The sequence below is a fragment of the Microbulbifer maximicatervae (SeqCode) genome, assembly GCF_052467305.1.
In genome coordinates this window covers 233,185-348,527 of sequence record NZ_CP174306.1, presented here as the reverse complement: position 1 = coordinate 348,527, position 115,343 = coordinate 233,185, and the positions used below count along the sequence as shown (strand labels likewise).

Below are 115,343 nucleotides of genomic sequence, written 5' to 3'. Positions count from 1 at the left end.
AAGCGGAAAAAACAGAAGCGGGAAAAACTGAAAAGAAAAACCGGCAATCCAAATGATTGCCGGTTTTTTTATTTATAAATTGGCTAGGCCAGTTCTGTGCGCACAGTGCGCGCAGCCTCTACCATATTCAGCAAGGATGACCCGACCTCAGCCCAGTTACGGGTTTTAAGGCCACAGTCCGGATTTACCCAAAGTCTCTCAACCGGCACCACTTGTGCAATTTTCTTAAGTCGCTCTACCAACTCCCCCCTTTCCGGCACATTGGGTGAGTGAATATCGTAAACGCCAGGTCCAATTTCATTGGGGTAACCACCGGCCTTGTCGGCAAACGCGCTGAGTAGGCGCAAGTCGGAGCGAGCAGATTCAATAGTAATTACATCCGCATCAAGGGAAACAATTGCATCCATAATTGCATTGAAATTGCTGTAGCACATATGGGTGTGGATCTGGGTTTCCGCTTTTACTTCGCTACAGGTGTAGCGGAAACACCCTACCGCCCAGGCAAAATAATCCTGGTGCTCAGACTCTCGAAGGGGAACTCCCTCACGCAAAGCCGGTTCATCAATCTGGATAATCCCGATACCGGCCGCCTCAAGATCCAACACCTCTTCCCGCAATGCTTTGGCAATTTGCAGACAGCTCTCACTGCGGTGGATGTCCTCCCTCGGGAAGGACCAGTTGAGAATTGTGACCGGGCCGGTGAGCATACCTTTTACCGGCTTATTAGTAAGGCTCTGGGCATAGCTGCTCCACTTTACAGTCATGGCTTTAGGCCGGGAGATATCGGCAAAAATAATCGGGGGTTTCACACAGCGAGAGCCATAACTTTGCACCCAGCCATTACCGGTGTGTACAAAACCATCCAGTTGCTCCCCGAAATATTCCACCATATCGTTGCGCTCAGCCTCACCATGCACCAGTACATCCAGACCGAGTATTTCCTGACGACGGATAGCTTCGGCAATTTCAGCGCCTAGATGTTCTAAATAATCCGCCTCAGAAATCTCGCTATTGCGGTACTTGCGACGCACACCGCGCAAAAGATCCGTCTGTGGGAATGAGCCTATTGTGGTGGTGGGCAGCAGTGGTAATTTCCAACGCTTGGCCTGTACTAAAGAGCGATCCTGAAAGCACTGTTGACGCCAAGTATCCCGTAATTGATCAACAATGGAGCCCTCGGCTACACCACTCTCTCCGCCTGAGACAGGGATCTCTGTGTCCTCATTGAGCAGCTGCTGTAATTGAGCCAACTCCTGAAGTTTCTGGCGGCTGTAAGCGAGCTTCTGTTTTTGCTCACTGGGCAGCTTGACCTCCGTTTCCAGATCCACAGGGCTGTGGAGCAGGGAGCAACTCGCTGATAGCCACAGGCGATCTCCCAACTGCTTCGCCAAAGGCTGCAAAGTGCCCTGCCAGCGGCTGAGGTCTGCTCGCCACACATTGCGCCCATTAATCACACCCGCAGACAGAACCTTGTTCTTTCCTGTCAGCTGGGCCGCAGCTTCAAGTTCTTCAGGTGCGCGTACACAGTCAATATGTACCCCAGGCACCGGGAGGGAAAATACCAGCTCCAAATTCTCGCGCAAAGGTGAGAAATAGGTAGCCAGCAGTGTATTCACCCCCAGGGCTACTGCCGCAATCTGCTGGTAGGTGCTATCAAAAGCCCCACGCCATTCATCCGGCAGATCCAGGCCTAGTATGGGTTCATCCAACTGCACCCATTCAACTCCGAGGTCAGCGAGCTGAGACAGCAACTCGGCATAGCAAGGCAGGAGTTTTGGCACTAAATCCAGAGGGCTATCCACACCTCGCCCCAGCCATAAGTAAGTGAGTGGTCCAATAACCACCGGCTTGGCTTTGTAGCCCAGGGATTGGGCTTCCCGCACCTCTTCAAGTAACCACTCACTATCCAGGGAGAACGCCTGATCATTGGAGAACTCAGGCACCAGATAGTGGTAATTGGTGTCGAACCACTTGGTCATGGCACTGGCCGCTACCGGCTGCCCCGATGGAGCGCGACCACGGGCCAAGCGGAAATACTGGTCCAGCTTGTTGTCTGCCGCACCTTCTTTAAAGCGCTGACCGACCACACCAAACATCAGGGAGTGATTCAGAACCTGGTCGTACCATGCGAAATCCCCCACAGCTACACGGCTCAAACCGGCCTCACTTTGGGCCTGCCAGTTACCACGACGTACCCCTGTGCCCACTTGCAGCAACTGCTGCTGGGGCATATCACCGCGCCAATAGGCTTCTTGCGCTTTCTTTAGTTCGCGATTGGCTCCGATACGCGGATAGCCGAGGATATGTGTTTGCACCATGGCCGCCTTCCCAAGCTGTTTCCTGTGAGGGGAACAAAGTTGCCCCATTGAAAAATACCCCGCAGCTGCGATCTCGGTAACGGTCGCATTAGCGAGAGTCCTGACTTGATTGTGTGCGCACAGTACTGTTCAATCAATTTCATATTTTTTGCAAATAACATGAATAATTTTAATGATGATTGAATTGCGCCATTTGCGTGCGCTGAGTGTTTTGCGTGAGACAGGCAGCTTGGTACGCGCAGCAGAGCGCCTTCACTTGACCCAGTCGGCTCTTTCGCACTTATTTCGCGAAATGGAGGACCGGCTCGGCCAAGAACTGTTTATACGTAAATCCCGGCCTCTGCGATTTACCAGTGCCGGTCTGAGACTGCTGCAGTTGGGCGACGACATACTGCCCCAGGTAGCTATAGCACAACGGGACCTGTCTCGACTGGCATCTGGGCAAGCGGGCAGGCTCAATATCGCTATCGAGTGCCACAGCTGCTACCAGTGGCTGATGCCCGCACTGAATACCTTCCGGGACAGCTGGCCAGAAGTGGAACTGGACCTGTGCAGCAGCTTCCACTTCGCTCCCCTGCCCGCACTGGTGCGCGGCGATCTGGACCTGGTTGTCACTTCTAATCCAGACCCCGATCTCAAAGGACTGCACTACGAGCCGCTATTCTGCTTTGAAATGTGCCTTGCCATAAGTCGCAAACACCCTCTAGCGCAGGAGAGCAAACGGCGTTGGGTAGAACCGCAGGAATTGGCTGGTGAAGTCCAGATTACCTATCCGGTTGAGCGCGAGCGGCTGGATATCTTCCAGCACTTCCTCGACCCCGCTGGAATTGAACCCGCAGAAGTTCGAACCGCAGAACTCACCGTGATGATGGTTCAGTTAGTAGCCAGCGGCCGAGGGGTTTGCGCCCTGCCCAATTGGGCGCTACACGAGTACCTGCAAAAGGGGTTTGTTTCCCAATTCCAGCTGGGTAAAGAGGGCCTTTGGAGCACTCTCTACGCGGCAGTGCGGGAAGATATGCTCGAGCAACCTTATCTCACAGACTTCCTCAAAACCGCACGGGATACCAGCTTTGCCAATCTGCAAGGTGTTAGAGCGGCCAAAACCAGCCCCAGTGTGGCAGAACCTGCCTAACCACTTACAAAAGTTAACTGGGCGACTTAAGCCTTTGCGGAAATAATGACTTACTCAACCTCAGCACAATTATCAAACAAACTGAATATTTTCAGATCAAACAAATCAATGGTTTGGTCTGGCCGGAGAGGCCGGTAAAATCACACAAATAACTATACGGCAGTGGCCTGTACCCGGCCAAATGCCTGGACTTTGTAGGAGACCCTCTATGTCAAACCCGGTTGAACGTTGGAACTCAGTGAGTAAAGGACTGCACTGGCTTTTTGTAATCCTGCTGCTCTCTGTGTGGGGAGCGGTTGAACTGCATGAGTTTTACGAGCGCGGCGACCCCATGCGCGGCTGGTTTATGCAGCTGCACTTCTCGCTGGGAGTCGGTGTCCTGATGCTTCTGGCCCTTCGCCTCTACTGGCGTGCACGTCACAAGCGCCCACAGATTGAAGGCAAGAAGTGGCAGAAGGCACTGTCCAGCCTGACCCATGGTGGACTCTACCTGTTGATTCTGGCTATGCCGGTATCAGGCATCGTGATGCGCCAACTGTTTGGGCGCGATACCGAGTTTTTTGGCCTGTTTGCCGTTCCCAACCTGTTCGCCAAAAACCCGGATCTGGGCAAGCAAATCGCTTTCCTGCACAAAGATGTCATGTGGCCCGCCCTGCTCGTACTGGTTGGACTGCATATCGCTGCCGCCCTGTGGCACCACTTTATTGCCCGCGATAACACACTCACCCGTATGCTGCCACAGCGCTAATTCAAGTCAGGGAAGAAATAGAAGAAGGGAAACTGAATGGGAGAGCGCAGGCCTGCGCTCTCCCGGAATAAACCAGCTAAACAGGTACGACTTACTCGTCGTTATTGCCGCGCTTGGCTTTGGGCTTACCTTTGGGCTTGAACTTAGACTTACCCTTGGGCTTCCCTTTCGATTTCACCGCTGCTTCATCGAAGCGGGTGATTTTCATCGGCTTACCGGAAACACGCACCTTCTTCAGGTGTTGGAACACTTCTTTCGGCATTCCCTGGGGCAGATCTACCGTGGTGAAATCGTTGTAGATTTCGATACGGCCGATATAGGAGCTGTCCAGATCCACCTCATTGGCAATAGCGCCAACAATGCTGCCGGGGCGCACGCCCTGCTCGCGGCCGATCTCGATACGGAAGCGCTCCAGCCCCTCATCGGGCGGCGGCAGCTTGCGATCTTTCTCAAAGCTTTCCTTCTTGCGACGGCGACCACCGTCAAAGTCATCATCGCGCTCGCGACGCTCTTTGCGCGGCCTCTGCTCTTTCTCTTGAATCAGCAGGGGCTGGTCACCCTGGGCCATTGCAGCCAGCGCGGCAGCAACATCCAGAGGGTCAACTTCATTCTGCGCCAGGAATTCCTCAACCAGCTGGCGATAGGGCGCCAGATCAGTTTGGCCTTCCAAGGTCGCGGTAATGCGCTCGCGGAAGCGCTGCATACGGGCGCTGTTAACTGCATCTGCGCTGGGCAAATCCAGTTTTTCGATCGGCTTCTTGGTCGCTTTCTCGATGACACGCAACATACGGCGCTCGCGGGGCGCCACAAACAGGATCGCATCGCCTTCGCGACCAGCGCGGCCGGTACGACCGATACGGTGAATATAAGCTTCGGTATCGTAGGGGATATCGTAGTTAATCACGTGGCTGATACGCTTTACGTCCAGTCCACGAGCCGCAACATCGGTGGCTACAACAATATCGAGCTTGCCGTTTTTCAGCTTGTCGATCACGGCTTCACGCAGGTTCTGCGCCATATCACCGTTCAGGGCGGCACTGGCGAACCCTCTGGCGGCCAGCTTATCTGCCAGTTCCACGGTGCTGTTTTTGGTGCGCACGAAGATAATCGTAGCGTCCACCGGCTCCGCTTCAAGAATACGGGTCAGTGCATCCAGTTTGTGCAGACCACCAACCGGCCAATAGCGCTGGCGAATGGTTTCCGCAGTCTCTGTCTTAACACGGATTTTTACTTCAACCGGCTCATCCAGATGCTCGCGGGCGATGCGGGCAATCTCTTTTGGCATAGTGGCGGAGAACAGCGCAATCTGGCGCTCTTCAGGAATCTGCTCCAATACCCACTGCACATCATCGATAAAGCCCATGCGCAGCATTTCATCCGCCTCATCCAGCACCAGGGTGCGCAGATTGGACAGATCTAAAGAGCCGCGACGCATATGGTCCATCACCCGCCCGGGGGTACCTACCACCAGCTGGACACCACGCTTCAACTGCTGTATCTGGCCGCGGTAGTCAGCGCCACCGTAGATAGGCGCAACGTGGAAACCTTTCAACTTGGATGCGTAAGACTGGCAGGCTTCAGCCACTTGAATAGCCAGTTCGCGGGTCGGTGCCAGCACCAGTGCCTGAGGGCGACGATCCTTCAGGTCCAGCTGGGAGAGTAGCGGCAGCGCAAAAGCTGCGGTCTTGCCAGTGCCCGTCTGGGCCTGGCCTAGCACATCCCGCCCCTCCAGCAGGGACGGAATAGTTTGTGCCTGGATCGGGGAGGGAGTCTCATAGCCGAGCTTTTCGATGGCGCTGAGAATTTCAGACGGCAGACCCAACTGGTCGAAGCCGGCCGCTTTAGGGGTATCGGTCATTTCGGAATTCACTTGAAGCCAAAGTCCCTATCGCGGGACCGGAGCGGTGGGTAAAAGGCCGCGCAGTCTAACAGGTTAGACGATCCAGATCAGCCTGTTTTTTAAACAAGCTGTGATGAAGCGTGCAAGCGGAATGAAATACCTTAGATGGAAAGGAAAAGAACGCAAAATCCCTAATCCCTAATCCCTAATCCCTAATCCCTAATCTCTAGTCCAAGTCCGTGCGAGAGAATTAACCCGCACTATTTCCGCTTTTGATAGAGAGCTTCGCCTGGGGGCTACCCTCAGCAGCAGATTCTATGCGCTTTACCACCCCTTCAATGGTGGCGCCAACCGCCTTGGAGAAGCTACCGTCTAGCTGAGTTTGCTCATATAAATAGGTATGAAAGCGTCTGAAAAAAGCAATATCCACGCTCTCAGGCTCAGCCCAGAAGCTGGATAGTTTACCTTGATGAGTCAGGCCTGGGATGTCATATAGCGCGCGCCCAAGCACTTTTGTGGGCACTTTGTGAAGAAGGGCAGAGATACCGACAGTACTATTAATTGTAACTACGCCACGAGCATGATCGAGAAGGGTGGGCAAGTGCAGATCATGACAATATATAACTCGTCCCTGGATACTATAGCGAGCTTCTAAGCTATCAATCAGCTTCTGGTAATGACAAAACCCACGATCCATCGGGTGATGCTTTAAAACGATCACCGCGTCATTTGGCGCGTTCTTGGCAAATGACTTCAATACTCGATCAATGGCGTTTTCAATTGAGAGAAGGTCCGAGTGCTGTCTTAATTGAAAATCATCTCGAGTCTGTAAGGGAAATAAGAAAAAACGCTGGCTTAGCTTTCCCGTAAGCTTAGGCGTCAAACTGCGCTCTGTTACTTTATAAAGCCCTTTTCGTGCAAAGCTCTTCAACCAACAAACGCCTTCGGCTTTCCAATCTCGATTTCTATGATGGTGATATGCCTGAAATTCGGAACGCGCGAGGCGCATCGCTGCGTAGTAACCCATAGCGAAGCAAGCACGATGCCAGAATGTTTGCCCTACTGGTAACCCACAAGATCTGCTCTGGACCGGTTCATACTTTTCGATCTCCTCCCGCGTCCAGTCCATTTGAGAGAAAGCATTAACCCCCCCCCATTCCAACGTAACAAAATCTGGACGTAAATACCCCTCTTCAAACACCCCAAAAGCAACACCCAAAGATTCACAAACACTTCGAGCTTGAGAGTGATAGCGACGACAGTCTCCATAAACAAATACAGCTTCTGCATTATGTTTTAGCAAATAGGACTTAAAGAAGGGTGACCAATCACTTTCGGTTCCCGTGAAATCACTCTGAAAATCAGCCCAAGCAAAATAGCGATCGCCGCCATTGAAATTAATTTTATGCGTAGTTATGCCTTGATGTGAGAGTCTCTTTGCCAACTTCGCAAAGAACGGGCCATGAGGTCCCTGTAAAAAGACTGCCACAGACATTATTCAACCTACCCCTAAAACTTGCTATTTAGCGCTTAGAAATTGAGCACATATATATAACGGGTCAAACAAAAACCATTTCCATGCCGCACATTAGCTACTTCAGTCATTGACATATCGCTATATGTCACTCCGTGGCTCAATAGGCCTAACAGGAAATTGATCAACTAAACGAACAAGAACAGGTATTAGAGTACTAACTGGCGCAAAATTCTACCAAATAGAACAATAATCTTCTACAGTTGTTAACTTCTTCCAAACCTCAGAAATTGGTAGTGACAAAATTCTCCCGCACCGGAGAAGCATAGAGTATAAACAGGGAGTACTTTTCTCTGTTTAGAATACTAAGTTCATTTTTTTGAAGCTTCAGAAGCCATTTTATCAAAACAAAATTTTTTACTTTACATCCTTACCCATCATAAACGAAGCTGGCGAACTTGCCATCAAAAAAGTTTTCGGCCAAGTCGGGATTTTAGTTGGATGGCCAGCCATTTCAACTGACCAGATCACAATTCACCCACCAAACAAGCGGTCATACTAAGGCCTAACTAATATCATACCAGTCAACCCCAAAACATTATTTATCAAGTAAAGGCGCTTCCTACTGGCAATAACTACCAAAGACCTACACGATATACTTAGAAGCAAGCACAAACAAAATAGCAAGCTTAATCCACAGTTTCCGTGCACCGAGAACGAGCTAAGCGTCCATAATAATTTCGCTGCTCTCCACTGTTAATCTTGCCTTTATCCAGCCGTTTTAAGGCCACTTTCCATACTGTTTCGAATGCTTTAGCAGCACTATTAGGGAAAGGGGTAAATAATGGATTAAAGGGGTTGTCTCTAGCCTGCATCCACACCGTCATACGCTTCGACTTTTGGAGCGCCTCACCGCGACAGTGAAAACCATACACATTACCAATCACTAAAGTATTTGCAGGGACAGATAGCTTTTTCACTTCATATCCCATTTTTTTCAGATCTTTGTCATTGACCCGAAAAGATCCATCCCAATAACGTCCAGATGGCCTTTCGTTGCCCTTCTTACAAGCCTCTAGACTCTCTCTATACTCCCACTTCAACCTTTTCCAGGAAAGCTTGTGAGAACCTGGTGCATAGACGTAAGCTCCATTATTATCACTCGTCTCATCTATATATAACCACCCTTTAACACACGGGTGAAAGGTATCCGCATGTAAGTCTCGTTGAGGGTCTGGCCGGGGATTCACATTCTCATGGTTGCAGAGGTTTTCTATATAGAATAAAGGCGGCCGATTCTTCGATGAGCAGTACCGCATCAAGCGATTTAATAGCTGATTTTCAACTAGCCGCTTAAATTCTGGAGCTCTTTTTCGCTCCTCGTAATCCATAAATATCCTCTGGGTTACAGTCGTACCTTCAATTATTTCCCTAACAGGCCCCTCGAACTGATCAAGCTCCTTTACCAACTGTAAAAACTGCTTATTATCGAGAAAATTTTTCTTTAAAATATAACCATTCTCAATAAATTCTCTTCGGTATTCCGAAGGAACTATAGGAGAAAGGAGAAATAATCGGAACCGAAATAGAGCATGAGCAACTACAACCCTAAGGACATGTAACCCGAAAAAATTAAGCACGTAATTTCCAATAATAGGATTATTCTTAAAGCTCTTCCCCCAGCTAACCAATTCGAAAGACCACTTAGGTGCTTTCCAGGTCAAAGCAAGTATTCGACTTAGCATTATCACCTCCCAAAGATACATATCTGAAACTATATTATTTATATGGAAATACAGTTTCGCTTTGCTGCCTACTAAACAGGGCACCCATTATCATATTAATCAATAACGAAGAAAAATTTTTCTATACCAGCAAAAAACTTTAAAGAAAAAGCTCTCGCCATTATATAAAGATCGTTTTTTTTCTACCAACTTAACTGTGGTCTCTGCATCAATGTAATCCCCTGTCGCAGCATCAACATATACTGGGTAAAGTAGCAAGGTTCCCGCGATTAACTCATCTAAAGTCAATTTACGTCGCCGCCTTTGCTTAAAAATGTCAAAATCCTTCCTATCACTCCCTACCTTGGAGAGCAGAGTGTCCTCAGTTAAACCCCAACCGGAATAAAAAGGTAAACCATAAGTGACAACCTTAACTTTTCTAAGCAAGGCTTCAAACCCCGCCAAAGAACACAAGGTATGCACCTCATCAACCTGATCCAATATTTGAGAGATATCCCCTTCAGTAACAATCGAGTCATATAATCTTTTAGATCCTTGAGGTAATTCTCCCAAGCGAGCACCAGCAACCACATCGGGATGAGGTTTATAGATAATATATGCTTCTGGATTTTCCTTCCTTACTCTCTCCAAAAGAGAGTGGTTACTTTTTATAACAGGAGAACCATAAGCAATTGAGGCATCGCTTTCCACCTGCCCAGGAACTAAAATAATTTTCTTATTATCAGGAAGAGAGAGATTTACTGAGCCCTGAATGTTATATTTTGTAACTCTTTTTCTTAAAAGTAGCAGATGAAGGCTTTTCGCCCTATTAAGTATTTCATCACTAAAATTAGTATTACTTAAAATAATTTCAAGATCACTGGGTGACCGGGCATCAAAGTAAATACCCCGGGAATCAAACACTAAAGAAGTGGGTGCAACCAAGTCCGCACCTAGCCCTGCTGAACGTATGAACCCATCTTCAACTCTCCAAAGACGAGCTTGAATCTCCACAATCTTTTTCTGCAATGAGTTCGTTGGCCGACTAGCCCAAACAAAAATATTAGCGCCCGCTGCACACTGACTGACAGAGCTTGTGCCTCTAACAAAGTCCACCTTTCTCTTTTTACTAAGAAAATTAGGAATAAACTTTCTCTTCCATGATGAAAAGCCCACACCTAACCAAGCACCTTGAAACCTAAGCCACTGCCTCTTTTGCTCCGCAATCAAAGCAACCGTCTCTTCAAACTCACATTTATCACCGGTATATGGGTTTATATATCGACAATACCTCAAATAGGCAGCACAAAAGAGCTGCGAAAGAGATCTGTTGATATTGCGACGTGATAAAAATTGTCTATCTTTAGTTAATCCCCACCCAGAATAAAAAGGAACACCAAAGCAGTGTACTTCTTTCCCTGCAATTAAAGCATCAAACCCCAGCTGACTAGTGACAACATAAACTTTTTCCACATAGTCAAAAATAGCCCAAGGTGAGATATCTTCAGATATAATTCTACAGCCTTTTTCAAAAGCTAAACTTAATAAATAACCCTTCTTCTTCCCTGTTATAACATCCGGGTGTATTTTTACACATATCTCGGCTTCAGGGTTATCTTCAATAGCACTATCCAGCATGGCCAGAAAATGAGATTCAGAAGCCTGGCCAGCCGAAACAGAGACATCACCAAAAGTCTGATCCACAACTAAAACCCTTTTCAAATTAGTTGACCAATCTAAGGGCTTATCTATGGATTGATTATATTTACAAAGCCTATTAGCTCGTAATAGCTCTATCCCTTTCTCCGCTCGATCCAGTTCTTCAGAAGTGAAGTCAGCTAAAGCTATCAATGTTTCTAAATCACTAGGTCGAGATGCATCATAATAGATCCCGGTTTTATCGACCACCAGACTATGCGGAACCGCTCCATTAACTCCCAACCCGAGCGAACGTAAAAACCCATCTTCTATACATGCAAATGGGAGCCCTGCTCGTAGAGCAATCCTTTTTGCTTTCATCGCTGTTGGTTTAAGCCCCCAACCAATCATATAACTCACATAACTAGCGGGCTTGAAGGTAATATACTGGCAGCGTATATCGAGTAGGCTTTCTAGAATCCGGTGTTTCCGCAAACCTAAAGAACAGTGTCCGGCTACAGGCATTTTCGTGCCTCGGCCAGCATATTCCTTCGTAATTCTTCATCCTCAGCCAAAGCAAGAATTCCATCGATCCATTGCGAAGAGTTCATAGGTAAAAGCAAACCGTTTTCACGATGACGAACCACTTTGCCATAAATATCACCAGCAGCGTAAATACCCACAGCACCAGCCTGTGTGATATCAAAGAACTTGGTGTGAGACCTAGCTCTATTAAAAGGTACATTCAATAAGGGCGCTAAACCTATATTTCGCCCCGGCACCTGTAACATCGAGAAATAAGTAGGCCATTTCATCGGGTGCAACACTTTAACCCTTGGTATATTGGAAAAAAGCCGATTCACGTAGGTATTTCCAATTATTTCAAAGCTCAAATTTTGATTATACTTAAGAACCTCACTTACCACAGGGTACAACCATTGGATATCTTCTTGATGTGATGCAGAGCCATGATAAAAAAGATTTACAAAATTTCTATCAGTTATCTTGATGGGCTCCGCTTGCAACAATCTTGGCCTCCAGTCACTATATTTACTCTGTAAATAAGGCGTCGAAACCAACAATTGAGCTCCCACAGACTTCAACCATTTTTGCTTTGACCACCCATATCGAAGTAATTTGAATTTGTACTTAATAGACAAGCCAAGAAGTGCCTTCTGATCAAATAAATCATCATCTATAAAGAAAAATATACCAGAAATATCCTCAACATTTTTCTTCAGGAATGATTGCCATTTGCTAGGGACATAACGCACAAATAAAATATTTGCATCACGTATATTTTCCTCTGCAGGGACTTCATTAAAACCGAAACGTTTATAGCTAACTCCCATATTTTTAAGGAATGGCAAAATAAAATAATCTGTCGAGGGGTTACGACCTTCTTCTACAATTAGCCAGCGGCTAGCAAATTCCAAATCAATCTCCAGACCTGTCAAATCTCAAGGGGGAATACAATTGGCAGCAACAGTAAAACAACCAGAGAATAAGCAATAGTCAGGGGCAACCCGGCACGGAGAAAATCACGCAAATGATATCCACCAAGGTTCTGTACTATTAGGTTTGTTTGATAACCAAAAGGTGTCAAAAAGCTTGCACTTGCTCCATAAGCTACAGCCATTACAAAAGGCATCCAACTGACATCAAAACTATCAGCTAGACTCCAAGCAAGGGGGAATGCCAAGGCCGCAGCTGCATTGTTAGTCATCAACTCAGTTAGCAACAGCGTGAGTATAAAGATACCCACCAAACCCGCTATTGGCCCCCAGTCAGCTAGAAGCCCCTTTAGCCCGATAGCCAATAAATCCGCCAAGCCACTACTAGCGAATGCTTCTGCAAGTACCAAGGCACTCGCAATGATCAACCATATCTGAAAAGGAAAGCGCCTCTGCAATTCAGTAGTTGATAGGATACCGAGTGCGATCATACCGCTAAGAAGTACCACTAACCCTTTTAACAGAGAAAAATAGCCTAGCGCGGTTCCCACCACAACTGCCGAAAAGCCTAAGCCTAACAACCAATTATCCCGTCGTGACAAGTCACGTCGCACTTCAGTGCCACTAATCACATAGAAATTTTTGTCAATATTCAGGTGATGACGAAAATCCTGGCCTACTGCTAGTAAAAGGGCGTCTCCCGCACGAAGTTCAATTTCACCTAACTTACCCGATAGCCGATCACCACCACGACGCATTGCCACCACTGCAGCATCAAAACGAGTACGAAAGTTACAGCTTTTTAACGATTGCCCGAGGATACTAGAATTAGGGGTAATTACCACTTCAGTAAGATTCAGGCCCAACTCTTCATCCTCTAACGCAAACAGGCGTAGCCCCTGAATGCCCTGTAAACGTCCAAGGTCACGAACGTCACCGCAAAAAATTAATTTATCACCATCTCGGATAATCTCTGAGGGGCCTACAGGGCTGATTACCTGATCACCCCGAACTATCTCAATTAGGTAAAAAGTTTCCAAGTGACGCAGATGATTCTGCTCGACACTCTTTCCGTCGAGAGGGGAATTCTCAATGACTTCCGCTTCTAAAAGATATTCGGTCACAGGCTCATCGACTACGCTCCCTTCTGGCAACAAACGGTTACATAGCAACAAAACAACCAACCCTACTAAAGTGGCAGCTATTCCAATGGGCATAAAAGTAAAGAAGTCTAAGCCAGGCAAGCCTCGATCCAGTACAAAACTATTTACTATCAGATTGGTAGAAGTGCCAATTAGGGTAAGTGTTCCCCCAAGAATCGCTGCATAAGACAGAGGCATCAAAAGTTTGGCTGATGGGAAGCGCCGCTGCCCCTTGACACTAGACGCAAGAGCAGCTACCACTGCCGTATTGTTAAGAAATGCAGAACTCAACGCTGTAGCAGCAGAAAGTCTCAGTAAACTAGCCTTAAGAGATCCCTTAATCAATCCTTCTGAGATCACCCGAAGCCAACGAGCCCTCTCTAACCCGACCGATACCAACAATAGAGCGACCAAAGTAACAAGACCGACGTTCACCCCCTTTTGTAGAGCAGACTCTAACGGTACAAGCCCCGTTAGAAAGCACGATCCAGCAGCCGTGGCAAAGATCAGGGATGGCTTTAAGCGGGTAAAAATAAGTGAACCGATAACCAGAATGAAGATCCCGGCTACAAGCAATTGAGAAAAGGTCATAAGATTAGGGCGTCATTAAGGCTATATGAGATAGAGTTCTATTACTAATACACTTGTAACTCACGAAGATTATGCCAAATTTAATGTGACTGCGCTTTCTAGCCTCCAACCTTTAAAGCGGCAAGTTAAGCAGGCCCCTTCTTTGGCAAGATTTTGAGGAAAATAAAAGCTCATCTACTAGAGCATCCCGCATACTATTATGCGTGGCAATTAAAATGCCACGCTTTGCTAAAATCAAGCCAAGGTAAAGTCCTCGTGAGCTAAGGTCAGGTTAGGGTTGTATGCGGGATCAGCATCCAGCACCCCCCCCCACCGATCACGCATATAGTCAGCCTCCCTTTGTGCCCGGCGGCGTTTAGCTTTTGTATCATCCGCTCCACGGGAAACAGACTCGTGGTGATATAGCTCAGCATATGGCGTCCACAAATTACGATATCCTGCTTCACGAACTTTCAAACATAAGTCCACATCATTAAAGGAGATTGCCAAGTCTTTCTCATTTAAGCCTCCAACCTCCTCAAACACGGACTTACGTAATACTAAACAAGCGGCCGTCACAGCAGAGAGATTCTGTATTAGATGGAGGCGTGAAAAATAACCATACTCATTGCGACTGAAATATTTATGGGAGTGGCCCGCAACACCACCTATGCCTAATATTACACCACCATGCTGGATAGTATCGTTGGGATAATAAAGTTTGGCTCCAACACAGCCAATATCAGACCTTAAAGCCTGTCCTACCATCTCACTTAACCAACCATCATTGATGGGTTCAATATCATTATTGATCAAACCAATAATCTCACCCCTCGCAAGAGCAACGCCGAAATTATTAATTGAAGAATAATTAAATGGATGATTCCAGCGGTGAACTGAAACACGAGGATCAGAGGCAATTATCTCCTCTAAAAAGCCTAGTGTAGCCTTGCAAGTGCTTTGATTATCTAGAATTAACAACTCAAAATTTGGATAATCAGTTCTAGATAGAATTGCATCGATACAGGGCTTTAAAATATCATAGCCGTCCCTCGTAGGAACCAATAGAGTCACAAGTGGAGCGCATTCGGGCACATTCCATCGTACTCTGTAACTATTTGGAGCCGAACCTAGTGTCACACTGGCATTTAGAGATTGAGCATCCAAATAGTCACTCACGGCTTTTAAACCAGCAGTTGAGGCATAATTTTTAGCAGTACCTTCCTTAGCTGTGGAGCCGATAATTGCTCTCCAGTGGTACAATATCTCTGGAATATGTACCACATTGCTACTATTCAGGTACGGCATACATCGCAAAAGCAAATCATGATCCTGGCTACCCTCTACCCCCAGGCGGAAGCCCCCAACCAAGTCTACGAGAGTTGCCTTTAAAACGGTCAAATGACAAATATAATTTTGTGACAGTAGCAGATCAGGATTCCACCCAGGTTTAAAGTGGGGATCAAAGCGTTCACCTAGCTCATCAATTTTATCCTCATCACTATAGAGCAACTGCGCCTCTGGGTTATCAATAATTGCCTGCATCACTGTCATCAATGCATGTGGCACCAATGTATCATCATGATCGAGTAGTGCAATATACTCGCCCCTTACCAATTCTAAAGCGGTATTACTAGCAGCAGATATATGCCCATTATCCTTTCGAAAAACTACTTGGATACGAGAATCCTTCTCCTGATAACTCTGAAGGCATTCTCGAACTTTCTGATTTGAAGAAGCATCATCTGCAATACAGAGCTGCCAGTTGCCGTAACTCTGCACAATTACAGACTCTATACAGCTACTTAGCAGCTCCAAATCACTGTTAAAAGTTGGGAGAATAATTGAAATCAATGGTTGCGTATCAAGTTTTCTACTGTATGCAACATCTAAATTGGAAGCTATCTTTAAAGTCTCAATCTCAGAGATCCATTCCGCATAATCACATGCCTGTCGCCGTTTGGAGAAAGTTCTTGCGTAATATTGTAATGCCAACTCTCTCCAAGACCGATTAGTCTCATGAGCTTCATTACGGATACTCTGCAGTACTTCCACTTTCCGTAAATCACGGAACTTAAAATGCGCGTTAATTAAACGCTGGCACAAACGATCATAGGCAAACTGCGCTGGTAATTTAACTAAACGAAAATGCTTAACAGAAAAGTACCCAGTAGACTCCAAAGGGTCTAATCGAAGTACCTTAACCCGCCTTGGTAGATACACGAGACGCTTTGTAACCCTGCCTGCCTTTAAGGGGATCAAAACACTATCCGACTCATCGAAACCTTGCCCATAATTAAAATATAGCTTTGAATCGGCGAGCAGTTGGTCATGCGATAAATTGATCTCCACCATATACCAACCAGCACCCATAAGGTGGTTTTTAATGTAAAATTGTGGATCGCTGCTTGTTGCGCGCCACTCGAAACCTTTTTCAAGCTTCGTAACAGGCTCAATTGATACCTGCGGCCTAAGCCGAGGAATCAAATTAACATGGAAAAGGGATCTTAAAAATTTAAACACTAGTTAACAGCCTAGAAAATAAACAGTTCATTTCACAGTTTTTCGCATGAAGACTCGAAAGCCGCCAATCTATAACTTTACATAAATACAAGCTCTTCAATCACAAATACTGTTAACAACCACCCCATATTCCCAAATTAATTTTCATACACTTTTAGACGGTTATATATCCTATTAATAACAACGCCACTAGGCCTAAGTGCCAGAGCCTTTTTTATGAAGAGCAGAGCCTGCTCAAACTCACCGATGGTCTCTAACGCCAATGCTGTTTCCCTGCAGATATCCGCCCCATCGGAAGAGCGTGATTTCACAACTTGAAGTTGCTTATCGGTGTATTGAAATTTAGATATGGTTGGCTCGTTATATAAAACTCCAAAAATATCGGCAAGCCGATAAACCACATAGCTATTTACGCTAGAATTTGAAAGGTGACTAGAAATCAGTTCTTTTAACTCTTCTTTAACATATGGACGATGATCAATTGCCTTTGCTGCATCCAACAATTCGACTAAAGGAATACGCTTCTCTATTGTATCGACTTCACCTAAATTTGACGAAGCTGTCTCACTAAAGAAATCATCAGGGCAATATGCCAAAACGCTTTCTTTCATGTATTTATTGGATATGGAAAATTTTTCTTCTAACAGTTTTAGTTTTTCTAAAGTTACTACATCTGTTAGTGGCGAAGGCAACAGCTGCAATTCGTCTGAATATTTCTGTAAGCACCAATCCAATTCATGCTGCAATGACAATGTCGCATCACTCAGAATATAATTCAGCTGACGTTTTAGTTCCAAAGCTCCCAAAGAATAAGAAGAGTTTACAGCCTTAATATTCAAAGAGAATTTATTTATACGCTTCCTAGAAACACCAAGAAAATTAAGAAAATTTAACTCAATACTATTAGGCTCTTCCTTTGAATAACGATACGGATATACGATTACATTATCGGAACCAAATCTTTCAATCCAACTTTTGAAAACATCACCTGATATCCCCCCCAAGCTTTCATTTAATTTAGTCTCAATAAAGCAATCTAAAAGCTTAGTGCTAAAATGTCGTTTAATTGCTTGATTATAGTTTGAAACCAAAGCGCTTATTGGGGCTCTAAAATAAGCGAAAATTTTCACCCTATACTCGGATACAAGGCTAGCTAACTCTTTAGCTCGTCCATAAAAGGACTCACCTGACAGTAACAGGCACAGCTGATTCCGCTTCGCGACCTCAACCCACTCCACTAATAGCTTTGCGGCACTAGCCATATCACCACGTATAAGCATAACTCCTAACCTGGAGTGTCCACCTGAAACGCCGTTAACATCCAGTGGATGTTCTGGATAATAATAACCCGATTTTAAAAGCTCCTCTCTGTTATCCATACAAAACTTCTGAATAGCTGAAGAGCCAGATTTAGGGGCGCCAATATGTATCACAATGTCTTGTGATTTAGGATCAGGAATGGTAGAGCTAGTTACTACAGGAGTGATAAATTTTGATCTACCCCTACCCAAAAAATATTTACCAATAGAAGCCAAAGTAGATAAAGTCCCCAATATACTTAATTTTTAAGTAATCATTATTACTCAACCCTTTCACATTTTACTTATTAGCGTAACCTCGCGAAAGGGACCGGATGGGCAGAAGCAAAATTGCCATTTGCTGTCAACTTAGTCCTTTAGCACCCTACCCATATCCCAATAATTAAAACACTCTGTACTAAGCAAAACCTAGAACCAGCTCTTTAGCTTCGATGAATTTTCACAAACTAGAGAGTATCTCGAAGCTCTTAGATCAGAATAATCGTTGAATCGCTCTTCGAGCAGCCCTCACACTGTAAGTAAGTTGTACGAAAGTATAACTTAAATGATAACATTCAACTATAGCTAAAAACTATGACGTAATTGGCACAACAAATGTGCCAGATGCATTTTTATGCAGAAAAGGCATGCCAATCCTGCATATAGACTCAATCTAGCCACCTTTTGACAGGTTAGTCACTCCCAAAAATATCTCTTGTATAAACTTTTTCAGAAATATCAGAGATCTCATCGACTAACCGATTTGCCACTACCACATCAGAGATTGCCTTAAACTCACTCAAATCGCTAATTACACGTGAGTGAAAAAATTCGGATTCGGCAAGCGTGGGTTCATACACTACTACTTCTACACCCTTTGCTTTGATACGTTTCATTACTCCCTGAATAGATGAAGAGCGAAAATTATCGGACCCCGATTTCATTATAAGTCGATAAATTCCGACCACCTTAGGATTGCGTTTCAAAACGGACGACGCAATGAAATCCTTTCGGGTTGTATTTGCATCAACAATTGCAGAAATAATATTATTGGGTACGTCCTGATAGTTAGCCAGTAGCTGTTTTGTGTCTTTTGGTAGGCAGTAGCCACCATAACCGAAAGAAGGGTTATTATAATGATTTCCGATTCGCGGATCTAATCCGACGCCTTTAATTATTTGACGTGAGCTTAAGCCGTGTGTTTCCGCATATGTATCTAATTCATTAAAGTATGCAACCCGCATAGCTAGATAGGTATTAGAAAACAGTTTAATTGCTTCCGCTTCAGCTGAATCACATAAGCAAACGGAAATATCCTCTTTTTCAGCCCCCTGACAAAGCAGGTCAGCAAATTGTTGAGCCCTATCAGATTGCTCTCCAATGATAATACGCGACGGGTACAAGTTATCATAGAGAGCTTTCCCTTCTCTCAAGAATTCAGGTGAAAAAATAATGTTATTACAGTCGAGCTGTATCCTTAATTTGTTTGTAAAACCTACAGGAACTGTAGATTTAATTACTATTGAAGCTGTAGGGTTAATTGTTAGTACATCTCTTACGACTGACTCAACCGACGTGGTATCGAAATAATTTGACTCAGGGTCATAGTCAGTAGGTGTCGCGACAACTACAAACTCCGCATGTTTGTAGGCTAACTCCTTATCCAAAGTCGCCCTTAGATTTAGAGGAACTTCAGCTAGATATTTTTCTATCTCTCGGTCAACTATAGGTGAAACTTTATCATTGATAAGATCCACTCTGTTCGCATTTACATCAATACAAAGAACTTCATTATGTTGCGCAAGTAAGACCGCATTGGAGAGCCCTACGTAACCTGTTCCAACTACCGCAATTTTCATATCTACTTACCGGAATTCTTTAAACAATTTATATCAACTCGAAAATAGACAAATTAAAGGCTAAACTATTTACAATAGTTTAGCCTTCCGCGTCATTCGAATATATAAAATGTCATGCTCTTTTACCGCACGATTTCTAACAATAACCACTGCAACTACGTGACCAGAAATGCAAATTGAAAAGGTAAATTAATTCGCATCTGAAGTTTCCAAAGTAGACACTATAAAATACCTCATTCCCTAGACTTTTCATTAACCAGTCACGCCCTTACAATTAAGCTTGAATAATTTTGCATTTATCATGGACGCTAATAGTTAGTAAGTCCATATGAGATAATGTATTAATGTCAGATACAAGTCCCTCAAAATTATCCTGAACGTCAATGCGTTCGAGCAAACTACTACTTGCTAATATACCTTCAAAGTTTAGTTCATCAATCTGACTCAATGTTACGAACTGGGAATTTAGGCTTGGCAAATTACTGTACTTAAGATTCGGCCAATTGTCACTTGAAACTGTATTATCGACGAATCCAGAATCCATAGCATATGGCTGGGCCACCCTGACATTCTTATCATATTTTGAGAGCTTAGAAATCACATAACAATGAGAGCCCAGAGTAAGTAAAGAATCTGAGATTCCTTTAAAAAAACTTGGATGTAACTGATTTCCACTCTTTAAAAGGCAAACATAGTATTTGCCTATTTCATAAGGAAATTCTAGGTGAGAAGGAAAGAAACCAATAAAATTGGAGTATTTGGCCTTGGCTTCAGAGCTTGGAGATGCCATGACAACTCCAATACTTCCTGAAAAATTACAGAAATTTGCTGATGCAACAATTGCCGCTAATGTGATATCAAGCTTTTCAGGATCCTCGCATTCGGTAATCAAGAACAGAATGCTTTCGGAAGCAGTGCTCGCATCCGGAGAGCTCTTATCAGGACCTGAAATTGAACTCTTATATTCGATTAATGAATCCGAATAATTTTCCAGCTTCGTTATCTGGTTTTCAGCCAAATCCATATAGTAGTTTGAAAGCAAGGCAGGTACGTAAAGTGGCCTATTTTCGTTTGTATACCTCACAATCAACTCCCAATCAACCAAGCGCCTCATTCTTTCGTTGAAGCCACCTAAAGACTGATACTTTGATCGTCGATGCATAAAGGCATTTAAATCTATAAAGTTTCTATTCTTAACTAGCGCCTGATTAAAGGGCCCTGCACGTAGAAACGACTCTTCCACCAAGCTTTCGCCACTGGTCAGATTGCAAGTTTGATGAATTAGCTGGCCCGCATAAGCACATTCTCTACTTTGATTTTTTTCCAGCTCAAATGCCATAATAGAAAGATAATTTTTATCCCAAGTATTGTCAGAATCTAAGTAAGCTATAAAGTCTCCCTTAGCTTTCTCGAGGCCTACGTTTCTTGCTGAAGAAACGCCCATATTTTCTGGTAGCGTATAAATAGAAATACGGTGATCATTCGTTGATGATTTAATCACGTCTACAGAGCGGTCGTTACTCCCATCATCAACAATGATCAGTTCCCATTCTTGATAAACTTGATCTAGTATGGAGCTAACTGCATCCAGAACTACATTTTCTCGATTAAAAACTGGCATTATGATGCTAACAAGCGGTTTCTCACTTAACCGGTCAAAGTATCTATTAGCATCATAAGAAAGCCCTTGCTTTAAACTTTCAAAGTACTTCTTTACTGCCTGGTAGTTTTTGTCTTGAACATAAACCGAACGATGGACATAGAGCCATTTGTTAACATCCTGAAAAACATTAATTTTTTCAGGTGTTTTAGGTTCTCGCAGTGAAAATGAAACATCACGCTCACATAAATAAATCGTTTTACCATCAGGGTCGATAGCTTCAATTTTTATGTTATGGGTATTACCATCAAGTACAAACATCGGTAATTTGACTTGTAATGAGTGACACCCGTCGAACTTAAAGGCTTTTTCTAAATCTTCACGATAGTTATCCGCGGAATACACCCCTAAAAATCTTCCATCAGAAAACAGCTTAAATTTTATTTTATCAAATAGGTTTGTTTCATCTATAAGCCATCCACAAAGAGATCCACCTGAAATACCATCAATACGCCCTTTATAAGAAGCGCTAAAACTATCAAACTGAATAGTAGACGGGGAATTTATTGCGTCGACTTCTCTCCATCGAATACTTACAACTGCCTTTTTCCCATTAATGTAAGTTTTTGGAATCTTAAAGGTATATCCGTGATGGCCATCATCGCTAACTCCCGCTTTTACAAGATCCTCTCTAAACTCATCACAAGTTACATTACCAACATAAAATTCATCAACAAACACATCAAGATTTAATTTTAATTCGGGGTTTAACGAATTTACAGCCCAACCATGTACAATTCCATCATTTGTTACTGAATCGAGACGTATTTTTAAATGATCAGTTTGTACGTCATCTTCAGACTCGAGGGTTTTTCCTGAAATACCTGCTTTTCCATCTAAAACAGCTCGATCCATCAAATTATTCAGCTTGTCACTAGCTTCAGGGAAGCTTTTCTTTATTCTCTCTTTCCATGGATTAATGAATCTCTCTAATAGATTTTTCTCCAGCATTTCAAAGTCTCCCACCCCAAACTTACCATAGAAATTAAAAGTATTCCGAATATAATAGTAAAGATAGTATTCCTTTGGAGGCTTACCTTTAGGCTCAGAATTCTTATGATGCCTTATCAATACTGAAGGACAAATAACTATCTTTTTATCTTTACGCCTTGCCTCCAAGCACCAATCTGTTTCCTCGTAATATAGGAAGTAATCCTCAGGTATGTACCCGATATCATCGATCAACGAGCCATTAAAAAGTAGGCATGCTCCTGCTGCATACTCAACCTCATACGGCTCACTTGGCAATGAACTAAAATGATCGCCGGAATAATGATGATCGACATTAACACCTTCATCAAATGAAACTACTCCACCAGCGCTCCAAATTTGACTAGTATCATCCCTTAAAATAGCTGGAGACACGATATCTGACTCGATATTTTTCTTATGATTTATCAGGGAACTGATAGAGTTTGGGAGATACTCAATATCCGGGTTTGAAATCAGTACATACTCTGATTTTAAGGTATCAATTGCGTACCGAACCCCGACATTATTACCTCTAGCGTAACCAGTATTAGTATTCAATCTAATCACATGGCAATCGCTAAAATAGTGTGCCAATAGGTTTTCGTTGATATTTGTTGATTTATTATCAACAATGATAATTTGATATTCAAAGTCAATGGATTGACTCCGTATACTTTGAACTACCTTCAGGACGTCTTTTTCACAGTTGTAATTTAATATTATAACTGTAAGTGTTGGACTGCTGATGGTATCTGTTGGCTGATGAATTAGTCTTGCCCCGTCGCCCAAATGTTTGAAGGGAGCGCTAGAGGACTGGTATGCAAATTTTATAGAATTTGCTCCATTGCTCCAAGAAATATTCTCCGCATATTCTTTTGCTCGCTGCTTCATCACCGCTCTATCTAAAAGCGAGACCTCCAGTGATTTTTGCATTGCAGAAATCAACCCAGAAATACTACCTTTTTCATAAATAAAACCATTTTCACCATCTTTAATAATTTCTGGCAATACACCATCGGCGGGCGCAATTACAGGAATAGAAAAAGAAAAGGCATTTAATACCGATCCTGATGTCAAAATATTTCGATAGGGGAAAACAGCGAAATCTGCCGCATTAAAATACAGTTCCAATGACTCATCTTCAACCATCCCTTCATATATCTCAATCCCATCAACCTTTCCGTAGAGTTCGCTAATTTCTCCAGGCTTAATTGGGTGGACAGGCTTCCCTGCTATGATAAGTTTTGAATTTTTATCTACTTTCCTAATCTCTGAAAATGAAACGACTAAATCTGTAATTCCTTTATACGGGCGCACCTGTCCAAGAAATAGAAATACAGTTTCAGAGTCTTTAATTCCAAGCTTTTTTCGGGCAGCCGCCCTAGAAATTGTATTCGGATAAACACCTATATAATTTCCATGTTCAGAAATAGATATTTTTTTTCTGTTCATAAAATAATCCGCAGATAGAACATCTTTGGCCAATTCATTATGAACGAAAACCTGGTGTGCTAAGCCCGTTAACTCTTCATTAAGCTCTTTTTCAATTTCAATAAAATTACTATCATGAGATAATTTATTATGAACAGTCCAAAAAAACTTACCGCCTTTAAGTATGTATCGCCTGACCTTTCCTATAAATGCGTTCTTTAAAAATTTTGCCTCATAAATAGTTTTTGCACCGGCCAACACTCCAGAGGTCCAGTGAAGATGAAAAACATCACTATTCACTAGTGAAGTATCTAATTCATTGTACGCAATATACTGAATATTATATTCCCCTTCGAGCTCTGCATACATTTCTTCCAAATATGGATTCGTAGCCCTGTAATCCGGACATATAATAAGGTTTTTCATTGATTCAACTATACTTTTCAAATGCTTACAATTATAAATTATGCTCGTCCGTATCTATCTTGAAAACGAACAATATCATCTTCTCCCAGGTAGGAACCTGTTTGAACTTCAATCATCTCTAACTGAATTTTCCCTGGGTTCTCCAATGCATGTATTTCACCAATAGGAATGTAAGTCGACTCATTCTCAGAAACCAAGCGAGTCTTTTCGCCTATAGTAACTTTAGCGGTACCCGATACGACTATCCAATGTTCGGCACGATGGTGATGCATCTGAACAGATAGCTTTGCGCCTGGCTTAACTGTAATTCTCTTTACCTGATCTCGCGCACCAAAATCTATCGAATCATAATATCCCCAAGGGCGATACACCTCCCTTCCATGTTTGAATTCACTCCGCCCTTCATCTTTAAGTTTATTGACGACCTGCTTCACTTCTTGAATCTTATTTTTATCGGCTACAAGAAGCGCATCCTTAGTTTCAATAACTACGATATTTTGCAAGCCTATTGCCGCGACCAACTTTCCATCAGAATTAATATAGCAATTTTCCACATCCTGAAGTAGGACATCACCTCGAGTGACATTGCCATTCAAGTCCTTTTCAGATATTTCCCACAAGCTACTCCAACATCCGACATCACTCCATTGTGCATCGAGGGGAATCACCATAGCTTCGGTCGTTTTTTCCATAACAGCATAATCGATTGAAACATCAGGCGAAGTTTTAAACTTCTCAGCATGAGGGCGTAGGAAATTCAAATCTGATTCAGCTCCATCCATTGCTGCCTTGCAGCTCTCAAATATGCCAGGGCAATGAACCTTAAGTTCTTCTAGATACGCACTCGCTTTAAACATAAACATGCCGCTATTCCAGAAATACTCACCACTTTCTAGGTAACGTTTTGCTGTATCTACATCTGGCTTTTCTACAAATTCAGCCACCGGAGATGCTTTGTGAATAGTTTCAGCTCGAATATAGCCATATCCGGTATGCGGGTTCCGTGGTACAACTCCGAAAGTCACTAGCTTGCCTAGTTCAGCATGTGACTTAGCTTCCTCTACGGCTGCATGAAAAGCGACTTTATCCTGAATTACATGGTCAGCAGCTAAAACCAAGAGAATCTCCTCTGGGTCTGCCACCATAGCTGCCAGAGCTATTGCTGGAGCGGTATTTCGGCCCAAAGGTTCTAAAATTATTGTTGCTCCTTCGGATCCAGCTTGCCGCAATTCTTCTGCGGCAATAAACCTATGCTCTTCATTACACACAACCATAGGTGCTAGAGACGATATCCCCTCTATCCTATTGATTGTTTCAATCAACATGGAATCGCTACCCATCAATTTTAGGAATTGCTTCGGCATTAGTTCGCGGGAAGCAGGCCACAAACGACTTCCTGAACCACCCGCCATAATTACTGGTTTAATTTTCATGATTCGCTACCCCCTCTCCATATTGAGCTGTAATACTATTCATATAACTTCCATCCATAATAGAGGTCCACCAATCGTTATTTTCCAGATACCACCGCAAGGTTTTTCTAATACCTTTTTGAAAGCTTTCATGCGGGCGATAACCGATTTCATCATTTGATTTCTTAGGATCTATCGCATAACGGCGATCATGACCAGGCCGGTCTTTCACAAAGGTAATTAACTCGTGAGATACTCCTGCGATGGCAGCTTTTGCATGCGGATATCTATTTTCAAGTAATGAATTTTCACTAAATTCATCATTCATTAATGCACATATCAATCTAACGATATCAATGTTGGTCCACTCATTAATTCCACCTAAGTTATAACACTCACCCAGCCGCCCCTTATTAATAACCAAGTCGATACCTCTTGCGTGATCTTCAACGTAGAGCCAATCCCGAATCTGCTGCCCATTTCCATAAATAGGCAAAGGCTTATTATGTAGAATGTTTGTTATTACAAGCGGTATTAATTTTTCAGGGAAATGATATGGCCCATAGTTATTTGAGCAATTACTTGTTGTCACCTGTAATCCATAAGTATGGTGATAAGCACGCACTAGGTGATCAGAAGCTGCTTTACTTGCAGAATAGGGGCTATTTGGTGCGTATGGCGTATTCTCATTAAAAGCAGGGTCTTCTGCTTCAAGAGTTCCATATACTTCATCCGTGGATACGTGATGAAAACGATGAGTTTCTCTATTGATCCCCTCATCAAGCCATACTGTTTTAGCTGCCTTTAATAAGCTATAAGTTCCAACAATATTCGTCTGAATAAATGCATCTGGTCCGCTAATTGATCGATCCACATGACTTTCAGCCGCAAAGTGTACTAAGGTATCAATTCGGTGTTCACGGAGTAGAGTTTCTACCAGCGCTGTATCGCATATGTCGCCTTGGTAAAACTTATAATTAGGGTGATCCTTAACTAGATCTAAATTTGCAAGGTTTCCTGCGTATGTGAGTGCATCTAAGACTATCACTGTATCCTGTGGGTAATTTTTTATCCAGTAATGGACAAAATTAGCACCAATAAATCCAGCGCCACCGGTAACCAGTAATTTTTTCATATCAAGATCGCTATCAGTCACAATTTTTAAAAAAGCCCCAATACCTAATAGGGAATTGGACAATTAATGTTGTTGTTTCTTTTCAGAAAGAGCCAATCTTAGTGACTCACGCCAATGCCTAGGTTTAATATCTAACTCGGTAATCAATCGAGTTTTATCTAATACACTATAAGATGGTCTCTTCGCAGGAGTAGGATATTCATGTGTAGCTATTGCTTTAAGGTCTAATTGTTTATCCTGCGAAAGTACACCTAAAGCCTTACCTTCTTCATAAATGGCTACCGCAAAGTCATACCAACTGGCTACCCCGAGGTCGGTACAATGGTATATACCACTCACACTAGGCTTTTGAGCAAGTATGATTAAGATCTCCGCTAAGGTTCCTGTCCAGGTTGGTGTGCCAACCTGATCTGCAACAACACTAAGTTGATTTCTATCCGCCATCAACCGAAGCATAGTATTCATAAAATTATTCCCGTGGGATGCGTAAACCCACGCGGTACGTACAATTATCGCTTCCGGAAGGATTCTTAAAACAGCAGTTTCTGCTTCAGCTTTACTAGAGCCATATACCCCGACAGGATTAACTTTATCGGATGTTAGGTATGGAGCTGACTTCTCACCATCAAACACGAAATCTGTTGAGACGTGAATGAGGCGAATATTTAGACTGTTACATACCTCTGCTAGATTTTCGCTACCCTGCTTATTGATTGCAAAAGCGACATTTTCTTCCTGCTCTGCCTTATCAACAGCGGTATAGGCAGCAGTATTTATGATTACATCGGGCTTAACTTCTCCGATCACGGCCTGGACAACTTGTTTATTGGAGATATCCAGCTCTTCGCGTCCCATCGCGACCATCTCAATATCGACAGGACATAGCTTTTGAAGCTCACGTCCAAGTTGACCGTTTTTACCCGTTATTAAGATTTTAAAAGTTGCCATTTTATACAGACCAAGAATAGTTTGACGACGCATCTATCGCGCCGCCAAGTTTTAGCAAAATAGGAAGGTTAATCTTTAAAGAGAAGCTAATCTCGGAGTTAGTGAAACCAGCGTATACTCTCTATGCGAAATAAACCGCATCCACAAAAGAAATACCGCAGCGATCTTTTTCCGAAAGCTGAGGCTGTATACCTTCAATAAGTGGCCAGTCAATATTCAGATCTGGATCATTCCACAGGAGTGACTGCTCATATTCCGGAGCATAGTAGTCTGTGCATTTGTATACAAATTCAGCACTTTCACTTGTTACATAGAAACCATGTGCGAACCCTTCAGGAACCCACAACTGGCGCTTGTTCTCAGCTGACAGATACACACCAACCCATTGTCCAAAAGTTGGCGAACTTCTTCGTAAATCTACTGCGACATCATAAACTTCGCCACGAACAACCCTGACTAACTTACCTTGGGTCCGTTCTGTCTGATAATGCAATCCTCGTAAAATTCCTCGAGAAGACTTACTGTGATTATCTTGGACAAACGCACGATGTGCACACTTACTATTAAAAACATCATCACGAAATGACTCATAGAAGAAGCCACGTTCATCACCAAACACTTTTGGTTCTACAATTTTCACGTCAGGAATTTTTGTTTCAATGATATTCATACTAATTGAGAATTTAGCCGAGGCGCGGGCAAGCAATCTAGCTGCTGCAGCTCAAAAGAAGAGAGTAGAGACTGAGCCGCTCATCCCTGAACGACTTCTAAGTAATAGTTTTAGAAAAAGCCCAATTTTAGCCCGTTTGAACTATTATAATCCAGAAACATAGCGACGTATGTTGAGGGGTGAGGTTTCACCATTCTCAACTAAAATTTGCATCAAATATTTTCCATAGCCACTTTTCATTAAGGGCTGAACTTGCGCTTCTAGATCTTCTGCACTGATAAATCCTTTACGATATGCTACTTCTTCGGGGCAGGCTATTTTTTGGCCTTGTCGACGCTCGATTGTTTGAACAAAGTGGGCGGCATCCAACAAATTATCATGCGTACCAGTATCCAACCAGGCGCTACCACGTCCAAGGCGCTCTACATCTAACTGGTTCTGGGCAAGATATACTTTATTGATATCTGTGATTTCCAGCTCGCCACGTGCACTCGGCTGTACTTCTCGGGCAATGTCGCACACTTGCTTATCATAAAAATAAAGGCCAGTGACAGCGTGATTAGATTTAGGCTTCTCAGGTTTTTCCTCTAAGCTCACAGCTCGACCGCCGGCATCGAACTCAACAACTCCATATGCTCTGGGGTCTGCTACTCGATAACCAAATACTGTAGCTCCCGTCTCTCTCGCATCAGCTTGCTGCAAAATTTGACTGAAGTTATGTGCATAAAAGATATTATCACCTAGTACAAGTGCACTATTGTGGTTACCTACATGCTCACGCCCAATCAAAAATGCTTGGGCTAAGCCATCGGGAGATGGTTGCACTGCATAAGAAATATTAATTCCCCATTGCGCCCCATCCTCGAGCAAACGCTGGTATAAAGATTGCTCTTCTGGTGTCGTAATGATAAGGATGTCTCTGATACCCGCCAACATTAAAGTCGTCAAAGGATAATATATCATTGGCTTATCATAGACAGCCATCAACTGCTTGCTTACCCCTTTTGTCAAAGGATACAAACGTGTTCCTGACCCTCCGGCCAGTATTATTCCCTTGCGTTCAGAAGCCCCTTTAACAACCATTGCCCCTTACCCCCAATTTTCCATTCTACTATTGACTTTATTTAAAGTGCCTCAGATAAAATCCTGGGCAGTAAGACTTCCTTGAAAGTGGATCCAACCACTGAGCCTCAAAAGTTCCTTGAAGCCCTTTGAGGCGTGGATAATTACATAGATCTCCAGAAAACGATATCGCAAACGCCTTACAGCTCATCACAGCCACAAGGCTGTGCTTGAGAACATATGGCAAAACTACTTTTCATGATTAACCCTGCAAGATGAAAGCCAATATGAACACGAGTAATGCTCCAAATGTACCAATTAGAAAGAAAGTACCGCAGCTGTGCCTACTGCAATGCGATATAGTATCTCTGTGATGTCTTTTGTTACTTGTAACTCGCTAGATTGAATCTTTGGCATTACCATGATTTCATCGCCCGGTCTCAGGCGATCTCCTAAACGATTATCGAAATCACGATCGTCAATGCGATTAATAGTTCCATCCAGGTGTAAAATCACTAACTCTTGCTGATTTGCGTTATTAGCAAAACCACCAGCTAGCTCTATATAATCCTCCAAAGTGCGCTTTTTGTTGTAAACCAATGAGGTAGGAAAAATAACTTCTCCCACTATTGATACAGTCGAGGATTTCAATGGAATGACTAACTCATCACCATCTTCCATTAGCATTTGGGCTGCATTTGGATTATTAGCAATAACTACTTGGCCTTTAGGCTCTGCCTTTCGTGCTTGCTCAATAAAGTTTTGAATCATCAGCGCATTGTCTTTCTGGGCAGCTTTTTCTAGGTCGGTATTAGGCTGACGAGTAAGAACCTCCATCTGTAACGCATCAAGCGAGCGATCTAATGCCACGCGCTGCCTATCAGCTACACTCTTTCGGTATAGCTGGATAGATTTCCTATCTGCATTATTCCGGAAGCTAAGCTGCTCTAACAGCTCCTCCAGTTTTGCACCGTAAGGTAAAACATAGGTTGCGGGTCCATTTAATTCACCAGAAACACGAATTGAAATGGATTTCACATCGTTATCTCTAACCAACTCTACCTCGGCACCTGGGTACAAACGTTGTGTGAGAGCCTCTTCAAGGGGTAGATAATTAGCTTGTTGAAGGCCATCGATAGCCTGTGTGATTCGGGCAAAATTCGCCTGGGGATCAGGCTTACTGATGAGAAGCATTTCGCCAAGCTGGGTATAAGGCCCAATAAACTCCATCTGGGCAGCCCTCTGTACAGCGCCCTCGACAGTTACAATCCCCCTTCTGGCTCCAACCACAACAACATCTCCGTTGCGCAACTGAAGGGCCGGCATAGTGCCTTCGACTAAAAATTTATAGAGATTGATTGACTCTATTGGCTCCCCTTGGCGCAATACTTTAATATCAACAAAGCTACCGCTTTTTGCATCAATCCCTCCCGCACTGTCTAGATAGTACAAAATCGAGTCGGAACTGAATCCATTGTACAACCCAGGGCTAGTTACATACCCAGTAACAAATACTTTTACTGGCTGGCTGGCCTCAAGATTAGCGTAAGCCTGGACATTATTTTTAAATACCCGCTTGACATGGCGCAGAACGAAAGCATTTAACTCTCCGTTTTTCACTCCAGCCACATGAACAGGGCCAACCTCAGGAATAAAAATATTTCCCTGGGGGTCAACAGCAAGCGAAGCACTGAAGCTGTAAGCCCCCCATAATTGTAAATTAATTTGATCTCCAATTGTAATTCGATAGTCTGGATTGAAACCGCTAAAAGGCTGATCTTTAAATCCGCCTTGAAACAATGCCTGCCCAAAAACTGGCACTTTATTTTGCTGCGACTCTGAAGAAGAAGACTCGTCGATTAATTGGGTTTCCAGTGCCACTGCTTGCAAGCAAACCAACGAAGCAAGCAGAGCAAATCCAGATCCGATTTTCTTAATCTTTCCTGTAATCATTTGTGCTAATCTTTTTCGAATAAATTTATTGATGGTCTGAGGGAGCCCCCAATACTCTCACCACTTTACATCCTGTGTTCACGGATAGTAACAACCAGCATTTTTCCTATCCCGTATAGCATAAGCAAAATTATTGCGATGCTTGCCAAATTGTAAAGTTTATGCGGATACTCAGCTTCCTCAGCTAACGATGGCTGCGTCACAACCAATAAATGCTTTAATTTACCTGAAGCCTCCATCCGTGCTGTCTCTAAAGCCTTAAGAGAAGCAGCATATGCATCAGTAGCAAACTGCAAATCGAGCTCTAAATTTTGGAAATGAGCACTAAGAGAATTTAGTTTTTGCTCTCCTTCCTCCTCCCCGATCCCTACCAAACGGACCTTCTCCAGCTCTATCTGACTTTCTAGGGCAGCTATATCCGCTTGCATTGACACAATTTGTGAAGAGTCAGCATTTAGGTATGTCTTTGCCGCAGTAAGCTGGGCTCGCTGTTCTGCCAAACGTGATTCTAAACCTTGAATGATAGTACTGATTCCCTTGGTCAGCTCCTCTGGGCTTACCACCCTATGGCTGTTCTGAAAATCAAGGATTTGTTGCTTGGTGGTTCGTAATTTCCCCTGAGCCAGGTCAACTTCACTCTTCACAAAAGCAACTTGTTTATCGGCCAATTGATTACTAATTGCATTGACAAAATCTTCAGACTTTTGAATAACAGTTTCACTTAATAATTTTGCAAAGGCCGGATCAAATGCTTGCATTTCAATAGTAATAATTCCCGTCGCCTCATCATGGCCAATACCTATATGATCTCGATAATATTCTAAGTATTCTTCTTGAGTTGCATCGGGGGGCAACCGCGAAAAGAAATCGTAGCGTGTACTTTTATAATATTCTGAGAGTTTTAACTGTTTATCTAAGTACAAAGCCATATCTAGCGAGTGGATATAATTCACCACCAAAAAAGCATCTTGGGTGTCAGCGCCCATACCAGGAATCAACAAACCTAATGCTGGAGAGGTTGCCTGGGAGGAAGTGCTATCTTTCACTATCAACTGCGCACTACTAACATAGCGTTCAGAAACCCAGAATAGATAGTACACCATAAGGAAAAATAGAGGCAGAATAACAAAAAATGCCCAGCCCTTTAGTTTCGGAATATGCCTGGAAGCGTCACTCACCACCCCAATTAGAGCTTTTTTGCTTGATGGATTCTTCGCTTGTTGTTCAACTAGCTGGTCTTTAACGTCCATAATTAACTCTTATACATTTCAGTGGCGGTCTTTTTTGCTTGAGCGTTTGGTTTCTCACCCTGATACAACTCAATAGCTTGATCAACAGTATCAAAAACTCTTAACCCCGTCGGATCCAGGTATATCCCTACATCACAATTCTTCCGAAGAAGTGCCATAGCGTGCGCCACAATGATGAAAGATGAGCTCTTTCTTTTCTCTGCTATAACCTCTTCGCACTTCCTTTTGAAGTGAGCGTCACCAACGGACATTACCTCGTCAACCAAATAAATATCGAAATCGACAGCAATACTTAAACCAAAGCCAAGACGTGAGCGCATTCCTGATGAGTAACTACTTACAGGAACATCGAAATAATTACCTATTTCAGCAAAGTCCTGCACCATATCCATCACTTTGCGCTGCGCACCTCCCCAAATACCATGTATGCCACAAACAAAAGCGACATTCTCACGGCCAGTCATACTTCCCTGGAAACCACCTGCCAGCCCCATTGGCCAGGAGATTCTCTGGTTAGTTATCACTCTGCCAGAGTCGGGATAATCAATCCCCCCCATTATGCGCAGTAAAGTTGACTTTCCCGCTCCATTCCGACCGAGAATGCCAATGTTTTTACCCTCTGGAAAAGACGCATTTACATTATTAAAAAGTACTTTTCGCCCATGAGGCGTACGGTACGATTTAGTTAGGCGCTCTAATCTAATCACCGACTTTTTACCAAATCACGCCAATTTGCTCGATAACAAAGCAAACCAAAAAACAACATCGAAACAGAGACAAACCCTAAATAAGCCAGACTTCCAAAGTATCCATTAAAGTTACTAAATAATGCTTCACGATTTAATTCAATGACATGTAACAAGGGGTTCCATACCAAGTAAACATGATATTCTTTTGGAATCTGTTCAAGAGAGAAGAAAACCCCAGACATAAAATACAGAGGTCGAATAAGCATAGGAATCACTTTAGCCAATTCTGGAAACCGCTCACCCAAAACACATAGCGCCAAACTAAGTCCTAAACAAAAAAAGAAAAATAGAGTGTTAATTGTTGTGAGAAGTATAAAATTATTAAAAGGTGTGGACACTCCAAGCCATGCAAATACCACCATCAGCACTACGAGAGTTGCCAGATAAATAACAAATTCCAAAAAAACACGACTTAGAACCGCATCGAACGGCCTCAGTTGCCGATAGTTAAATAAACCCCGGTTTGAAGAAATTGCTGCTAATCCCTTTTGCACACAATGACTAAAGAATAGGAAAGGTGCGATTCCTCCAAGCATGAATAGTGGGGTTGGTACCCCAGGATAAAATTCATCTTTCAGGAAGCTAAAAACAGCCACAAGGACAATAATATGGAGTGATGGCTCCAGTAGCATCCAAGCATACCCAAGTCGCCATTTGCCAAAGCGAGTTTTCATCTCGCGCACTAATAGCGCATAAATCACATCTCGCTGAATTTTCCAGACTGAGCGTCGAGTTGAAAACTCCATAAAAATCTACTTTGTTGTAAAGTGTGAACCAGTCGACCACAGAACTAAAGGTGGGTTTGGGATAATCGACTAGGTAATTCCTTAGGAGGCTCTAAAGTACAACCTCAAGCTCATATATTTTTCGAAAACCAAGCCGACCTGAATTAACAAGAAACAAGGCTAATGTCAATACCTCACCTCACAAAAATAAGCGCGCTATGCTACCGTAGCCCCCATCTAAATCAATCACGCGCCATTACGCCGGCCCTCTAGCCTGATCCGCTCAGCCTTCTCTCGACACTAACTTTCAAAACCTCCATATCAAGGCAGGGAGGCATCAATTGATAAAGACCTGCGTACAGCCCCTAACCTCCAGTAAGCTTTGGTTACCTAGACTGCCCCATATACTAGCACCCAAAATCTGCCAGGCGGCTCACCTAATGTAGACACACCGCACTAGTGACGAAAAAATCCACTCATTGAGCGGATTTTGGTCGCCGAACCTAATGGCGTATGTAAATGAGGCATAGAGCTTTTCTTGCAACTCGGTGAAGATGAAGCTACTGAAAAAGATCCACAAGCCACTGAATTCTAAACAATAATTCAATCCCTGAGCAAGTTCTAGCCTCTAAGCTCTTATGCTGCAGTGGAAACTATAATCTACAGACTTGGAAACCTGTTCAGCGCTACAACAACCCCAGCTAACACTTTCGACGGTCGCTCGTACCTTTTACTGGAAGCTCGCTGAGCAAAATATACTCGGATAAGCCCTTCTAGCTGTTTATATGGACAGTCACCAGTCACCAGTCGCCAGTCGCCAGTCGCCAGTCGCCATCAGTAGGCCTGTGGTACTTCAAATGGCATAAAAAGCTGGAAGTAGATCTGCTAAACTCAACTTCAAAGAAGTAAGATCACTAGGAATTTGCAACTCTTCAGATATAGATCAAGCTTCAGAAGGGGCGCGGAAATAGCAATCTTTCTCCTACCGTAACTTTTAAACGCTCTTCAAACCAACCAAACAACTTGCCCTATCTTTTTGCTCTGCTTAGAAAACTCAAAGGACCCCTTAAGTAGGAGATCACATTGCCCCGCGGCAATAATTATCGTGACAGTAAAATAATAGCCAAACTCTCGCCTTCCTTGAAAAATCCAAGAAGGCTTCAAGCTTAGAGTAGAGCTAAAGGAAACCCACTTATTTGCCACCTGGTTTAGAATTGAATTTCATATCCGCTGGACTCACATATTCTGTGGAATTTAGACACTCAAACATGTAACTTATGAAACAACTTCAACTATCAATAAGCAACCAATTATAAATAGCAGTGTTTGAATAACCCTTCCAATTAGGTCTCAAGTAAAAACTCTAACGCTTGTGAAGACTTAGAGGGTATGATTTTGGTTATTTCATAACTAGCCAGCCCTTCACGACAAAATGGATCTTGTAGTAGTAATTCATCGAGTATTGAGCGGCTCTCCACAGAGGCCAAGATAACCCCACCCGTGCGAGGCTCCTTGCGACCAGAGAGCTGAAAATATCCAAGCTCATATTGCTTGTTAAGAAATTCAATGTGCTCAGGAATCAGCTTATCCACCTCTTCAAGTGGTTTTGTATAAGTCAAAGATACTATAAACAAAATAATTACCAACATTTATATTCAAAATTAGATTATTGAAATAAGAGATGGCTACTTACCATCCAAAGACTGATAAGACAAATTGCCGCCCTTCCCCTAAAGGCAGCAGTTTATCTCAATCAGATACCTATGGGGCAGTTGTAATTAATGACATAAAACTGAAAATCAGTACCTTTTAGGATGGAGGGACTACAAAATCCCATAATTGGGCGGGATCCAATTGGAAGCACAACAATATACAGACTAAGATTAACTTTCTATTATCCGCATATTACTAGATACTCAATCTTTACGGCAGTAGATGTCTGAATCGCAATAAAAGGTAAATTTTTTATTGGCTCGGTAGCAGAGAAGCCCACCTCAAATATTCGCTTTTTGTAAAGGCATAATCTTAACATCCATAATATTCCCATATTCAAACCTATTGCAACTAGCACTATGAACATCTAGTAACCCATCAATACTCCTTCTGGATGCCACACGCTTAAAAAAGAGACCACGCAATATTGAATGGCAATATTGAATGGCAATATTTAATCTACTTGTTCAACAGCCTTTAAGGGGGTGGCTCTAGGTATCATCACCAAAAGCTCTAACTTCTAATAAGCTATAGCGCAATCAACTAGCGATCAACACTGTCGTTGCTTCCTCCCCTCCAATCTTCCTAAAAAGCAAAGCACCCTGTGGACCTTCAAATACCCTTTAGTGATACAGGGAGTTTACCTTACTATAGTTCCGATTAACCGATGATATATAAACCCTCCAACTTGGTGCCAAACTTTTTAGAGTTACATTAAGAGAGAGCTCACAACTGCTCTATCTGTGGGCTCAATGCATCAATAGTGATCCATTTCAAGATACGAGCGTTTTAGATTCCTTGAAATTAACTTCTACCTGCTGATCAGCCCATCACTTAAATTAGAGCGGTTGTCCAGTCGCCCAAAAGAATCTCTTGCTTGATCACTTAAAGATGACCCTCACTGCGTTCACCCGACTACGCATTTAATGGCTTTTGCCAACCAATCCATATCGGGTCTATCAGTATAGGCATCATCGTCCCAATGGTATCTTGGAGAAATTTGTTATATCCGACTACTTAGCTACTGTAGTCAATATTTCAATGCTCTTTTTAGTTACAGTAATAACCTGGTTGTTACTAAAAGGATATACATTTATCTCACCTGAGAAACTGGAGATAATATGCTCAGCCGCATCTTCAAAAGGCTCATTCCCATAATGAGGTAGAGGGTAGAAGTCCACAATGTTTAACCCCTCGTGAGACTCCAACTCTTTTGCAGCATCAGGATTATCCATCTCCTGGATATATGCAATATTCGGCGACAGGATCACAGTGCCTGCTGACTCACCGATATAAGGTTTACCAAGTCTAATTTGCTCCAGCAGGATTTTGTCGGCCCCACTTCGCCTAAGCTCCTGAAGTAAGAAATAGGTGTTACCGCCGGTTATATAGACATATTCGTTATTTTTAAGCTTAAGTTTTATTTCAGCAGTATTTGCAGTAGAAACATCTAATTCATCTACGATAAGGCCTAATTCCTCCAATGCTTTCTTAGCATCTTCCACATAAAAAGTTATTTCTTCGGGAAGGCTTGCAGTCGGGATAAATGTAACTCGCTTTCCCCCAAGGCTGCTGTCGTAATCCCTAATTACACTAGCAACCTCAGCAAAATATGAAGTCAAGAATAGCTTGGCCATATAGTTTAATCCGTTAAAGTAATAACCTAATTAATTGCTTCGTATGGACATCATCTACCCACTATTAAAATAGGTCAAGTTACACTATCGAATATGACTGAAAAGGCCAATACTCAATAAAGCGTGACCTCACAAAGATACCAGGCAGAGCTAGCTTTGTACATCACGCCGTGCGGAATATGGAATGGCAAGAGGAAAATGATCCCCGATTACCCAGTAAGGCCAGCTGGCGTAATCGCTGTAATGCACTAAAACGATTTGGCGAGGACTTCGAAGTGACCTCCATACATAAAGCCAAATTAACTGACCTGCGCAAATGGAGGGAATCCCTCACCTATCACCAACAGCACGCACGCCGTGCCGAGTTTAATAAATTCTCTAATTGCCTAATGGCTGAAGGCTTGAGCAAACTGGAAAGCAACCCCTTTACTACATCCGACGATCGACCGTGCCTACTGGAAAAGGGAAAGCTCAGTAAAAAACACCAACGTTTAACTCTGGAATCTTACTGGACCATCTATGAAAAGGCCGAGGAATTAGGCTATGAAGCGCTACAGGTTGCCATGGGTATCAGCAGGATAACAACTATGCGACGCGCTGACATTTGCGAGCTGAACAAGGATTGAAATATTCCTGCTCTCGCTCGGATATTTCAAAACCACTCATTTTACAATGTCTCACTGGTCGAATGTTTTCACCGACTAAAGCCTTTTTATTATATACAATCTCAGCTTCAAGCCGCTTTATGGTAGTACTGAACCTCTTAAACATATCAAGAGTTTTTTATTGATCTCCCTTTCCACAATAAATCAACTCCTTGATATTTTTAATTATCCCTTATTAACTTGATACATTTCTCTGTACACACTAATTAGAGCAGGAAAGAAAAGCCTTACATACATCAGGGTTTTTTATTATGATCGTGAAGGTATAACTTAACTATATGCTCAGGATCAACTAAATACGCACGATCTCCATTCACAATAGTTGTAATTCTCCCTATTCTAGTCGCAGGCTCATTCAAAAAGAGATAAAGCTCTTCCAACTTCGTAGTTTTTAACTCAACAGAATTTCTTCTAGTTAGAAAATACTGTGAAAAAAACAAGTATAACTACAAGTGCAGTTATAACAGCGGGCAACAGCCTTGAACTAAGCAATTCTTCCATTTGTGCTTCTAAGCTCCTACACCATAAACATCTTAATGATATTATCTTTATAGTTAGCTATACCGCTAGTCATGTAAAAGCCCATTTAATAACGGCTGCTGCACTCGCTGTAACTATTGCAGGTCCCACCATTTGCCATCGATACTTTTGATTGACTTGCCTGTCGTGCAATCCGATTACCATATCAATTAGCTCATTAACAATTCCAGGCTCAAGTAAGGGGTGACTATCGTGCCCATTAGCTAACCTTTCAGACGGAAGAGCATATCTTGAAACGAGAGCCACAAGTATTTTTTATCGGTCTGTTGGCGAACACGAAATAACTCGGGATGAGAGACTGCCAAGTCCCCCCACCTTTCCGCTGACTCAGGCTTTCTTTGAAGATCCTCTCCCAAAGCATCCTCGGTTCTACTCGCATATTCATTATATGCAAGGGCTTGTATTAAAGATAAAACCTCACCCAGTCGAGCAACCTTCAAATAATCCTACTTTTTACTGCCCACCTAATCATCCTTGAATAATCAACCAAACAATCAATTCACGAGTAAATCAGCTACGGGAACTATTCTGGCTTCTATATAACCTCAAGAATCCCCTACAAGTGAAAGGGATAACTCTAAAACGCAAGGCAGAAGTAAGCACCTTGCTCCTTAGTAGTGACACAGCTTCAAGTCCATACACATAGAGAACTTAACTCATGCAGGAAAGCAAGCTATTGAAAGAAGACATTTAAATCGAGAAAGCTGAGACGAAAAAAAGGGCCCGAAAAGGCCCTTTTTATCACCCGTAAGTTTGTGTACGGGTTTATGTGCAGTTTGTGTGCACCTTGCAGAAGTTGATTTCTCTTCTTCTACAACCCCTTGAAATACAAGGGAAATTTGGTGGAGCTAAGCGGGATCGAACCGCTGACCTCAACACTGCCAGTCTTCTGCACACAAAAATGTAAGCTACTGATTTGTAAGGGAAAGCCGACTTTTCCCAATCTAACGGCCTTAACTATCCTCGATGATACCGCACCGACGCCTTAACTACCCCCTCCACCAACAACTCTTGTCCTTCCCAGATAGGTGTGGGCCTATACTGGTGTCTTATAGCGTTGTTCACGACCAAATACAGTGGTTGAGCCCTGCATACCATATGGTACGGAAATCTTGAAAAATACCAATGATCCTACCGCAATGGAAAATCCTAACCACGCAAAAGCATTGGACGCTGAAACAGTATCAAGTGAGGCCAATATGTATGCGTAGATTCCTACTCCAGGAATAACACCGAGTATCTTTCTATTCATTTCGCGCGATCACATAACGTCCACAGCACACGCGGCCGAAGCGCAGCGTAGGCTGTCCCGCGGAGGCCCAGAGGGCCATAGCAGTGTGCCTGTGATTACTAAGAATTATTGGCTCCATGTTCCTTATCCCAACAAAAGCAAACAAATAAGTAGTAACTACCAAATAGGGCGTATATCCACATAATTGTAAACCCCATGTGATCCATAGCACTATCGCCAAATCTGGAATACAACAAAAATACTAAAAGTGCAGCAAAGAACGAAGTATTTAGAATGACCGTGCCAATAAATCGCGAAACACCAAACCTGCTCCCTTGCCTCGGGCAAAGAAATGTAAATGGGAGCCACACAAATTTCTGAGCATGAAATATATTCATTATTTTAATAAACTCACCCATAAAAAGATCCTTCGATTATGACTCTTAACGCTGAGGCTGTGTTTTATACACATCATTTAAGCCCATTTAAAGCCTCTGCTGCTTCAATATAATGGAGCAGTTTGGTATATCCCTGCCAAACAGTTTTAACCCCTGGTTCGCCATCACCTTTACGTCCTAGAAATCCCCCTAGGCCTGCCAACATACGCGTTATATCTCTCATGCTTGGAGGTATATTCGGTGGGGAACTTTTATCTCGCATCATCCATACCATGCGCCATTCTTTTTCAGAGTAAGCACTCGTACATGGTTCATCAGGAAGACTTCTTGCTTGTGTAGTTATCGAATGTAGTCGCCATCCAATAATCATATAGATCGCAATACAGTTCAACATTCGCTGCTCTGTTCTAAAACGATTACTTTCTATCTGGCATCCGCCTTTTACCACCCGAAAATAGGTTTCAATTTCCCACCGGCTTCGATACCACTCAATGATAACTCTCGCCTGCTTAAAGTCTTCAACTGGAAGATCAGTTAACAGCATCCACTCAATGCCTTTTTCACCCTCTGGTGGGGTTAATTCTTTAGCCAATACAGCATAGAGAGAAAGTGGTCGTTTAGATCTTCCTTTTCCTAGCAACCGTATCTCAGTAGTGGATACGTTGACCTTGGCTTTTCTTCCAGGCTCTCCATTCCGTTTGGGAATATCTACCGTGTATAGACCGACAGATTTCTGCTCATTCATATGATCCCAAAGCAAAACCGTTTCTTCTCCATCGAGCTCTAAAGTGCGATTGGCCTTAGCTCGAACGATATAGCTCGCCCGCCGCTGTTCACTTTGCTCTTCAGCCAGCTGAAACCACTCATGAATATCACCCTCTCTATCAGCAATACTCACAATTGTGCTTTCAGGGCAGTGCTCTTGTATCTGACAAGCCGTTTCGTAATGGTCTAGCCAGCGTCGACTCTCCTTATCCTTTATCGACTTGGTATAGCGGGAATTAGAACTTGATTCCTTATCTCTCTGCCACATACTACCTTCAACAACACCCAAATTAACTCTGGATGGTGTTATCGCGATGGAGGTGTGCAAGAGTTGTTGGTTGGTCTCTTTACGCCTAAGTGTTCCCATCTCTTTACTTTCTAGGTCAGTGGCAAAATTTAGAAAGGTAGTATCTTGTGGGATAAGAACAACAGGCTGCACTTTGATTCTCTCAAGAGTTGCCGATTTATGACCGCTCATAATAGAGTCAAAGTTGACTTTATCATTTTCTATAAAGCGATAAGCTGCAAACGTTTCTGCCCAAGTTTTGTTTGCACAAGGAATGCTATTGTTTGGGTCTGAACTTAAATTACTGAGAATATTAGACAAGCGCTTATTCAAGCGTGTATCACCCATAACCTGATTTTTTACTTCGTCCATGACCCAGTCCTGCATAATTATCCAGCCAAATCTGTAGTTCTTACTGGGCTAAACTGTAACTTATTGATTTACATAATAAAACTTAAAAAACTTGTGTATAAAACTTAGCGCCGCGTTCACGGGCGGCCAAACAGCGACGCACCGATTGCGCCACAATGTGAGCGAAGCAAACCGGTGAAATAGTTGCATAGCTTTGGAAGTCCCCTGTAACGCTTTGTTATGCAAACTCTCAGATTTCTCGCAACGAGATGTGAATATTATTTCTACTAAAAAGTCCCTCACCCTCAGTTTTAACGCATTTCATGATATAATCCCCTCCTTTTTTAAACTCAACGTCGAAGCTAGGTAACGCATAAACATTATCTAACATGCGAGAACATTTTATCGTAACGGTATACTTTCCAGGCAATAATTTATATTCCCTGACTTCAGGTGCAAACGCTCCATGTTTAAAAATTGTTTCACCGTTTGAATTTTTTATTCTGAAAAATTGTGGCCAAAATGAAACTACGTTTACAGACTTATCTGGTGAGATAAAAACAATATCTTCCTCATTAGCTGAACTAAAGTCAACTGGCTGCACATTATTTGCACACCCTCCTAACAGAAAAATTACCCCAATCATTAACAAAGTTAAACGGAACATGTCCCCTCCTTAATTTTTTGCAGTAGTGGTAGGACAGCCGGTTACCCTAACTGCCCCCACGCAGATCCGGACGTGCGGAACTACCGCATCCGGCTCTTCAGTAATATATTCGCTCGTGTAAAGCACGAACCCTAATACCAGTCCACAAGTATACTGCGTTTGTATACTCGCGGTGGCTTTAGCCCAAAATATCCCAGCATTTCCTTTAGACCATTCCAGTTGTAACTCTTGCGCTGACTCCGCCGGTTGAGCCATTTGTGTATGCTGTGTAAAACATAGCTGTACAAACGGGACAAGCTTCGACTGTTGCCTGGTAGACCGAAGTAGTTCTGGAACCCCTGTAGCTTGCGCTTCAGTGTGGGCAGCCATTCTCTCAGACGCTCACTGCGCTTGGCTTTGATCCAGTGGTAGAGCGCTTCCATTGCGCCCTTCTGTTTCTGTGCGGCAGTCCGGCGTCTGAGCCTGGGGCGTTTGTTGACGTCCAAGCTCCAGTAGAACTCAAAACCCAGAAACTGGAACTGCCGTTTTCGGCCCGGATGGAAGCGGCTAAAGCGCTTCAGGTGCGTTTTCTCGGGGGCTAACTGCAGGCCAAACTTGTTCAGCCGTTGCGGTAGTACCCGGTAAAAGCGCTCTGCATCCGTTTTCAATTGGAAAGCCACTACATAATCATCGGCGTACCGGATTAGCATGGCTCTGCCACGCATACGCGGCTTAACTTTCTTCTCGAACCACAAATCCAGGACGTAGTGCAGATAGATGTTCGCCAGTACCGGACTGACCACACCTCCTTGCGGGGTGCCTGCTGCCGCTTTACTGAACTTACCATCTGGAGTTTGCACGCGTACTTTCAGCCACTGCTTAATCAGTGTCAGCAGGGCTTTGTCGTCGATACGAAGGGCTAGCATCCGCAGTAACCAGTCGTGATCCAGCTGATCAAAGAAGCCTTTAATATCGGCTTCAACGATGTAGCCGTAGCCTTTGAATTGCAGATTTAAGCCAAGACTGTGTACGGCTTGGTGGGCGCTTTTCCTGGGACGGTAACCGTAGCTGAAGGGCAGAAAATCCTGCTCCCAGATACTTTGCAGTAGCTGCGCTACGCTCTGCTGCACCAGTTTGTCTTCCACCGTAGGCAGCCCCAGTGGGCGCTGCTTGCCGTTGCCTTTGGGAATCAATACCCGCTTAATCGCCTGGGTGCGGTAGCGTTTGTCACACAGCCGTTGATGTAGGCATTGAATATTTTGCGGCAGTCTTTGCCGGTAAACTTCGGTAGTTACTCCGTCGATACCGGGGCGGGCCTGCTTATTGAGCTGGCCCCAGCTTTGATACAGCAGGTTGGAATTTAGCAGTCCGTATAAATTCTGAAACCTGTGTCTGGGGTGGCTCTGTGCTTTAAATGCGATGGCGTGCAAGGCGGTTGTCATAGTGTCTCCAGCCCTACTTTGTCCGGACTATGTTTCTGTTGCACACCGATATTACTGTCAGCCCCTTCGCCATGTAAGCGGCTTTCCCGCTCTCGGACTACTATGAGCTGATCCGACTTCCGAGTGGTCTTCGTTGGTTTCGCCATTAGGCTTAACGTCTCTACCTGCTCCTTCAGGAACCTGCTCGGATCTCTCAAGTTCTCAATACTTCTCTTTCTACATGCCACGGCTTAATAACCCCGCCGATCCGCAACAACCTTACCATTACGGTTGCATTGCCTGGACTTCGATGGCGTTACACATCTCGTCAATCGGAGCTCACTTTATTATCGGAGCGATACCAGCACTTCAGGATCACGATAATCCCTATGGCCTATAGAATTCTCTGTGTACGCTTCACATAGTTTGTTCACAGTTGAAAAAAAAAGATAATTATATTTTCTTTCCCTTCTGTTCCGCCCTACGCGCAACACTCGATACAGGTGGCTGGTTAGGCCTTACCCGACAGGGACTTCCACCCTGCAAGAAGCATCAAGCTTAGCTTGACGCACTAACGCCTAAAGCAGCGGCACACGTTAGCGTGTCCAGCCACGTAATGGCGTTGCTGCTTTGACTTGTTAAAAGTTTGGTTGGCACGAGCTTCATAACCTTACCTGTATTACCCCATTTGAGGATGAGCTGATGCTCACTGACAATGCCGATTTCTAGGTTTTGATTAGGAAATGTAGCCGTATCCATTCTTATCTGCAGGTGCAACCCGTCAACTTTCCAAGAGCAAGAGTCTTCAAAGTAGAAATGCCCTGACTCGGCGTATTCGATGTACCGACATGTGCCGTCAGCGGCGAATTGCCAATGCATACCGTTGTAAGGCCAACTCCAGTCGCCAACAATACCCTCTCTTGCTTCGGTGTCGCTACCCTGAAATGGCTTGAACATGCTACATCCGGAGATAAGGAGTGCTACAAATATCGCTATTACTCGCATGACTTTTAACGCCCAAAACAGCGGCGCATTTATGCTTCCGCCTGCTTTTGCTTGTTAAGTGATTTCCGTGCTCTAAATTCATAGAAACTGATTGTCGAAAACAGCACAAATACAAGGAACAAATTAGAGTATATAAGTGGGTCAAGTGCTGCTAGGGCCAAATCTGGATTCCCGCTTATTTTAATAATGTTACTTACAAGTTCAAGATCAATGTTGCCGCTGTTATCAGTCTTCTTGCTGATAGATTCAATAGCATATTGTGTGGAATCGTTAGCATTTGCAATATAGTCTCTTCTCAACTCGCTGAGCTCAGCGAAAACAAATATCTCGGCTGCCAACATGATAAAGAGAAGAATGATGATTTTGTTCATGGTTTACACTTAACGCCGCTAGCAAGGGCAGCCGAAGCAACGCGTAGGCTGTCCAGCTCAGCCCCGAAGGGGTTGGGCGAGCTTGCCTAGCCTGGTTATGGCTGGCCGCTGCCCAATATTTACGAGGGAAGAATACCGCACTTTCCCTAACCAATTCCTATCTTACTGGCAATCCGCGAAATTGCAGCGGACTGCCTTTTTTTACAACACCCGAGCGAACACTCTTGGAGCGAAACTGCCTGAATAGCAATCAGTAAAATTGCTCAATACCAGATGCTATTTAGTGGCACGAAACCTTCAGTTACCGCGAAAAATCAATAAAACCGACTGCCACAATAACGCCGCGCACATGGGCGGCCGAAACGAAGCAAAGCGCAGTGTAGGGCGTCCCAGCCCGCGCTCTTTGCGGGCGAATGCTGCGCCTTGTTAGTGTGGATTGAAGGGAAGGAAGAAGTATCGCACCATTGCAACGATAAACATGAAAGGATTGACCAATTTATAATTTGATGCATGTTCTAATACCTCTCTGACTACTTCCTTTGGTGCATCTTTGTCGATTACAGAAACTTCTATTTCAGCAAATGGGGTCTCTACAATGAATCTGCAACCTTTATATTCTAAATAAGCTTCAAAGTCATCTGTAATAAAGTACGATTTCTTTGCGATGACCTTTACACCTCTTAAGCGTTCAATGTGAGCAACCATCGTTATAGGTGAAAAATACGATCCAGAGATTGAGAATCCCTCACCTGTTTTATACCAATCGATCTTTTTCATTGAGAACACTAACATTTATATAGTGGTCATCATGACCATTATTATCTTGACTACTATTTCTAATACAAATTTACGCCAACACGCCATCTTCTTCCACTAAATCAATAGACTACGCTTACCTGGCACCAACGCCCCATCTGGAAAAATGATCAATTTGACCACTATCCCCATTTTTAACCGATCTTTTAAGTCAATGATTTTAAAGCATTTTCCTGTATGTTTGAGCAACTCAAAAAAATAACAATCACAATGATCATAAATCCTGTGCTGACCTACCAACTCAGGCTACACATCCACCAACACCCGCCAAACAACCCCATCATCCGACAGCCGTTTGCGCACTGAATATGCCACACCACCAAGCGTAATTACCGCCTCTGAGTTGTAAGCACCTACCTCACTCACCAACAGACTCAACTCAACACGCGGTACCCGCACGCGCTCCTCATCATCGAAGTCATCAATCTCTTGCTCAAAGATCACGCGGCAATCAATAGGCTCACCGCCGCTACCATCATCATAGGTAGCGGCTTTGCCCCACTTGCGAAACGCGCGCTCTGCGGCTCTCTGGTCCAGATCCATGATTCACCTAGGATTTAACCGTACCCGGTACGCCGGTAAATTTGACCGCGAAGCTGGTAGCACTGGAACCCGCATCCTCAGCGGCAAAGGCCGTTGCTCCAGTGATATCGCCAGTGGCTGCGGTGGCTGCGTTGTTATCAAACGATTTGGAGGCAACCACCCAGGTGAGAGTTTCCCCTTGGTTGACCTCTGCGGCGGATACCTTGGGCACGGTGAATACACCATCAATACCAATCACGCCAGACTCACCCACGGCAATATCATCCATCGCCACACCCAGCACCGCACCAACCGCCACAACCTGGCCAGAGGTAATCTTCGCACTGGTACTGTTGGTGTAATCCAGCATACGCCCGTCTTGTACAAAATTAGTAGCCATTCTCTTTCCCTCAATTGGGTTTGTAACTGAAAGTAAAACGGCCGCGCGATGCGGCCTTTTCAATGAACGTCATTAGAGCTAGCGGTTAGCTGGAGCTGGTTTTTGGAGTCTTCACCATGCCTTTCGCATCCCAGGCTTTGGCTGCAGCATCCAGGCGGACTTTGAATTCCACCCCATCCACACTCCAGCCTTTTTGCTCTTCTAGCACCGGGGCTTGCTGCCCATCTAAGTAGAGCACTTCGATAGTGTCATGCACTACCGGGTCGGCTTTGAGGTACCAGCCGTTGTGACCACTGAGGCGGGCATCAGAGAGCACTTCAGCAATATTGCGTACGCTGTTCGGCGTGGTGTTGTTTTTGGTGGATGCGCCTACTTCGAACTCGGATTCAAGCGCGACTTTTGCAGCCCCCTCATCGGCAATATCACAGATCAGGAACTTGGGCCGAATATTAAGAACTGCGTCGCCATCCTTTTGCGTTCCCATCAAAACTCGAGCGGCATCAATACTGGCAGTATTGATAGTTGCAGTACTGGCTAAGTTTTTGCGATCCGCAAGAAATAGGGCTTTTTCATCTGCCATTCTCGGGTTGTTAAGCAGAATGCTAAATACCAGATCCCCCACCGTGCGCACAGCAGCCAGGCTCATCTTCTGTGGGATACGGGTAAATGCGCCGAGGTCATCGTTAATGATGGCTTGGTGGGTGATGGAGAAGAGCTCACCGTAAGTGGCCAATACTGCTGTCTCGGCAAGCTCTCCGATGCTCACGTATTTAAATTCTGCCCCCGGAGCCACTCGGCGAAGTGAGGGGAAGCTGCCCAGGTCCGTGCGGGTTGTGAGTTTAAAGTCACTGAGGTTGCCGACGCTGGTAAAGCCGGGAAGATCTCTTGCGCTTCCTCACAGCCTTTCAGCATGGATTTATTGGCAATATTACCGAGGACAGTCGCGAAGCCACCAGAGCTATGGGTAAACTCTACGGCGACCACACCCATCCGATCCAGGCCGGACAAGCTTTGCCCATGGGCCTGCATCAGAATACGGGCAATCTCCATCATGGTGTAACCACTGAGTTCATTACCCTCTGTGCGTTTTTCACCGAGGGCACGCACGGCAATGGCATTTTCAACATCAGCCTTGAGGCGTTTAATACCCTCACCTTCCTGCACAACTACGCTGTAGCTTTGCACTGGGGTTGGGGTTTGATTGCCCAGGGCTGTGAGCAGTTTATCTTTGGCGGAGACTTCGAAGCGATCCCCATGCATAAAGCCAAATTAACTGACCTGCGCAAATGGTGGGAATCCCTCACCTATCACCAACAGCATGCACGCCGCGCTGAGTTTAATAAATTCTTTAATTACCTAATGGCCGAGGGATTATGCAAACTAGAAAGCCACCCCTTCACCACAGCCGATGACCGACCGCGCCTGCTGGAAAAAGGAAAGTCTACAAAGAAACGTCAACGCCTAACCCTGGAAGCTTACTGGAGCATCTATGAAAAGGCCGGGGAGTTAGGCTATGAAGCGCTACAGGTTGCCATGGGCATCAGTATGCTAACTACAATGTGCCGCGCCGATATTTGCGAGCTGAACTTTGAGAAACACCTGCAAGGTGACCATCTGCGCAAGACAATTAATAAATCTGAAGCACAAAAGGATAGCCTCGCCGCCAGCCATTTAAGTTTTAATTTAAAAACGCACCAACAACTTGGCAAACTTATTAACCGCGCTAGGGAACTCAGCCTAAGAAATTACTGCTGCCCCTACATACTGAGCCACACACCTAAGCAACGGCGGACCGGAAAAACTAAAGAGCATGTTTGCCAGGTAAGCCCAGACCGACTTAGCGATATGTTCACTGAAGTCCGCAACGCTACCGGACTCTATATCGGCCTACCCAAAAGCCAAACTCCACCCAGTTTCCATGAAGTACGCAGCCTAGCCTCAGACCGGTTCAAGCGAATGGGGTATGACGTTAAGTCGGTGCAACAATTGATGGCGCATACTGATGAGCGGGTTACGCAGTCTTATCAAGCTGGACATGGTATTGATTATGAGGAGATTAGTATTTATTTGGATGAGCAGGCTATTGGGAGAGAGTTTTGAATTAAGAAGGGGCTTGCGCGCCCCCACACCCTTTTATTTTCGTCACTTGCAGTCTTATCTAGCGAACAACAATACCTATTAAATTCCCCCACAAAATCTCATCATGTTTTACCTGACTGACGCTCAATAATTTTAACTACAGAATCCGATGGTACAATATTACCACTTTCCGTAACCATTCCCGTTTGTGCTGGCCTAAAGAGAGCATCAAGAGCCAACTTTCGATCTTCCTGCTCCACAAGCTTACCCTCATTCATAAGTGCTAAGTATGTTTTAAGCATAGTTTTCCTTTCTTCAGCCTCTAAATAAAGATGTTGCTGAGTAGAGAATTGCTTTGAACATAAACGTATAGAGAAACTAAGTATAGATATCACCAACACCGTAGTGATAAGTGTTGCTGGATTTAATACATTCAACAGAAGCTTATCATCAGCCAACTCCTTAACAGGAAGATACTTCATTATCAAAAAAGGTGATATTGAAGTTATAACGAGCAAAGTAATAAGAAAACCAAGCCATATTTTTCTTGAATTATTATGTGTACTTTTTTTATTTTCCCAGTAGGTTACAGCCGCATTAAGCTCCACCTGTGATAGATACACATCCTTTGCGCTCGAAACTTCTTTCTCAGCTATAGAAAGAACTTTACTTGATCTTCTAATATATGTAGTTTTTAGAGTTACGAATTTCCGTAGGATCTTTCTAGCCAGTACATTTAAGTCCCGCTTTGTCTCGCCTACCCATTTTATATATTCTTTTTTTTCATCGCTTTTCCAGCTTTCAAATTCTGATGATGACTCCTCACAGAGCTCTTTAATGCTCGATACTTCATTACAAACCTTTGTTAACTCCCCAGAAACTTTTTCAATTTCACGATCAACCCCAAAAAGCTCAATTCTATTTAGTATCCTATTTGCCTTTAATCGGAAAGGCTCTGAGTCTACAAATGCCTTGTAAAGTTTAGAAAAATGTGAATTTCTATTTAAACTTGCTATCGATAGATATTGATCTACAACTTTTTTTATTTCTTGCCCCTGGAATCCATCACTCGGGACGCAACTCAGGTACAGCATATTTATAGAGACTATATTTGAATATTTTCTTTCATGTAATATTGCTCTTCCTTTTTTTCGACATGAAAACGGAAAATCTATAACATTAAGTAAATCTTCAAGACGTGCTGTACTTTGATGTACAGCTGTCATATCTTTGTTTTTCCAATGTGAAGCGACGCTGGACAACATACTCAAAACAACATCTAAGATATGAGTCTTAAGATGTTTAGAAAATATACTCCACTGAGCTGGGACACCATTAAGCCATTCCCAACAATTTTTCTCCTCTGAAATAAAGACTTCAAACTGCTCAACAGAATTAAATGTGTACGGCTCATTACCATCCCTCAAAGGTAATTTGATTTTCTTCACAGAGCTCTGTGTGTTATTGGCTTCTATCTCGGAGGCTTCATCATTCATTGGCTATCACTTTCCCTTTGCACTAAACCACGGCAATTAATTAAAACTCCCTTTATTTATACCACTTCGCCCCATACACCCATAAGAACCTTTTTAAGCTGAAAAACTCATATGATAATCGGCCTCCGAATTGGATCTATGGTACACATTTAAATAATGAATAGATTTTCTCGAGTTTTAGAGAAAGGCTGATCGCGAAGCGGTGAAGCTTCACCTGCCCAGAATTAAACATTAATTCGGGAAGGCCAGCAGGCCACCTAAGAAAACTATGAGGGAGAGAAATTCAGGCGAAAAAAAAGGGCCGATAAGGCCCTTTTTCAATACCCGTAAATTTGTGTACGGGTTTATGTGCAGCTTGTGTGCACCTTGTAGAAGTCAATTTCTCTTCTTCTACAACCCCTTGAGTGACAAGGGAAATTTGGTGGAGCTAAGCGGGATCGAACCGCTGACCTCAACACTGCCAGTCTTCCGCACACAAAAATGTAACTTACTGATTTGTAAAAGAAAACCGATTTTTTACAATCTAACGGTCTTAACTATCATCAATGATACCGCACCGACGCTCTAACTACACCCACCACCAACAACTCTTGTCCTTCCCAGATAGGTATGGGCCTAACTAATGCCCACAGCACGAGCAGCCGAAGCGCAGCGTAGGCTATCCCGCGGAGGCCCGAAGGGCCATAGCAGCGTTCCTGTGATTGTTAAGAGTTATTGACACCATGTTCCTGATCCCAGCAAAAACATACAATTAAATAGTAACTACCAAATAGGGCGTATATCCACATAATTGTAAACCCCACATGATCCATAGCACTACCACCAAATTTGGAATACAACAAAAATATCAAAAGTGCAGCAAAGAACGAAGTATTTAGAATGACCGTACCAATAAAGCGCACAACACCAAACCTACTCCCTTGTCTCGGGCAGAGAAATGTAAATGGAAACCATGCAGATTTCTTAGCATGAAATATATTCATTATTTTAATAAAATTACCCATAACTCGATCTTTCAATTATGGCTCTTAACGCTCAGCACACGGGCGGCCGAAGCGTAGCATAAGCCGTCCAGCCCGCGCTTTTTGCGGGCGATTGTACTGCTGCTTGTTAAGTACTTTGCCATTCATGAGAAAAAGGCTGCTCCATGTTTTGCGCCCAAGTTACCAGATTTTTACCAAGGTTGTTTAGTTCTTGGTTAGATATACTGGAAAAGAAATGTGCAATCGCCGCAGATTCGTTTGTATTTTCGAAGTTGTTATTGGTACGAATTTCTATGTTTAGTTCTCCGAGTTTTTTGTAAGTTACTTTGCACAAAAGATAAGCGTAGTAATTTGATGCATCTGAACCGTACTCCAGTATAACCTCACCTTTGCCAAGCTTCGGAAAGAAATTTTCAAGTTGCTTTGCGAAAACAGAAAAGTCATCTAGGTAGATATAAAAATCTTGTGTTGTAGCTAGGAGATCATTAGAGGCTGCTAATTCTAGTTGCAACATAGAATCATCATATTTCCAAGCCTTTTTAAACTTTATGAACGCCATATTCTTGTGTGCTTAACGCTCAAAGCACCAGAATTGCGGGCGCTTTAATGGCCTGTTTTTCTAGGCAATTGCTCGCAGTTTCGGGTGGCTTTGTTTGTTAAATGTTCTCAATTATCAACTTTCCGTCCTGGATTTTATGTGGTAGCACTATAAGCGGCTGGGCACCCTTGTAGCCATCATTGTGGACTATTTGGCCAGCGTAGCCGTAAAGGATTGCATTACATTTGTTCCAAAAATAATAAAGCTCCTCTTTTACGCTTCCTGGCTGGGCAATGGTATCGCATTCCTCCGCTTTGGGGTCGCTGAATTCAGCAATAGTGCTTAAAACTACAATAGGAGTCCCAAAAATCTCTGAATCACTATCTTTCAGACGATGTACAAATACTTTGGTATCGCCTAGATCAAATAATTTAGGGTATCCCTTGTTAAGAGCTTCGATTTCAGACATATCTATACTTTTTGAAGTGCTATCGTTTTCACAACCACCAAAAAATAAGATGAAGAAAGAAATAAAAATTAATTTAAAAATGTTGTTTAGTATCATGATTCAGGTATTACATTTAATGTCTAAAGCACCTGCAGCAAAACCAGAACGAAGCGGCAGTTTTGTTGTCGTGTGCCTTTATTTGTTAACTATTTTTACAATCTGAAGGTTGATGAGAAAGATTGATAATTTGCTTACCGGCTTTCCCAAGGTATCTAAAATTTACGGTAACTTCGTTGTCTACAAAATGCTTCATATTCGAAGATGAACAGTAATTGTTAAGTACTTTTGGAGACAGATTCTCTTCTAGAGCAGATGCATCAACTTCATCAAATGAGTAATTGGTTAGCGTATAAATATATGTGAATGTGTTATTTAAACCGACAGTACTGTCTAGGCGCGTTTCTGAATCTATGGTCATCGGCAACAGCTTATTTGTCTCTTCGGCTAATTTTTTTAGTTGATCATTCGGATCTACACTTTCTTTAAGCAGATCCTTGACTGCAAAACTCCCTAAGGCAGAACCTATTGCGGTAGCTGCGGTTACTAGGATTATATTCTTTTTGCTCATCTTATTTTCCATTTTCTTCTAATCCACTAACTTCTATGGTGGTCTTGCCCACAAAAAGTAGACACTCTAACTATGCGTATTTTCGTTCATACTCTGCTGGACTTACATAGCCCAATGCAGAGTGCCTACGAACCCTATTGTAGAAAATATCAATGTATTCAAACACCTCAGATTTTGCTTGCTCTTCGCTTTCGAATGTTACGGCATAGACCAGCTCGGCTTTTAGCTGTCCGGCGCCGAAGGCGCGTAGTTGATTGATTTGTTAGGCGCTTTAATTGCGTAGTAAATTAAATAAACACCAAGAATAAAGTCAATTGAGCCACAAAATTCTAGCCACCACTCAGGAGTGCCAGAGTTAATAAAAAGCAGGTCATGATAAACATCATAAAATCCGTGAATTATGCACCCTAACCCAACTAAAAGTGCAGATGCTTTCTTGCTGGATTTATACGAAAAAAATGCAATTAAAAAGAAAGCAAGACCCGTTAGTATCTCAAGACCTAGTGCTTGCGTGTCTTTCGCGTAGATAGCAAATGCAAAATAGTAACAAGGGAATGTGGCAAGTAATACTGGATAAGCCCATTTTGTTCTTTCGAGTCTGGTTTTTTTAAAACGAATTATGATGTAAGCAACGATTGCTATCCCTATTGTAAATGCGTAAATATTCATTCCTCGATTCTTTCTGTATGCGCCCAACGCCATGATATGCGGCGGACGGCGCGAAGCGTAGGACGTCCGGTGGGGCCCCATAGGGGCGGAACGAACATCATCACCTTGTTATGTTTTTACTACACATTTTAGCTTTACGATTTTTGAGAATTCTAAAACTTCGTATCCTGTACCGACTAAACTTAAAAGCATAAGAGTAACAAAAAAACCTAGCGAAAGAGTGGGAAATAATTTACCGAGAGCAAAGGCCAATCCCAGCATTATTAGCGCAATCCAGCCAAAGTAGCGACGAAATTCACTTTTCTTTATATCAGGCAATAGAACGCTATTACATACTGGACATTTGTAGATAACTGGATCGTCACCACGCTCACTTTCCTTTATTGCTACACCACCACAATTGGGGCAACCTGTATCAATTTTCAAAGAGCGATCCCTAAACATAACGCCTTGCTAAGGGGCGTATTTGTAGTTGTTTTAATGTGTGGTATTTAACCACACATTGAAGCAACGGAGAATATGTCCCGCTTGAGCTACTTGTTAAGCATGTATGTGCTATTAGTGTTCGTGACGTCATAAATGGTTTTTTCTGGATTTCCTAGTTCGCTAATTGTTGTGAACTCCCAGTGGGAGTTTTCACGAACAACTAGCTTAGTTTGCCAGATAGAGCCTGCTCCGGCTGACATAAAACCAATGAAGTGACGCAGATAGCCAACCAGCGATAGTTCGCCGCCCTCAGCCTTAGGAAATACAACAACTCCGTAGCAACTCGTTAGTGGATATTTTCTATGATTAAGAAAATCATCATCGTGTGTAAGTATGATTTTTTTCTTTTTCACACAGTACTGCCAAATATTCTCATCAGGTTGGCCATCCAAACCTGCGTCCCAGACATCCTTTGCACTTTCTTTCCACGACCTGATGATTTCTGTGATGCCGTGCCCCATGTTTTCATCAACGAAATACTTGGGCTTTTTCTGAAGTAGCCCCTTTAAGCCATGTAAAAAAGCCTTTATTTACAGTAAGTTATAAATTTCCGATTAAATAACAGCCAGAGATGGTCAGCCATCGGCTCAAGCCACCAGGTTCCACCTCTCGCTCTTGAACACATTTTACCTGCAATTAAATCAATAAGTTAGGGGGGAAACTTTCTGCAGATGTAAGCCATGGCTCTATAATTCGGGCCTTCGCACCGGCCGCACGCCCACTCCAGTACTGAAAGCAACGACTAGTATCAACCGCTCGGAATCGCCATCGCCGCAATAGAACTATGCACCGCTAAGCGATTCGCCACTTCACCAATACAATCAGAAACCAGGCCCGCTGCCTCGTCAACCACATTGACTGACTGCCCTGCATCGGTGGTGAGTGTTTTCGTGGTCACGTAAACCATATCCATCGGATCGCCGGCAGCATCGGTCTGCACGCTGTTCTGGTCGTCAATCACGGCAATAACGCACTTGAGTACAGCTACCGCTTGCGCTTCAGCGCTTGCGGGCTCGGTCTTTTGCGTAATTGCAGCCCGTACAATCGTACCGGCACTGTGACCGTCATCGATGGTGTAAGCAAACTGCCAGGCCGCTAGGTCCGGTACAGTGGTCGGTGTAAAACTAGGCATTATCTATCCCCTTTATTAGTCAGACTTGTAGACGCCGTTATGCGTAATAACTCGGTGCTGAGGGTCAAGGCCTGCAGCGTAACTCTTGCCACCAACAGACAGCTTGTGAACGGTACGCAACCCTGCACATTCCACTCGCTCAACAATCTCCCAAGTTAAAGGCTCGTCCTTGTGTAAAACCCCCAGCTCAACACCCTGACAGTCCTGAGCCCAATACACGCGGCCCTCTCTGTCGGTAACGGGGGTTTCCCTACTGCATATAACCTGCGCTCCGCAGCTCATCGTAAGCAGCACACAAAGCACGCGTGGCTCTTTTTCGACTCGAACAATGGGCGCTTGGTGAATATGCCCATCTCCGGTTTCCCAGCAGTCGATAAGATCTCCAGGCTCGCAATCATCAACAAGCAAGTCTTCGCGTAGCCATGAACCTTCAGCAACGCACCAAGGATCTGTCGGTATTGTTGTGCCTCCCCCATTGGCAGGCGTCTTGATTGTTCCTACGGCGCGGCGCCCTGGAGCCGCCGATAATTGCCAAACTTGTTGGGTTACGTAGTAAGTCACCCCGCCGCCGGCATAATCGAGATCATCTACATACACGTAGTAAGTGGTGGAAAAAGAAAGTCCGGTAATTGATCCACTGTTATAGCTAACGGTAAACCCTGCATACTGCACCGAATACGCAGCAATAGTGATTTTTGCTGTAGAGCCATCATCAGAAGCAGACAACACCGTATTGCTGGTTGGCAGGCTGGCAATGCTGCCGATATTTTGCTGCAGGCTGCGCTGATCCGCTATTTGGCCATTTTCATTGAGGCCGCTCATATACTGGGCGAAACCAATTAACGGGCGCGGGTTTTGGTAAATACCACCGCCAGCTATGACTTCATTTCCGGATAGATAAATCTCGCCAATAATTAGCATTTTCTCTGTCGGGGTGAAATATGTGTGTTTCGCAATAGATCCGTCAAAATAGTGATATCGGTACTGCCCGCGCTCAATACTTACCGGCATTGCTGAATTATTTTCGCCCCAGGCGCCATCCGTATCGGTGACGATATAAAATTGTCCGGAAAGGCTCGGATTCAGTGAAACAGGGGCAATCGATATCCGCTGATCACCCCACAAAAACCAACCCGGCAGATTGCCACCCGGGTTGCCATGGGCATCAAATCCGCACAGTTGCGCCTCTCCTGGGCTGGCATTATCTCCGAGTCCTGCATTGGTATTGACCTTTAGATAAAGACCATTGCCCGTGGGCTCCACCTTATCAATGCGGACGTAATCCAGCTGTGTGCGCCCTACTTTATCGCCGCCATAATTGGCAACGACATACGGGGAAAAGTAGCGCACATCCGCCTGCAATTTTGCCGGCTGCGCAATAGTGTTTTCTCCAGTTGGATTAATTTCTGCGTTGGCGCTGGCATTGCCTTGGAAGTATCCCGTGTATTCCTGCCAACCATCTCCCGCCGCGGCAACTCCCGAACAAGCCACGTAGTGCTGGCTGCTGTACTCGTCATTGCCCGATGTATTGCACCGGGTTCCATCATCACGAAATCCACTGACCCCAACATACAATTTTCTATCGGTATCCCCCTCATTGCCTACCCAGACGCGCGCTTTAATACGGTAGAGCTCGTCGGGATCAAACGGAAAGCGCTCCTTGAATTCAATCCAAGCCTCACCGTCGTCCGCATAAGTACCACTATCGTTGCCGCCGATTCGCAATACTTTGCCTCCAACTTGGGCACCGGCATAGCCAGTTTTTACGTAATAGATATTGTCTTCACTATTGCCGGCGACAATTGGCCAGTCAGCTGTAGCCAGTGTATCGGTAAATGCGTCAATAAAAACTGAAGCCGAGGCTTGCAATGCCCGCAGCTCTGCCCGGCGGGCACTCTGCATTGAGCCCAGCAATATGCCGTTATTGGTAAATTCCCCCGTGGATTCGTTATAGCCGACAATATTTTTGGTCGCATTGGCTTCCGGTTTATCAGGGCCGCTAATGCCGTCCCAAGTTGCGCGACTGCTTGCCGAGTCGTTAATTGCGAGCAGAAGCGTCTGGCGCTTTTCGTAAACATATGCCCAGTTGGTATTCCAGATGCTGCGACTAATGGGTGTCACCTGACTGGTGTCACTCCAGGCGGGGGTCAGGCCTAGCAAATAATTGGTCAGCGCTGTGATGGCCGCGGTATAGTCAGAGCGCAGAGTATCCAGCTCGCTGTATTGGCTCGCATTTGCGGCGATGCCATTTTGCTCGTCGAGAAAGCTCTGGTACTCCAATACCGCCTGTTTTTTCTCAGTAGGATGCAGCTTGCCATCTGCGGCAATATCATCAAGATCCTGCAAAGCCGCCGTGGCATCAGTCTGCGCACTATAAACGGCATTCTGGGCCGCCACCGCTTTACTATCCGCAGTCTCCGCAGCACTCTGCGCGTTGTCCGCACGCGACTTTAAAAAGGCAGAAATAGCATTCAGAAGCACTTGGCGATAGGAGTAGACGTCCTGCCATTTTCCATTCCAGGTACTGCGAACAATATTGGTAGTGCTATTGGTGGCATTCCAGGTCGGACTTAAGCCCTGTAGGTAGCTGGTCAGCGCAGAAATTGCGTTGCTATAGTTGGTTTTTTCCGTAGAAATACCTAGCTCATTGGCCTGCGATTCAATGCCCGCTTGCTGGCTGATAAGGTCATTGTATTCCCGGTTCACCTGCACCTTTTCTGAAGGGTGGAGCTTGCCGTCTGCAGCAATATTACCCAGATCAGCAAGTGCTGCCGTCGCATCGCTCTGGGCATCCTCGGCCGCTGTCTGAGCACTGTCGGCCTGCTCTCTTGCCGCCAGCGCATCCAGCATGGTTTCTGGATCACCCAAGCCGCCCTGGGTGACCACAACAGCGCGGACGCTACCACCATCACTATTTGCTGCCCAAACAGCGACCTCATTGTCTCCCGCAACAATGTCCACCGGGAAACCATACCAGCGCAGCGCGTTATTGGGTCCAACCACCGAACCCAGGCTACTGCCATTAAATGCCAGCTCTACGCCCTCTGCATCGAACAGCAGCACATGCAAGTAGCCGCTACCGGTCTCATTATTGACTGCAGAAAATGTATATTTATTGCTGCCGTCATAATCACTATTTTGCGGCCAGTCCTCTGGGCTGCTTCTTAAATCCTTCCCATAGAGAAAACGTGCCCCTTGACTGGCTTCGCGGGCAACCCCGGCAATCCGATTCAGCAATTCCTGGCGCGCGCTATACACCGCAGTCCAGTTGGCATTCCAAATAGTGCGGCTGATCGGCGTAGCCTGACTTGAATCATCCCAGTCGGGGCTGAGCCCCTGTAAATAACTGTCGAGTACTGCCAACGCGCTATCGTAGTCACCTCGCTCCAGCACAACCCCATATTTATCGGCCTCGGAATTGATGCCGGCCTGCTCTTCTGTGAGTTGCAAATGCTCCCGTATAACTTGGAGCTTTTCCGATGGGTGCAGCTTGCCATCTGCGGCAATATCGTCGAGATCTTCCAGGGCTGCAGTGGCATCGGCCTGGGCGCGCTCTGCCGCATCCAGGGTAGCCTGTAAATCTGGGTCCAGTGCAGGATCTTCATGGTCTGGATAAGGGGAGCGAGACTTGGGAACAAACAGCAGGCGCACGGCGTTAGTCCCCAAGCAAATACTTCCCTGACCGGCATTACCCGGACTAGTAGGGCTGTCACCGTAACAGGCGGTTATTTTGTTATTGCTTAAGACCGGCATGGGATTTGAGGTGCCGTCGACTAACAAAACAATACCACCGGGCGCACCACCGCCACCGCTACCTCCGGGGACCGCTATCAAATTTTCCTCACCGGTGCTGCCGGGGCTACCATCCTCCCCAGAGTTTTCTACTCTGCCACTGACTCCAATGGCGATACCTCGCGCAATCACAACGAGTCCGGCACCCCCGTCGCCACCTACACCACCGCGGCCGCTGGGCTCGTAACTCCCATCCCAGGCATAGAAAGAAGAGTGACCACCGCGTGCGCCACCCGAGCCTCGCAGATCATCGGGAATGCCTTGAAGGTCTCCGCCATTATTCTCAATATCGAGGGGAGGCATAACTGCATTGCGGCCAATAACCGTTTGCCCCAAGGTCCCCCTAGCTGTTCCCCGACTCACTACCGTTTGAGCATCTTTTAGCTGGCCGGCACCGCCATAGCAGGACCCCAAAAAGCCTACGCCGCTATTGCTTGGGAGGCCTTTGAGTTCACCGTCAATTTGCAGCACTCCACGCACACGCAACTCAACATTGTTGCTTACTGATAGCGTGCTGCCTGCAGGTATTGTGAGGTCTCCGGTGTGGTAATAGATTGCGCGGCTGTCGGCGTTGCCGGCAAGTGTGCCATCTGCGGTGAGGAAACCGTCTGCATCAATCGCGAGGCCGGCGGCGGTCATTGCCGTGCCTTCGCTTTGATACCACGCGTCTGGCAATTCGGCGCTGGTGCTTTCCGCTTGATCGGCAATCATGCCGGCAGGTTGGAAGCTTCCGAACAGATCAACACTGACCGCACCCGTCACCTGATTAATGCTGACTCTCTGAACCTCCATAGCACGATCCAGGCTGTACTCATCCAAGCCTAAAGTGGGGACTAGCCGGATGTAATCCAGCTCATAGCTATAGTCTGCAGTGTGGTCATGGCCAATATCGATACGGATTAGCTCGATATCACCGCCGGTCCAGTCGCTCTCTTGAGTGAGGTCTAATACAAGGTCCTGCCATTCGTCTTTGGTATTGTTCATCCGCTCGATAAGATCGAGCATTTCATTCGCGCCCGCCGAAAAATAACTGCTGCTCCCGGTGTGTTTGAAAAACAGTTTACTGCCGGTGCCTACAGCGATCGGCTCATCACTGGTGCGACGAATGCGCAATTTCAGATAGGGCAGATCTGCACCCGGAAAAGTGGGGGAGAAACTGCGGCTAATCCAGGGATTCTCCCCAAGGACATTAACCGACAATACCCCATTGCTCACGCTGGATGCGGTGATACCGTCACGAGGTGTCCAGCCCTCCGCATCACTGGCGAAATTAAAATCGTAGGGCCTATCACCACGAATCGAGTGATCACGCAGCTGCGGTAAACTCACTCGCACTATATCCCCTACTTCTAGGTCATTCTTACTTGGCAGCAGCCCCAGTCGCAGGCTTAGCGGCGGCCCCGCACATCTATCGCGCAGTGCATCGAATGTATTTTTGATGGTGGTGTAGGTGTGGCGTGAATTATGGAGCCCTCTAAATGCCAATGTATGCTGCTTGGCCTCACCGTGTACAGCGATTGAATCAGCATCAAGTACGTGGTTTGTACGCAGATACTTGCCGTCAAATCCGGGCTGTTCAAACCAACTCCATTCAACGGAAAATACATTACGTATACCTGCTAAATTGTATTTCAGCTCACCCAGGTTAGTTACATCGTCAGGGCTGATAGTCGATACACTGCCAGAGTCGGCAAGCACGCCCGCCATGCGACGAAACCCCAACTGGCCGGCAGCATTAACCGGCATAAACGCGCCCAATAGCAGGTTAATTTCGGTCTCGATAAACTTCTTGCCATCCGTTTTTTCGAGGCCATCAAAACGCAGAATTTTACCTTTGCTGTGGTCGCTGGGTTTGTACCAATCTGAGCCGATATTTTCGAATTGATCGAGGACCACATAGTTAGGATCTATCCCTAGATGCCAATTGCTGGGCAGTGCATCATTGGTACCCAAAATATTCCCTGTGAGGAGTGCGTAGGCCAGCTGGGGGCCAGGCCCTTCCAGGTAAATATACTCCTCAACTTCAATGCCGCTTTCATCATCACTATCTTCTGGCAGGATATGATCGCGGTCATGGGTACCGAACAAGCCCCGCGTGCAGCCGGTAAAACTGCTATCGGTTTTACCGGTAGCGCGAACAATTTCAAAGCCGTCCTGATATTTAATTTTCAGGTAGTACACCGATTGGTTCCACGCATCACCATAGGCGGCAGTGTGCGGGTTGGGCTCGAACTCACTCGCATCATAGACCGGCAAAGTGTCTGCCGACTTTAAAAAATCCGCAGACAGTCGCGTGCTATTTAATACAAAAATATCACTGCGCATTGCCCGCTGAATATCTCGACAGCGCACACGATAGATACCGCTCGCATAAGAAATAGATTCCTCTGCAATCTGGGTCTGCTCTAACCGGAAATCCTCCCAGTCGAGGCCGGCAAAACCTTGATAAAGACGAACGGTGCGCCCCTTTATACCGCGCCCCTGCTCCAGCTCATCGCGCAACACATAGGATAACTGAGCGGCGATATCCACAACCTCAAATGAGATGGCCCCTATTTCTGCCAACCCTTGCTCAGGGATAATTTTCTGGCTAGTTGCACTGCACTTTTTTAAGGTGCCGAGAATCACATTGGCTGGCAGCCCAGGAATATCCGTATGACTACTGATATAGAGCGGCAGGTCATAGTCGATCTCAATCACTAACCGTAATTGCCGCTGCGGCGCTTGGTTGTATACATCAAAGGTTTCGGAGTTGTTGCGCATAATTAAGCAATCACTTGGACTGTGGTAAACGAGAAAATAAAGCGACCATCCTTCTGCCGCTTTTCTTTAAAGGATTTAAATTTGAGTTGCACTTGCTGGGGGAAATCGGCGGTAGCGGCAGTGCCATAGGCATCGAAGGTAAAAAACTCACCGAAGGCACAGCTTCTTTTAAATTCCCGCCAACGGGCCAAATCTGTGTAGGTGAGTTTTAGCGGTACCGTCTGGCAAACATATTCCTCTTCAATGCGATAGACCGTGTATTCGCTTTGCCCACTGAGTGCTTTATGTTCTTTGCCTTCAAGTCGGTCACTGCTGTCATAGCGCTTCAGCTTCGCTTCAATCTGGAAGTCACTACCATCACCGACTAGTGAGCGAGTTGGAGTGTATTGAATCAGCATGAGCTACTCCTTTATCCAGTAAGCTCTAGAGCTTGGCGACTGTTCTTATCGAACAGCACCAGTTCTCCCTCACTCATCTTGGTTTTAATTTCTTCGATAAAACGTTCACCGCTATCGCCAACCACATCTCCCATAAACTGGAAAATCACTTGTGAGGCTGGCTGTTGCGCTTCCCCTTCGACTACCTCATCAATACCAGAAACACCGGGGCTCTCTACCGCCGAACCCGTTGTGCTGATACTGGGTGCTGTAGCGCTACCTGAAACACCGCTGGGGGCCTGCAAAGAGGACAACATCCCGGCTATTTCAATGCCTTGGCCGATAGCACCGGCAATCATGGGAATATTTTGCGGGTAGCCAATTTCTGAGGCTTTGCCAATATTTTTTGCCAGGGAAACTCCGGTAGAGAAAACGGCCATTGCCATCTCTGCTTTCGCCGATTTTTCGTTATAAGCTGCCGCTGCAGATAGCACTTGGCTGGCTCCGGAAACAAACAACTGAAGCTTGCTCTTGTTGGAGGCCTGTTCGAGCTTCTCGCGCTGTTTACGGTGCTTTTCTTCTAAAAGGGTGAGATTGCGCTCATAGGTATCGTGCGCAATTAATTTGCTAGCAAAGGCCTGATCCAACAGGGCCATCTCTTCATCCTGCTGGACTTGCAGCTGCTCTATTTCGGTAAGCCAGGAGAGCTGCAATGTCTCCAAACGGGCGAGCATGCGCTGGCGCTCAGCTTCAGTAAGGCCATCCTCACCGACTTGACCCCCTTCGCCTTCACCATTGGCTGTGCGCGCCTGCTCCTCGGCCAGAGCCATTTGGTAACGCTCTTTCTCACGCTCCGCATATTCAGTGCGCAGTGCCTCAATGGATTCAAAACCGCGCTTGGTAAGCTCTTCCTCTGCAATCTGCAACGTGGCTATTTGCTGCAGTCGCTGTTCATGGTCGAGTTGAATCTTGCCGCGCCGGTCGGCCAGAAACTCATCAAGCTGGGAAAGCTGCTCGGCTCCAGACTCTTGCTCGGCCTGAAGCCTTGCCATCGCAGCCGAACGCTCACTTGCTTCCCGCTCCAATGCCGCCTTGAACTCTGCTTCCGCCTCCTCCCGAAGCCGCGCTTTATTCGACTTTCCAAGATTTGCCAAGCCGGCATCAGCCTCTTTCAAGGCTTGATTGAGGGTATCAATCTGGTCGTTCAGTTCACGCACCCGAGAATCGTCGTTTCCGAGTGCAACCTGATAACCAAACCGCGAGCCCTCTTTGGTGCCGCCATCCCGCAACAGGTCCCGTTGTTTAATGAGCTTATTAATTTCTTTTTGCAGACCATCTCGCTCAACCAAGACTTTTTGCTCGCGGTTGATACGTTGTGCATCAGTCAGCTTTTTCCAGCTACTAGTAAGCTCATTGATCTTGCCTGTCAGCGTTTCGGCATGCGCTTCTGCGGTGGGTTGCGATGCGTTCCAGGCAACCAAAGAGGCCACCGCCACTGTGATCACTCCAACCGGCCCGCCGAGAAAAGCAAATGCAGACTTAAGTCCTGCAGCGGCCATCGTCGCTGTGCGCGTCGCAATAGTCGTGCGGCCGACCACCTGCCCAAACGCATTGGTCTGGACGGTAGCCTTGTACGTTTCCGCATTCAGCAGCGCCAGCTGTGCCACGCGGGGGCCAATTGCGCCCGCAAAGCGGCCGGCCATTAATACAGTCAGCGCTGTGAACGCGGTTCCCAATCCCTCGGCTAATTCATGGGAATTATCGAGCACCCCTGTGAGGCCTTGTATAGCGCGCGTAGCTACACCGGTGGAGCCTGAAGTTCGGCTGAACTCCTCAAGAAATTCCTGCCAAGATTGAGCGAGTGAATCCACTGCGCCCGTCAACCCACCGGCCTCAGCGGAGCCGGCACCGCCCACCTGCTGGGCCAGCTTGGCGAGAATATAGCGTTGCGCCTCAGCTACGCGGCCGCTTTCCTGCATGGTTCTGATCTGTTCTTTTTCCACCTCAGTGAACGAAACACCGGAACGCTTGAGCGCAGTTAATCCTGTTGCGGGATCTTCCAACGCCTTACCCAATTGCAGTGCCGCACTCTTGGCATCGCCCCCCATCACCGCGGCAAGGTCTTGCGACAGCACAATGGCATTATCAAAAACATCGGCCTGCACTGACTTGAATGTCAGCAGCACGCCCTGCGCATCGCGAATGCCGGAAATACTGGCCAAGGTTGCGCGGGCAACAGACCTCGCCTGCTCATCCAACTGCTGTGCTGTGCGGCCACTGGCATTACCCGTAGCCCTGAGCAAGCCCTCAATCTTAAGCTGGCCCCGCTCCATTTCTTCGCCGGCGCGGATACTCTGATAAAACGTAGCGACAACACCGGCCACACCCGCCCCAAAAAGGGCCCAACTCGTGGCACCACTGGCCAGCAAACCATTGAGAGCACCGACTCGACCGGAAATACCGCCCAAAGGCCCATCAATGGCAGCGACACCCTGTGCAGCCCCTCGCATGGAGCGGCCGAACATATCACCCGCTGCACTGGTGGACTTCAGTTCTCGGGTTAGCTTTTTATTGCGTGCAGTAGCTTGGTCCATCTCCCGCTTATATTGCGTGGAGCGCAGCTCCAGGTTGGCCACCATCGTGGCCATGGAAGTTTGTTTTGCCATTGCTCAACTCATGGAGTTCCAGATTGCGATTTGCTGTTGCACGGTTTTGGGTTTGTGCGCTTGAGGTAGGTATTGAGAGACTTTGCCTCCCAGGGTGCCGGCAGCGATATGGGCGAGTTGCCACTGCTGGACTTCGGTCTGTAAGGGCCGCTCGGCGTGGAATTCATACCAGTGGTCCAACTCGGTAGAACTCATGGAGCGCAACATATTGAAATAATCGGGACGATTAAAATCCCGCGCGAGCTGCCGGGCAAAGTAGAAACCCGGCACTAGCCTTTTTTTTCGGTTTCCTCGCTTTCTGTTTCGCTATCCGCCTCTTCAGTTTGGACATCGACAAACAGCCCGGATAGCTTAGCCGCAGGGATATAGAGCACATCGATCAATTTAGGCGTAACACCGCGAATCAGCCGCTGATGAATATCTTCCAGTGAATCCTGACAGTCCGGCTTCATCCAGATGGCATAGGCAACCAGCAGCAGTTTCTTACTCACCTCCCCCATACGAAAAGCCCAAAGCTGGCCAAAGGTCTCCAGCTGAGTTTCCGGTAACTCTTCATCTTGGGGCAGTGGAATATCGTCAGTGGTTTTTTGTAGATACTCACAGCGGTGGTAAGCACTCAGCTCAAAAAGCTCGACTTCTTGCTGACCGAAAGACACGGTTTCAGATTCTAAAATAGGCGCAGGAACAAAGCTCATGGTTAGCTACCTGCGGTTACGGAGGGTTTACCGGAAATCTTAAACTTCACGGTGCGGGTGATCTTGTCATCCTTGGGTACCGCCTTACCCCAGCCGGTAATATGGCCGGTGAATTCCACGGTGGTACCTTCTGGGTATTCAACCTTGTAATGCTTATTGGTATCGGAGTCGTAATCTGCACGCAGTGCCTGCTGGCCGCTGTCGGTCTCTTTCCAGATCAAAGTAATGGAAACCTCACCGGCATCGCGCAAGCCGGAGGGGTCGTAGTCCATATAGCCGCTGGTGCCATCCATCGGGGTCATGTCGACAGAACCGCGGGACTCTTCACCGGGTTCAAGATCCAACATGCCAGCCACCGGGGAATAGGAGCTGCCATCATCACTGCGATAAAACTTGGTTTTGTAACCTTGTGCCATAGTCATAACCTCATTGGGTTGTTTCGTTAAAAGTCTGTGGGCTCAGTGGAATACTGGGCGCCGTAAGTAAGACGCACTTCGCCCAGAGGGTGATCTTGATCCAGGGCAAATTGCGTTTGGTTCAGCAGGAATAAGTCACAGGTGCCCTCAAGAGAGTCATCTTGCAGTACGCTTTCAATATCGGCCGCTGCCTGGTCTAACGCGGCATACACATCGCCGCTAGTTTTCACTACCGCAGCAATCGTCAGATCCAGTTGTCGCTCGGTACCGCCATGCATTTCGTGTTCGGTGTTCTCAGTTGCAAAGCCCACCACAATTGCTGGCAGTTTTTTGGAATCAATTTCTTCTGTAGTACCAGGAGGTGGAAATGTGTAGCCGGATAGGGTTTGCAGCTTGCTTTGTACGACATCGCGGATTGTTATGCGTTGGGTCATTGGGTAGTGTTCCAGGAATTTTGGGCATAAAAAAACCCGCTGGTGCGGGTTTGGGTATTCATTTACAGTTTAAATAGCGCGTCAAAAAAGCACACAAACTAAGACATCGGCTGCATTGCTTTGTTAAATTAGTTTTGGCACCTTGACCTCTACTGGCTGATTGAACTTGGCCAACTCTCCGGACTCGATAATTGAACCGCGATGTATGAATGTGCAATATACCTTCCAGTGCTCATTGCCACCCCAGGTGAGTGGCCCGAATTCTTTATAGGTCCCACCCATCTCGTACCCACTATGCGATAACTTTAGCAATCCAGTTGGGTCGGATTTTTCGTAGGCTTCATTTATTTCCTGGGCAATTTTCTCACTTGGCCATACTCCATTTCCGTTGCAACTAGCACTTACTCCGGGAACAGGATTTACATCTTGATCTTTAAAAGTAATTTGGTAGCTCTTTGAGGGAGTAAATCCATCCCAGGTTACTGTGGTCACACAGCCAGAAAGCATAAAAATGCTAGCGATAAATGCGAATTTTGGCTTCATAATTTAACGACTACAACAGGGGCGGCCGGAGCGTAGCGTAGGCTGTCCCGCGAAGGGCCAAAAGGCCCGCAGCAACCTGCTTGTACTTGTATGATTGCTCTTGTCTGATTCTGATGTTGAAAATCCTTTTCGTTAACGGGTAAATTGAGACCCACCTTCGGCGGCCACCGAAGGCCTTATTTATCACAGTTCGCTGCTTGGCTGGTTCGTAAAAGACCGATAACAAGTATGAACGTGATAAGCACTCACTAGGCATAACTCGGATAGTCATGTGGGCCTCGAGCCCGAATAGCAAGGCGGAGATAGCTTATCTTATGGAACCTCAAGAGATCAATGTCGGTATCGATACCAGCAGTAAACAACTCGATATTTATGTGAGACCTACTGGCCAGTTTTTTAGTGTTGCCAATGATAAAAGTGGCATTAAGGATGCCATTAAACAACTTCAACCTCTTAAACCTCAAAGAGTATTAATAGAGTCTACGGGAAGACTCGAGTTAGAGTTTGTTTGCGCCGCCGACAAAGCAGGATTACCTATTGTTGTTTGCAATCCTTCTCAGATAAGAAGCTTCGCTAAATCCGCAGGGCGTCTCGCCAAAACCGACAAGCTAGATGCAATGGATATTGCACATTTTGGTGAGGCCATGAAGCCAAGGCTGTCGGCACTAAAACCAGAAAAACTTAGGGAGATCAGTGACTTACTGGCGGTAAGAAGTCAGTGTTTAGAGATGAGCACAATGCAAAAGAATCGGCTTCAGAGAATGCCGAAATCAGTACACAAACCCATACGGACCATTCTAAACACTATCATGAAAGAGCTACAAGGTATCGACAAGCAACTAGATAAACTGGTTAACAGTGTGTCTGAGTGGCGGCAAAGGCGCGACTTATTGTTGAGTGCTAAAGGGGTCGGAAATGTATTGGCTTATACGTTGATGAGTGAACTTCCCGAGTTAGGAAAATTGAACCGTAAAGAAATCGCTGCACTTGTCGGTATCGCCCCGATGAACCGTGATAGCGGCAGCTTCCAAGGAAAGAGATATATTCGGGGTGGAAGGCATCGTGTACGAACGGTTTTGTTTGTTTCCATCATGTCGGCCATACAGCATCATCCCAAACTAAAGCCGATGTACAAGCGATTAGTCGACGCTGGCAAACCTAAAAAGGTCGCTCTGATTGCCTGCATGAGAAAGCAGATTACGATACTGAATACGATGGTGAAAAATAACACCTACTGGGATGAAAGTATGGCTTAATAACTTGACGAACAACCATAGTCACTTGTTATGAGTATTTGTGTTCATACCCACGAATTGTGCCTCGCTCTTTAAGGTCTTGGAGAAAACCTTCGCTCAAGCCTTTATATGCAACAGTGCACTCTTTATCGAAATTATCATAACCACCAAATACTAGCTCTCCCTCTATAGTTATCTGCACATGAATGATGCCTTCTCTAACCAGATGATCCTTTTCTGCTAGCTCTTTCCACATGCCTTTGGAACTTTCTTCATCTAAGGGGAGAATCACGAAATCTAGTTTTGGGGATATAGTTTGTCGTTTAAGCACTGGCGTTTCTTCATAGGAAGCATTCGGCCATTTATAAAATGACAAATGCTCCAATGAGCCCTCAAATGAAATAAGGGAGGCTCCTGCGCATTGTTCCATAACTGCATGGAGCAGGCCCGGTTTATCCCTAGGATCAATCCACGTTACTCTTTTCATATCCCTGATACTCAGTAGTGGTAGGACAGCCGGTTACCCTAACTGCCCCCACGCAGATCCGGACGTGCGGAACTACCGCATCCGGCTCTTCAGTAATATATTCGCTCGTGTAAAGCACGAACCCTAATACCAGTCCACAAGTATACTGCGTTTGTATACTCGCGGTGGCTTTAGCCCAAAATATCCCAGCATTTCCTTTAGACCATTCCAGTTGTAACTCTTGCGCTGACTCCGCCGGTTGAGCCATTTGTGTATGCTGTGTAAAACATAGCTGTACAAACGGGACAAGCTTCGACTGTTGTCTGGTAGACCGAAGTAGTTCTGGAACCCCTGTAGCTTGCGCTTCAGTGTGGGCAGCCATTCTCTCAGACGCTCACTGCGCTTGGCTTTGATCCAGTGGTAGAGCGCTTCCATTGCGCCCTTCTGTTTCTGTGCGGCAGTCCGGCGCCTGAGCCTGGGGCGTTTGTTGACGTCCAAGCTCCAGTAGAACTCAAAACCCAGAAACTGGAACTGCCGTTTTCGGCCCGGATGGAAGCGGCTAAAGCGCTTCAGGTGCGTTTTCTCGGGGGCTAACTGCAGGCCAAACTTGTTCAGCCGTTGCGGTAGTACCCGGTAAAAGCGCTCTGCATCCGTTTTCAATTGGAAAGCCACTACATAATCATCGGCGTACCGGATTAGCATGGCTCTGCCACGCATACGCGGCTTAACTTTCTTCTCGAACCACAAATCCAGGACGTAGTGCAGATAGATGTTCGCCAGTACCGGACTGACCACACCTCCTTGCGGGGTGCCTGCTGCCGCTTTACTGAACTTACCATCTGGAGTTTGCACGCGTACTTTCAGCCACTGCTTAATCAGTGTCAGCAGGGCTTTGTCGTCGATACGAAGGGCTAGCATCCGCAGTAACCAGTCGTGATCCAGCTGATCAAAGAAGCCTTTAATATCGGCTTCAACGATGTAGCCGTAGCCTTTGAATTGCAGATTTAAGCCAAGACTGTGTACGGCTTGGTGGGCGCTTTTCCTGGGACGGTAACCGTAGCTGAAGGGCAGAAAATCCTGCTCCCAGATACTTTGCAGTAGCTGCGCTACGCTCTGCTGCACCAGTTTGTCTTCCACCGTAGGCAGCCCCAGTGGGCGCTGCTTGCCGTTGCCTTTGGGAATCAATACCCGCTTAATCGCCTGGGTGCGGTAGCGTTTGTCACACAGCCGTTGATGTAGGCATTGAATATTTTGCGGCAGTCTTTGCCGGTAAACTTCGGTAGTTACTCCGTCGATACCGGGGCGGGCCTGCTTATTGAGCTGGCCCCAGCTTTGATACAGCAGGTTGGAATTTAGCAGTCCGTATAAATTCTGAAACCTGTGTCTGGGGTGGCTCTGTGCTTTAAATGCGATGGCGTGCAAGGCGGTTGTCATAGTGTCTCCAGCCCTACTTTGTCCGGACTATGTTTCTGTTGCACACCGATATTACTGTCAGCCCCTTCGCCATGTAAGCGGCTTTCCCGCTCTCGGACTACTATGAGCTGATCCGACTTCCGAGTGGTCTTCGTTGGTTTCGCCATTAGGCTTAACGTCTCTACCTGCTCCTTCAGGAACCTGCTCGGATCTCTCAAGTTCTCAATACTTCTCTTTCTACATGCCACGGCTTAATAACCCCGCCGATCCGCAACAACCTTACCATTACGGTTGCATTGCCTGGACTTCGATGGCGTTACACATCTCGTCAATCGGAGCTCACTTTATTATCGGAGCGATACCAGCACTTCAGGATCACGATAATCCCTATGGCCTATAGAATTCTCTGTGTACGCTTCACATAGTTTGTTCACAGTTGAAAAAAAAAAAGATAATTATATTTTTCTTTCCCTTCTGTTCCGCCCTACGCGCAACACTCGATACAGGTGGCTGGTTAGGCCTTACCCGACAGGGACTTCCACCCTGCAAGAAGCATCAAGCTTAGCTTGACGCACTAACGACTACAACAGGGGCGGCCGGAGCGTAGCGTAGGCCGTCCCGCGAAGGGCCAAAGGCCCGTAGCAGCCTGCTTGTAATTGTTAAATGCTGCTGCCATAAAACTCTATTTTAATTTTTTTGGAGGTATACCACACAATGTATATTTTTGTACCGACGTACAGGCCATTTAAGAGTTCACTTGTATGCACCACAAAGTCTGCTGTGCACTCAAATTTTTCATCCTCTTCATCGAACGGGTAACTCTCTTTAGCCCAGACATTTATAACAGTATCTAGAGTCTGTTCTCTCATAACCTCAACAATCTTACACTCTTCTGGAGTGATCGGATTCATAGGTATTGGATTAACATATGGATTTCTCATGGTATTTAACGCCAATGTAAGCGGCGAGCGACGCAGAAGCGAGTCCAGCGGAATGCCGAAGGCATGTAGCGGTGTTTGACATTTTTGTTAAATGTTTTTGTCATGCACTTTAAAGTTAGCATTAGCAACCGCCACCATCTCCGCCTCCACAGCCCCCATCACCACCTCCAAAACCACCACCGCTATCTCCACCGTGACCACCACGACCACTATCCGGACCTAAAAGAAAAACAAATTTTATTAGCAGTAGAATTAGAAATACGCCTACTAAAATTGGCGAGATCGTACTTTGAAATGCATTTTCTGATTGAAGGTCTGTGTAGTGCCATGAAGCAACCAAACCTAAAATAAATACTATCCATGAAAACATCGTTTTAATCCTGAATGAAATTTAACGTTGCTAGCAAGGGCAGCCGAAGCGGAGCGTAGGCTGTCCAGCCCGGCCCCGAAGGGGTTGGGCGAACTTGGCTAGCCTCGTTATGTATTGATGTTCGACCCCAAGTATTCACTCTAGAAATAGCTTTTTTACTACTTTGCCACTAAATGAGTCTACGATTACCATGCCACCGCCTCCACCAAGCATTGGACTGTCAGGCGCCACGATACCCGCGAAAGAAACAATATAATTCTTACCATCTTTTTCAATGGATACAGAACCGCATTCGCCGCATTCCCGCTTGGCAATATCGATCGCTTCTTCAACGCTAATTTTAGGTTTTGTATTAGTTACAGAGCAAGCTGTCACTATTGCAAAAACAAAAAGTATAAAAATATTCTTTTTCATATTACCGGTACACATAACGCTGAGCTAACCAGTAGCCAGTGCGAAGCACGCTTTTGGCTGTCCGACGGAGGCCGCTTGCGGCCGGAGTGTAGTTGAGGGTTTTGTTAGGCATGCTCTCTACGCAGCTACTGAACACGGGTAACGCTCCCTTTGTTTGAAAACATTAAATGTTTTGCACGCTTAGTAGTAATGCCCCAATCGTCGGTTTTCCACCGCTGATCACCAGCCTCGGTTAGAAATAGGATGATATTCCAAGACTCAGATTTACTCCAAGTTACTGCTATAGCCAGGGAGTCGTTTACGGAGTAGTCACTAAAGCTCTCACCTTCGCGCTCACTTAGTAAAATGGTACCGTCCTTAATGAGGCTTTCTATGATGGTGGTTACTTCAATAGAGCTATGATCCCACTTCTCGAACTCCCATCTAAGCTCGATCAGGGACGACTCTTCTGATGCGCTTAGAGCGACAAGGAAGAAAGCATCTTGCTCAGTTATTATTTCCATATAATGCCTAACACTCCGCACAGGGGCAGACAAATAAACGCAACGTTTTGGCTGTCCCAGCGACCAATGGGAGCGATTGCTGGAGCTTGTTAGGCACTACCTGCTCGCTCAATTTCGATTAGGGGTTTTAGCTTCTTCCAGTGCCCGTTAGTGTATGTTCTAAGCACCCAAGGCCTACGCTCACCATGCCGATGTTTCTTTAACACTCTTTCTACTACCCACTTAGTTTCAAAACCTGCCCACTCAGGAGCAGGAAAATCAAGCATATTGAATCTCAAAGCAGGAAGAACTTCGTTAAACAATATTTCCTCCAGCTCTTTCAGGGAATATTTGGACTGGCCGCAGCACTTGGCAATGTATTCATAAGATAAAGATACATCTGTATCCATATAAAGAGCTTGCAAGCAATCCCATATCGGAGTTCTGTCTTTAATATCTATTTCAGGAGACTTCATTTCGAATGAACGCCTAACGCCGCTACTGTGTTTTATACACATCATTTAAGTCCATTTAAAGCCTCTGCTGCCTCCATATAATGGAGAAGTTTAGTGTACCCCTGCCAAACGGTTTTAACTCCAGGCTCACCATCGCCGCTCCGCCCCAGAAAGCCTCCAAGTCCTGCCAGCATACGCGTTATAGCTCTCATACTTGGAGCTTCATTTGGTGGGGAGGTTTTAGCTTGCATTATCCATATCATACGCCACTCTTTTTCAGAGTAGACTTCCGTACACGACGTATCAGGAAGCGTTCGTGCCCGTGTTGTCATGGAGTGTAGACGCCACCCAATAATCATATAGATTGCAATACAGTTCAGCATTCGCTGCTCGGTTCTAAAGCGATTACTTTCTATCTGGCATCCGCCTTTCACCACTCGGAAATAGGTTTCAATTTCCCATCGACTTCGATACCACTCAATAATGATCCTCGCTTGCTTAAAGTCCTCAACTGCAAGATCGGTCAGCAGCATCCATTCAATACCTTTTTCCCCTTCTGGTGGGCTTAATTCCTTAGCAAAGACTGCGTAGAGAGAAAGAGGTCGCTTTGATTTTCCTTTTCCCTGCAATCTTACTTCTGCAATGGATACACTGACCTTAGCTTCCCTTTCTGGCTGTCCATTCCTTTTGGGGATACCTACTGAGTATTTCCCGATGGACTTCTGCTTGGTCATATAGTCCCAAAGTAAAGTCGTATCTTCTCCTTCGATCTCTAAACTACGATTAGCCTTGGCTCGAACAATATAGCTTGCACGCCGCTGTTCATTTTGATCTTCAGCTAATTGAAACCACTCATGAATATCCCCCTCTCTATCCGCGATGCTCACAATCGTGGTTTCAGGGCAGCGCTCTTGTATCTCACAAGCTGATTCATAATGGTCTAACCAGCGTCGACTCTCTTTATCTTGTATCGACTTGGTATAGCGAGAATTAGCACTAGATTCTTTATCTCGCTGCCACATGCTACCCTCAATAATGCCCAGATTATCTCTGGATGGTGTTATAGCGATAGACGTATGTAGGAGCTGCTGATTAGTCTCTTTGCGTCGGAGTGTTCCCATTTCTTTGCTTTCTAAATCGGTAGCAAAATTTAGGAAAGTGGTATCCTGAGGGATAAGAACAACTGGCTGAACCTTGATTCTTTCAAGAGTGGCTGATTTATGGCCACTCATAATGGAGTCAAAGCTGACTTTATCATTTTCGATAAATCGATAGGCTGCAAAGGTTTCTGCCCAAGACTTGTTTGCACAGGGAATGCTACCCTTTGGGTCGGAACTTAAATTACTGAGAATATTGGACAAGCGCTTATTCAATCGTGTATCACCCATAACCTGATTTTTCACTTCGTCCCTGACCCAGTCCTGCATAATTATCCAGCCAAATTTGTAGCCCCTATAACGTACAAACTGTAACTCATTGATTTTTATAATAAAACTGAAAAAACTTGTGTATAAAACTTAGCGCCGCTATGTGCGGCAAACTTTTTGGTGATTGTTTTGTGCTAGCGTAGCGACCAGCGCAAAATCAAGCGCCGGAAAGTTTGTCCAGCCCACGAAGTGTGAGAGGCACGATAGCCTTGTTAGAAGAGTCATTCACTCCTATTATAAGGATTAGTCCTCCTGAGGGAGTATCTCCGGAAAATCCCTAAGAACATCTTCAGGAATCATGCTTAACCATTTTTTTTCAATATCTGGCTCTGCATCAACATTTACATTTCCCTCGTAATTGACATGCTCTATATAGCGTCCTCCATCACGGTTTACAATAAAGTATATTTTTGGCCCATATTCCCCCTCAAGAATTCCATACATCTCTATATTATTTCCCTTCGAGTGTATTGCTTGAAAGATTTCCAGCCATCCATCTACCCATGCATCCACCACAATATACTCTTTACGCTTTTCTACGGTGCAAGCAAGGGAGTAGAATTTATGAGAAAGCATACCTACAGGACCTGTTTCGGCATAGTCACACAATGCTTTTACATCCCTATAATGAACACCGTCATCATCCTCATCGCATACCAGCAGGTCCATTATTTCATCCGACGCCTTTAGAACTAACAATCCTGATGCTTCTGACATATCATTTTTTCCAATATTGGTTATATTTTTTTGCTTCTAACGCCGCTAGCAAGGGCAGCCGAAGCAACGCGTAGGCTGTCCAGCCCAGCCCCGAAGGGGTTGGGCGAGCTTGACTAGCCTGGTTATGGCTGGCGCGCACTGAACCACCTACTTGCTCACTACCAGCCAACTTTGGCTGGTCACTGCCCGACAAATTTAAAGGGAAAAATACCATACTTTCCCAACCGGTTAACTATCTGATTGGCACTCCATGATGGCGTAGCTGGCTTGCAGGGCTTGCTGACTTAAAAAGATGGCACTGAAGCGAAACTGCGGTACCAAATTTCAGGAAAACTCTCAGAAAAAAGTGCTCAGATAGAGATTGATGCTTGCAGTAGCTACAGAACATCTAAAAATCGACCGCCAGAATACGCAGCTTTGTTAAGGCTGAACCTGCCTAAGCCCCCACCAATGTTTTAATGTGAAAGGAGCAAGAAATATTAAGAATACCAGCTGCCCAGATGCGACAAATTTAACGCTATTTGCAGGGCTAAATATATTTACAATTACGTAAGACACAAAGCTTAAAATTAGCATGGCTATTATTTCAGGCAATATTGCACTCTGCATTGGGTCAATCTCTGGATCTTTCCCCAGCTTGAGCTGCCTCAAAGTCTCACTTGCAATACTTATATACTTCCACGCAAGAGCAATTAATATCGGCAGTATCAGGAAAATGACGATTTTCATAATTGAGCCTTAACGCCCCGCTAAAGGGCCGTAGTGGAGGCAAACTTTTTGGGGTAGCGTAGCGTAAACCCCAAAACGAGCGCCGGAACGGAGGTCCAAGCCGCAACGCGGCTGAACTTTGAGCGGTTTGTTATGTGCTCATTGATAATAATTTATTGTACCCGCTACCAATATCACAACTGATCTTAACGCACTATATGTTTTTCTACTTCATCTGCTTCTACACATAAGAGTTCCGCGATATCTTTTACAACCTCCGGAATTAACAAAGCCAGAGGAGGATGTTCTTTGAGAATATTGACAAGATTAACTTCGCCTTCCTCACGTATTTCAGACCAGAACCACCTAAAGAGATAATTTCTCTGCTCAAATTCCGGTAAGTCTGCCCATTTAAATCCACTCATCTTTTTGCCGTACTCACATAACGCCTGGCGCATAGGCCGGAGCACGCAGTGCGTAGGTCCAGCCAGCTTTGCTGGCGATTATGCCGCCACTTGTTAAGTTTCAGATTCACCTTGAAAAATTTTATATACCCAATGAGCACCAACTAAAATTGGAAAAACCCATAGTGTAGTAACCAGATTGAGCACTTGATTAATACTGAATTCACCCACTAAAAATAAGCAAACAATACTGAGAACTCCAGCAAAATAGTAATAGATATATTTTTTTGACCTTAAACCTACTGCAAACTCAAGATGCAAAAACATTCTCCACAGTGAATATACTCCAACGATACCGCCAATGTAAGCTGGAATAATGAGTTCAGGGCGGAGTAATGCTCCAAACGGGAAAAACAAAGTGGAAAACAAAACAATGCCCGTAGATGGTAATACGACCACGATGAACTCAATCCAGTGTATAAAGCGCTCGATCATAAAAAACTTAACGCCTAGTGAATGGGCAACCTGTGGCGAAGCCACGCTTTAGGTTGTCCAGCCGCAGGCGTTCATTGCACGCCTTGTTAAATGGCCGTGGTACGTAGCTCACTACTGCGCACCTAAAGCTGTACCACACCACGGACAATACTCAATTGTGATTTTGCTGGAACCACCATCATGGATGATAAAACCATGATCGCTTCCATTGATTGCTACAAGAACATCAGGGCATTCATAGATACTTTTATGCTCAGAACAATTTAGTGTACTGAAGTATTTCATTGAGTCGCAGCATATATCCATGTTGTTTAAAACTTTCACTCCTGAACTTGATAAGCCATTTAACGCCCAGCGCAGGCGCAGCCAGCGCGGAGCAGCTTTTGTGTTAATGTTTGAGCGCCAGCGAGTTACACAAAAGGTGCGTAGTGTTGGCTGTCGCTCTGCCGCTGATTGTTAACTTATGCTGGATCTACCGCTAGCTCTCCAACGCGCCTTTGTAGAACCTCATTTTGCTCTTCAAGTAAATTAACTCTTCTTTCTAATCGGCTCATTTCGACCAAAATTTCATGATTTCTTTTACTTAGCTTTAAAATTTCTTCACTTTGAGCACTCACCTGAAAATGGAGCGACTTAATTTCCTCACGAAGCTCATCGTTCATTTCCTTCTGCCACTTTCTATGACTTTCCATTTCGGAAACATTCTCAGAGTAAATATTCTGACTTTGCTTGTGAACAATGCCAAAAAACTCTAGCGTCTTTTTCCCAATAAGGAAAATTACAACAAATGCAGCAGCCCAACCTCCGAGCTCTGGCGCGACCTCCATTAAATTCTTCAGAAATTCCATATCCATCTCTAGTCTCCTTGTTGTAGCAAGTTAACGTTGCCAGCAAGGGCAGCCGAAGCAAAGCGTAGGCTGTCCAGCCCAGCCTCCGGCTGGGCGAGCTTGCCTGGCCTGGTTATAGCTGGCGCGCACTGAACAACCTACTTGCTCTCTGTCAGCCACCTTTGGCTGGCCACTGCCCGATAAATTTACAGAGAAAAATATCATACTTTCCCAACCGGTTAACTATCTGATTGGCACTCCATGATGGCGTAGCTGGCTTGCAAGGCTTGCTGACTTAAAACGATGGCACTGGAGCGAAACTGCGGTACCAGATTGCAGGAAAACTTTCAGGAAATGAGTGCTCAGATAGAGATTGATGCTTGCAGCAGTTACAGAACATCTAAAAATTGACCGCCACAATAACGCCGCTATAACCGGCGAATTGTAGTTGGTTGTATTTTTGTGTTATTAAACACAAAAATCAAGCGACGGAAATGGAGTCCGGTTGATAGCTTTGTTACATTATGGCCTTTCGGAAAATCCTTTTTTCTCCATCCATTCATCAACAAATGGTGAGCATATATCCCATGCTCTTGAAATGTTCTCAGATGCCAACCGTAAACTGACTGAGCTTTCATGTAGCTCTTTCGCTAAAACTTTTCGGCCACGACCATAATCAGCCTTTGAGTCATTCTCTAGCTTTTCCGATAAGTCTGATAGAAATTCTGATAGAGAATCATAAAAAAGATCGCCAACGTTCTCGGCTAGCTGATTTAACTCGCCGTCAAAACCCTTAACTTTAGATGTATGTTTCATTCTGGAAAGGCCTCATGTGGAGGATTAAATATCCGTTCAACTATAAGGTTTTCAACCTCTTTATCTATATTTGGGTATTTTTCCCTATAGCGCTCAACCACTTCAAGGATATTGCATAGCGCATGCGAATTACTCCCATCGTATTCTTCGATTGAGTATCGTTTAGCCTCATCAAATATTTCCCTAAAAAGGTCTTTCGAGATTTTCAATTAAGCCACCTTAAGAATGTAACGCCCCGCACAGGGGCAGACAAATAAGCGTAGCGTTTTGGCTGTCCCAGCGACCAACGGGAGCGATTGCTGCGGATTGTTAAGTGCTTTTAGCACGATCTACCCGCTTAATAAGATCATTCACCATTGGATTTTTAGTAAACATGTTAAAGCGCATGGGAGGATTAAATGCCAGCTCTTTGCCAATTGCTCCTTCTTTCCGCAAATGAAGTACAACCTTTTCTGGGGACTGCATTTGAGCATGACTAATATTGATGATGTCTTTTAAGTACACCCTTTGTTCTTTATCCCCTTTTCGGAACATTAACGAATCTCCTTCGTCGTAGACCTCATCAGCCAAGTCCCAAAGCGACTTCTTAAAGAACAAGAAACCAAACACCATCATAAAAGCAGGGACAACAACGAACATGAAAGACTCAGCCATTGCACCCGACAATGCCGCTGTAATGATAAAAAAAGCCAGAAATCCAAACCACACGGAGGGGAATAGCTTTTTAAAATAAAATGTCGAACCTGAAATTTTCTTCATATTCTTCCTGCACTTAACGCCTACCGCAGCGGCGGACGAACCGCGTAGCGGTTTGGCCGTCCGGCCCCGTAGGGGCGAACTGCCGGTACTTGTTAATGGTACGGGTTTTACTCAGCATCTGAATTGAACACCACAATACTAGGACCAGTTTTATTGATGCTTTCCTGGCTTGAAATAAAGTGCTCGTGGTTCCAGTCCTTGCCTGATTTTTCGATTGCGGCTGCACAAGACTCAAAGAAGCTTGCCAACTCACGTAATTGCTGAGGGTCAGCTGAAACCGTACATTCGTACAGTTCAAGCAATTCATCTTTCGTTTTATGTGAGTATCCGAATACTTTCACGATGCGAGTACCATTAACATTTATATAGTGGTCATCATGACCACTATTATTTTGACTACTATTTCTGATACAAATTTACGCCAACACGCCATCTTCTTCCACTAAATCAATAGATTACGATCATTTGGCACTACCGGCCCATCTAGAAAAATGATCAACTTGACCACTATCCCCATTTTTAACCGTCCCTTTAACCCACTGATTTTAAAGCATTTATTCGTAATTTTGAGCAACTCAAAAAAATAACAGTCACAATGATCATAAATCCTGTGCTGAACTACCCGCTGGGGCTACCCATCCACCTGCACCCGCCAAACCACCCCATCATCCGCCAGCCGCTTGCGAACCTTATACTCCACTCCACCCAACGTAATCACCGCATCAGAGTTGTAAGCCCCCACCTCACTCACCAGCAGACTCAGCTCTACACGCGGCACCCGCACGCGCTCCTCATCGTCGAAGTCATCAATCTCCTGATCAAGGATCACCTTGCAATCAATAGGCTCAGCGCCGCTACCATTGTTATAGGTAGCGGCCTTGCCCCATTTGCGAAACGCGCGCTCTGCGGCTCTTTGGTCCAGGTCCATGAGCCACTTATGCCTTCACGGTGCCCGGTACGCCGGTAAACTTGACAGCAAAACTGGTAACGCCATTCCCGGCGGCCTCTGCGGCGAAGGCGGTGGAGCCGGTGATATCGCCAGTGGCTGCGGTTGCTGCATTACTATCGAATGAGCTGGAGGCGACCACCCAGGTGAGGGTTTCGCCCTGATTGATCTCTGCGGCGGATACCTTGGGCACAGTGAATACACCATCAATAGCGATCACGCCGGAGGCGCCCACGGCGATATCATCCATCGCTACCCCAAGGACGGCACCGACCGGTACTACCTGGCCGGAAGTAATCGCTGCGCTGGTGTTGTTGGTGAAATCGAGCATGCGCCCGGCTTGTACAAAATTCGTAGCCATATTCTTTCTCTCAGTGGATAAAGCAGTAGAAATAAAAAAGGCCGCGTAGTGCGGCCCTTTCCGGTTTAGTTTCAGTTGGGATTGGGATTAGGTTTTGGGTGTTTTCACCATGCCTTTTGCATCCCAGGCTTTGGCTGCGGCATCCAGGCGGACTTTGAATTCGACCCCATCAACACTCCAACCATTTTGCTCCTCTAACACCGGGGCCTGCTGACCATCCAGATAGAGCACTTCGATGGTGTCGTGCACTACCGGGTCGGCATTGAGGTACCAGCCATTGTGTCCGCTAAGGCGCGCATCAGAGAGCACTTCGGCAATGTTGCGCACGCTGTTCGGTGTGGTGTTGTTTTTGGTGGATTCGCCCACTTCGAATTCGGATTCCAGAGCAACCTTTGCGCTGCCCTCGTCGGCAATATCACAGAGCAGGAATTTGGGCCGGATATTAAGCACTGCGCTGCCGTCCTTTTGCTTGCCCATCTTCACCCGTGCAGCATCAATGCTGGCGGTATTGATTAGAGCGGCGCTGGCTAGGTTGCCATGATCTGCATGGAACAGGGCTTTTCCATCTGCCATTTTGGGATTGTTGAGCAGGATGCTGAATACCAGATCCCCCACGGTGCGCACGGCGGCGAGGCCCATCTTCTGCGGGATTCGGGTAAAGGCCCCCAGGTCGTCATTAATAATCGCCTGGCGGTTAATAGAGAAGAGTTCCCCGTAAGTCGCCAGTGCGGCAGTCTCGGCCCGTTCGCCGATACTCACATATTTAAATTCTGCCCCGGGTGCTACTTGGCGCAGTGAGGGGAAGCTGCCCAGATCCGTGCGGGTGGTGAGTTTAAAGTCACTGAGGTTGCCGACACTGGTAAAGCGCGGGAAGATTTCCTGCGCTTCTTCATAGCCCTTCAGCATGGATTTATTGGCGATATTGCCGAGCACCGTTGCGAAGTCACCCGAGCTATGGGTAAAGGCTGCAGCGACCACACCCATTCTGTCGAGTCCGGACAAGCTTTGGCCGTGGGCCTGCATGAGGATGCGGGCAATCTCCATCATGGTGTAGCCACTGAGTTCATTGCCCTCTGTGCGCTTTTCACCGAGGGCACGTACAGCAATCGCATTCTCGGCATCGGCTTTCATGCGCTTGATGCCTTCACCTTCCTGCACTACCACACTGTAGCTTTGCACGGGGGTTGGGGTTTGGCTGCCGAGGGCTGTGAGCAGTTTGTCTTTGGCTTTTTCGGCGCTGCAGTCCATGTCATTGAGACATTCCTGCATCACAACACTGTGCGCTTCGAAGCCTTTAAATACGGCCGTGATATCGTCTTTGCGCTTTTTCTCATCGGCGGCAAATTGCGCTTTGGCATTGGCTTCAATTTGCGCTTTCATTTCTGGAGTAACCTCGGGCGCAGCGGTTGCAGCTGGCGTGGTGGAGGTAGTTTTCGGCATGGCTTGCGCCTCCTTGGTTTGGGTTGGGTTGTCTGCAACCGCAGACGGGAATCTAAATTCAGTGGGCTCCTGCATTACCAATGCACTAATAGCTTGAGGGGTGTTTTTAAATTGGTTTAAGTGATCGGCACTGAAGCTGGCAGCCATCTCGATGGCTGCGGTGGTATCGGTGGCGAAGCCGGCCTCTACCGCTTCGGTGCCGGTATACCAAGTCTCGTCATCCATCACTTGGCTGATGTCCTCATCCGACATTCCGGTGCGTGAGGAATACAGGCTTTTCATGGTGGCTTTAACTTTGGCCAGCAGGCTCTTGGTTTTTTCCAGAGCGCGCTCATCACCGCGAACACCGGCACTGGGGTTGTGCACCATGTAATAGGCGTTCTCAGCGATATGGACAGTATCCCCGGCGAGGGCGATCACGCTGCCCATACTGGCTGCGATGCCTTCAATCCAGGTTTCCACTTCGGCTTTGTGATCTTTGAGCAGGTTGTAGATGGCGGTACCGTCGAACACATCACCGCCGGGGCAATTGATATGCAGATTGATCTTGCTGACATCCCCGAGGGCTTTGAGATCGCGGGCAAAGTCTTTTGCCGTCATATCCCAGTAGCCGATGTAGTCATACAAATAAATATCAGCTTCACTGGTATTGGCGGCAGCGGTCATGCTGTACCAGGATTCATTCGGCATGGCTGCCTCCTATTCAGATTCAGTTTCAGTTTCTTGCGCGGGTACGGCTTCGCGTTTGGTTGGGGTAGTAATGTCGTTTTGTTTGAGCTTTCGCTGCCAGGCAGCAGTTTGCTTAATTACATCGTCCGGCTTTTTGCCACGGCGGCGGATGGTCTGCTGTGGGCTGGCCAGTACATTTTCCAGTAGGGTTTCATCGGCGCTGGCTTCATGGACCGGATTAATCCAGGGCATCACCGGGGTAATAAAATCGACATGCATTAATGTGGATGGATCGACATCACTCGGCACTTTGAAGGCATCCGCCAGTAAAGCCATTTGCACCCAGCGGCGGGTGGACGGCTCTACAATTTCCTCACAAAATTCCAGGCTGAGGGTTTCGTAGTTTCCCCACTGCTCCACCAGTTCCTGGCGTTGCGCGCTATAAGTACCGTTGTAGTTTTTGCTGATGCTGCTAAAGCTGGCCATGGTGCCGGCGGCAGTCATGCGGTGCATGGTTTCTAAAAATGGCGTTAGCAGGCCGCTGGGGCGATTACTTTGAATGGTTCCAACTGATTCCCCAGGGCGGAGATCGTCATAGATGGCACCGGCGCGGATATTGAGAGTGCGGTTTCCTTCATCATCCCAAGAAGAATCATGCTCATAAGTATCAGGGCTGCCCTTTTGAATAAAGCCGACCATGGCTGAGGCAATCTTGGCGGCAACACGCTCGTTTTCTTCATAGTCTTTAATATCGGTAAGGCGATTCATCACCGCTGCAAAAATGGATACCCCACGGGTTTGGTGCAGCCTGCGTACAAATTTCAGGTGCTCGATATTTTCCGCACTGTGAAGCCTGCGCTTCATGCGCCAGTTAAATGAGGCTCCGGGGTGTTCGTCGTACAACCAAAAGCCCGAAGGCTCGCCCCAGGCAGATTTTTGAATACCTTGCACAATGCGCTTGCTGGGGTCGTTGTAATCCACCGGCAGGAAATCCGGTTCCAGGCATTCGATGGTGTAAGGCACGGGGGTGCGGTGCTTTAAGCCGGGCACCGTGCCCTGCAGATGCCGCATTAAAGTTTCACCATCGCGCAGCCAGGTATTGCACAAAAGCCGCTGGGCTTTGCCCCAGCTAAATTGCCGGGTGCATTCCGGGCGCCGTGCCCATTCCTTGTGGGCGTCATTCATTTGGCTGGCGAGGCCGTCATGGATATCGCCATCCCAGGTTTTGGGCTGGAATTCCACATCGATACCGCGCGGGCCGACAATGTTATTTACCAGGGTGGTAAGAATGCCAAAGGCAAAATCGTGGTTTTGCTCCAGGTGCCGGGCTTGGCCGCGCAGGGTTTCCACACTGCCTTCCAGCACCAGGTCGCCGCTGCGGTTATCGCCGGGGTTTTTGCGCAGGCGACTGGGGCGCGCGGCTTCATAGGCGGCGGCAATCTCCAGGGCGCGCCGGGCTTGTACGCGGCGCAGGGCAGCCTCGGGTGCAAAAAAACCGATGACAGAATCCAGTTTATTCATTAGCAAAAATTCGCGTAGGCGGGCCCGGGGCGTTTGCCGGCGGCCTTTAAGGTTTCTGCGGTTGCGCGGCGCTCCCACTCCTGGCGGCCCGCGCGGATTTCCTGCAGGTTCTCGGCGGTAAATTGGCGGCCGTTAATGACCGTGGTTTTTCCGGCGAGCACGTCTATCTCGGCCTCGATATAGAGGTCGACCATCTCTTGTGCGGTTTTAGACATTTAACTATCCAGTAGAGAACCGGCTGGCTGCGCGGGCTGCCTTGGTTTTTTAACGGCGGGTTTGGGTTGTTCGGGTGTTTGTTGAGGTTCGCTAAATAGCGTGCGCTGGCCCAGGCGCGATTCGATGGTGGACCATTTTTTCTCATTGTATTTGTGCATGCCCATGGCGTGGGCGGCGTGCAGGGCGTAGACCTCGGTATCCGTGCCTTCATTGGGCCGGCCGGGGCGCGGCTGCCAGGTTTCCCGGCCTTTATTTTTCTTGCTGGGGGCTTTGACTTCAGCAGTCACCTGCTCCCAGTAATCCTGCCGCACATGCTTGCAGCTGTGCATATAGGCACTGGTGCCGAGCAGCCGCTTGGCCATCAGGTCTTTGGCTTTGTGGGTGCCAACCATATATACCTTTACCCCAAAGCGGTCTGCCTTGGTGCGGCGCTTGGGATTGTTAAAATCCACCTGCCGGGGCTGGTTGAATATTTCCTTGGTGCCGAAGTCGTTGCTGTCACCTTTAATCGCCATCACCAGCACGCCGCGATATTTTTTATCGCGGGTTCGCACCCAGTGATACACCGCGTTACTGGTGCCGCCATCGGAGGAGTCGATACTCACCGCCGCTGCGCGAATTTCGCCGAAGCGCTCGTGCTCAAAACTTTGGAACACCAGCTTATCCAGAGCTGACCAGCAATCATCTTTTTTATCGGCGGTATCGCCATCGATCTCGCCCCAGTACATCTGCCAACTTTCTTCATTGCGGCCAAAGGCGCGAATGGTGATTGCGAGTCGGTCGTGCTGTACGTCGATGCCGACCGTTACCAGCAGGCCACCGGCAGGGCACACTAATTCCGGGTAATCCTCGGCGGCCTCTTGCAGCTTTTCATGGTCCAGCAGGCGGCTGGCGGCGTACTGGTAGGGCCTGCCCAGTTTGTTGTTCTGAAAAACAATGCGGGCGGATTCATCTCCGCTTTTCGCTTCGTGTTCGGCTTCAAGAAAATCCCGCACCACATCGGCGAGGCCGGTGCCGGGGATACACACATAGAGCTCCGATAGCTCCATAAAAGTTTCTATCGGTTCGATCTCATCTTGCCCAAAGTCTTCACCGCATTGGGTCTTTACCCAGCCGGCAAAGTCATCGCCATTTTCCAGAGCGGTTTTGCAGGTCTGCAAAATATTGGCCTGACGGCGGTAGTCATCCCATTCGCTGCCACAGCGCGGACAGCCATACACTGCACTTTCTGGCTGGTGCAGGCCGAACACCGGGTGCGGTGTGCCGCCCTCCTTTTCCAGCCAGCTGACGTTTTCCCAGTCCAACACATGGGACTCACCGCAGTCGTGACAGGTAATCGGTAACACTCGCATGGTGCCAAGTTTGGTGTAGTGCTCCACCTGGGAGAGATCCGCCACCGCCGGAGTGCCGCCAATAATTAATTTCTTATTGCGCATCCGCTTAAGACGTTCGCGCAGGTGGCGAATAGAGTCGCCCTGATCACCGACGTCTTTGTTGGTATCGTCAGGCTCCTCCACATAGCCCCGACGGGCTGATGTGGATTTCACATTAGAAATTGAGTTGGAGCCAATGGTGCGCACCTCACCACCGGGAAATTTTTTCCGTGTTGAACGGCTGCCGCCTTTGCGGCTGGTGGTGACATCGATCACCCGGTTCACTGCTGGTGAGCCTTCGATAATCGGTACCAGCTTTTCATCCATAAACAGCCGGCCTTTTTCATCCTTGGGGAACAGCATCAGGATGCGGGCGGGCTCAGTAGCGGCGACTTTGCAGATATCGGTAGCCAGCAGAACCGTCCAGCCGATCTGCGCGGCCTTTTGCATCACCACCATCCACGACACAGGATTATCCAGCGCGTGCATCACACCCCAGAAATAAGGCACATAATCGTTGCGGTAATAGCCCGCGTTATCACTATCCTCCGACGGCAGTTTGATATTTTCCGGCAACCACTCAATCAGCGGGACTTTAGGCTGCGGTATCCAGGTTTCCCGCACCTCCTTCACTAGGCGCGAGAGATTCGATCTCGTAACTACCAATAGCTCTGAGGGCAGCGTCAATACTAGGCTGTAAGGGTTCTCGATCGACGGTAATGGCATGCTGACTTTCGATAGCAATAAGGATGCTTTCTACCGCTCCTAAAAATTCATTCTTACCAATGGTGGACCACTCCACCATCACCTTACGTACAGACTCAACATCAACTATTAATTGATCCTCTCGGTATAATTCGCGTCTAATTTTCTCCGCGCTCATCCTAGCCTTATCTGCATCAGCCAAATCTTTTTGATTGCGAGCTTCATTAGCCTGACGGCCAGCAGCTTCAGTACGCAGCCGCTCACAATAAACTTGCAGCCACACGCTGTAAGTAGAGCCTTGCGGCAACACCCCAGCCTGCACATGCTTAGCAATTGCCGGTTGAGAAGTTCCCACCAGCCGAGCGAACCCCGACTGAGTGGCCTGATCATCCAGTGATAGGTTGTCAGCCAAGGTATAACCCCCTAGGAAATTTCAGATAGCTGTTAAAAACACGCGCCCGAATTGCTCGTGGGCTGGGTCGCTCAGGAGGACCCGTTGACGTTTAGGTCAACGCCGCTTGGCTGTCGCAATGGCACGATCCATTGCCTTATCAAGCTCTATCGGGAAGTGTCGCCGTGCTATGCCTTCGGCAATTCGGACAAAGGGGAAACGCTGGCGGTAGTTCGGCCTTCCCTTTAGGAAAATAAGAATGGGTTTAGCCGTTCGCTTGCGCTTACCCCCTGCCCTTTTCCATATACCCAGGACACCATTAATTTTCCCAACAAAATATTTAGATTTAGTGCCTTGCGAACTGTCAGATCCACGCCTTTTAGTACCGGAGTTGGCTCGTAGTTCTGCCAGGATCTTCTTATAAGTCGCAACCGAAATGTTGCCATGCTTATTTAGTCGGGCTTCCTTCCCATGTACCACGTACATCCCACTCGGTAAGAGGCCAGCATGTCGAAGCGCTCGCTCAAAGCGTTTATCAATCCGGCTCTCACCCATTACCGACGGTGCTAAATACTCACTAGGTGCAGTGCCGTTCGGGGCCTGATCGCGAATAAAGACTTTCGCCACACCCGAGCGCTTAGTGGCTTTCTTCACCAGTACAGAGTTCAGTGTCAGCTTCGCCGGATTGACAAAGATGCGTCCAATGGCTGCCCGCTCTTCTCCTCGAATACGAAACGCCACATTATTCAGAGCAACCGAACTGGCATAGGGCAACTGCTTTTTTAATTCAGCAGCGGCCTTATCAAACTTTGAAGTATCCAGCTTGATACTAACGTCCATCGCTCAGCTCCTCAGCAGGGTTATCCTCCCCCCGCTTCATCTGCTCACGCTTCAACTTAATATCCTGATGCCGGTAATAAGCAAACACCGCGATAGAAAGCAGGCCGGTGGTGAATGCACCGTAGGTAATTACATACTGCTCAAACGCCGATGCAACCTGAGCTGTCACGCTACCCACTCCCGCAATCCATATCATCAGCCGCTCCATTGCTGTATTTGCTGCATCAGTTGGACTCATTGAACCACCCTCTTCGCTGCGCCTTTCACCGCAGCCAATGGCTTCATGATGTGCTGGCTGATCCCATAAGAACCAAAGAAGAAAATGACCACTGCCGAGAAAGCACCGAACATCAGCATCGACCCAGCAACAGACCAAATAAACTTCGCGTACCCAGCATCCCACGGCCACACCATCACAGAGGCCAATACTAAAAACATCTCGATGCGGATAATGGCCAAAGCCGCAAAGCGCCGGGTTAAGCTGCGTTGCGTATTCTCACTCGCCGTGCTCTCAACATGAGCCACCACCGTACTGATAATTTGCTTGCGGGCCTCAGAGGCATGGCGAATTAATTCTTTCGCATCTTCCGCGCTTTCCTGCTCGGTGTAAGACAAGCCATCAATCCAACCACCCGCCCGCACCAGCAACCCGTTATCCTTGTCGAGGATATCGTCCACCGGTTTAGCGTTACTGCTAAACAGCCCTGTTATTCCAGACCAAATACCCATCACGGATACTCCGGCACATAGTGCGTAATTGTCAGATTAAAGTTAGGCGGCAACATATCCCGCAATTGCCCCATAGCCTTGCGTGACTGCATCACCCACCAGCCACCCGGAGCTACACCAGAACCAACACCAATGCAGCCTTGAACATCAGAGGAATAATTAGCCGTGTGGATTAATATTTTTGAGCGCCCAGGAACCTCCAGCAGTTCCCACACATTGGGGTATCGCTGTGAGCTATACGCCTCACAAGAATAAATACCCTCGGGGATACAACTCTCAAAAGGGCGATTTCCCAACCAAGGGCGCTCAACCGTATAAAACACACAGTCGCGCACTCTCAGTCGCCCCAATGTGGCATCTGGCCCATAGGCGAATCGCGTTAATTCAAACATGAGGTTTTAGCTCCCGGATTTCGGGCACAAAAAAACCGGCTCAAGGGCCGGTTTATTGGGGGTATTCTGTTCGCCGAATCACAAAACTCGGCAGCGTTGCAGATATTAGTGTGCGCACGTGCGCACTGTCAACACCCACCTACTGAATTAAAACCCAGTAAGGGAGAGCCGCGTGAAACTCTGGCAATCCCTCACCGGTATCGCCGCCCTAATTTTCTGCGGCACCAGCCTCGTGTTTACCGTGCAGCTGTGGATATCCATGCCCGCAGGTCTCGGTGGGCAGCTGGTGGCCGGTGCCACGGCGGTGGCGCTGGAGCTGTGCAAGTTCAGCTTCGCCCCGCTGGGCCTTTGGTTGCGCGGCCAGGGCCAAGCCAGTGGCTATGCCCTACTCTGCCTCTGGCCCCTGCTGGTAGTGATCAGCATTGTTGCAACGGTTGGATTCCTCGCCACCCACAGCGATGAACAGCAACAGCGCAGCACCCGTAACAGCCAGGAATACCAGGCGTTGCAACAGCAGTTAAACAGTTTGCAACAGCAGATCAACACCCTAAACGGCCTGATCAACACCGACGCCAACAACGGCTACCGCCAGCGCGCCATTAATACCGCTGCACAGTTATCCACAATGGAAGCTGAGCGCACGCAGCTCATAGAAAAGCTATCCACAATCGAACAAACACCCAGCACGCACAGCGCTTTCAATAGCTTGGCGAGCACCCTCAACACAGACCCGGCAAAGGTTCAGCATATCGGCTTCCTCGCCCTAGCGATCATCACAGACATCGTAGGATTGGTTGCGTTACTCGCGTTTAACGCCGCCGTAACAGTTGCGAAACGCGCCACTACACCGTTGCAACAGCCTGAAACGGTGGAAACACAACCGTTACACACCGCCCACCTGAACGAAGAACAACAGCAACTGGCCCAGCGAATCCGCGCCGGAGAGTTCGGCCACAAGCCCGTAATGCGCAACATCATCAACGATATGCGCCTTAGGCACGGAACCGTTAAACCCGTTTTCGACGCCCTGCAACAGGCGGGCGCACTCAATAAAAATGGCCGGGGATACTTCCTCGCGAGTCAGGGAGGGCTGCCCAATGGGTAAGCTGGTTAAAGGGGTCACCTGGGCCAAGGAGCAATTCGAAAAAGGCTCCCGCCCTGGTAAAGAGAAAATCCTGGAGTGGATAGAGGCCGAGCATATCCCCGGCCAGATCATCGCCGGGGAGCCCTATGTGGATGCCGACCGATTCGCCATACGCGACCACACCGGCAAAACCCCAGCACAAAACACCTCCTCCAACGATGGCCAGCCCAGAAGCGGGATGGACCTGTTAGCAGGCTGAGAACAGATTAAGCAGTAGGCGAGCAAGGAAATGGCCAGACCTAAAAAGCCCCGCATGGTGGGTGACACAGCATTGCCCGACAATCTCTACCCGGACCCGCGCCACAGAGAAAACTATTGGCGCTACCGCCGCCCGGATGGCTCCAACAAGATCTTCAAAGCATCCCTTGAAGATGCTCTGCGTATGGCTGAACAGGCCAATGCTCACCGGGGCGATAGCGTAAAACGCAAACCCACCAAGGTGCCAGATAGGGCCAGCTTTGCATATCACACCGCGCGGTATATGGAATGGCGAGAGGAGAATGATCCACGCTTACCCAGCAAGGCCAGCTGGCGCAATCGGTGTAACGCACTAAAACGATTTGGCGAAGACTTCGAAGTGATCCCCATTCACAAAGCAAAATTGGCTGACCTGCGCAAATGGTGGGAATCCCTCACTTATCACCAGCAGCACGCGCGCCGCGCTGAGTTTAATAAATTCTTTAATTACCTAATGGCTGAAGGATTGTGCAAATTGGAAAGTAACCCATTCACCACAGCCGACGATCGACCGCGCCTACTGGAAAAAGGCAAACCCATTAAAAAGCGTCAACGCCTAACCCTGGAATCTTATTGGACCATCTATGAAAAGGCTGGCGAGCTAGGTTATGAAGCACTACAGATTGCCATGGGCATCAGCATGCTTACTACCATGCGCCGCGCTGATATTTGTGAATTAAACTTTGAGAAACACCTACAAAGCGAACATCTACGCAAGACGATTAATAAATCTGAAGCGCAAAGGGATAGCCTCGCCGCCAGCCATTTAAGTTTTAATTTAAAAACTCACCAACAACTTGGCAAACTTATTCACCGCGCAAGAGAACTCAGCCTAAGAAATTATCGCTGCCCCTACATACTGAGCCATACACCTAAGCAACGGCGAACGGGAAAAATTAAAGAGCATGTTTGCCAGGTAATCCCCGACCGGTTGAGCGATATGTTTACCGAAGCCCGTAACGCTACCGGACTCTATATCGGCTTACCTAAAAACCAAACTCCACCCAGTTTCCATGAAGTGCGCAGCCTTGCCTCAGACCGGTTTAAGCGTATGGGGTATGACGTGAAGTCGGTGCAACAATTGATGGCGCATACTGATGAGCGGGTTACTCAATCTTATCAGGCGGGACACGGAATTGATTATGAGGAGATTAGTATCTATTTGGATGAGCAGGCTATTGGGAGAGAGTTCTAAAAATTTTCCAGAAAAATGACAACCATATAATAAGAAATATGACTCCAGGTAAATTTTTAACTCTTATGCCGCACATTATAAAATCTAAAGCTGCTTCACCTACCAAGCTTTTCTTTACTGCCAGAGCTAATGCTCTGACAATCTGGACTGGCGAATTTCATAATCTCTTTCAGCAGCATCTAGAAGCTCTTCTAATGCAGAAACATGCCAAACCCGCCCTAAATCAGACTTCTCATTAACTCTCCCAGAGTAAATACCAAGAAATTCCCACACTATTTTAGGAGATAAACTTGTACTAAGACGATTATCCTTTATTGACCTGAATCCCGTTGTCCGAAAAGCGATCACTGGAGAACCTGATTGCCCTTGACGAGTTCGACAGTCAACTAGAAAAACAGGCTCTTCCTTTGAGATAAGACTTAGCTCTTGAGCTAAAAATCCTGTAGCCCAGACCGGCAATTTTCCGCTTGTTGACAAACCAAAAGGATAACCGATAACACTAATAGGTTCTGCTGGACTTACAATCATTCCAACCCTATCTAGGTCAAGTTTTAGATAGTAGGGAAGCTTCAGAACATCGTCACCCCAAGTTAAATTTAGAGCAACAATATCTGCTTTCTCCCCAAGTCTCGGATGTTCGATCCAAAATGGACTCCCATCACCTCTATACAAAGGAAGCTTTACTTTTTTCCAATACCCAATTGAATCTCCAGGTCTATGGAAATGGATTACGATATTATCAGGGGTACCCAGTGTGCTACTAAGACACTCTCCTGTCTCCTGGTGCAGTCCAGTGACATTATGGCGATTAGTAACTAATGTACAGTGTGATTCACGAGTATTTGAGAGTAAAGTCGCAGTCCCCGAACTCAAATATTGCTCTCCAAAATACATCTCAATAAATAGAGATTTCAGAGATGGCAGTTCGACATTTAAAGGATAAATATTCTTATTCTTTTGCTCATTTCCCATAGCAATTACCAACTAGAATTATTGCCTGTATTACTTCTGTTACAAGATCCTATCTACACAAAAAAAACTCATCGCCATTGTAATTAATACGCGTTAGAAATTTGCCTCTACCCAATGACTCAGCTCTGAAAGTGGCTTAGGGAACCCAAGCGTATACAAGAACCTAGTTGCACTATCTTCATCAGAATGTTCACTCACTCCCATCAGCACAAAACCATGTCGCAATAATCCGTTAGCGTCTCCCACATGTCTTGTTTCAATAATTTTGGTTATTTTTTGGAGTACTTCTAGAGACTTAACTTCTTCCATCATTGAATTTCCTTGAGAGTATTTAACACTTCATGTAAGCCATCTCTCAATATACCGCCCAGCCCCCAACATTCAAACAGGAAGTTCCAGACACTTGTAAATCAGGTATTGAAAATAGTTTTCCTAGCGTCAGTGGCGATAAAAATACACACGACTCGAAGAGGCTTGGCGCTTACTGTAACGAGGAAGCGCCTTCTGAAAGTAAATACAGACACTGAGGTAGTATTGACGGGAGGAATTTCAGACGAAAAAAAAGGGCCGCAAGGCCCTTTTTTCATCCCGCATACGTTTTTGTGCGGGTTTTTGTGCAGTTTTTGTGCACCTTGCAGAGTTCGATTTCTCTTCTTCTGCAACCCCTTGAAATACAAGGGAAATTTGGTGGAGCTAAGCGGGATCGAACCGCTGACCTCAACACTGCCAGTGTTGCGCTCTCCCAGCTGAGCTATAGCCCCAAATTTTGTTGCCTGACGTTTCCGTCGAAAGCGGGGCGCATTTTAGCAAGGTTTAGGCGCCTGTCAACAGAAAAAATAACTTTTTAATCAATTAGTTAGCTGCTGACACCACAGGCCCCCAGAGGCTGCCGCTTCCGGGGGTTCACCAACGCTGATCAGCCTTACTTGAGTCCAGCGTACTCTTTTTCCCAACGCTTCAGCACCTTCTTCCCGGCACCGCCCAATACGTCGATCGCCTGGCGCAGGCGGGCGCGGCTGAGGTCGGGGCCCAGGAGCACCATGGCTTCCATCACGGAGAAGGACGCAGTGGTGCCGCTGATGGCGACAAACAGTGGGGCGTTAAAGTCTTTCAGCTTGATTTCCATGGCCGTGGACAGGGCTTTCACTGCCTGGAAGATACTGTCCTTGTCCCAAGCGCGCAGGGCTTCCAAGCGCCACAGGGCAAATTGAAGCAGCTTCTTCTGGTCATCCAGAGGCAGCTTGTTACCGCTGAAGCTGTCTTCGGTCAGGGGCAGTTTGCCAGAGGCGAGGAAGCTAACCAGCGGAGCAAAGTCACCGAAGGTTTCCATGCGCTCTTTCGCCTGGGGCAGAACCTTAAGCAGGTTGTCTCGGTTAAACATCCACTCGGTCAGGCGATCGGCGAGTTGCTCATTTTCCAGTTCGCGAATCCACAGACCGTTCAACCAGGACAGTTTCTCTACATCAAATACCGGGCCACCCAGGGAAACACGCTTAATATCGAAGTGCTCCAGCATCTCTTCGAGAGAAAACTTCTCGCGCTCATCCGGCATGGACCAACCCATACGGCCGAGGTAGTTAAGCAGTGCTTCGGGCATAAAGCCGGCGCGCTGGTAATACAGGATAGAGGTGGGGTTCTTGCGCTTGGAAAGCTTGGTCTTATCCGGGTTGCGCAACAGCGGCAGGTGGCAGAGCACCGGCATTTCCCAACCGAAGTATTCGTACAGCAGTTTGTGCTTAGGTGCGGAGTTGATCCACTCCTCACCGCGAAGAACATGGGTGATCTCCATCAGGTGATCATCCACCACATTCGCCAAGTGGTAAGTGGGCATACCATCGGACTTGAGCAGAATTTGTGCGTCTACCTGGGCCCAATCAATTTCAATAGTACCGCGCAGCAGATCTTCCACCACACAAGTACCGCTCTCAGGCACATTCATACGCACTACATAAGGTGCTCCGGCAGCACGACGCTTTTCAACTTCCTCTTCCGGCAGAGCCAGGTCACTGGGCTTCAGTGAAGTACGGCCCGCTTCGCGCAACCCTTCACGGAGTTGCTCCAGTTCTTCCGCCGTACGGTAGCAGTGGAAGGCGTGCCCTTTTTGTACCAGCTCATCGCAGTAAGTTTTGTAGATATCGCCGCGCTCACTCTGGCGATAGGGGCCGTGAGGGCCGCCGACATCCGGTCCTTCCTGCCAATCCAGCCCGAGCCAACGCAGGCTGTCGAGAATGGCTTTCTCCGATTCCGGGGTACTGCGCTGCTGGTCGGTGTCTTCAATACGCAATACAAACTGGCCGCCTTGAGCGCGGGCAAAGCACTGGTTGAAGAGGGCAATATAGGCTGTACCAACGTGAGGATCACCGGTTGGAGACGGTGCGATTCGGGTTCTTACGGTCATGATAAACCTGATTGATAAATGGAGGACTCGTTAAACCGCAGGATTATAGCGCTGGCCAGCCTCTTGGCACAGGCGGGGTTTTCTCCTCAATAAGAATATTTACGCGCCATAACTTCATTATTGTTCGCTAATGACGTGACATACATCACGAAAAAAGTATTATTGCCGCCATAAAGAAGGAATGGCTTGACTAACGTATTACCCCAAATTTTGCAGGGGTTTCCGCGAGCAGCTTCTCCCTAAGAACGATAAATTAATCGCTCAGGATGGCATACCATGCAAAAAAATGTAGTTCGCACACTGTTTTCTGCTATTGCAGCAGGTACTCTTTTCAGCATTTCTGCCGCTTCAATGGCTGATAGTGCTAGTGCAAGCAGTGATATCACCCTATCTTTCACTCCCACCATTGAGATCACTCGTGTAGAAAACCTCACGATTGCCGATCCCACTTTGGGTACCGATGCCGTAGGCACCGAAGATTTCTGTGTGGGCGGCCTCGGGTTCTCCACCTACAGCATTACTTTCGACAGTAATGACGGTGAGAATGACACGGAATTTACCCTGACCGACGGCACCAACAACGTGCCCTACAGTGTTGGTTTTGATAACAGCACCTCCGGTACTTTTACTACTGTTATCGAGGGCGATGCGCTGACAGGCCAAACCCGAAATATCGCTTCCTGCGGCTCCAGCGATAACGCGCGCTTCCAAATCACTGTGGCCAACAGCGCTTGGGAAACTGCAACTGTGCTAAATGGCACCACCTATACCGATACCCTGCTGATCACTGTCGCCTCCGAGTAACAGTAAAGAGTGGCTGGCCCTGCCAGCCATAGCTCAATATGGCAGGACGTCATCTGGGGCGCCTTGCACTGGCTTTGTGTCTGGTGCAAGCCTCCTGCCCCGATACCCTTGCAGCGACCGCAGCGACTTTCCTACTGGAAACCTCTGCTCCTGAAGGGTTTGATGATCTCACCGAACCCCAGCAACTCGTGGTGGATCTCTACTACGGCGGCCGGGAAATTGGTGCTGCGCAAGTCACAATAGATCCGCGCTTTGTTCGCTTTGACTCCCCGTCTGAGGTACTCGAACTGTTGCCCGAAGTTCGCGATACCGAGCGGATTCTCTCCATCCTCGAACGACCGCAAATAAGAAACAGTCACCATGTATGCCGCTCAAACCGGCAGATTGGCTGTGGCTACTTAATGCCATCGGAGTTTGCCGTTATTTACGATGAGCAGTTCTACCGGCTGGATCTTTTTTTCTCACAAGAGCTGTTGCCGCAACAAGCAGCAATCAATGATCCTTATTTGCCGGAAGCGAGTTCTGACTTCTCTATCGTGCAAAACCTGAGCGGTTCCTGGAGTGGGGTTGAAAGTGATTGGGGCCCGGACAGCTATAGCGCTGCATTAAATGGCAACACCATAGTGAGCTTTGGTGAGAGCGCTCTGCATTCACAATGGTCTGCGGCCTCAGAGCAGGACAGCCGGATCCATAGCCTGTATTGGAGTCGGGATTTTCGGGGGCAAGCCTATTCGGCCGGCCTTTTACAACCCCAGGGTGGCTTTGGCTATTTCCGGCCCCAGGAAGCGATCTATGGCGTAGAGCTACGCACTTCCCAGCGCACCCGAACCGATATCAGTTATCAACAGGGAGCGCCGGTTGAAATAAATATGCCGGTGCGCGGTAGAGTCGAGGTATATCGGGATGAACGACTTATCCACACCGAACTACTGGAGGCCGGCAACCGCCTGTTAAACACCTCTACCCTACCCCACGGCGCCTACGATATTGAGGTGCGCACCTACGATGAAGCGGGGCGGGTATTAAGCCGGCATATCGAATTCTTTGCCAAGGATTCGCTATTGCCAGCCCCAGGCGAGTGGTTTTGGAGCTTGCAGGCAGGTTTGCCCACCCGCAGTTTTTGGGACGACACTCTGCCGGACCAATACGACGATGGAATTATTACGGCCTCTATCGCACGCCGTTTAACGACCGGATTGGGTCTTTTTGTTTCTGGTGCCGCAACCGAGGAGCAGCAATTGTTGGAAGTCGGCGGTCGCTGGATTGGCGAAGGCGTTGAAGTCTCCCCAAGCTTGGTGACATCCGGTGATGGACGCAGTGGATACCGATTGCAGGCATTACTTAAAATGCCCTACGGGACTTTTAGTGCAGTAAAAACCGAGCTGGATGCCAATAAAACGCCGTTCAATAACGATAAATATACATTGCTGCCGGGCAGCTATTCCCAAACAAGTCTGAGTTTGCGCACAGCAGTATTGGGCGGACAGCTATCCCTAAGATTCAGCGAGCGGGACCAAAACCAACTCCCCGGCAGTATCGACAACGGCGATTCACTGAGCAGTGCCCAGAAGTTAAAAACCCTGGAGTTCCGCCACCCCATTTTTAAGAGCACCCGCTGGCTCGGCAACGCCACTCTGTCCCACAGTGATGCAGACGGCGATCAATACACCAGTCTGGAATTCCAGTTCCGAATGCGCTCCAAACACTGGCAACACACCGCTAATCTCTATAGCGACAACAGCGAACAAAGCACTAGCAGCGAGCGATTTGCACTACAAAGCCGCTGGTACGACCGGGATTTATGGGCGGCTGAATTTGAACAGCAGCTTTCTATGGAAGCATCCCCTGAAGCCAATTACCTGGAGGCCCGTACGCATTTAGCGGGACATCACGGATATTTGAATACTGCAGTTGGGCTTTACGATGATGATGAAGGCCGTGCGATCAACTACCTCGGAGGGTTCAGCACCAACCTAATTGCCACAAAAAATTCCCTCAATTGGGGCGGTGAGCAAAATCTCCAGAGCGCAGTTATCGTAAATATCGAAGGCAGTGAAGATAAAGATTTTGAAGTTTTGGTTAATGGCAGCCGCCGTGGATACGCCAAAGGCGGCACAACGTCAGTGATTAATTTACCGGCTTATCGCAGTTACGACCTTTCCCTCCGGCCCCTGGAAGAGGGCTTTTTCGATTACCGGGAAACCTCCGAAACCATTACCCTGTATCCGGGCAATGTGGGCGCCAGCAGCTACCAAATACTGCCACAAATCCTGGTACTGGGCCGATTAACCAGCCTTGGCCAGGGGCTGGCAAATACAGAAGTAATCATTGGCGAACACTCAGCGAAAACTGACCAATACGGCGTTTTCCAAATGGAATTCCACGGTGAACATAACACCATCCTAAATACAGAAGTTCGCTGGGGAAATTGTAAAGCCTCAATCGAGGCCACTTCATCAGGTGATAGCTGGCTCAACCTGGGAACCATAGAAGAGTCAGAGGCCAAATGCCAGACTGGGCAAATAGCAGAGGTAAGCCGTGTCCATAACTAAGAAGCTGCAAAAACTTGGCCTAGTCTCTGCGCTGTTGATTCCGCTATTTAATATACCAGTACAAGCCCAGGTAAATTGCTCCAGCAATGACGATTTGCGAGTTTGTGGCTTGGAAGATTCACACACTATTGATTACGAATCAGAACCTAAAGAAATTCAGTTCACTACCCGAAGCCTGCTGGGAAGCTGGACCCTACGCTACGATGTAGAAGTGAGTCCGCTCAGTGGATCTACTTTCGCACTATTTGCGGACAGTGGTGAACAGCTGGATATTGATATTTCATTTCGAGCCAATAACGGCACCACGGAAACACTCAGTCCAGGAACTCAGTCCGCTACTTTTGCCGGCACCAGCGACGATGCAGATACTTATTTAGTGATCGAGCTGGACAGCAGCCAAATACCCTCTTCCAGCCGCTACTCCGCCAGCTTTGAGATGACACTGAATAATTATTTTATTATTTGGACTGCCGGCACCGAAACAGTTCAGTTTGACATTGTGCTGGACGTAGAGCCAAACATCGCCATTCGCAATCTGGGTGATATTGACCTCAGCAACAGTGGCACCCTGTTTGGACAGGCCATTGATGGCAGTGAGGACTTTTGTGTTGGCGGTATAGGATTTAGCGGTTACACAGTAAACCTGTCCAGCGCCAATGGCAGCACCGGGGGATCAGGCAGCAGTGCCTATGAATTGGGGGGAAACAGTGAACAAATCCCCTACAGCGTAGCCTTCTCAGACAATCTGGCTGCAACTTCAGGCATTTCCCCAGATAGCCTGGGAGATATCTCCGGCAGCTTTAGCCGAACTTCGGATGAAAACTGCCTTTCTGATAATGCGCGAATTTATATTTCTATTGCGCCCTCAGACTGGGAAAACGCGGGCGAACCTCTCTACACCGATGTACTCACAGTAACGGTGAGCAGCCAGTGAGTTAGATATAAAATAATCCTTTAATCCGCCCTGCTTGCTATAGGCAAGCAACCAATTCTAATTAGCCACTAAGAGGAAAACGAACCCGCTCACTCTGCTGCCCTCGTAGTAAAACTTCCAGCTCACCGCCAACGGGTTTACCCGTTACTTCGATACTGGTGCCAGCGTATAACCGACCGGTGGCCTCAAGTTTTTCACACTTCTCTTCAGTCACACAATGACGTACTTCCACGACTTCTACATTAATATTGCCACTATTCATGAGTCGGTAATTATCCCCTTCAGCCACTAGATCAATTTTATAAGCTCCACCTTTTGGCTGCACAAATACCAACGCTTGATAAGCCACAAGGATTTTTAGTGCCGTTCTGTCACTCTTAATATCACCTACAACGGGTTTAAAAGTCACCCGGTAGACTTTTTCCTCTTCAAGATCTCTATCTAAGGCCATTAAGCGAAAGCGCTTTCTCTCTCCGGGGGCCAGGACAGCTCTTGCGGGGCTGACAAGGAGTTTAAATTCATCGGGATTTATCACCCTGACTCGACTCTCATTATCATGGCCGGGGTTATCCACACGGAATATTTCAGTTTGGATATATAGCGTCTCATTATCTGGGTTGCTGACGAGAACATCATCCCGGGCGCTGGGAGTATCTTCCAGGTAAAGGACAATTTTATCCACAGACATAGCTGCCATTACTGGCTGGACGACAAAGAGTAGCAGTGAAAGCAGTACTTTTTTCATAAAGAGCGGGTACTCTTAGAACTTCTTATAGTAAGCGCAATATCGGGCTGTTTTATCCACAAGTCAAATCGGAACCTAATGAGCCTCCCTTAAATCAACATCACCAGCCCCGCTAGTAAATAAGAGGCAATACTGATTTGCCCTACACCGCCTGAAAAGTAAAACACTGCCAACGTAATAGATCATCCTGACGGGACATACCGCTAGCTAACTTAGTGGCGCGCTATCCATATGGGCAGTATGCAATCGATTCAGCATCATCACTATGTAAAAACCCCAGCCCTCCATTGATAGCCCTCTGGTCCCATATTTCCTCCCCGTGAACCTTGCAACAGCGGTGGCACCGTCTATTTTTCCTGTATGACCCGGCTCCAGCCAGGGTCCGGTTCATCTCTGGGCAAAGGCCAAATTACGCCCAATTCCAGACGACAATAACACCCGCTTTTCGGACCAGATTCACATGTTAATTGCTCATCGCGGCGACAAGACCCGCCAACCAGAGAATACGATTGCCGCTTTCGAGGCGGCCCATAATCTGGGGGCCTGCGCTATTCAGTGCGATATCCGTTTCAGCGCCGACGGCACCCCCTGGTGCTTCCACGAGGATAGCCTGCACATCCCCGGCAATGACCAGTCCCAGGTCTTCCACTCCCTTAGGGACTCACAGTTACACCACCAGTCGATCAATCGCTTTATCGAGCTGGTGGACTGGGCCAGCTGCCATCGCCACCTGGATTGGTTTATCGGTATCTCACCTGCCAATATCGCCGCCACTGGATTTGTCACCGCCGTTAAAAAGTTAATGGAGCTGATGCGCAGTGAGAATGAGTCATTCGCTCTACTCACCGCAGACTGCCGCAGCCTCAGAGCCGCCCGCAATATGGGCTGGCATCGGGTTGCCCTTGAGATCAATAGTGTCTCCCGGTGCCTATCTGCCGACATTGTTACTTTGGCGCCAGAATATCTACTAATTCGCGACAGCCAGGTTGAATGTGACGAATTGCCCCCAGGCCCCTGGCAATGGGTTGTCTATGAAATCAACTCGACAGAAGAGGCAGTACTCTGGCGCAAGCGCGGTGCTCACCATATTCTCACCGGCAACTTGCCGCTGCTGATGCGCTCCCGGGAAGCGAGTGATGTCTACGGATTTTGATGTCTTGGTAGTCGGCGCAGGTATACAGGGAGCAGGAGCCGCTGAGGTTCTGGCCACAAATCACTATTCCGTGGTGATACTCGAACAGCTGGGTATCGCCGCCGCCACTTCCTCTCGCTCCTCCAAACTCATTCACGGCGGCTTGCGTTACCTGGAGAGCGGCCAGTTCCGTTTGGTCTACGAGTGCCTGCGGGAGAGAAAGTGGCTACTGGATAACAAGCCTGAACTCGTGAGAATGGTCCCTTTTTATATCCCTATCTACCAGCACAGCAGGAGACCGGCCTGGCTGGTCCGCTTGGGGTTGAGCCTCTACAGCCTGTTGTCGGGAATAAACAACAGCGATTCCCGCTTTCGAAAAGTCCCTAAATCCCAATGGGACAGCTTGCCGGGTCTGAATCGGGAAGGCCTGAAGGCTGTATTTCGCTACTACGATGCACAAACCGACGATGCCGCTTTAACCCGTGACGTTGTGGCTTCGGCAGTCGCTCAAGGCGCTCAAATAATTTGCCCTGGCAGTTTGGTAGGCGCTGAAGTCACCCGCGACCATGTCCGGATTGATTATGTAGCAAACGGCAAGCTCAACACCCTGCGCACCCGTGCACTGGTCAATTGCAGTGGCCCCTGGGTAGCCAATACCAATGCTCGCTGTACGCCCCCAGTAGATATTCCACCTATCGACTTGGTTGCAGGCACCCATATCTTGTTGCCTCTATCACTGGGCGACAAAATCTACTACGTCGAAGCTGATGACGGACGCGCAATTTTTGTAATGCCCTGGCAAGACAAAACCCTGGTAGGGACCACAGAGCGGCCCTATTTCGGCGATCCTCGCGACGTAACACCGACTCTCGAAGAAGAGAGCTATCTCTTACAGGCCGTACAGAAATATTTTGCGCAAGCCCGAGGGCTGAACGGCGAGGACATTTGTGAGAGTTATGCGGGGCTGCGAGTACTCCCTGAAATGGAGAAGAGCCCCTTCGCGCGATCCCGGGAGTCCATTATTTGCTGCGATGACGATAAGAAGCCACGGATGTTGGCCGTAGCAGGCGGCAAATTGACCAGCTACCGCGCTACTGCCCGCAAGATACTGAAAAAACTGGAGCCCACCCTCCAGGCTGGTCGATCGATTGCTACAAAAAATACCCCGACCAAAACAGAAGATAGTTCCTCCGAGAGAGAGCGAAATATTTAAATACATTTTGAATGTGCAGTTTAATTTTTCGACTTCAAGTCACTTTAATATCAACCCAAAATAGTCATCTGACAAATAAATTATCTCTTCACCTTTTTACCGTAAATGTGCCCAACCAAATAGAAAGCGAACGGTATAATCAAATAGCTAACAATCGGTACTATAATCGCCACAGCAGCAATTACTTGTAACAATTTATGATCTGGCAAAATTAGGGCTAAGCTGTCGGGAATAAAATAAACCAAAGGAATCAGGGATAAAAAAGTAATTAATGTAGCAAAATGCTTATTGTGATGAACCATAGATATACTCCCGCCCTCCCGTAAAAATGAGAGGGGCTTTGAATTACTTTTGGTTTGCTGCAGTAAGGTAGCTGTTATATACCCATCGATAGGTCGTGTGTTGAGCTAATATGCCCCCAAGCTCCGTGCCGTGATCACTTCGCCAATCATCCATCATCTCAGCCAACACGGATGACCAGGTAGCAACTTTAACCCCCGCCTGCGTCATACGATGCATAGCAGCTTGTGTCACTGTACTATTCCAAGTACCAGAAGCATCCACTACGGCATATACATCATACCCTTCGGCTACAGCAGAGATAGCGGGAAACATCAAGCAGACATCCGTAACGATGCCAGCCATAATTATTTTTTTACGCCCGGTTGCCTCAATAGCTCGCTTAAACTCCGGACTTTTCCACGCGTTTATCTCACCTTCACGCTCAATTATTTCACTGCCCAAGATGGTTGTTATCTCTGGCATAATAGGACCATTAGGGCCTTCAGGCATACTCGCGGTAACAACAGTGGGTAAACCTACTGCTTTCGCAAGATTTGCCAATCCCTTTATGTTCTCCGTCATCAGATGCGGATCCAGATCCCGACAACTCACCAATAATCCCGTTTGATGATCAATTAATGCCAACACAGAATTGTCTTTAGTTAAGGTCTCTGAAAACTTATTCACGGTGCCACCTACTTATTTAATGTTTTAACTTTCTAATAACAATTGCACTTGTATTAACATCTGCAATTAACTTACCGCTATAACTCCTAATTAAATCTCCATCCTTCACGTTTTCTTTTTGCCCAGATTCAGAAAAGACTCCCCAGCCTTTAGTTAGGTAAACCAGAGTTTCACCATTAAATGAAATTTGCTCAGCTGCATTTAAATTGGCGATCTCGATAATCGTACTGTTATCAAAGGTCACTGTTTGATCATCGCGGCCCCCATAAACCCGGGTGACCTTATTTGGGCTGGGCATGTAATACTTGTAGCCTGCGGCTTGACCAGAGACAGTTGGTAAGACCCATAACTGGATCATTCGATTTTTTTTACTATCCGGGTTCACCTCGTTGTGCGTAAACCCCTGGCCTCCAGCTCGCTGGACTTGCACTCCTCCTTTATCTAAACCTTTTCCATGCTCTAAAGATCCCTCATGTTGTATTCGTCCATCCACCATGACCGAAATCACATCTATCTCACGGTGAGGGTGCATGCCTGTTTCGCCTTTCGGGTTGAAGCGGGCATCGGCCAGATATACAAAATTATCGAGCCCTTCAGAGGTATGTGGATGTTTGTGTGGACCGAATACCTGGCTATCCGTGACCAACCTGTGCTCGGTAAGCCCAGCAAAACCGCCAAGTGGTAGTGAGTCACGCTTGAGGATTTTCATGATATGCCTCCAAAATATGTAAGCGATGGAGGTATCTTAGGTACAACTTATTGTTTGATATATACTAAAATCAGAATATGACTATCCCACTTTCAACAACAATAGATTTCTATGAGCCAAGACCTCAAAGATATAAAGGTGCTTATAGCCGTAGTGGGAACAGCTAGCTTTATCCAAGCCGCAAATCGCCTGGCTATACCAAAAGCCAACATAAGTAAGAAAGTCGCCCACCTGGAGGGTCAGCTATCAGTCAGGCTCTCAAATCTTAAAGGAGGTAGGTAGGAAGTATTTAAATCACTGTCTGCATATTGAAGAAGAGATGATATTGGCCGAAGGGGAAGTGTCTGAAATCCTGCAGATTCATTACCGACCTAGCTCACCTTAAAATATGAAACTCCTACGAAAATTAAAGGTTAGGAGAATCATCGAAAGTTATTTAATTAGCGCCCTGGTAAGATCCTCCCCATAATTTCGCAGTATGAAATAATAAGTGCTCGAGAAAATATAAGTCTAAGATTTTCGGATGACTTCTAAATTATTAATCGAGGCACTGTTGCCAACCTATTGCAAAGTTAGAGCATGGAAAGAAAGGTCATTTATGCACCACATTCATAAAATATGATCAAGATTACTTAAATCTTTGCGTTTATTGGGGCTCTAGCTGAGATATTTAAACAAAGAAAACTATGTAATATCTGGCCGCAAGAATAGCGGACGAAAAAATGTTATTTCTAAGCAATTAAACTTCTGTCTTTCCACTACGGAAAGCTAAGTTAAAAAGAAGCTGCTATTTAATAACGCCATACAGAGTCCATGCTCTCAATGAACTGCTGGCAAGATAATACTCTGACCTTATCCCAGTTACTCACCACTTAGGCGAGCCTAGTAGCGCTAAGTATTCACCAAAAGAGGCCCCGGTTCTGGAACTACACAACCAGCCCAGCAAGCATACGTTGCCCAGCGGGACAGCTGTCAGCCCCATGCAACCGGTACAACTGTTGGGCACAATAAATGCTCAAGAGGTCAAAATACCCTCATCCAGATACATTTCCACATGGGGTCTACGTTTTACATCCCATATAATGGCGGGCTACTCTGTTTTTATTAGTCTGTTACACCGTAGTTTATGTCCGATTTTAGCCCCCATCGCTTTTGTACCGCTCCGCTGCTTGATTGGAGCGACCGCCATTGCCGCTATATGTGGCGCCTATTGAGCAAGCATGCACGCCTGTATTCGGAAATGGTGACTACCGGGGCAATACTGCATGGTGACCAACAGCGACATTTGCAATTTGATGCAGCTGAACAACCTGTCGCCCTGCAGTTGGGGGGCAGTGACCCTCAAGAACTGGCTGAATGCGCCCGTATCGCCGAGGAATGGGGCTATAGCGAAATCAACCTTAACTGTGGCTGCCCCAGTGACCGAGTCCAGTCCGGGCGTTTTGGTGCCTGCCTTATGGCGGAACCGGATGTGGTAGCCGCAGGACTCACTGCCATGCGAGAAGCGGTATCTATTCCGGTTACCGTCAAGCACCGTATCGGCATCGACGATATGGAAGACTATCCAGGCCTGACCCGCTTCGTAGAGGCCCAGGCCAATGCCGGTGTGGATACCTTTATCGTCCATGCGCGCAAAGCGTGGCTAAAGGGACTAAGCCCCAAGGAAAACCGTGAAATTCCTCCGCTCAATTACGACATGGTTTACCAGTTGAAGAAGGATTACCCCCAGCTACAAATTGTTATTAATGGGGGGATCAATTCAATTGAGGAATGCCAGCAACATTTAAGCCACTTGGATGGTGTTATGCTGGGGCGCGCGGCTTACCAAACCCCGACAATCCTGGCCCAGGTGGACAGCCAATTATTTGGCGGTGAAACAGGCCCGGATGCCATTCAGGTGGTAGAGCAGATGCTGCCCTATATCGAGCAGGAAATGCAGCGCGGACAGCGCTTGAATCATATCACCCGACATATGCTCGGGTTATTCCAGGGGCTTCCTGGTGCTCGGCGCTTCCGCCGCCATTTGAGCGAGAATGCCCACAAGCCGGGGGCGGGTCCCGAGGTGCTTGAACAGGCACTGGCCCAGGTCACCCAAGCCGCTTAGACCGCTTTCAATATGTAGACCAGTGAATAATTAAGGGAGGAACCATGAACAAGTTGGAGCAACTCAAACAGCGCAGCCAGGTTGTAGCAGATACCGGAGACATTGAAGCGATTCGCCGATATTGTCCTCAAGATGCAACAACCAATCCCTCCCTACTGTTTAAGGCCGCCCAGCTCCCTCAGTACGACAACCATATCGCCGAGGCGCTCGAATGGGCTGAGAGCCACCAGGGTGGCTCGAACGCGGAAAATATTGCACGCCTGGCCGCCATCAAACTGGCTGTCAGCATCGGCACGGAAATCTTGCAGTTGGTGCCCGGGGTGGTATCCACCGAGGTCGATGCTCGTCTCTCCTTTGATACCCGCGCTACTATTGATTACGCACGCCACCTGGTCGCCCTCTACGAACGCGCAGGTATTGCCAAAGAGCGGGTATTGATCAAGATCGCGTCGACATGGGAAGGCATTGCTGCCGCATCAGTACTGGAGCGCGAGGGAATCCACTGCAACCTGACCTTGTTGTTCAGTCAATCCCAGGCGATTGCCTGTGCCGAAGCCGGGGTAACTCTGATCTCCCCCTTCGTCGGTCGAATCCTCGATTGGCATATCGCCAACAGCGGCCGCGAGTCATTCCCTGCGGAAGAGGACCCGGGCGTAATCTCGGTGCGCAATATCTATGAGTACTACAAGTCCCGAGACTACAAAACCATTGTGATGGGCGCCAGCTTCCGCAATACCGGGGAGATCGAGGCCCTGGCTGGTTGCGATCGACTGACAATCAGCCCTCAGCTATTACAGGCCCTGGAGGACAGTGAGGCACCTCTCGCTGCTGGCCTGCCACCGGTATCCGCAACCAAATCCCGGCCGACACAGGATCTGGCTGAAGCCGAATTCCGCTTTCAATTGAATAGCGATGCCATGGCCACTGAAAAGCTTGCCGATGGCATCAGGAACTTCGTGAAGGATCAGGAGCGTTTAGAGCTATTGTTACAGAACCGAGTAAAGGGACAGCAGGAAATTCATGCTGCAACAAATCCGTAAACTGTTTGAGCAGATAGGAAATAGCGCTGATGTTGAAGCACGTGATGAAAAAGACGTGCGGATGATCAGCGCTGCGCTGTTAGTCGAGGTCGCCACTGTCGATCAAAAGCTCGATGAGTGTGAGCGTGAAACGCTCACACAACTCCTATGCCAGCACTACTCTCTCGACCAGTCTAGTGCCACAGAAATAGTCAGTGAAGCTATTAGCCAACGGGACAGAGCTACATCCCTGTTCGAGTTCACCCAGGCGGTGAATGAACAGTTCAGCGAGAGAGATAAATACCTGCTGATTTTGCAGATGTGGCAGGTAGCTTTTTCAGATGATGTTATCGAGGCTTTCGAGGAGCACCTGATTCGCAGGGTGGCAGAGCTAATTTATCTACCACACGGACTCTTCACCAAGGCACGCGCCGAAGCGAGGGATATGAAGCGTTGCTAAGAAAGGGAGATTTCCAGGACTCGGGATTAGGAGAGAATAAGCGCTAGTGATAATGCGCCGAAGATTTGGCAACCGGGGAGCATTCTCGCTCGAGGGTATGTACCAAGTCGCGAAAAGTCTCGGCGTTTTGCTCGTTCATGCTCATCAATACCCGGTGAGCTTCCAGCACCTTTTCCCGCGCAGCACATTCGTCAGGACTATTACATACCAACGGCGTGGTGGGTACGCTCATATCGTGGACCGTGTCGCTAATTTCAACCAACGAATCAAAGCCCATAGCGTCCAATAGATGGCGGATACCTTTACCCGCAGAGAATACCAGCGGCTTTTCACAGCCCCGCTCCAGAGCGCGAATAGCAATCTTCGCCATCAGGCCGAGAGTCGTACTATCGACACCTTCTGCACCACCGAGATCAAATGCCACTCCGGCAAAGTCACCCCGTGCAAACATGTTGTCGATAAAGCTATCAAATGAGGTACAAAGGTTGAGACGAACATCACCTACTAACTTGATGACGTAGATGCCCTGGTGGGCCCCAACCATAATTTGCCCGGACTGCATAACAACCCCTGGCTCACCCGAATACACCTTTTGATAGAAGTGCAGGCGGATGGCAAAAGTTCACTGGTAGAGAACACAATAGCATTTGACGTTTTTGGCGCCTAGTGCAATTTTGTGCATAAAGTGGGCGGAGCTTACTCCTGACTATGCAGACTGACAAGTGCGATAAAGCACAAAATTCGACTTCATAGTCGAAGACTATCGATAGAAGTTTTGGGCATTACTGGCGGCCTAAAGTGAGAATCGTAATATCGTCTGGAAGGGCACCAAAAGTATCCATTTTTAGAGACTGACAGAGCCTGTCGAGTTCTCCCCCACTCTCTGAAATAGCCTGCAAAAGCTGGGCCTCTTTATCAAGCAGATCGCCCTGTAATAATTCAAGTACACCGTCTGAACAAGCGACCAGGCGCCAAGCGGGCGGCAGCTCAGCACGCATCACTTGCCAATCACCCCGTTCAAAAATACCCAGGGGACGCCCTTTTCCCGGCAACCAGTCTGCACCCGCCTCACTAACCAGGGCCGGCATCGGTATTTGCCCGGCGACGGCATAGTGCAATTGCCGGGCACTACTATCCACAACCCCGACAAACATACTGGCGTGCTTGCCCAATTTTGTGGATAACAACTCCCCATTGACCAGGTTAAGGACATCCAACAAGTCATCACTGAGGGAGTCCAGCTGGGCAAATAAGGGGCGCTCCCGCAAGCGATGCATAATGCTGTGCTTAATCAGGGCAGTAACCAGCGCAGAAGAGACACCATGGCCCGACACATCGACCAGGTAAAAGGCTACAAAGCGCTCACCGAACAAGCCGTAATCAACAAAATCACCGCTCAGGTACAGGGAGGGAACCAGCCGGTAGGATGCTTCCACGCCACTGGGGTAGTGATAGGGGGTACGGGGAAGTAAATGCTGTTGCAGTAAACGGCCAGCTTCCTGGTCCCTGCGCAGCAGCTCGACATGATCCCGCAGTTCACTGTTGCGACGCTCCAAAGTCACTTTATATTCGCGATTCTGCTTCGCCAGGTTTTCTTCACCGCTGATACGGCAGATCATACGATCAATAGCCGCTGCTTCTTCCAGGGGTTTAACCAGGTAGTCTTTGGCTCCAAGGCGCATCGCTTGGAGTACATCATCGGCAGCGCTATCTGAGGCAATAATTACCGCAGCCACCTCTGGGGCTATGCGCTTTATCCGCCGCAACACTTCCAGCCCACTCATATCCGGCAAATAGCGATCAATCAATACGATATGGAAAGCGCCGGGGCTAAACTGGCCGATGCCATCTTCCCCGTTGTTGGCAACACTTACCTGGAAGCCAAAACGCGAAAGCGCCCCTCGCAAAAAATTGCGGGAGCGCTCATCGTCGGTTAGCACCAGGCTACTGGGGCCGGCCATATAAAGGCTCTAAAAAGTTATCTGCCCTAGGTGACAAATCAGTAGTCGGAAGCCTCTTCCACTTCACCCTGATCAATTGCCTCTGCGGCCTCTTCTTCGGTTTGAACATCCATTTCACCATCGACAATCAAATAGTCGCGGCGCTGCAGGTAAGCATCCCGCAAGAGTACATAGCGATCACCATGCAACAGGGACTCCGCTTGCAGCAGGCTGGCGCGGCTCTGAATGATATCTGTCCCCTTCAATGCATATTTGGTCGCGTCGTCATTTACATAGGTCAAGGGGTTGGTGTAGTAATCCACGACCCTGGCTGGGGTATCCCGTACAGTGGACGGACCCAGTAGCGGTAAAACCAGGTAGGGGCCAGAAGGGACTCCCCAAACAGCCAAGGTCTGGCCAAAGTCCTCGCCATCACCCTGCTCGAGACCCATATGCTGGGCAACATCCAGAATACCGGCAATACCCACCGTAGAATTCACCAGGAAACGACCGGCGTCATTGCCCGCTTGGCCCCATTTACCCTGCAGAACATCATTAAAGGTATTGGTAACTTCGCGCAGGTTGTCGAAAAAGTTGCTGACACCGTGCTGCACGAAAATCGGAGTAATTTGGCGATAGCTGACAGCGGCGGGCTTCAACACATAGCGATCTGCGCCATCGTTGAAGGAGAATATGGCCCGATTAAAACCTTCCCAGGGGTCGCGAAGTGATAAATCTTCGCCCTCGGCACCACCAAATTCATCGGCAGGATCAAAGCCGTACTCATCCTCGAGAGACAGGCCCCCGTCATCGGCACTGGCATCCTCTGCTCCGCTGGTATCTACTGCAGCCGGGTTTTGAGCTGCACCACCAAACGGATCTTGTTGCGCTAGCGCCCCTACTGGAGTAACAGCTATCAGAGTTGCCATTAACCAGGGCGATAAAGTTTTGCTTCCAAGCACAACCCTGCTCCTCTTATATCAAACTAGTGAGACCAAGGATTCTAACGCCCTAATAATTCGTAAGCTACCCTCGGCAGCATAGCAGCTGGGATTTGCCAAAGATAAAGGAGTTTCAGGCAATCACAGGCTAAGCCTTTAAACCGGCAATAACCCCTTTATTCAGTAGTTTTTCTAATAAATCGGCACCAAAATCAAATAAGGAGTCACGACTAATATTGGGTAATTCCTGAGCCATCTGTTCCAATATTTGTAAGCCGGTGTAATCGCCCGCAGAGACCAACTGCAACAATCTGGCGGTGACGGCATTGATCTCCATAAAATTCACTTTGTCGGAACGATCCCGGTAAACGAAAAGGAACGTCGGTACCTCCGGCGGCTCTTGGGGCTGAAAATCCGGCCCCAACCGATGCACTGGGTAGCGGTAACTGAGGCTCCAGACGAGAGGGGAAACTACAGGAACTTGCTGTAAAACATCCCCCTCTATCACCAGCCCTTCCGGTAATTCCACATCACTGACATCTAAAGCCAACTCTACCCACTCGTAGTGGGCAAGCTCCAATAGGAACGGAGGATCTTGTGGTTGTTCTCCCCGTTCGTTCTGTAAATATGAGAGAAACTCTTCACTGATCTGCAAAAAATACGGGCTAACGGATGTGTGTTTGTGCACAAAATCTCGCACCATTTGATGCCAGTTTTCGTCGCTATAAAGACTGCGTAAAACCGGGAATCCACTGGCAACAAAGGACTCAATATTGTTGTAAATCAAATCCCGATAAATAGCGACACGCCGGTCCTCAATTTCTGCCGGCGGCGCAACTTGATCCGGTGCGCGCAAATGGGCAGTAAAGTCCCGCTGCACATTTTTGAATGTCTCGGGCTTATCGACGACTGAGGACATAATTCTCTTCCACCTGGTGACTGGCCTGAATGGTTTTAATATGTCCTACTTCTTCAAGTAATTTGGGAATTGGCGGAATATTAAAATCCCGCTCAAGTAGCGTCGGCATCACACCGTGAATATCGTAGGCGCGATCGAGTAGTTCCCACACAGGATCAATAACCGGTGCACCATGGGTGTCCACCTTTAAATCCTCTGCCTCATCATAGTGCCCGGCAATATGTACGTAGCGAATTCTTTCAGTAGGTAGTGCAGATAGAAAGTCCAGCGCATCGTAGCGGTGGTTAATCGAGTTTACATAAATATTGTTCACGTCCAGAAGCAAATCACAATCGGCCTCTTCCAGCACCGCATTTAAAAAAGCCAGTTCAGTCATCTCCTGGCCCGGCGCCGCATAGTAGGAGACATTTTCCATTGCAATCCGTTCTTCCAGTGCGTCCTGAACCATACGGATTCGCTCGGCAACATACATCACCGCTTCTTGCGTAAAGGGAATGGGCAATAAATCGTACAGATGGCCGTGATCTGAGCAATAACTCAAGTGCTCACTGTAACCGCGAATATTGTGTTGCTTGATAAATTTTTTAATGGCTGCAACCAATTCCATATCCAATGGTTCTGGTGCACCAATCGAGAGAGATAAACCGTGAAGTAAAAAGGGAAAACGCTCTGTATATTCCTTAAACCAGCGCCCATAGCGACCGCCAACACCAATCCAGTTCTCGGGCGCTACCTCCAGAAAATCTACGGCATCTGTATCAAGGTTTTCACCCATCATTGAGCGGCGCAATCCAAACCCAGCGCCTTCTACGGAAAACTCGCGCAACACTTTCAGGTCTCACTTTTTTCAGCGATCAATAAAAAACAGGGTGGATCGCTAAAGCGTATCCACCCTCTTTGAGTACAGCGAAAAATTACCCGCCACACTTACCTTCGCCGCACTTACCTTCTTTTTTCTTGCCTTCGCCGCACTTACCTTCGCCGCACTTACCTTCTTTTTTCTTACCTTCGCCGCACTTGCCTTCGCCGCACTTACCCTCTTTCTTTTTATCATCACCGTCGTGATCAGCCAGCGCCACGTTGTAGCCTGAGCTAAGGTCTGCTGCGGCAAAGGGGTTAGCATTGCTGTTGGCAGCAGATACATTCATAGCGGCAGTGGCGATAAACGCTGCGCCAACTGCGGCGGCTACAGGGGAAAGGTGCTTCTTGTTCATAGTGAATCTCCTAACTAGGTGTCCTTAGCAATAAAAAGTACAAGAGACTTTTTTCCACTCCGCAGAAGTATAATGCTGCGAAACAAAAATCAGTCATTGAATAGAACCCGCCACAAAATAACCGGTATCAAGGGGTCATTCTGGGCTCCAGGCCTGCTTTCAGTACTTCTGTCGGGCTCTCCATCCAATTCTTACACTTGATCAAAATTTTTTTTGTGATCTCTTTTCCATAGAGAAAATCAACCAAGCAAACCTTTCCCATCAATTTCTGCCCATGACTTGCTTAAGCGCTTGGATGACACCGGCATCAGGGTTTTTAGAGTCTGCGCGAATAAGGAAACACGAAATTCCTCCAACATCCAGCGAAACTCACGCAATTCTGCCTCTGCAGAGAGTTCTCTGGGTGAATATTTCTCCACTTGCGCCAAATAAGGCTCCGCCGCCTTGTGGTATTCAACTTGCAATTTTCGGTCACGGTTAGGGTCGAGAGCGGCCTTTTCCAAGCGCATTGCGATCGCCTTCAGATAGCGGCCGTACTGGCGCAGCCATGACAGCGGAATATCAAACAAGCAGCCTCGGTAGAAGAGCCCACCCAGTTGCTGCTGGATATCCCCCACTGCCATTGCGACCGCCAGGTTTTTCTGCTGTTTGATTTGTTTGCGCAGTGGCACCAGCTGGGCCAGGGCCTTGACCAACAGATCACCAATCTCCTGGGCCACCCCCACCAAGTCACCGTCATTTTCCAAAGCGGCCAGGAATTCAGCTTCGGTGCACGGCAACTCCTCTTTGGGCCAGAAAACCTCGCGCACGGCTGCCATCAGGATGTCGTCAGCTACCTCCTCACGGCGCCCCAGATCCGCTGCAGAAAGCCCCAGCTCCTTGCCTCGCAACAGCTCTTTGCGCAGATACTTCACCTTCTCCGGCAAGTGCAGCAGAGCCAAACGGCAAATACCGGCGCGAGTAAGCCTGCGAGCCTCACTGGGGTTATCCAGTAGCTTCAGGGAAACACTGTCTTTTCCTTCAACCAGCGCGGGGTAAGCCCGCACCTTGAGTCCGCCCTGGTTGAGGGTATGGGTCTCTGGAAGATCACCGAAGTCCCAGCGGGAGATACCCTCCCGCTCAAAACTGTCGCCAGCCGTTGCCAACCCTTGCTGTACCCGATCCCGGTAGCGCACCTGCAATAGGGCCAAATCCCGATCTTGATCCAGCAATTTACCGCCCTCATCCATTACCTGGATATTGAAACGGTAATAATCTTCCAGGGCCTGTTCCGCAGACTCCCACACCTCATCTGGCAGCTGCTGTGCTGTCTGGCGCTTCAGCTCCAGAGCCAACGACTGCCACAACGGGGTATTGTCTGCACGCAGTCGGGGCAAAGCCTTATCTATCGCAGCCGGCACTGGCACAAAATATTTACGCCACTGCTTGGGCAGGGCTTTTACCAGAGCGATGCACTTGTCCCGCAAGATGCCCGGCACCAACCAGGAGAGGCGAGCTGCCGGCACCTGGTGCAGTGCTGCAACCGGCACCTGTATACTGACGCCATCATCCACACTGCCAGGCTCAAAGTGATAGCTGAGCGGATAGACAATACCGCCCGCCTGCAACTCATTGGGGAATTGGGCCTCTCCCACATGATCGGCACTCTGCTGCATCAATAAGTCGCGGGGAATAAACAGCAGCTGTGTATCGCTGGATTCCGCTTTCTTGCGCCAGTGCTCAAATCCAGCCAGGTTGACGATATCCGCTGGGATACGCTCATCGAAGAAACGGTACACCACTTCATCATCCACCAGAATATCCCGGCGACGGGATTTGGCTTCTAGCTCTTCCAGGGACTTCAACAGGTCGAGATAGTGCTTATAAAACCGCCCCTTACCGCGATAGCGTTGCTCCACCAGCGCCTGGCGAATAAACACTTCCCGAGAAGTTTGCGGGTCCAGTTTGCCGTAGGGAATTCGGCGTTTTTCCACTAGCACCAAACCGTAAAGGGAGACCTTCTCAAAGGCCATCACCTGCCCGGAGCGAGCGTTAAAATGGGGTTCAAAATAATTGCGCTTAACCAGATGCTGCGCGGCGGCCAATATCCACTCGGGTTCGACCTTGGCTACGGTATGGGCGAACAGGCGGCTGGTCTCCAGTAACTGGGCAGACACCACCCAGCGGGGAGGTTTTTTAAATTGACCAGAGCCAGGGAAAATATGGAAACGACGATTGCGACAGCCGTTAAACTCCTTGTTTTCATCCCGCGCGCCAATATTGCCCAGCAATCCCACCACGATGGCTCGGTGTATCGCTTCGTATTCCGCCGGCTCTTTGTTTTCTTTAACGTCGAGATCGCGACAAGCCACGCGCAACTGATGGTGGATATCTCTCCACTCGCGCATACGCAGCCAGGAAAGGAAGTTTTTCTGGCACCACTTGCGCAACTGATTTTGACTCAGTTCCTGACGCTGGACTTCAAAGGCATCCCACAGCTGAACGAAGGATAAAAAATCCGATTGTTCATGCTGCCACTGGCGATGTTTTTCATCCGCAGCCTGGCGCTTTTCTGCCGGGCGCTCGCGCGGGTCCTGCACGGCCAGAGCGGCGACAATAATCAAGAGCTCCCGCGCACTGCCATTCTCTGCCCCCGCCAACAACATGCGGCTCAGGCGCGGGTCTAAAGGCAACCTTGATAGGGATCGCCCCAATTTAGTGACCCGGCCCTGCTCATCTACCGCCTGTAATTCCTGCAGCAATTTATAGCCGTCATTAATCAGTCGTGGGTCCGGCGGATCGACAAATGGAAACTCGCGGATATCACCGATACGCAACTGCAACATTTGCAGAATGACTGCGGCCAGATTTGTGCGCAGAATTTCCGCATCGGTAAATTCCGGGCGCTGCTCAAAATCCCGCTCTTCATACAAGCGCACACAAACACCAGCGCTGACACGGCCGCAGCGACCGGCACGCTGGTTGGCGCTGGCCTGGGAAACCGGCTCTATAGGCAGCCGCTGAATTTTACTGCGGTAGCTGTAGCGGCTCACCCGTGCAGTACCCGGGTCGATCACATAACGGATACCGGGCACGGTAATAGAGGTCTCTGCCACATTGGTAGCGAGTACAATGCGACGGCCTTTATGGCCGTGGAAAACTTTGGCTTGCTCCGCAAGGCTCAAGCGGGCATACAAGGGCAGCACTTCCAATTGCGCTATCTGTG

Annotated in this window: 110 protein-coding genes and 1 tRNA gene (1 of these 111 running past the window's edge); 18 read left to right on the top strand and 93 right to left on the bottom strand. The window is 47.1% G+C overall.

The genetic code is table 11. The features are described from left to right. Positions 1–83: 83 nt before the first annotated feature. Entirely contained in the window at positions 84–2,318 is a 2,235-nt protein-coding gene (gene metE / locus ACJJI4_RS01570) for a 5-methyltetrahydropteroyltriglutamate--homocysteine S-methyltransferase (protein ID WP_444926825.1), read from the bottom strand. Positions 2,319–2,490: 172 nt separating this feature from the next. On the opposite strand from metE, the gene ACJJI4_RS01565 reads away from it, so the two are divergent. Together ACJJI4_RS01565 and ACJJI4_RS01560 are read left to right on the top strand one after the other, a co-directional pair. Continuing rightward, a complete protein-coding gene (locus ACJJI4_RS01565) occupies positions 2,491–3,450 on the top strand; it encodes a LysR family transcriptional regulator (RefSeq protein ID WP_444926824.1) in 960 nt (319 codons plus the stop codon). Positions 3,451–3,658: 208 nt separating this feature from the next. Beyond that, complete coding sequence (locus ACJJI4_RS01560; RefSeq protein ID WP_413664530.1) at positions 3,659–4,198, top strand: cytochrome b; 540 nt, start codon at positions 3,659–3,661, stop codon at positions 4,196–4,198. Positions 4,199–4,289: 91 nt separating this feature from the next. On the opposite strand, the gene ACJJI4_RS01555 is transcribed toward ACJJI4_RS01560, so the two are convergent. The 21 genes from ACJJI4_RS01555 to ACJJI4_RS01455 form a co-directional block, all read right to left on the bottom strand. After that, a complete protein-coding gene (locus ACJJI4_RS01555) occupies positions 4,290–6,056 on the bottom strand; it encodes a DEAD/DEAH box helicase (RefSeq protein WP_444926823.1) in 1,767 nt (588 codons plus the stop codon). 232 nt (positions 6,057–6,288) lie between these two features. Then, a complete protein-coding gene (locus tag ACJJI4_RS01550) occupies positions 6,289–7,533 on the bottom strand; it encodes a capsule polysaccharide biogenesis protein (RefSeq protein WP_444895076.1) in 1,245 nt (414 codons plus the stop codon). A gap of 668 nt (positions 7,534–8,201) precedes the next feature. Beyond that, complete coding sequence (locus tag ACJJI4_RS01545; RefSeq protein ID WP_444895077.1) at positions 8,202–9,257, bottom strand: phytanoyl-CoA dioxygenase family protein; 1,056 nt, start codon at positions 9,255–9,257, stop codon at positions 8,202–8,204. A 99-nt stretch (positions 9,258–9,356) separates the two neighbouring features. Next, positions 9,357–11,285: a capsule polysaccharide biogenesis protein gene (locus ACJJI4_RS01540; RefSeq protein ID WP_444926822.1), complete on the bottom strand. Its 1,929-nt coding sequence runs from the start codon at positions 11,283–11,285 to the stop codon at positions 9,357–9,359. A gap of 104 nt (positions 11,286–11,389) precedes the next feature. After that, positions 11,390–12,310: a glycosyltransferase family protein gene (locus tag ACJJI4_RS01535; protein WP_444926821.1), complete on the bottom strand. Its 921-nt coding sequence runs from the start codon at positions 12,308–12,310 to the stop codon at positions 11,390–11,392. Between the two features lie 17 nt (positions 12,311–12,327). Continuing rightward, positions 12,328–14,061, bottom strand: coding sequence for an SLC13 family permease (locus ACJJI4_RS01530; RefSeq protein ID WP_444895080.1), 1,734 nt, complete (start codon positions 14,059–14,061; stop codon positions 12,328–12,330). A 234-nt stretch (positions 14,062–14,295) separates the two neighbouring features. Further along, complete coding sequence (locus tag ACJJI4_RS01525) at positions 14,296–16,563, bottom strand: glycosyltransferase family 2 protein (RefSeq protein WP_444895081.1); 2,268 nt, start codon at positions 16,561–16,563, stop codon at positions 14,296–14,298. Positions 16,564–16,700: 137 nt separating this feature from the next. Then, the gene (locus ACJJI4_RS01520) at positions 16,701–18,098 is read right to left on the bottom strand and encodes a hypothetical protein (protein ID WP_444926820.1); all 1,398 of its coding nucleotides are present in this window, start codon (positions 18,096–18,098) and stop codon (positions 16,701–16,703) included. Positions 18,099–18,553: 455 nt separating this feature from the next. Then, on the bottom strand, positions 18,554–19,720 hold the full coding sequence (locus ACJJI4_RS01515) for a nucleotide sugar dehydrogenase (RefSeq protein WP_444926819.1): 1,167 nt from the start codon (positions 19,718–19,720) through the stop codon (positions 18,554–18,556). A gap of 274 nt (positions 19,721–19,994) precedes the next feature. Beyond that, positions 19,995–24,209: a glycosyltransferase gene (locus tag ACJJI4_RS01510; RefSeq protein WP_444926818.1), complete on the bottom strand. Its 4,215-nt coding sequence runs from the start codon at positions 24,207–24,209 to the stop codon at positions 19,995–19,997. 38 nt (positions 24,210–24,247) lie between these two features. Beyond that, positions 24,248–25,642 carry a mannose-1-phosphate guanylyltransferase/mannose-6-phosphate isomerase gene (locus ACJJI4_RS01505; protein WP_444926817.1) on the bottom strand — a complete coding sequence of 465 codons (1,395 nt, stop codon included), beginning with the start codon at positions 25,640–25,642 and terminating at the stop codon, positions 24,248–24,250. Next, a complete protein-coding gene (gene rfbB / locus ACJJI4_RS01500) occupies positions 25,632–26,756 on the bottom strand; it encodes a dTDP-glucose 4,6-dehydratase (RefSeq protein WP_444928207.1) in 1,125 nt (374 codons plus the stop codon). The genes ACJJI4_RS01505 and rfbB overlap by 11 nt, the downstream gene beginning before the upstream one ends. A 63-nt stretch (positions 26,757–26,819) precedes the next feature. After that, on the bottom strand, positions 26,820–27,737 hold the full coding sequence (gene rfbD / locus ACJJI4_RS01495; protein WP_444926816.1) for a dTDP-4-dehydrorhamnose reductase: 918 nt from the start codon (positions 27,735–27,737) through the stop codon (positions 26,820–26,822). An 88-nt stretch (positions 27,738–27,825) separates the two neighbouring features. Next, positions 27,826–28,374 carry a dTDP-4-dehydrorhamnose 3,5-epimerase gene (gene rfbC / locus ACJJI4_RS01490; protein ID WP_444928206.1) on the bottom strand — a complete coding sequence of 183 codons (549 nt, stop codon included), beginning with the start codon at positions 28,372–28,374 and terminating at the stop codon, positions 27,826–27,828. 144 nt (positions 28,375–28,518) lie between these two features. Then, positions 28,519–29,457, bottom strand: coding sequence for a glucose-1-phosphate thymidylyltransferase RfbA (rfbA, locus tag ACJJI4_RS01485; RefSeq protein ID WP_444926815.1), 939 nt, complete (start codon positions 29,455–29,457; stop codon positions 28,519–28,521). Between the two features lie 297 nt (positions 29,458–29,754). Further along, complete coding sequence (locus ACJJI4_RS01480; RefSeq protein WP_444926814.1) at positions 29,755–31,389, bottom strand: polysaccharide biosynthesis/export family protein; 1,635 nt, start codon at positions 31,387–31,389, stop codon at positions 29,755–29,757. A gap of 65 nt (positions 31,390–31,454) precedes the next feature. Then, on the bottom strand, positions 31,455–32,639 hold the full coding sequence (locus tag ACJJI4_RS01475; protein ID WP_444926813.1) for a KpsE/RkpR family capsule polysaccharide export protein: 1,185 nt from the start codon (positions 32,637–32,639) through the stop codon (positions 31,455–31,457). A gap of 2 nt (positions 32,640–32,641) precedes the next feature. After that, positions 32,642–33,346, bottom strand: coding sequence for an ABC transporter ATP-binding protein (locus tag ACJJI4_RS01470; RefSeq protein WP_444926812.1), 705 nt, complete (start codon positions 33,344–33,346; stop codon positions 32,642–32,644). Further along, the gene (locus ACJJI4_RS01465) at positions 33,343–34,134 is read right to left on the bottom strand and encodes an ABC transporter permease (protein ID WP_444926811.1); all 792 of its coding nucleotides are present in this window, start codon (positions 34,132–34,134) and stop codon (positions 33,343–33,345) included. The genes ACJJI4_RS01470 and ACJJI4_RS01465 overlap by 4 nt, the downstream gene beginning before the upstream one ends. A 1,322-nt stretch (positions 34,135–35,456) precedes the next feature. Continuing rightward, complete coding sequence (locus ACJJI4_RS01460) at positions 35,457–35,762, bottom strand: YciI family protein (protein ID WP_444926810.1); 306 nt, start codon at positions 35,760–35,762, stop codon at positions 35,457–35,459. A 1,077-nt stretch (positions 35,763–36,839) separates the two neighbouring features. After that, the gene (locus ACJJI4_RS01455; protein WP_444926809.1) at positions 36,840–37,463 is read right to left on the bottom strand and encodes a Type 1 glutamine amidotransferase-like domain-containing protein; all 624 of its coding nucleotides are present in this window, start codon (positions 37,461–37,463) and stop codon (positions 36,840–36,842) included. A gap of 179 nt (positions 37,464–37,642) precedes the next feature. Here ACJJI4_RS01455 and ACJJI4_RS01450 point away from each other — a divergent pair, with 179 nt between their 5' ends. Continuing rightward, the gene (locus ACJJI4_RS01450; RefSeq protein WP_444926808.1) at positions 37,643–38,089 is read left to right on the top strand and encodes a hypothetical protein; all 447 of its coding nucleotides are present in this window, start codon (positions 37,643–37,645) and stop codon (positions 38,087–38,089) included. A 2,281-nt stretch (positions 38,090–40,370) separates the two neighbouring features. Here ACJJI4_RS01450 and ACJJI4_RS01445 read toward each other — a convergent pair. From ACJJI4_RS01445 to ACJJI4_RS01400, 10 genes are all read right to left on the bottom strand, one after another. Beyond that, positions 40,371–41,735, bottom strand: coding sequence for an IS4 family transposase (locus ACJJI4_RS01445; protein ID WP_444895875.1), 1,365 nt, complete (start codon positions 41,733–41,735; stop codon positions 40,371–40,373). Positions 41,736–41,949: 214 nt separating this feature from the next. Beyond that, a complete protein-coding gene (locus ACJJI4_RS01440) occupies positions 41,950–42,366 on the bottom strand; it encodes a hypothetical protein (RefSeq protein ID WP_444926807.1) in 417 nt (138 codons plus the stop codon). Between the two features lie 131 nt (positions 42,367–42,497). After that, positions 42,498–43,787: a group II intron reverse transcriptase/maturase gene (ltrA, locus tag ACJJI4_RS01435; RefSeq protein WP_444926114.1), complete on the bottom strand. Its 1,290-nt coding sequence runs from the start codon at positions 43,785–43,787 to the stop codon at positions 42,498–42,500. A gap of 537 nt (positions 43,788–44,324) precedes the next feature. Then, the gene (locus tag ACJJI4_RS01430) at positions 44,325–44,723 is read right to left on the bottom strand and encodes a hypothetical protein (protein ID WP_444926806.1); all 399 of its coding nucleotides are present in this window, start codon (positions 44,721–44,723) and stop codon (positions 44,325–44,327) included. A gap of 77 nt (positions 44,724–44,800) precedes the next feature. After that, positions 44,801–45,142, bottom strand: a complete 342-nt coding sequence (locus tag ACJJI4_RS01425) for a hypothetical protein (RefSeq protein ID WP_444926805.1) — start codon at positions 45,140–45,142, stop codon at positions 44,801–44,803. 426 nt (positions 45,143–45,568) lie between these two features. Next, complete coding sequence (locus ACJJI4_RS01420) at positions 45,569–45,919, bottom strand: hypothetical protein (RefSeq protein ID WP_444926804.1); 351 nt, start codon at positions 45,917–45,919, stop codon at positions 45,569–45,571. A gap of 285 nt (positions 45,920–46,204) precedes the next feature. Further along, a complete protein-coding gene (locus ACJJI4_RS01415; RefSeq protein ID WP_444926803.1) occupies positions 46,205–46,501 on the bottom strand; it encodes a head-tail joining protein in 297 nt (98 codons plus the stop codon). 7 nt (positions 46,502–46,508) lie between these two features. Beyond that, entirely contained in the window at positions 46,509–46,880 is a 372-nt protein-coding gene (locus ACJJI4_RS01410; RefSeq protein ID WP_444926802.1) for a capsid cement protein, read from the bottom strand. An 85-nt stretch (positions 46,881–46,965) separates the two neighbouring features. Next, positions 46,966–47,646: a phage major capsid protein gene (locus ACJJI4_RS01405; protein WP_507021923.1), complete on the bottom strand. Its 681-nt coding sequence runs from the start codon at positions 47,644–47,646 to the stop codon at positions 46,966–46,968. Continuing rightward, positions 47,643–48,140, bottom strand: a complete 498-nt coding sequence (locus ACJJI4_RS01400; protein WP_444926801.1) for a hypothetical protein — start codon at positions 48,138–48,140, stop codon at positions 47,643–47,645. The genes ACJJI4_RS01405 and ACJJI4_RS01400 overlap by 4 nt, the downstream gene beginning before the upstream one ends. Here ACJJI4_RS01400 and ACJJI4_RS01395 point away from each other — a divergent pair. Beyond that, complete coding sequence (locus ACJJI4_RS01395; protein WP_444926800.1) at positions 48,135–48,980, top strand: tyrosine-type recombinase/integrase; 846 nt, start codon at positions 48,135–48,137, stop codon at positions 48,978–48,980. The two genes, ACJJI4_RS01400 and ACJJI4_RS01395, sit on opposite strands and share 6 nt — an antisense overlap. Before the next feature lie 101 nt (positions 48,981–49,081). Here the strand turns inward: ACJJI4_RS01395 and ACJJI4_RS01390 are convergent, their stop codons facing one another. The 18 genes from ACJJI4_RS01390 to ACJJI4_RS01305 form a co-directional block, all read right to left on the bottom strand. Continuing rightward, the gene (locus ACJJI4_RS01390) at positions 49,082–50,455 is read right to left on the bottom strand and encodes a DUF6161 domain-containing protein (RefSeq protein WP_444926799.1); all 1,374 of its coding nucleotides are present in this window, start codon (positions 50,453–50,455) and stop codon (positions 49,082–49,084) included. A 704-nt stretch (positions 50,456–51,159) separates the two neighbouring features. Further along, positions 51,160–51,474: a hypothetical protein gene (locus tag ACJJI4_RS01385; protein ID WP_444926798.1), complete on the bottom strand. Its 315-nt coding sequence runs from the start codon at positions 51,472–51,474 to the stop codon at positions 51,160–51,162. Positions 51,475–51,565: 91 nt separating this feature from the next. Continuing rightward, positions 51,566–51,952 (bottom strand): hypothetical protein, encoded by a 387-nt coding sequence (locus ACJJI4_RS01380; protein ID WP_444926797.1) that lies wholly within the window; start codon positions 51,950–51,952, stop codon positions 51,566–51,568. Positions 51,953–52,094: 142 nt separating this feature from the next. After that, the gene (locus tag ACJJI4_RS01375; RefSeq protein ID WP_444926796.1) at positions 52,095–52,445 is read right to left on the bottom strand and encodes a hypothetical protein; all 351 of its coding nucleotides are present in this window, start codon (positions 52,443–52,445) and stop codon (positions 52,095–52,097) included. 181 nt (positions 52,446–52,626) lie between these two features. After that, positions 52,627–53,052, bottom strand: coding sequence for a DUF8479 domain-containing protein (locus ACJJI4_RS01370; RefSeq protein ID WP_444926795.1), 426 nt, complete (start codon positions 53,050–53,052; stop codon positions 52,627–52,629). 70 nt (positions 53,053–53,122) lie between these two features. After that, on the bottom strand, positions 53,123–53,266 hold the full coding sequence (locus tag ACJJI4_RS01365) for an IS3 family transposase (RefSeq protein WP_444928205.1): 144 nt from the start codon (positions 53,264–53,266) through the stop codon (positions 53,123–53,125). 8 nt (positions 53,267–53,274) lie between these two features. Continuing rightward, complete coding sequence (locus ACJJI4_RS01360; RefSeq protein ID WP_444926794.1) at positions 53,275–53,721, bottom strand: hypothetical protein; 447 nt, start codon at positions 53,719–53,721, stop codon at positions 53,275–53,277. Between the two features lie 108 nt (positions 53,722–53,829). Then, a complete protein-coding gene (locus tag ACJJI4_RS01355) occupies positions 53,830–54,147 on the bottom strand; it encodes a hypothetical protein (protein WP_444926793.1) in 318 nt (105 codons plus the stop codon). A gap of 107 nt (positions 54,148–54,254) precedes the next feature. Continuing rightward, positions 54,255–54,737: a DUF5615 family PIN-like protein gene (locus ACJJI4_RS01350; protein ID WP_444928204.1), complete on the bottom strand. Its 483-nt coding sequence runs from the start codon at positions 54,735–54,737 to the stop codon at positions 54,255–54,257. Positions 54,738–54,955: 218 nt separating this feature from the next. Further along, on the bottom strand, positions 54,956–55,339 hold the full coding sequence (locus tag ACJJI4_RS01345; protein WP_444926792.1) for a hypothetical protein: 384 nt from the start codon (positions 55,337–55,339) through the stop codon (positions 54,956–54,958). Positions 55,340–55,354: 15 nt separating this feature from the next. After that, on the bottom strand, positions 55,355–61,894 hold the full coding sequence (locus tag ACJJI4_RS01340; RefSeq protein WP_444926791.1) for a hypothetical protein: 6,540 nt from the start codon (positions 61,892–61,894) through the stop codon (positions 55,355–55,357). Positions 61,895–61,896: 2 nt separating this feature from the next. Further along, on the bottom strand, positions 61,897–62,292 hold the full coding sequence (locus ACJJI4_RS01335; RefSeq protein ID WP_444926790.1) for a hypothetical protein: 396 nt from the start codon (positions 62,290–62,292) through the stop codon (positions 61,897–61,899). An 11-nt stretch (positions 62,293–62,303) separates the two neighbouring features. Further along, positions 62,304–64,937, bottom strand: a complete 2,634-nt coding sequence (locus tag ACJJI4_RS01330) for a hypothetical protein (RefSeq protein ID WP_444926789.1) — start codon at positions 64,935–64,937, stop codon at positions 62,304–62,306. A 3-nt stretch (positions 64,938–64,940) separates the two neighbouring features. After that, positions 64,941–65,207, bottom strand: a complete 267-nt coding sequence (locus ACJJI4_RS01325) for a hypothetical protein (protein ID WP_444926788.1) — start codon at positions 65,205–65,207, stop codon at positions 64,941–64,943. Next, the gene (locus tag ACJJI4_RS01320; protein WP_444926787.1) at positions 65,207–65,632 is read right to left on the bottom strand and encodes a phage minor tail protein domain-containing protein; all 426 of its coding nucleotides are present in this window, start codon (positions 65,630–65,632) and stop codon (positions 65,207–65,209) included. Before ACJJI4_RS01320 ends, ACJJI4_RS01325 begins: the two co-directional genes overlap by 1 nt. A 2-nt stretch (positions 65,633–65,634) precedes the next feature. Continuing rightward, entirely contained in the window at positions 65,635–66,048 is a 414-nt protein-coding gene (locus tag ACJJI4_RS01315; protein ID WP_444926786.1) for a phage tail tube protein, read from the bottom strand. A 26-nt stretch (positions 66,049–66,074) separates the two neighbouring features. Then, positions 66,075–66,482 (bottom strand): phage tail terminator protein, encoded by a 408-nt coding sequence (gene gpU / locus ACJJI4_RS01310; RefSeq protein WP_444926785.1) that lies wholly within the window; start codon positions 66,480–66,482, stop codon positions 66,075–66,077. 123 nt (positions 66,483–66,605) lie between these two features. After that, positions 66,606–67,025 (bottom strand): hypothetical protein, encoded by a 420-nt coding sequence (locus ACJJI4_RS01305; RefSeq protein WP_444926784.1) that lies wholly within the window; start codon positions 67,023–67,025, stop codon positions 66,606–66,608. A gap of 314 nt (positions 67,026–67,339) precedes the next feature. Between ACJJI4_RS01305 and ACJJI4_RS01300 the strand changes: the two genes are divergently transcribed. After that, positions 67,340–68,281 (top strand): IS110 family RNA-guided transposase, encoded by a 942-nt coding sequence (locus ACJJI4_RS01300; protein WP_444926783.1) that lies wholly within the window; start codon positions 67,340–67,342, stop codon positions 68,279–68,281. Positions 68,282–68,309: 28 nt separating this feature from the next. Here the strand turns inward: ACJJI4_RS01300 and ACJJI4_RS01295 are convergent, their stop codons facing one another. The 13 genes from ACJJI4_RS01295 to ACJJI4_RS01235 form a co-directional block, all read right to left on the bottom strand. Further along, positions 68,310–68,747, bottom strand: coding sequence for a hypothetical protein (locus ACJJI4_RS01295; RefSeq protein WP_444926782.1), 438 nt, complete (start codon positions 68,745–68,747; stop codon positions 68,310–68,312). A 123-nt stretch (positions 68,748–68,870) separates the two neighbouring features. Next, positions 68,871–70,160, bottom strand: coding sequence for a group II intron reverse transcriptase/maturase (gene ltrA, locus ACJJI4_RS01290; protein WP_444925282.1), 1,290 nt, complete (start codon positions 70,158–70,160; stop codon positions 68,871–68,873). 638 nt (positions 70,161–70,798) lie between these two features. Then, positions 70,799–71,080, bottom strand: coding sequence for a hypothetical protein (locus ACJJI4_RS01285; RefSeq protein ID WP_444926781.1), 282 nt, complete (start codon positions 71,078–71,080; stop codon positions 70,799–70,801). Positions 71,081–71,201: 121 nt separating this feature from the next. Continuing rightward, positions 71,202–71,450 (bottom strand): hypothetical protein, encoded by a 249-nt coding sequence (locus tag ACJJI4_RS01280; RefSeq protein WP_444902126.1) that lies wholly within the window; start codon positions 71,448–71,450, stop codon positions 71,202–71,204. Positions 71,451–71,585: 135 nt separating this feature from the next. After that, complete coding sequence (locus tag ACJJI4_RS01275) at positions 71,586–71,864, bottom strand: hypothetical protein (protein ID WP_444926780.1); 279 nt, start codon at positions 71,862–71,864, stop codon at positions 71,586–71,588. Between the two features lie 125 nt (positions 71,865–71,989). Further along, entirely contained in the window at positions 71,990–72,367 is a 378-nt protein-coding gene (locus ACJJI4_RS01270; RefSeq protein WP_444926779.1) for a hypothetical protein, read from the bottom strand. Between the two features lie 89 nt (positions 72,368–72,456). Continuing rightward, positions 72,457–72,822 carry a DUF7079 family protein gene (locus ACJJI4_RS01265; protein ID WP_444926778.1) on the bottom strand — a complete coding sequence of 122 codons (366 nt, stop codon included), beginning with the start codon at positions 72,820–72,822 and terminating at the stop codon, positions 72,457–72,459. Positions 72,823–72,863: 41 nt separating this feature from the next. After that, on the bottom strand, positions 72,864–74,228 hold the full coding sequence (locus tag ACJJI4_RS01260; protein WP_444926777.1) for an IS4 family transposase: 1,365 nt from the start codon (positions 74,226–74,228) through the stop codon (positions 72,864–72,866). 243 nt (positions 74,229–74,471) lie between these two features. Beyond that, on the bottom strand, positions 74,472–74,945 hold the full coding sequence (locus ACJJI4_RS01255) for a hypothetical protein (protein WP_444926776.1): 474 nt from the start codon (positions 74,943–74,945) through the stop codon (positions 74,472–74,474). Between the two features lie 420 nt (positions 74,946–75,365). Continuing rightward, on the bottom strand, positions 75,366–75,674 hold the full coding sequence (locus tag ACJJI4_RS01250) for a hypothetical protein (RefSeq protein WP_444896940.1): 309 nt from the start codon (positions 75,672–75,674) through the stop codon (positions 75,366–75,368). A 185-nt stretch (positions 75,675–75,859) separates the two neighbouring features. Next, positions 75,860–76,111, bottom strand: coding sequence for a hypothetical protein (locus tag ACJJI4_RS01245; protein ID WP_444926775.1), 252 nt, complete (start codon positions 76,109–76,111; stop codon positions 75,860–75,862). A gap of 60 nt (positions 76,112–76,171) precedes the next feature. Continuing rightward, complete coding sequence (locus ACJJI4_RS01240; RefSeq protein ID WP_444926774.1) at positions 76,172–76,597, bottom strand: hypothetical protein; 426 nt, start codon at positions 76,595–76,597, stop codon at positions 76,172–76,174. Between the two features lie 66 nt (positions 76,598–76,663). Continuing rightward, positions 76,664–76,837, bottom strand: coding sequence for a DUF6980 family protein (locus ACJJI4_RS01235; RefSeq protein ID WP_444926773.1), 174 nt, complete (start codon positions 76,835–76,837; stop codon positions 76,664–76,666). Positions 76,838–76,856: 19 nt separating this feature from the next. On the opposite strand from ACJJI4_RS01235, the gene ACJJI4_RS01230 reads away from it, so the two are divergent. Continuing rightward, on the top strand, positions 76,857–77,012 hold the full coding sequence (locus ACJJI4_RS01230) for a hypothetical protein (protein ID WP_444926772.1): 156 nt from the start codon (positions 76,857–76,859) through the stop codon (positions 77,010–77,012). Position 77,013: 1 nt separating this feature from the next. On the opposite strand, the gene ACJJI4_RS01225 is transcribed toward ACJJI4_RS01230, so the two are convergent. From ACJJI4_RS01225 to ACJJI4_RS01150, 16 genes are all read right to left on the bottom strand, one after another. Continuing rightward, a complete protein-coding gene (locus tag ACJJI4_RS01225) occupies positions 77,014–77,406 on the bottom strand; it encodes a hypothetical protein (protein WP_444926771.1) in 393 nt (130 codons plus the stop codon). Positions 77,407–77,901: 495 nt separating this feature from the next. Further along, positions 77,902–78,195, bottom strand: a complete 294-nt coding sequence (locus ACJJI4_RS01220; protein ID WP_444926770.1) for a hypothetical protein — start codon at positions 78,193–78,195, stop codon at positions 77,902–77,904. Continuing rightward, positions 78,192–78,404 carry a hypothetical protein gene (locus tag ACJJI4_RS01215; RefSeq protein WP_444926769.1) on the bottom strand — a complete coding sequence of 71 codons (213 nt, stop codon included), beginning with the start codon at positions 78,402–78,404 and terminating at the stop codon, positions 78,192–78,194. Before ACJJI4_RS01215 ends, ACJJI4_RS01220 begins: the two co-directional genes overlap by 4 nt. 100 nt (positions 78,405–78,504) lie before the next feature. Then, on the bottom strand, positions 78,505–78,954 hold the full coding sequence (locus ACJJI4_RS01210) for a hypothetical protein (protein ID WP_444926768.1): 450 nt from the start codon (positions 78,952–78,954) through the stop codon (positions 78,505–78,507). Positions 78,955–79,061: 107 nt separating this feature from the next. Beyond that, positions 79,062–79,295 (bottom strand): hypothetical protein, encoded by a 234-nt coding sequence (locus ACJJI4_RS01205; protein WP_444926767.1) that lies wholly within the window; start codon positions 79,293–79,295, stop codon positions 79,062–79,064. Between the two features lie 290 nt (positions 79,296–79,585). Then, positions 79,586–79,882, bottom strand: a complete 297-nt coding sequence (locus tag ACJJI4_RS01200) for a head-tail joining protein (RefSeq protein WP_444926766.1) — start codon at positions 79,880–79,882, stop codon at positions 79,586–79,588. Positions 79,883–79,889: 7 nt separating this feature from the next. Next, the gene (locus tag ACJJI4_RS01195) at positions 79,890–80,261 is read right to left on the bottom strand and encodes a capsid cement protein (RefSeq protein ID WP_444926765.1); all 372 of its coding nucleotides are present in this window, start codon (positions 80,259–80,261) and stop codon (positions 79,890–79,892) included. Between the two features lie 87 nt (positions 80,262–80,348). After that, complete coding sequence (locus tag ACJJI4_RS01190) at positions 80,349–82,391, bottom strand: ClpP-like prohead protease/major capsid protein fusion protein (protein WP_444925303.1); 2,043 nt, start codon at positions 82,389–82,391, stop codon at positions 80,349–80,351. Between the two features lie 9 nt (positions 82,392–82,400). After that, positions 82,401–83,891 carry a phage portal protein gene (locus tag ACJJI4_RS01185; RefSeq protein WP_444925304.1) on the bottom strand — a complete coding sequence of 497 codons (1,491 nt, stop codon included), beginning with the start codon at positions 83,889–83,891 and terminating at the stop codon, positions 82,401–82,403. Then, positions 83,891–84,106, bottom strand: coding sequence for a DUF6148 family protein (locus tag ACJJI4_RS01180; RefSeq protein ID WP_444900499.1), 216 nt, complete (start codon positions 84,104–84,106; stop codon positions 83,891–83,893). Before ACJJI4_RS01180 ends, ACJJI4_RS01185 begins: the two co-directional genes overlap by 1 nt. Continuing rightward, positions 84,107–86,104, bottom strand: a complete 1,998-nt coding sequence (locus tag ACJJI4_RS01175) for a terminase gpA endonuclease subunit (protein WP_444926764.1) — start codon at positions 86,102–86,104, stop codon at positions 84,107–84,109. Then, positions 86,076–86,597, bottom strand: coding sequence for a hypothetical protein (locus ACJJI4_RS01170; RefSeq protein ID WP_444926763.1), 522 nt, complete (start codon positions 86,595–86,597; stop codon positions 86,076–86,078). Before ACJJI4_RS01170 ends, ACJJI4_RS01175 begins: the two co-directional genes overlap by 29 nt. Positions 86,598–86,693: 96 nt before the next feature. Beyond that, on the bottom strand, positions 86,694–87,416 hold the full coding sequence (locus ACJJI4_RS01165) for a hypothetical protein (protein ID WP_444926762.1): 723 nt from the start codon (positions 87,414–87,416) through the stop codon (positions 86,694–86,696). After that, on the bottom strand, positions 87,406–87,654 hold the full coding sequence (locus tag ACJJI4_RS01160; RefSeq protein WP_444893433.1) for a hypothetical protein: 249 nt from the start codon (positions 87,652–87,654) through the stop codon (positions 87,406–87,408). Before ACJJI4_RS01160 ends, ACJJI4_RS01165 begins: the two co-directional genes overlap by 11 nt. Then, positions 87,651–88,145: a hypothetical protein gene (locus ACJJI4_RS01155; protein ID WP_444893432.1), complete on the bottom strand. Its 495-nt coding sequence runs from the start codon at positions 88,143–88,145 to the stop codon at positions 87,651–87,653. The genes ACJJI4_RS01160 and ACJJI4_RS01155 overlap by 4 nt, the downstream gene beginning before the upstream one ends. Next, positions 88,145–88,537 carry a DUF5675 family protein gene (locus ACJJI4_RS01150; protein ID WP_444926761.1) on the bottom strand — a complete coding sequence of 131 codons (393 nt, stop codon included), beginning with the start codon at positions 88,535–88,537 and terminating at the stop codon, positions 88,145–88,147. Before ACJJI4_RS01150 ends, ACJJI4_RS01155 begins: the two co-directional genes overlap by 1 nt. 172 nt (positions 88,538–88,709) lie before the next feature. Between ACJJI4_RS01150 and ACJJI4_RS01145 the strand changes: the two genes are divergently transcribed. From ACJJI4_RS01145 to ACJJI4_RS01135, 3 genes are read left to right on the top strand one after another with little or no spacing between them, the layout of a single operon-like run. Then, positions 88,710–89,642 carry a hypothetical protein gene (locus ACJJI4_RS01145; protein WP_444926760.1) on the top strand — a complete coding sequence of 311 codons (933 nt, stop codon included), beginning with the start codon at positions 88,710–88,712 and terminating at the stop codon, positions 89,640–89,642. Next, the gene (locus ACJJI4_RS01140) at positions 89,635–89,880 is read left to right on the top strand and encodes a hypothetical protein (RefSeq protein WP_444926759.1); all 246 of its coding nucleotides are present in this window, start codon (positions 89,635–89,637) and stop codon (positions 89,878–89,880) included. Before ACJJI4_RS01145 ends, ACJJI4_RS01140 begins: the two co-directional genes overlap by 8 nt. Positions 89,881–89,910: 30 nt before the next feature. Continuing rightward, positions 89,911–91,113, top strand: coding sequence for a tyrosine-type recombinase/integrase (locus ACJJI4_RS01135; protein WP_444926758.1), 1,203 nt, complete (start codon positions 89,911–89,913; stop codon positions 91,111–91,113). A 126-nt stretch (positions 91,114–91,239) separates the two neighbouring features. On the opposite strand, the gene ACJJI4_RS01130 is transcribed toward ACJJI4_RS01135, so the two are convergent. The 4 genes from ACJJI4_RS01130 to gltX form a co-directional block, all read right to left on the bottom strand. Next, positions 91,240–92,085: a trypsin-like serine peptidase gene (locus ACJJI4_RS01130; protein WP_444926757.1), complete on the bottom strand. Its 846-nt coding sequence runs from the start codon at positions 92,083–92,085 to the stop codon at positions 91,240–91,242. Between the two features lie 93 nt (positions 92,086–92,178). Beyond that, positions 92,179–92,397 (bottom strand): hypothetical protein, encoded by a 219-nt coding sequence (locus ACJJI4_RS01125; protein ID WP_444926756.1) that lies wholly within the window; start codon positions 92,395–92,397, stop codon positions 92,179–92,181. A 373-nt stretch (positions 92,398–92,770) separates the two neighbouring features. After that, positions 92,771–92,846, bottom strand: a tRNA-Ala gene (locus ACJJI4_RS01120). Positions 92,847–93,007: 161 nt separating this feature from the next. After that, the gene (gene gltX, locus ACJJI4_RS01115; protein WP_444912172.1) at positions 93,008–94,483 is read right to left on the bottom strand and encodes a glutamate--tRNA ligase; all 1,476 of its coding nucleotides are present in this window, start codon (positions 94,481–94,483) and stop codon (positions 93,008–93,010) included. Between the two features lie 276 nt (positions 94,484–94,759). On the opposite strand from gltX, the gene ACJJI4_RS01110 reads away from it, so the two are divergent. The 3 genes from ACJJI4_RS01110 to ACJJI4_RS01100 are packed head-to-tail and all read left to right on the top strand — an operon-like array spanning position 94,760 to position 98,773. Then, the gene (locus ACJJI4_RS01110) at positions 94,760–95,287 is read left to right on the top strand and encodes a hypothetical protein (protein WP_444926755.1); all 528 of its coding nucleotides are present in this window, start codon (positions 94,760–94,762) and stop codon (positions 95,285–95,287) included. A gap of 38 nt (positions 95,288–95,325) precedes the next feature. Beyond that, positions 95,326–97,839, top strand: coding sequence for a TcfC E-set like domain-containing protein (locus ACJJI4_RS01105; protein WP_444926754.1), 2,514 nt, complete (start codon positions 95,326–95,328; stop codon positions 97,837–97,839). Continuing rightward, the gene (locus ACJJI4_RS01100; RefSeq protein ID WP_444906337.1) at positions 97,826–98,773 is read left to right on the top strand and encodes a hypothetical protein; all 948 of its coding nucleotides are present in this window, start codon (positions 97,826–97,828) and stop codon (positions 98,771–98,773) included. The genes ACJJI4_RS01105 and ACJJI4_RS01100 overlap by 14 nt, the downstream gene beginning before the upstream one ends. A gap of 61 nt (positions 98,774–98,834) precedes the next feature. On the opposite strand, the gene ACJJI4_RS01095 is transcribed toward ACJJI4_RS01100, so the two are convergent. Continuing rightward, positions 98,835–99,518: a fimbrial biogenesis chaperone gene (locus tag ACJJI4_RS01095; RefSeq protein WP_444926753.1), complete on the bottom strand. Its 684-nt coding sequence runs from the start codon at positions 99,516–99,518 to the stop codon at positions 98,835–98,837. A gap of 460 nt (positions 99,519–99,978) precedes the next feature. Here ACJJI4_RS01095 and ACJJI4_RS01090 point away from each other — a divergent pair, with 460 nt between their 5' ends. Further along, positions 99,979–100,671 (top strand): glycerophosphodiester phosphodiesterase family protein, encoded by a 693-nt coding sequence (locus ACJJI4_RS01090; protein ID WP_413664492.1) that lies wholly within the window; start codon positions 99,979–99,981, stop codon positions 100,669–100,671. Continuing rightward, the gene (locus ACJJI4_RS01085; protein ID WP_444906338.1) at positions 100,655–101,863 is read left to right on the top strand and encodes a glycerol-3-phosphate dehydrogenase/oxidase; all 1,209 of its coding nucleotides are present in this window, start codon (positions 100,655–100,657) and stop codon (positions 101,861–101,863) included. The genes ACJJI4_RS01090 and ACJJI4_RS01085 overlap by 17 nt, the downstream gene beginning before the upstream one ends. A gap of 345 nt (positions 101,864–102,208) precedes the next feature. On the opposite strand, the gene ACJJI4_RS01080 is transcribed toward ACJJI4_RS01085, so the two are convergent. Both ACJJI4_RS01080 and ACJJI4_RS01075 read right to left on the bottom strand, forming a co-directional pair. Then, a complete protein-coding gene (locus tag ACJJI4_RS01080; RefSeq protein ID WP_444912166.1) occupies positions 102,209–102,832 on the bottom strand; it encodes an isochorismatase family protein in 624 nt (207 codons plus the stop codon). A gap of 16 nt (positions 102,833–102,848) precedes the next feature. Continuing rightward, positions 102,849–103,541: a pirin family protein gene (locus tag ACJJI4_RS01075; protein WP_444926752.1), complete on the bottom strand. Its 693-nt coding sequence runs from the start codon at positions 103,539–103,541 to the stop codon at positions 102,849–102,851. A gap of 111 nt (positions 103,542–103,652) precedes the next feature. On the opposite strand from ACJJI4_RS01075, the gene ACJJI4_RS01070 reads away from it, so the two are divergent. The 4 genes from ACJJI4_RS01070 to ACJJI4_RS01055 all read left to right on the top strand — a co-directional run bounded on the left by ACJJI4_RS01070 (position 103,653) and on the right by ACJJI4_RS01055 (position 107,124). Continuing rightward, positions 103,653–103,823: a helix-turn-helix domain-containing protein gene (locus ACJJI4_RS01070; protein ID WP_444926751.1), complete on the top strand. Its 171-nt coding sequence runs from the start codon at positions 103,653–103,655 to the stop codon at positions 103,821–103,823. An 844-nt stretch (positions 103,824–104,667) separates the two neighbouring features. Then, positions 104,668–105,645, top strand: coding sequence for a tRNA dihydrouridine(20/20a) synthase DusA (gene dusA / locus ACJJI4_RS01065; protein WP_444926750.1), 978 nt, complete (start codon positions 104,668–104,670; stop codon positions 105,643–105,645). A 44-nt stretch (positions 105,646–105,689) separates the two neighbouring features. Then, complete coding sequence (gene tal / locus ACJJI4_RS01060; RefSeq protein ID WP_444926749.1) at positions 105,690–106,685, top strand: transaldolase; 996 nt, start codon at positions 105,690–105,692, stop codon at positions 106,683–106,685. Then, positions 106,666–107,124 carry a tellurite resistance TerB family protein gene (locus tag ACJJI4_RS01055; RefSeq protein ID WP_444926748.1) on the top strand — a complete coding sequence of 153 codons (459 nt, stop codon included), beginning with the start codon at positions 106,666–106,668 and terminating at the stop codon, positions 107,122–107,124. Before tal ends, ACJJI4_RS01055 begins: the two co-directional genes overlap by 20 nt. A 43-nt stretch (positions 107,125–107,167) precedes the next feature. Here ACJJI4_RS01055 and ACJJI4_RS01050 read toward each other — a convergent pair whose 3' ends face one another. The 7 genes from ACJJI4_RS01050 to hrpA all read right to left on the bottom strand — a co-directional run. Then, entirely contained in the window at positions 107,168–107,686 is a 519-nt protein-coding gene (locus ACJJI4_RS01050) for an STAS domain-containing protein (RefSeq protein ID WP_444926747.1), read from the bottom strand. A 220-nt stretch (positions 107,687–107,906) separates the two neighbouring features. Next, entirely contained in the window at positions 107,907–109,085 is a 1,179-nt protein-coding gene (locus ACJJI4_RS01045; protein ID WP_413664484.1) for a PP2C family protein-serine/threonine phosphatase, read from the bottom strand. Between the two features lie 38 nt (positions 109,086–109,123). Next, positions 109,124–110,026 (bottom strand): MlaA family lipoprotein, encoded by a 903-nt coding sequence (locus ACJJI4_RS01040; protein ID WP_444914686.1) that lies wholly within the window; start codon positions 110,024–110,026, stop codon positions 109,124–109,126. Positions 110,027–110,153: 127 nt separating this feature from the next. Next, entirely contained in the window at positions 110,154–110,924 is a 771-nt protein-coding gene (locus ACJJI4_RS01035) for an HvfC family RiPP maturation protein (protein ID WP_444926746.1), read from the bottom strand. Next, complete coding sequence (locus tag ACJJI4_RS01030) at positions 110,905–111,750, bottom strand: HvfB family MNIO-type RiPP peptide maturase (RefSeq protein WP_444916226.1); 846 nt, start codon at positions 111,748–111,750, stop codon at positions 110,905–110,907. The genes ACJJI4_RS01035 and ACJJI4_RS01030 overlap by 20 nt, the downstream gene beginning before the upstream one ends. Positions 111,751–111,838: 88 nt before the next feature. Continuing rightward, entirely contained in the window at positions 111,839–112,138 is a 300-nt protein-coding gene (locus ACJJI4_RS01025) for an HvfA family oxazolone/thioamide-modified RiPP metallophore (RefSeq protein ID WP_108731896.1), read from the bottom strand. Positions 112,139–112,377: 239 nt separating this feature from the next. After that, positions 112,378–115,343, bottom strand: the 3' portion of a protein-coding gene (hrpA, locus tag ACJJI4_RS01020; RefSeq protein ID WP_444926745.1) for an ATP-dependent RNA helicase HrpA. The gene runs 949 nt beyond the window's last position; 2,966 of the gene's 3,915 nt are visible here — the last part of the coding sequence; its start codon lies beyond the right edge, outside the window — the gene reads right to left on this strand; its stop codon occupies positions 112,378–112,380.

Bases quoted from the DNA above. Each gene is read 5' to 3' on its own strand.
- ACJJI4_RS01530 (WP_444895080.1), bottom strand. From the start codon at position 14,061: ATGACCTTTTCTCAATTGCTTGTAGCCGGGATCTTCATTCTGGTTATC.
- ACJJI4_RS01075 (WP_444926752.1), bottom strand. From the start codon at position 103,541: ATGAAAATCCTCAAGCGTGACTCACTACCACTTGGCGGTTTTGCTGGG.
- rfbD (WP_444926816.1), bottom strand. From the start codon at position 27,737: ATGCGTCGTCAAACTATTCTTGGTCTGTATAAAATGGCAACTTTTAAA.
- ACJJI4_RS01345 (WP_444926792.1), bottom strand. From the start codon at position 55,339: ATGCCTAGTTTTACACCGACCACTGTACCGGACCTAGCGGCCTGGCAG.
- ACJJI4_RS01160 (WP_444893433.1), bottom strand. From the start codon at position 87,654: ATGAGTCCAACTGATGCAGCAAATACAGCAATGGAGCGGCTGATGATA.
- ACJJI4_RS01430 (WP_444926806.1), bottom strand. From the start codon at position 44,723: ATGTTCAAGCCATTTCAGGGTAGCGACACCGAAGCAAGAGAGGGTATT.
- ACJJI4_RS01150 (WP_444926761.1), bottom strand. From the start codon at position 88,537: ATGTTTGAATTAACGCGATTCGCCTATGGGCCAGATGCCACATTGGGG.
- ACJJI4_RS01260 (WP_444926777.1), bottom strand. From the start codon at position 74,228: ATGCAGGACTGGGTCAGGGACGAAGTGAAAAATCAGGTTATGGGTGAT.
- ACJJI4_RS01450 (WP_444926808.1), top strand. From the start codon at position 37,643: ATGGAATGGCAAGAGGAAAATGATCCCCGATTACCCAGTAAGGCCAGC.
- rfbC (WP_444928206.1), bottom strand. From the start codon at position 28,374: ATGAATATCATTGAAACAAAAATTCCTGACGTGAAAATTGTAGAACCA.
- ACJJI4_RS01335 (WP_444926790.1), bottom strand. From the start codon at position 62,292: ATGCTGATTCAATACACTCCAACTCGCTCACTAGTCGGTGATGGTAGT.
- rfbB (WP_444928207.1), bottom strand. From the start codon at position 26,756: ATGAAAAAATTACTGGTTACCGGTGGCGCTGGATTTATTGGTGCTAAT.
- ACJJI4_RS01250 (WP_444896940.1), bottom strand. From the start codon at position 75,674: ATGAAAATCGTCATTTTCCTGATACTGCCGATATTAATTGCTCTTGCG.
- ACJJI4_RS01515 (WP_444926819.1), bottom strand. From the start codon at position 19,720: ATGAAAATTGCGGTAGTTGGAACAGGTTACGTAGGGCTCTCCAATGCG.
- ACJJI4_RS01440 (WP_444926807.1), bottom strand. From the start codon at position 42,366: ATGTTCCGTTTAACTTTGTTAATGATTGGGGTAATTTTTCTGTTAGGA.
- ACJJI4_RS01265 (WP_444926778.1), bottom strand. From the start codon at position 72,822: ATGAAGTCTCCTGAAATAGATATTAAAGACAGAACTCCGATATGGGAT.
- ACJJI4_RS01475 (WP_444926813.1), bottom strand. From the start codon at position 32,639: ATGGACGTTAAAGACCAGCTAGTTGAACAACAAGCGAAGAATCCATCA.
- ACJJI4_RS01220 (WP_444926770.1), bottom strand. From the start codon at position 78,195: ATGAAACATACATCTAAAGTTAAGGGTTTTGACGGCGAGTTAAATCAG.
- ACJJI4_RS01340 (WP_444926791.1), bottom strand. From the start codon at position 61,894: ATGCGCAACAACTCCGAAACCTTTGATGTATACAACCAAGCGCCGCAG.
- ACJJI4_RS01235 (WP_444926773.1), bottom strand. From the start codon at position 76,837: ATGAAATACTTCAGTACACTAAATTGTTCTGAGCATAAAAGTATCTAT.
- ACJJI4_RS01090 (WP_413664492.1), top strand. From the start codon at position 99,979: ATGTTAATTGCTCATCGCGGCGACAAGACCCGCCAACCAGAGAATACG.
- ACJJI4_RS01025 (WP_108731896.1), bottom strand. From the start codon at position 112,138: ATGAACAAGAAGCACCTTTCCCCTGTAGCCGCCGCAGTTGGCGCAGCG.
- ACJJI4_RS01390 (WP_444926799.1), bottom strand. From the start codon at position 50,455: ATGAATGATGAAGCCTCCGAGATAGAAGCCAATAACACACAGAGCTCT.
- ACJJI4_RS01415 (WP_444926803.1), bottom strand. From the start codon at position 46,501: ATGGATCTGGACCAGAGAGCCGCAGAGCGCGCGTTTCGCAAGTGGGGC.
- ACJJI4_RS01070 (WP_444926751.1), top strand. From the start codon at position 103,653: ATGAGCCAAGACCTCAAAGATATAAAGGTGCTTATAGCCGTAGTGGGA.
- ACJJI4_RS01050 (WP_444926747.1), bottom strand. From the start codon at position 107,686: ATGCAGTCCGGGCAAATTATGGTTGGGGCCCACCAGGGCATCTACGTC.
- gltX (WP_444912172.1), bottom strand. From the start codon at position 94,483: ATGACCGTAAGAACCCGAATCGCACCGTCTCCAACCGGTGATCCTCAC.
- tal (WP_444926749.1), top strand. From the start codon at position 105,690: ATGAACAAGTTGGAGCAACTCAAACAGCGCAGCCAGGTTGTAGCAGAT.
- ACJJI4_RS01255 (WP_444926776.1), bottom strand. From the start codon at position 74,945: ATGTCAGAAGCATCAGGATTGTTAGTTCTAAAGGCGTCGGATGAAATA.
- ACJJI4_RS01400 (WP_444926801.1), bottom strand. From the start codon at position 48,140: ATGCATGGGGATCGCTTCGAAGTCTCCGCCAAAGATAAACTGCTCACA.
- ACJJI4_RS01085 (WP_444906338.1), top strand. From the start codon at position 100,655: ATGTCTACGGATTTTGATGTCTTGGTAGTCGGCGCAGGTATACAGGGA.
- ACJJI4_RS01460 (WP_444926810.1), bottom strand. From the start codon at position 35,762: ATGTTGGTAATTATTTTGTTTATAGTATCTTTGACTTATACAAAACCA.
- ACJJI4_RS01285 (WP_444926781.1), bottom strand. From the start codon at position 71,080: ATGAGAAATCCATATGTTAATCCAATACCTATGAATCCGATCACTCCA.
- ACJJI4_RS01420 (WP_444926804.1), bottom strand. From the start codon at position 45,919: ATGAAAAAGATCGATTGGTATAAAACAGGTGAGGGATTCTCAATCTCT.
- ACJJI4_RS01095 (WP_444926753.1), bottom strand. From the start codon at position 99,518: ATGAAAAAAGTACTGCTTTCACTGCTACTCTTTGTCGTCCAGCCAGTA.
- ACJJI4_RS01565 (WP_444926824.1), top strand. From the start codon at position 2,491: ATGATGATTGAATTGCGCCATTTGCGTGCGCTGAGTGTTTTGCGTGAG.
- ACJJI4_RS01555 (WP_444926823.1), bottom strand. From the start codon at position 6,056: ATGACCGATACCCCTAAAGCGGCCGGCTTCGACCAGTTGGGTCTGCCG.
- ACJJI4_RS01055 (WP_444926748.1), top strand. From the start codon at position 106,666: ATGCTGCAACAAATCCGTAAACTGTTTGAGCAGATAGGAAATAGCGCT.
- ACJJI4_RS01305 (WP_444926784.1), bottom strand. From the start codon at position 67,025: ATGAAGCCAAAATTCGCATTTATCGCTAGCATTTTTATGCTTTCTGGC.
- ACJJI4_RS01180 (WP_444900499.1), bottom strand. From the start codon at position 84,106: ATGTCTAAAACCGCACAAGAGATGGTCGACCTCTATATCGAGGCCGAG.
- ACJJI4_RS01550 (WP_444895076.1), bottom strand. From the start codon at position 7,533: ATGTCTGTGGCAGTCTTTTTACAGGGACCTCATGGCCCGTTCTTTGCG.
- ACJJI4_RS01280 (WP_444902126.1), bottom strand. From the start codon at position 71,450: ATGTTTTCATGGATAGTATTTATTTTAGGTTTGGTTGCTTCATGGCAC.
- ltrA (WP_444926114.1), bottom strand. From the start codon at position 43,787: ATGACAACCGCCTTGCACGCCATCGCATTTAAAGCACAGAGCCACCCC.
- ACJJI4_RS01110 (WP_444926755.1), top strand. From the start codon at position 94,760: ATGCAAAAAAATGTAGTTCGCACACTGTTTTCTGCTATTGCAGCAGGT.
- ACJJI4_RS01155 (WP_444893432.1), bottom strand. From the start codon at position 88,145: ATGGGTATTTGGTCTGGAATAACAGGGCTGTTTAGCAGTAACGCTAAA.
- ACJJI4_RS01560 (WP_413664530.1), top strand. From the start codon at position 3,659: ATGTCAAACCCGGTTGAACGTTGGAACTCAGTGAGTAAAGGACTGCAC.
- ACJJI4_RS01375 (WP_444926796.1), bottom strand. From the start codon at position 52,445: ATGTCTGAAATCGAAGCTCTTAACAAGGGATACCCTAAATTATTTGAT.
- ACJJI4_RS01270 (WP_444926779.1), bottom strand. From the start codon at position 72,367: ATGGAAATAATAACTGAGCAAGATGCTTTCTTCCTTGTCGCTCTAAGC.
- ACJJI4_RS01545 (WP_444895077.1), bottom strand. From the start codon at position 9,257: ATGCTAAGTCGAATACTTGCTTTGACCTGGAAAGCACCTAAGTGGTCT.
- ACJJI4_RS01465 (WP_444926811.1), bottom strand. From the start codon at position 34,134: ATGGAGTTTTCAACTCGACGCTCAGTCTGGAAAATTCAGCGAGATGTG.
- ACJJI4_RS01035 (WP_444926746.1), bottom strand. From the start codon at position 110,924: ATGTCCTCAGTCGTCGATAAGCCCGAGACATTCAAAAATGTGCAGCGG.
- ACJJI4_RS01505 (WP_444926817.1), bottom strand. From the start codon at position 25,642: ATGAAAATTAAACCAGTAATTATGGCGGGTGGTTCAGGAAGTCGTTTG.
- gpU (WP_444926785.1), bottom strand. From the start codon at position 66,482: ATGACCCAACGCATAACAATCCGCGATGTCGTACAAAGCAAGCTGCAA.
- ACJJI4_RS01370 (WP_444926795.1), bottom strand. From the start codon at position 53,052: ATGAGCAAAAAGAATATAATCCTAGTAACCGCAGCTACCGCAATAGGT.
- ACJJI4_RS01135 (WP_444926758.1), top strand. From the start codon at position 89,911: ATGGCCAGACCTAAAAAGCCCCGCATGGTGGGTGACACAGCATTGCCC.
- ACJJI4_RS01540 (WP_444926822.1), bottom strand. From the start codon at position 11,285: ATGATTGGTTGGGGGCTTAAACCAACAGCGATGAAAGCAAAAAGGATT.
- ACJJI4_RS01295 (WP_444926782.1), bottom strand. From the start codon at position 68,747: ATGAAAAGAGTAACGTGGATTGATCCTAGGGATAAACCGGGCCTGCTC.
- ltrA (WP_444925282.1), bottom strand. From the start codon at position 70,160: ATGACAACCGCCTTGCACGCCATCGCATTTAAAGCACAGAGCCACCCC.
- ACJJI4_RS01395 (WP_444926800.1), top strand. From the start codon at position 48,135: ATGCATAAAGCCAAATTAACTGACCTGCGCAAATGGTGGGAATCCCTC.
- ACJJI4_RS01225 (WP_444926771.1), bottom strand. From the start codon at position 77,406: ATGGATATGGAATTTCTGAAGAATTTAATGGAGGTCGCGCCAGAGCTC.
- metE (WP_444926825.1), bottom strand. From the start codon at position 2,318: ATGGTGCAAACACATATCCTCGGCTATCCGCGTATCGGAGCCAATCGC.
- ACJJI4_RS01210 (WP_444926768.1), bottom strand. From the start codon at position 78,954: ATGAAGAAAATTTCAGGTTCGACATTTTATTTTAAAAAGCTATTCCCC.
- ACJJI4_RS01330 (WP_444926789.1), bottom strand. From the start codon at position 64,937: ATGGCAAAACAAACTTCCATGGCCACGATGGTGGCCAACCTGGAGCTG.
- ACJJI4_RS01275 (WP_444926780.1), bottom strand. From the start codon at position 71,864: ATGAAAAAGAATATTTTTATACTTTTTGTTTTTGCAATAGTGACAGCT.
- ACJJI4_RS01130 (WP_444926757.1), bottom strand. From the start codon at position 92,085: ATGGGAAATGAGCAAAAGAATAAGAATATTTATCCTTTAAATGTCGAA.
- dusA (WP_444926750.1), top strand. From the start codon at position 104,668: ATGTCCGATTTTAGCCCCCATCGCTTTTGTACCGCTCCGCTGCTTGAT.
- ACJJI4_RS01455 (WP_444926809.1), bottom strand. From the start codon at position 37,463: ATGGCCAAGCTATTCTTGACTTCATATTTTGCTGAGGTTGCTAGTGTA.
- ACJJI4_RS01245 (WP_444926775.1), bottom strand. From the start codon at position 76,111: ATGCGCCAGGCGTTATGTGAGTACGGCAAAAAGATGAGTGGATTTAAA.
- ACJJI4_RS01105 (WP_444926754.1), top strand. From the start codon at position 95,326: ATGGCAGGACGTCATCTGGGGCGCCTTGCACTGGCTTTGTGTCTGGTG.
- ACJJI4_RS01380 (WP_444926797.1), bottom strand. From the start codon at position 51,952: ATGTTGCAACTAGAATTAGCAGCCTCTAATGATCTCCTAGCTACAACA.
- ACJJI4_RS01360 (WP_444926794.1), bottom strand. From the start codon at position 53,721: ATGAATATTTACGCATTTACAATAGGGATAGCAATCGTTGCTTACATC.
- ACJJI4_RS01045 (WP_413664484.1), bottom strand. From the start codon at position 109,085: ATGGCCGGCCCCAGTAGCCTGGTGCTAACCGACGATGAGCGCTCCCGC.
- ACJJI4_RS01425 (WP_444926805.1), bottom strand. From the start codon at position 45,142: ATGAACAAAATCATCATTCTTCTCTTTATCATGTTGGCAGCCGAGATA.
- ACJJI4_RS01230 (WP_444926772.1), top strand. From the start codon at position 76,857: ATGTTGTTTAAAACTTTCACTCCTGAACTTGATAAGCCATTTAACGCC.
- ACJJI4_RS01410 (WP_444926802.1), bottom strand. From the start codon at position 46,880: ATGGCTACTAATTTTGTACAAGACGGGCGTATGCTGGATTACACCAAC.
- ACJJI4_RS01510 (WP_444926818.1), bottom strand. From the start codon at position 24,209: ATGAAAAACCTTATTATATGTCCGGATTACAGGGCTACGAATCCATAT.
- ACJJI4_RS01190 (WP_444925303.1), bottom strand. From the start codon at position 82,391: ATGCCGAATGAATCCTGGTACAGCATGACCGCTGCCGCCAATACCAGT.
- ACJJI4_RS01185 (WP_444925304.1), bottom strand. From the start codon at position 83,891: ATGAATAAACTGGATTCTGTCATCGGTTTTTTTGCACCCGAGGCTGCC.
- ACJJI4_RS01300 (WP_444926783.1), top strand. From the start codon at position 67,340: ATGGAACCTCAAGAGATCAATGTCGGTATCGATACCAGCAGTAAACAA.
- ACJJI4_RS01480 (WP_444926814.1), bottom strand. From the start codon at position 31,389: ATGATTACAGGAAAGATTAAGAAAATCGGATCTGGATTTGCTCTGCTT.
- rfbA (WP_444926815.1), bottom strand. From the start codon at position 29,457: ATGGTTGTTAAAGGGGCTTCTGAACGCAAGGGAATAATACTGGCCGGA.
- ACJJI4_RS01320 (WP_444926787.1), bottom strand. From the start codon at position 65,632: ATGAGCTTTGTTCCTGCGCCTATTTTAGAATCTGAAACCGTGTCTTTC.
- ACJJI4_RS01165 (WP_444926762.1), bottom strand. From the start codon at position 87,416: ATGGACGTTAGTATCAAGCTGGATACTTCAAAGTTTGATAAGGCCGCT.
- ACJJI4_RS01200 (WP_444926766.1), bottom strand. From the start codon at position 79,882: ATGGACCTGGACCAAAGAGCCGCAGAGCGCGCGTTTCGCAAATGGGGC.
- ACJJI4_RS01125 (WP_444926756.1), bottom strand. From the start codon at position 92,397: ATGATGGAAGAAGTTAAGTCTCTAGAAGTACTCCAAAAAATAACCAAA.
- ACJJI4_RS01140 (WP_444926759.1), top strand. From the start codon at position 89,635: ATGGGTAAGCTGGTTAAAGGGGTCACCTGGGCCAAGGAGCAATTCGAA.
- ACJJI4_RS01315 (WP_444926786.1), bottom strand. From the start codon at position 66,048: ATGGCACAAGGTTACAAAACCAAGTTTTATCGCAGTGATGATGGCAGC.
- ACJJI4_RS01445 (WP_444895875.1), bottom strand. From the start codon at position 41,735: ATGCAGGACTGGGTCATGGACGAAGTAAAAAATCAGGTTATGGGTGAT.
- ACJJI4_RS01195 (WP_444926765.1), bottom strand. From the start codon at position 80,261: ATGGCTACGAATTTTGTACAAGCCGGGCGCATGCTCGATTTCACCAAC.